The following is a 103,659-nucleotide window of genomic DNA, read 5'->3' as shown; positions in this document are numbered from 1 at the left end:
CGGGAGCACCACCGGCGGTGACGACAGCATCCTCGGAGGCACCCAGGTGGTCGCACCCGTGACCGCCCCCATCGGCGTCACCGGCAACGCCATCTCCGTCACCGACGACGCCACGGTAACCGGCACCACCGGCGGCACCACATCCCCGACCGCACCCGCGACCGGAGGCAGCACTACCGGCGGCGACGACAGCGTCCTCGGCGGGACTCAGCTGGAGCTCCCGGTGACGCTGCCCATCACGATCGGCGGGAATGCGATCTCCGTCGTCGGTGAGAGCACGGTGATCGATCCCGGCACGAACCCCGGCACGAACCCCGGCACGGACCCGGGCACGGACCCGGGCACGAACCCCGGCACCAACCCCGGCACCGACCCCGGAGTGAACCCGGGAACGACGCCGAGCACCGGAGCCGGCATGACCAGCATGCCGTGGGCTGCGGGTGCCGCCGCGACGGGTGAGGCCACCGGCCTCGCGATGACCGGTGGCGCCTCGGCCCCGTGGCTGTGGGCCCTCGCCGCTCTCCTGCTGCTGGGAGGTGCGGGCCTGCTGCGCCGTCGCACGGCGTAGGCGCTGAGCCCCGGCGGTGGCGATGTCCTCGGGGGAGGAGACTCGCCCCCGCCGGTGCGCGGCAGCGTCCGCCCGTGCGGTGCAGCCCTCGCTGCGCTTCCTCTGCCGAGCGTGACCGCCGCGCAAACGGCGGATGCCCCGTGGTCCCCCCACCGCGGGGCATCCGTGCGCCCGTTCGACGAGGCGCAGCTTCGTCACGTCGTCCTCGTGGGAAACGAGATGGCAGCCTCTACCCGCCCGGCACCTACGTCCGTCTAGTCCGGCTTCTCCTCCACGAGTCGATACTCGATACCCAGGACGTCATCCGGGTCATGGAAGCGGATGGCGCCAGAGCGGAACGGAACGACGATCCCGCTCGGCTCGACACTCCACTCCCCATCCGAGGCTTCTTCAAAGTCCAGAAGGAGATCATTGTTGTCGCGCACGATGCGCCAGGCCCCAGCGGCGTTGAAGTCGTTGTCAGCGTCCCTGTCTTCGAGGGGGTTGTATGACGCGCCGGTGATGGTGAAGGTGCCGTCAGGACGAATCGATAACGTGCCGTGATCGTCATCGACAGCGACCCACTCACCGACCGGAGATGCGACCTCCGGCCCCACACACCCGGTGAGAGAAATGACTGCGGCAATGATGACACTCACCCCTGCCAGGCGTCGGCGGGCGGAGGAGCCCGAATTCATGGGTACACCATTTCGGTCCAGACGATGGTTTGGTGATGTGTGGCCCACTCGCCATCCTTCGCATTCGCTTCTGACATAGCGCCGTATAGCCCAGGGATGTGAGCCCCGCCTGTTCCGGGAATGCGGGTGGCGGAGTCGATGGACGTATCGTTGTTGATCACATACGTCACTTCCACGCCACCATCCGGTCGGAGTTCGCCGGCTCGGACTTGAACGCGGTAGGAGCCGAGGAATGATTCGGGCAGGTTCTGTGCGCCGAGAACGGCATCAGGGACTGTGCCCATCAACGTGCTGGACACCGCATTGATCCCGTCAACGACAAGCACCCCCGGCTGATCGCTGATGGAACGATCACCGCGGAGTGCTCCGCCGGGAACTAGCGTGCCATCTCGCAAGTCCGCGAGTACTTGCTCCCTCGTTGCAGCAATGTGGGCACTGCGTTTGAGAGCCTGCACGAAGATGTCGCGATCGGTGAGCACGGCTCCGCGCTCGTCACCTGTTCGAAAATGCTCGAACAGGTCCATCACCCGCGCATTCGTGGCATCCCTCCGAGTCCCGGTGACCAGATCGATTGTGCAGTCCAAGTCGCCCCACCCGGCCGACGCAGCTTTCGCAAGCGAAACCGCGAGGTCTTCGTCAGCGGCGGCACGGTCAACCGCAAGTTTCTTCAACGCTGTTGCGGCTGTGCTAACCGCTATGAGGGCTTGCTGCTCGGCATCGATACGGCTCCCTGGGTGGCCGCCGAAGGACACGTCGTTGATCGCTCCGTTCACGGCTGCCTGCGCAACTGCGAGCTCGTCCTTCAGAGGTGCGGCCCGCCGGGCGATCTCCGTTACGGCATCCCCATACGCGATGATCGCTTTTCGCGCGGTGGCGATCGCCTCAGTCGACTCCTCGAGACGGGCGCGAAACTCTTCGAGTCGTGCCCGGAACGCGTCCGCAGCGCGCCCGGTCCACGCCCCGTCGAGATCATTCCGGATCGACGACACGGTGTCCTGCGCATTCGCGAGTTCAACCAACTGCTCATCGGCCCACGCTGCAGCGGCGACGCACGCCGCGATGTCTCCGACGCCAGGGTCACGGTCCGTCCAATGCGCGCTCACTTCTCCAGCGCTCCGATCGAAATCGTGAGCGCGTCGAGGTGAGCCTGTTCCCCCGCCAGGAAGTCAGCCAATGCCGCATCCACCCCGCCGGCCAGCCCAGTGCTCGTGAACGCGAGGAAGCGTAGAGCATCCGACCATCCGCTGGCGAACGCCTGCGCCGCGGACGCGGCGAGATCGCTCCCGACCGACGAGAGATCAAAGCCAGAGACCTTTCCCCGCACCGACGCGAGATGCCGCAGCGACAAAGCCGCAGCCTCGACGGCCTGAAAACCGACGTGAATACGCGTGTGCATGAATCCCCCCGGATCACTGATCGCACAGCGATTGTATGTGGTCTTCTCACGTTCCCCCGTGACGCCACGGCTGGCCCTGACGCGCTCTCCGCAGACGCGATGCGGGGGCTTAGCCGAGCTCCTGGAGCTCCGCCGTCATGTCGCCGCCTGCGTCTCCGGTGTTGACCGTACCCTTCGGCTCGAAGAGGATCGCGTGCACCTCTTCCTCGGCTTTCGGGCAGTGCTCGACGCCCCGGGGCACCACGAACACGTCGTTCGGGTTCAGGACGACGTCGCGGTCGCGGAGCTGGATCGTCAGGCGTCCGCTCACCACGAAGAACAGTTCGTCGGTCTCGGGATGCGTGTGCCAGACGAACTCGCCCTGCAGCTTCACGACCTTGACGTCGTAGTCGTTGACGCTCGTCAGCCGGTGCGGCTGCCAGTGCTCGTGGATGGTGGACAGGGCCTCGTGCACGTTGCGAACGTCGTCCGTCATGGCCAGCAGCCTATCCTCACGGCAGGACGATCGACCCGTCGGCGTCGACGACGACAGCACTGCCCGGGAAGTCCCGCCGGCCGCGCTCGTCCATCAGGGCGCCGGCCCGACCGGTCGGATCGGGCTCCGGGGCGCCGCCGTCGGCCCCCAAGCGGATCGAGCGGACCTGTCCGCCGAGAAACGTTCCGTCGGCACGGAGACGGACCGACAGGTAGGCGCCGAAGCGCGTCTCCTCCTCGGCCCCGAAGACGCCCCCTCCCGCGAAGTTGCCCAGACTGTACGCGATGAGGCGGCCGCGGTAGAACTCCGCGCCCCGGAGGACGTGCGGGCCGTGCCCGACCACCAGATCGGCGCCGGCGTCGACGGCCGCGTGCGCGAACGCCTGCGGATCACCCCGGTTCTCTCCGAAGCTGTGCTCGGTCCCCCCGGTAACCGCGTCGGCCTCCGGTCCCTCGGCACCCATGTGCGCGTGGACGACGACGAGATCGGCCTGCTCCGCCGCCGCGCGCACCACCTGACCGACGTGACGGAGGTCGGTGACCCGGTTGAATCCCCCATAGGGCGCGAAACCGACCAGGGCCACGGTGGTCTCCCCTACCCTCGTCACGACGACCTCGTTCCGGTCACCAACGGCGTCGATGCCCTCCGCGCGCAAGACGGCCCTCGTCTCGTCGACGCCCTCCCGGCCGAAGTCGTGACTGTGGTTGTTCGCCTGATTGATCACGTCGAAGCCGCGTAGCGCCGCAGCGGCATCCGGCTCGCTGCGGAACGCGAGGCAGTGATCGCTTCCGCCGCACTTGTCGATGCCGGTGTCCGCCGCGATCACCTGCTCCAGGTTGCCGGTGACGATGTCCTCGGTGAACCAGGGGCGCACCTCGTCGAAGGTCGATCGCCCGCGGTCCGCCGGGATCCCGCGCGCCGCGTCGTACAGCAGGATGTCGCCCACGGCGCCGATGCTGACTTCTCCCGCGCGGGTGCCTGGGCGGTCGGCGATCGCGGCGGGGCGGGCGGGGATCGCCGCCGCGGCGCTGACGGCGAGGCCGACCCCCACCAGGCTCAGCACCGCGACCGGTGTCCGCCAGGGGACTCTGCGCGGCGCACCGACGACCGCGGCCCGCCGACGAGGGAGATCCCACAGCCAGGTGAGTCCGTCGCGAGCGGTGAGGCGATCGAGGCCGATGCACGCGGCGACGAGAGTCGCCGTGAGCACCACCGGGAGCAGGACGGCCGCGAGCAGCTGCACGGCCTGTCCCGCGTCGGACAGCACTCCCACGAGCGCGGCGTCGGCAAGGGCCAGCAGCGGCATGTGCAGGAGGTAGATGGGCAGGGTCCGGACGCCGAGCGCCTGCAGTCCCCGCCCGACCGGAGGGAGGCCGGCGAGGAGGGGCGCGACGGCGAGTCCCATGGCCACCCCGAGGACGGACACGGCCGGCCACACCCCGGGAACCGTCTCCGTGCCCGTCACGCGCATGACGGCGTAGGCAGCGAGGTAGCCGAGGATCAGGGCCCCGGCGAGTGCGGGTCGCGGCCGAGCGGTGAAGCGGCGGATGCGCGGCGCGAAGTACGCACCTCCGAGGAAGAAGAACAGGTTGTAGAGGAGCGATCCGCGGTTGCTCACCACGTCGACCAGTCCGGCGGCCACCGCCACCGAGAGCACGCCGGCGCCCGCCAGCAGGACGCCGCGCGGCAGTCGCTGCAGGCCCTTCGCGACGACGAAGTACAGCGCGAGCGCGTAGAGGTACCAGGTGTTCGGCGGGCTGATCGTCACCCCCTCCACGAACGCGGAGACGCTCCGGGGCACGAACGTCGGGAAGTCCGGAAACGCCCACATCGCGGCGGCGTGGATGAGGCTCCACAGCAGATACAGGTAGAGGAAGCGGACGACGCGGGGACGGAACACGACGGCCCACGGTCGGGCCAAAGCTGCCGAGGCGAAGTACCCGGACAGGAACAGGAACAACGGCATGAGGAACGGCCAGATGAGATCGGCCGCGAGACCCCAGGCTCCGGGGAGGGGGATGCCGAGCCGCCAGTCGACCTGCAGGTAGGTCTTCAGCACGACGTGCCAGAACACCACGAGGACGATCAGCAGCCCCTTCGCAGCATCGCCCCAGGGCGCTCTGGACGTCGGGGAGGAGAAGGGGGTCGCCATGCGGTCGAGCCAACAGCACGGCATGTTGCCGCAGCGTATGAGAAATGCCCATTGCTCGTCCTCGTCCCGACGCAGAACGCCCCCTGTCCCGGAGGACAGGGGGCGTTTCGTTCGACAGGCGTCGCCCGTCGGGTGCCTTACTTGGCGGCGACGACCTGCAGCGTGATGACGGCAGTGACGTCCTCGTGCAGACGCACGGTCGCCTCGTGCTCACCGGTCGCCTTGATGGGCGAGGGGATGTGCACCTTGCGCTTGTCGATCGAGCCGAGGCCCGCAGCCGTGACGGCCTCTGCGACGTCGGCGGTCTTCACCGAGCCGAACAGACGGCCTTCCTTGCCGGCCTTCACCGCGAGACGCACCTTGGTGCCCTCGAGGGTGTTCTTCAGGGCCACAGCCTCGTCGCGGTCGTGGATCGCGCGTGCCTGACGCGCAGCCTGGATCGACGCGACCTGCTTTTCGCCACCACGGGTCCACGCCGTAGCGAAGCCCTGGGGGATGAGGTAGTTGCGGGCGTACCCGTTCTTGACCTCGACCACGTCACCGGCGCTACCCAGCCCGGCGACCTCGTTCGTGAGAATCAGCTTTGCCATCTCAGTACCCCTTACCGGCCGGCGCCAGCGTAGGGCAGGAGCGCCATCTCGCGCGCGTTCTTGATCGCGGTGGCGATCAGACGCTGCTCCTGCACCGACACACCGGTGATGCGACGGGCGCGGATCTTGCCGCGCTCCGAGACGAACTTGCGGAGGGTGGCGACATCCTTGTAATCGATGACGCCGACCCGGATGGACTTCGCGGGGGCGGCGTTCTTCGCGCCCTTCCGCGGCTTGCGGCGGTCACCGCTCGACTTTCCAGCCATTGCTTTTCCTTAGTGATGAGCGGGGTGCGGCCCTTCGACAAGCTCAGGGACCCACCCGTGAAGAAGTGTTTTCAGAAGGGGGTGTCGTCGCCGAAGCTGCCCGGAGTGCTCCAGGCGTCGGCGCTGGTCGACGAGCCGGGCGTGGACCACGGCTCCTCCGACACCTGCTGCTGCTGCGCGGGACGGGACTGTCCCCCGCCGCCACCGCCCGAGGCCGCACGGGTGACCTGCGCGGTCGCGTACCGCAGCGAGGGGCCGATCTCGTCGACCTCCAGCTCGATCGCGGTGCGCTGGTTGCCCTCGCGGTCCTGGTAGGAACGCTGGCGCAGACGACCCTGCGCGATCACGCGCATGCCCTTGGTGAGCGAGCCCGCCACGTGCTCGGCGAACTCACGCCACACCGAGGCGCGGAGGAACAGCGCTTCGCCGTCCTTCCACTCGTTCGCGGCACGGTCGAAGTTGCGAGGCGTCGATGCGATGGTGAAGTTCGCCACCGGCAGCCCGTTCTGCGTGTAGCGCAGCTCGGGGTCGGCGGTGAGGTTGCCCACCACGGTGATGACGGTTTCGCCGGCCATGAGACTTAGGCCTTCGCAGCCTTGGCGGCCTTGCGGGCAGCCTTCTCTTCGGAGCGCTTGGCCTCGGAAGCGATCATCGCCTGAGCCTCTTCGGCGCGGAGCACCTTGGTGCGCATGATCTGCTCGTTCAGCTTGAGCTGACGGTCGAGCTCCTGCGTGGCGGCGCTGGTCGCGGTGAAGTTGACGACGGCGTAGATGCCCTCGGTCTTCTTCTGGATCTCGTAGGCGAGACGGCGCTTGCCCCAGATGTCGACGTTCTCGATAGAGCCACCATCGTTGGTGATGACCTTCAGGAACTTGTCGAGCGTCGGGGCGACCTGGCGCTCGTCGATCTCGGGGGTCAGAATGACCATGAGTTCGTACTGGTGCGTCACTTACCCACCTCCTTCGGACTAGAACGGCTCTCGGGGATTTCCCGGGAGCAGGAGGGTGTGTGCACGTGCCCGCCCGTGGAATCCCGAATGGACGCCGCAAGGCAGACAACCTCGACAGTCTAGCGGAGTTTCCTCGGAACCGCCTCCCGCACATCCGCTCCGTCCTTGGCATGCTGGAGGGCGTGCCTGGTGACGGTCATCGGCACGGACCTGGAGGGGGGCGCCATGCGCGTCAACAAGTGGGGGGTCGGCGTCGTTCTCGCCGCCGCCGTCATGCTCACCGGATGCTCGGCGGGAGCGTCGGACAAGCCTGCCGAGTCGAAGCCGAGCGGGGCTGCATCGCAGGAGGCCGAAGCGCCGTCCTCCGACTGCCCCGAACTGGCCGACGGCGCCACCGTCGACGGCTCGGCCCTCGGCGCCTGCATCGCCGAGGCCATGACCGACACCGCCGGCTACGCCGCAAAGACCGTCGTGATGGGCATGGAGTCCACCACGCGCTTCAACCCGTCCGAGAAGGCGCTGGAGTCGCTCTCGCCGATGGGCTCGATCGTCGCGATCGGCGACGACGTCTGGGTGAAGTCGCCGTCCAGCGACTGGCAGGCCGCCGACCCGTCGTCGAGCGACCCCATCATCGCCGGCCTCAGCACCACCGCGAAGGACGTCACCGCGATGGACCCCGCCGAGACGGCGAAGGCCATCACGGGCGACTTCACCGTGACCGGCACCGGCGAGCGCCTCGGCCAGAAGGTCTACCTCGTCAGCGGCACCGTCGAGCAGGCGGGCACGCCGGTCGAGGTCGTGTTCGAGGTCACCGAGGACTACGTCAACCTCGCCTCGACCAGCTCCGCGACCGTCCAGGGGCAGTCGGTCGACATCGCCCTCGAGATCACCGAGTGGGACGTGAAGCAGGACATCGTCGCGCCGCTCTGATCGGACGAGACACGCGAAGGGCCGGAGCGCACGCTCCGGCCCTTCGCCGTCACCACGACCGGTGGCGGAGGAAGGAACGGAGGCCGTCGATGCACCTCAGATATGACCCCGAAGCGGATGCCGCCTACCTCCCGGTCGGGCGTGAGCTCCTCGCGGGTGATTCCGTCGCGCAGGTACCGGAGATACGCAACCCGCACGGGGCCGGGGAAATCATCCTCGATTTCGACGCCGACGGGCACCTCCTCGGAGTCGAGATCCTTCAGGCGTCGAAGCTCCTCCGTTCCGAAGACCTCGATCGGGCCCGACGCATCTCGAACGAGTCTCCCTGACGAAGGCCTGACCACGAAGGAGGTCGGCTCAGCGGTGATCGTTATCGGCGTCGGGATGAGACACGAGAAGGCACCGGCGTGCTCGCTCCGGCGCCGTGTCGTATATCGCCGAGCCCCTCGACTGCAATGTAACATTACAGCGCACTAATGCGGCGGGTACTCTTGTGACGTTCGACTACTCCACCGGAGTCACAGTGGAGGACATTCGTATCGACTCCTGCAAAGTGAAGACACTGATCTCGAAGTATGGCGTCGTCAAAGACGCGGCTGGCCTGGCGGGACTCCTCGGAGCTCGGTTCTGGCCTGTCGGCGTCACGGCCGGCGTCGTCTTCGGATGGGCGTGGAACAATCAGTCTCAGTTGATCGGCTGCTCCCGTAGCGGGAAGGGCATCCGGCTCCGCCAGTGGGCCGGCATCATCACCGGATGCTACTCCCAATGAACGAGAGGACCGGATCATGGCGCTCTACTCAGGACGATGGATCGCCTCCGCGACCCTGCTGGTTGTGGCCATTGCTGTGCTCATCCTGCGTATGCAGGGTCTCATCAGCGACACCGCCAGTTCGATACTGATGGCGGCGCTGCTGGCGATCGCCATCACCGTCGGGATCGCCATGTCGATCCGACGCCACCGGCGGTCGCGGTCACGCACGCACTCCGACTGACGGAGCATGTCGGCGCGGGTCGCCGTGTCCGACCTCTAGTAGGCGACGGGAGGCACCTCGGCCCAGACCGCGCGGTCGTCGGCGGAGGGGGCATCGGGGATGCGGCCGGTACCGTCGGGCTCCGGGATCGCGGCGAGCAGCGCCTGCGTGTAGGGGTGCCGCGGCGCCGCCCACAGCTCGTCGGTCGGCCCGGATTCGAGCACCCTCCCGCCGAACATCACGAACGTGCGGTCGGCGATGCGGCGCACGACGGCGAGGTCGTGGGAGATGAAGAGCATCCCCGCGCCGGACTCGGCCACGAGATCGCGCATGAGTCCCGCGACACTCGTCTGGGTGGACGCGTCGAGAGCGGAGATGGGCTCGTCGGCGACGAGCAGCGAGGGACGCGCCGCGAGCGCCCGGGCGATCGCGATGCGCTGCTTCTGCCCGCCGGAGAACTGATGCGGGAAGCGGGTGCGCACCTCGGCGGGCAGTCCGACCCGCTCCAGCCACTCCTCCACGGTGGAACCGGCGGCACCGCGCGCGCGGGCGGTCGCGATGCCGTCGGAGATCTGGTCGCCGATCCGCCGGCGCGGGTTCAGCGAGGTCGCCGGGTCCTGGAAGACCATCTGGATGCCGGTGAGCGCCGTGTCACGACGACGGATCCCCAGCGGTGCGACGGGGGTGCCGCGGAACGACACCGTCCCGGCGGCGGTCTTCTCGATGCCGACGACGGCGCGGGCCAGGCTCGACTTGCCGCTGCCGGACTCGCCCACGAGGGCGACCGTCTCCCCTGCCGCCACGCTCAGCGAGACGCCGTTCACCGCGATCACGGGCGGGTTGCCCGGGTACCGCACCACCACGTCGCGGGCGTCGAGGACGCTGACCTCACTCATCCGCGGCCTCCTCGGGGCTCTCGTCGATGCGCGACCCCGGCAGGGCCGCGAGCAGCATGCGGGTGTACTCGTGCTGCGGGGCGCGGAAGAGCGTCTCCCGATCGGCGAGCTCGACGATGCGGCCGTCCTTCATGACGGCGACCGTATCCGCGATCGCGCTCATCACGCCCAGGTCGTGGGTCACGAGCAGCACGGCGAGGTTCCTCTCGGTCGCGAGGTCGCGCAGGAGCTTCAGGATCCCGGCCTGCACCGTCACGTCGAGGGCGGTCGTCGGCTCGTCCGCGAGCAGCACCTCCGGGTCGCACGCGAGGGCGCACGCGATCGCGATGCGCTGCCGCTGTCCGCCGGAGAACTGATGGGGATACCGCTTCAGGGCCTCGGCCGGGTTCGGCACCTGCACGGTCTGGAGCAGCTCCACCGCCCGCTCGCGCGCAGCGGCGCCCTTGAGTCCGAGGTGCACGCGCATGTGGTCGGTGAGCTGACGGCCGACCGGCAGCTGCGGGTGCAGCGAGGCCGACGGGTCCTGGAAGACCATCGCGATGCGCTTCCCGCGGACGCGGTTGAGCCCGCGCCGGTTGCGACCGACGAGCTCCTCCCCCGCGAGCAGGATCGAGCCGCCGGTCTTCGCCTGTCGCGGCAGGAGGCCGAGCACCGCTAGGGAGGTGAGAGTCTTGCCGGAGCCCGACTCCCCCGCGAGACCGTGGATGCGCCCGGGTTCGAGCTCCAGGGACACGCCCTTCACGAGCGGACGGCCGATGTCGATCGTGAGGTCGCGGATGCTCAGCGTCGCCGTGCTCTGCGCGGTCATGCGGGCACCCCCGTCGCGGAGGCGGTGTGCTCCGCCTGCTTCTCGTGTGTGATCTCGGCGGTCGGGTCGAGCACGTCGCGCATCGCGTCGCCGAGGAAGTTGAACGCGAGCACCACGGTGAGGATCGCGAGGCCGGGGAAGACTCCGAGCCACCAGGCGTCGAAGTTCTGCATCGCCCCGGAGATCATCGACCCCCACTCCGCCGTCGGCGGCTGCGCGCCGAGACCGAGGAAGGAGAGCCCCGAGAGGAGCAGGATCGCCGCGCCGATGTCGAGCGTCGCGAGCACGAGGACCGGGCCGGCGATGTTCGGCAGGATGTCGACGAAGAGCGTGCGCAGCGGCGAGTGCCCGAGCAGGCGGCCCGCGATCACATAGTTCTGCCCGCGGAGACCGAGCACGATGCTGCGGGTGACACGGGCGTACTGCGGCCACGAGACCACGATCGCGGCGATGACGGCGTTGAACAGCGAGGGGCCGAGCGAGGCCGCGACCACCATGGCGAGGATCACGGTCGGGAACGCCATGAAGAGGTCGGTGATGCGCATGAGTGTCTCGTCGACGGCGCGCCCGAAGTACCCGGCGACCGCGCCGACGAGGGTGCCGATGATGAGGGCGGCGATCACGAGCATGAGCGCGAGCGGCAGACTCACCGTCGCGCCGGTCATCAACCGGGAGAAGATGTCGCGGCCGTTGCCGTCGGTACCGAGGATCGTGTCGATGCCCGGCGGCTGCAGACGGGGCAGCACCTGCGCGTTCGGCGGATAGGGCACCCACCACTGCGCGGTGAAGGCGACGATGATCCAGGCACCGGCGATGACGGTGCCGATGATGCCGAGCGGGGTGCGCCAGGCGCGCGGCCAGCGGAAGCGGAAGCGTCCGGCGGGGGTCGCTGCGGCGATGCGGCTCATGCGATCCTCACTCTCGGGTCGAGCACGCCGTAGAGCAGGTCCACGATGAAGTTGATGAGGAGGTAGATGACACCGACCACGAGACCCACGCCCATGATGCCGGGCAGGTCGAGGTTCGCGGCGGAGTTGTAGGCGTAGGTGCCCAGCCCCGGCCAGGCGAACACCGACTCGACGAGCACGGTTCCGGAGAGCAGGGCCCCGAACGCGACACCCACCACCGTGAGGATCGGGAGCGATGCTCCACGCAGCACGTAGTCGAGGATGACGCGCATGGCCGGCAGGCCCTTGGCACGTGCCGCGCGCACGTAGTCGCTGCCGAGGACCTCGAGCACCGAGGTGCGGATGAAGCGGGTGAGCAGTCCGATGGTCACGAGCGAGAGCACCATGACCGGCAGTGCGAGGTGTGCGAGGGCGTCGAAGAAGCCGACCGCGTCGCCGTTGAGGAGGTAGTCGACCGTGTAGAGCCCGGTCACGCGGGGCGGCGGGGTGATCGACGGCGAGATGCGTCCGGAACCCGGGGCGATCCGCAGCTCCAGGAAGAACACGTAGAAGCTGACCAGCGCGAGCCAGAAGGTCGGGACGCTGAGCCCGACGAGCGTCACGACGCGGATGACCTGGTCGGTGACGAGTCCGCGGCGGTAGGCGGCCAGAGTGCCGAGCACGATGCTGACCGCGAGGCTGACGATGATCGCGCCGATCGCGATCTCGATCGTCGCGGGCACGGCGGTGGCGAGGGCGCTGGTGACCGGGCGTCCGGTCACCAGCGACGTGCCGAGGTCCCCGCGGAGCAGGTTCCCCATGTAGATGAAGTACTGCACGAACAGTGGCTGGTCGAGTCCGTTCGCCTTGATGAACGCCTCGCGCGTCGCGGGGTTCTGCGACGCGCCCTCACCGAGCGCGGCCGAGACCGGGTCTCCCGGCACCAGGTTGGTGAGCGCGAACGTGACGATGGTCACGCCCACCAACAGGAGCAGAGAGGTCCCGGCCCGCCGCAGCAGGTATCCGACGAGAGGCGAGCGGCGCCGCTGCGCCTGCCTCTGCACGGCCACTGTCGTCATGGTGATCCGCTCAGCCGGCCGGCTGGATCTCGGCGATGTCCATCTCCCACACGGAGTTGTAGACGGCGCCGGACACGCTGGAGGCGGAGGAGATGTTGCGACCGGGGACGATCAGCGGCACGAACGGGCCCTCGGCCTGCATGGCCTCGGCGAACTCGGTGAAGGCCTCGGTGCGCTGCTCGGCGTCGGTCGCGGCGGCCGCACCGGCGGCGATGCCCGCGATCTCCGGGTTGGCCTCGGCCGCCCAGCCGGCGCGGAGACCGACCTTCAGACCCGGGGCGAAGGGCAGGAAGTTCGCGGAGTCGGCGTAGTCCGGACCCCAGAACCACAGGCCGAAGCCCTCGGTGCCGTTGACGTACGCGTCGAGCTCGGTCGCGAACGGTGCCGGAGCCAGGTCGACGGCGATGCCAGCGTCCTCGAGCTGCGCCTGGATGCGCTCCGCGAGCGGGGTGAACTCCACGCCGCCGACCGGGTAGTCGTTCGGGAACTGGAGTTTGAGGGTCTGACCGGTGTACCCGGCCTCCTCCAGCGCGGCCTTCGCCTTGTCGAGGTCCTGTTTCACGCCGCTGTCGAGGGCGCCCTCGAACCCGGGCGGGATGACGCCGGTCGCCTGGACGGCGCCGGCACCGGCGAGCTCGAGCAGCGCGTCGTAGTCGAGCGCGTAGCGGATGGCCTCCGCGATCTTCACGTTCGCGAGGTCACCGCCGGCCTCGCCCTGGTTGAGCAGCAGGAAGATGGTCTGGCCGGACGGGACCGAGTCGACGCTGATGTCATCGCCGAGACCGGCGACCTGGTCGCCGTTGAGGTCCATCGCGACCATCGAGTCGCCGCCCTTGAGGTTGGCGAGCTGGGTCGCGCTCTCCGAGACGTTGCGCACGACGACGCGGCTGTAGGCCGACTCCTCGTCGCCGTTGTACTCGTCGTTGCGCGTGAGCACGACCTGCGAGCTGAGGTCGAGGGTGTCCAGCACGAACGGGCCGGAGCCGGCGGACTCGCCGTCGAGGAAGCCCTGGGCGCTGTCCGAGCCGTCGGTGCTCCCGCCGTTCTCCATGACGACGTCGGCGTTGACGATGCCGAGCGCCGGGTTCGCGAGGATCGCGGGGAGCTGCAGCAGCGGGGTCTCCGAGGTGAAGCGGATGGTCTTGTCGTCGACCTCCTCGATCGTCAGGCCGCCGAGCAGGAAGTTGGGCTTGGCGTCCGCCATCCCCTGGATCCGCTGCAGCGAGAACACGACGTCCTTCGCCTCGATGGGCGAGCCGTCGGAGAACACGCGGTCGCCTTCGAGCGTGAAGGTGAACTCGGTCGCCTCGTCGTTCTGCTCCCACGACGCGAGGCCGGGGACCGGAGTGGAGACGTCGGATCCCTCGAAGTCGACGAGGGTCTCGTACAGCGCCTTCGCGATCATGTTGCCGGTCGGGTCGTACGTGTGACCCGGGTCGGTCGTCTCGATCGAGAACGCGGTGTCGATGACGAGGGAGTCGGATCCCTGGGACGACTCGGAGTTGTTCGCGGAGTTCCCTCCCGAGCAACCTGCGAGCGCCAGGAGCGCGACGGCTCCGAGCGCGATGACCGGCGTGATACGGCGTGACGACATCAGGGCCTCCAAGGGCGAGGAGTACATTCGGGTGCGGCCGCCACCGATGTGGACGACCGGGGATCAGATTCGCATCATATGCGACGATGTGTCCAGCAAGTGCGCGTCACACAGGCACGCATTGTCGTGAAGCTCGGATGTGAGGAGCAATATGTCCAGCAAGGACGCGGATCCGTCGAAGCAATCTGGACGAAGTGCCGCCCCCTTGGATGAGACGGCGTACAGAATCCTCGATGTGCTGCGCGATAACGGTCGCGTCTCGATCGCCGCGCTGGCCGAGAAGGTCGGCATCTCCCGGGCCAGTGCGTACACGCGGGTCGAGTCGCTCGTGCACGACGGCGTCATCACCGGATTCAGCGCCCGCGTGGATCAGGCCAAGGCGGGGCTGTCGATCGGGGCCCTCGTCTTCGTGACGGTGATGCCGCAGGCCTGGGCCTCGTTCCGGGAGCGGATCATCGAGATGCCGGATGTCGAGTGGTGCGCGATCACGACCGGCGAGCACGATGCGATGCTGCTCATCCGCGCCGTCGACGTGAGCGGTGTGCACGAGTTCTCGACGGGGGTCATCGCGCAGCTTCCCGAGGTGCGGACGGTGGTCAGCGTCGTCGTGCTCGACGAAGTGATCCGGCGGCCCTACCTGCTTCCCGGAGACCTGCCCGAGCGGCAGACCGAGGTGCCGCTGGGGATGACCCGGTGGACGCCGGCCTCCCCCGGCCGGGATGCGCTCCCGCCGCGCTGAGTCAGGCGGCCGGGATCTCCTCGACGACGCTGAGCTGCGGGAGGCCGTGCATCTCGTAGTGCTCCACCAGGCGGATGCGGCCGTCCGCGGTCAGCTCCAGCTCGCTCTCGCCATCGCCGGTGACCACAGCGCCGTCGGCCTTGAGCACATGGACGAACGAGACCCAGATCGTGTCGCCGGTGCGCGTGCCGACGAACTTCCCGAAGGTGACCGTGTCGCCCTCGTAGCCGCCCCAGATCGCGCCGTCGCGTTCGAAGTACTCGAAGACGCTGGGGGCGTCGGGGTCGACGGCGGAGGTCGTGGACGAGACCATGCGGAAGCGTCGGCCGTCGAGGGAGGGGAGGGTGGCGGTGGCAGTCACCCCTCGATTATGGGGGATCACCGATCCGACGACCGCGCGTAATGAGATGGCTGATCGTGCGTCTCTCCGGTGCGCCCGATCCGGACGGCGCCTGAGAGAAGGAGATCCCATGACCATTCGCACCGATCCCTGGCCGGCCGGGACGCCCACCTGGGTCGACCTGGGCGCGGACGACGTGACGGCCGCGACGGCCTTCTACGCCGCCCTCTTCGGATGGGAGTACTCCTCCGGCGGAGAGGAGTCCGGCGGCTACCTGCTCGCCACCCTCGACGGGGCCGCCGTGGCCGGGATCGGCCCGAAGCAGGACCCGGGTACGCCCTCCGTGTGGACCACGTACCTCGCCACGGACGACGTGGATGCCTCCGCCCGTGCCGTCTCCGCGGCCGGCGGTCAGGTGATCGCGGAGCCGTTCGATGTGATGAGCTCGGGACGCATGGCGATCGTCGCCGATCCGGGTGGCGCCGCGCTCGGGCTGTGGCAGGCGGGCGACCACATCGGCGCGGGCCGCGTGAACGAGCCGGGCACCTTGGTGTGGAACGAGCTCCACGCGAGGGACGACGTCGCGGCGCGCGCCTTCTATGCGTCCGTTTTCGGCTACGAGTACCGCGACGTCGGCGGCGAGGGGTTCGTCTACGCGACCTTCACCCGCGCGGGCGACGGTGCCGAGGTCGGCGGCATCCTCCGCGACGCCGAGCTGCCGGCCGGCGCGCCCGACCACTGGCTCACCTGGTTCGCCACCGGGGACGTCGACGCCAGCGCTGCACGTGCCGAGGAGCTGGGCGGGAAGCTGCGGGTGCCCGTGTCGGACACCCCCTTCGGACGCGCTACCGTCGTACAGGGGCCGCAGGGCGAGGTCTTCGGCCTGATCGCCCTCGCCACCCGCTGAGCGACGCGGCACCGGTGCGGCGCGTGCCGCGCCGGTGCCTTGCAGCCGGCCGGGCATGCCCCCGGTAGCGTGTGTGCAATGGAATGGATCGCAGACCCCGGCGTCGGCGCATGGTTGCGCCAGACCCTCGACGACGGTCTGGGCAGCATGCACGCGGTCGTTCCCCGCGGCTTCCCCGCGTACGCCCGGGTGTTCCATCCCGCCACGGTGCGGGAGAGTCCCACGGCGGCGGATTCCGAGGTACGCGTCAGCTGGGCGGACACCGCCGCCGCCTTCGGCACGACGATGCACGCGGAGGCGCAGTGGCACCGGATCGTGCGCACTCCCGTCGACGCCGATTGGCGGACCCGCATCGCTCCGGACGGCCGTGAGTTCACGGCGCCGCTGGAGGGCGCGCTCGACAGCGACCTCGTGGCGGTCCTGGCCGGACACCTCGCCGCCCACACCGCGACGCCGCACGAAGGGGTCGTCGCGCTCTGGGAGGGGTTCGGCGGTCTGGTCGGCTTCTTCGGAGACGGGCCGTCCCGTGTCTTCCTCACGTTCACCGAAGACCCGCACCATCAGGCGATGCTCGACCGCAGCACGCACGACCCCTTCAACAACGTCTTCCGGAAGCCCACCTGGCAGGACGGCATCCTCTCGCGCGAGATCTCCGAAGGGCCCCGGCTGCAGCTCCCCGGGCGCGACTACGTGCTGTTCTCCGGAGGCGCCCAGGCCTTCGCGGATCCGGACTGGGTGCTCGGCGTGCCGTGGCGCGACCGGATCGGCGAGGAGCACGGCTTCCCGCCCGCCGCTCAGAGTCCGAACCTCCTCTGGCCCGCCGATCACGCCTGGGTGATGGTTTCGGAGATCGACTACGACTCCACGATCGTCGCGGGCTCGCCCGACCTCATCCGCGCGATCTGCACGGACGAGCGGCTGGAGGCGAAGGCCCTGCGCGAGGGCGCCGACCTCACGTGGGACGCCGACGAGGTCAACCGGTGACGTCTCCGCAGGCATCGGCGTCGTTCGATGCACGCCCGCTCACCGATCCGGTCGACCCGGCGGCCGTGCGTGCCTTCGCGGCGGAGCTCCGGTCCCGCCGGACGACAGGCATGACGGTGTCGTCGATCATCGGCATCGTAGCGGTGGCGATCGCCGGCCTCGTGCTGCTCCCGATCCTCGCCTCCGTGGTGGTGGCACTGGCGGCGAGCAGCGGCTCTCCCGCGTCGGCGGCGATCCCCCTCGTGCTCCTCCTGCTGGTGGCCGCGGGGGTGGGCGTGCTCATCTGGATGGGCGTCCGCAACGCGCGCACCGCCCGGTACCGCCTGCACCGGTTTGCCCAGGCCAACGGCATGACGTACGAGCCGCGCGTGGACGATCCGCCGCTCCCCGGCATGATCTTCCACCTCGGCCGCTCGCGCATGGCCACCGACCTGGTCCGCGGCACGAGTCCGCGGTTCGTGGAGTTCGGCAACTACCAGTACACGGTGCAGTCCGGGAAGAACTCGACGACGTATCGGTGGGGCTATGTGGCGGTGAAGCTGGATGTGCCGCTGCCGAACATCGTGCTCGACGCGAAGGGCAACAACGGCTTCGGCTCCAACCTGCCGGCCTCGTTCCGGCGGGCGCAGCGTCTCTCCCTCGAGGGTGACTTCGACCAGCACTTCACCCTGTACTGCCCGGAGGGCTACGAGCAGGACGCTCTCTACCTCTTCTCGCCCGACATCATGGCGCGCTTCATCGACAACGCCGCGCAGCTCGACGTGGAGATCGTCGACGACTGGCTGTTCCTCTACACGCCCCGCCGCGCCTCCACGCTCGACCCGGCGACCTGGGCGTGGCTGTTCGGGACGGTGGGGGCGCTGTTGACCAAGCTCGACCAGTGGGCGCGGTGGCGCGATGACCGCCTCGCCGCCGCCGCGACGCCCGGGGGGCACGCTCTCCCGTTCGCCCCGCCGGTCGGGATGATCACCCCACCGCCGGGGGTCGCGCCGCAGGGTCGGCGCCTCAAGCGCACGGGCGCCTGGGTGCCGATCCTCGTGGTGATCGGAGTCGCGGTCTTCTGGATGCTCAGCCGCTGGAACTGACGGGGCAGCCTCAGCCCGTTCCCGGCGGGGAGGTCACGAGCTCCATCCCGGTGATCAAGACCCCTCCCGCGCTTGTGTCCGATCCCAGCGTTACCGATGCACCCGCGGTGCCCGGGGGGAGGGGAACGCGGACGGTGGTCGTCTTCGCGCCGTCGTCTCCGACGCCCGGGATGCGAAGCCCCGGGGTGTCCGAGCCGAGTGCCACCCGGCTCGATGCGACGCGGATGTCGAGCTGCACGCCCGCCGGATCACTCTTCCGGAACGGCATCAGATGCAGGACAACCGTCCGGGCGGCTGTCGAGGGCTGACCCGTGGATACGGAGAGAGTGCCTCCGGGTTTCCAGTCGGCGAGGAGATAGGGGCCACCCGGGCGGGCCACGACATCACTGTCATCCGGGCAGGAAGTTGTTCCCGGTGCCACCGGCTCCATCAGATCGACGATGCGACATCGCTGAACACTCGCGTCTTCGGTCTTCAGCGCTCGGGCCGCCGGTTCCTGTGCGGCGTCCACGAGCACCCGTCGTGGTGCGAGGGTATGCACGAACCAGTCGGCTCGGTATCCCAGCCATTCGGACGGCACGGCGGTGGCCGCATCCGTCATGAACGAAGGGAAGGAGGCATCATCCACGGCTTTCGCCCACCCGACCGCGGTCGTGACCATCAGCGCGCGCGCCTCTTCTCCGGAGGGACAGGACGGGCTGGCCGGCTTGCTCCCGCAGTCCAACCGATCGTCGGCGAGCTCCGGGGCCGCGTTGAACTGGGTGTGGCCGAACGAGCCGACCGTCGCCACGGCCAACGGGCTGCGGCGATCGACGCCGAAGTGAGCGGCCGCCCACTGGACGGAATCGCTGGGGACATCGCGATCTCGCCCGCCCACGATCCCGAGGCTGGGGACGTCCAGGGGCGGGTCATCGAGCGACTCCCCTTCGTTGTTGCCGACGTCGTGCGCCGTCGCGAGATACAGCGCGCCGCGCGTGGTGATTCCCGCCTTCGCGGCTTCCTCGGCGGCGGCGCGAATCATCATCCCCGACCGTGAATGGGCGATCCAGAGGATCGACGAGGTATCCACCGCTCGGACCCGGGCGTCAGCCTCCGAATCCGATCCGACGAGCCGCTTCCTGGCCTCGCTTTGGTCAACCGCACGACTCAGCGACTCCACCTGGTCCAGCACGACACGACGCCAGGCCCGGGTCTGATCGTACGATCCCCCTCGCGCGAGCTGCCCGACGAAGACGGGGGCAAGATCGGGCGCGAGGACCGCGTAACCCTGGGCGGCGAGCTTCTCGGCGAGGTAGTCCATCCCGGCGTCATAGCGGATGGAATCGGCGCCTCCGCACGGGTAGCGGAAGCTCGAATCGGCACAGGTCGCCGCACGCAGATGGCCGATCACGATCAGACGCGCGCGGGTGGACGACGATCGGGCGGGCAGAGTGAGAGTGCCGCGGAGCGGGCTCATGAACTCCTCCGGCTGCGGCGGATCCCCGATGGCGACGTTGCCGAGATCGAAACGCACGCGCGTGACGCCGTTTCGAGTGCGGACCTCCGGCGGTACGATCTCGCGATCACCAGGCGCCTTCGGGCCATCGTCGGCGATTGCGGCAGGGTCTTCGCTGGACGGCGAGGGCGACGGCGACGGCGTGTCATCGGCGGCCGCGCACCCGGCGAGCACCGTCAGGAGGATGACAAGGAGCCCGGCCTTTCCGAGACGGGGGCGCTTTCGGTCGGCCTCAGGCCAGTATCGGGCCATCTCTCCCTTCCCGCGCTCCACCTGGCTCTGTATAGGGGAATGCGCAGGTAACATCTTACCTGCCAGACGCCAGGAACATCGGCGACCCGACTCCGGCGTCCCGCACCCTCGACAACACCCTGGTGACGACGATCCTGTTCGTCATCCTGGCCGTCGTGCTCATCGCCTTCGCTCGGACGTGGCTCGCCTTCTTCTCGCGCGGCACCCTCGAGATGCTCTGGACGCGCGGCTCTGCACTCCTCGCTCGCGAGAGAAAGGCCGGGCCGGAGACCGATGTGGGGGTGGGTGCCGTTCTGGGGAACCGACGCCCACCCCATCCCCCCTCGGGATCGAAAGGAATTCGACGTTCCCTCCGCATTGACGGTTGAACCGTCCCGCCCGTGGTCAGCTGGGGACTGACGCTGCGTGGCGATACCCGGATGGTATACCGGCGGACGTTGCACCCGGTTGCGTCCATGCACGGGAATGCACTATCCCGCGCGGCGCTCAGCGGTGCATCGAGCTGTCGGCCGCGGCCCCGCTCGCGGTGTCCGCGGCCAGGACCGCGTCGAGCGTCCGCCAGGCGTCCGCAGCGCGCATCGCTTCTCCGACGTGCCGTGCGCGGTCCCGGAACGTCGGGTCGGCCAGCACCCGGCGCACGGCTTCGGCCACCTGCCCGGGCTTCGGCGCATTCGTCCGCAGGTTGATGCCCACCCCGGTCCACCCGACTCGGGCGGAGACCTCGACCTTGTCCTCCGTCTGCCCCGCGACCACCAGCGGGACGCCCTCGGCAAGGGCCTGCTGCACCCCGCCGAAACCGCCGTTCGTGACGAACACGTCGACCTCCGGCAGCAGCCGGTCGTAGGGCAGGTACTCGGCGACCCGGACGTTGGCCGGGAGCTCCGCCGGGAGCGCGTCGACAGGACGTCCACCGGTGGAGACGACCACGAGGGCGTCCGTTGCCGCGAGCCCGGCGATCGTGGGAAGCACGAGCTGACCGAAGTCGGCGTTGGCGATGGTGCCCTGACTGACATGGATCACGGGCCGCCGGCCGTCCAGGTCGGACCACCATGCGGGCAGCGGCACGGCCGACGCCGCCGCGGGCAGGGGTCCGGCGAAGTGCACGGACGACGGGAGGTCGGAGCGCGGGTACTCGAACGCGGGCACGGAGAACTGCACGTACGCATCGGCGCGGCCCGCCCAGTCGAGCACGAAACCGCCGAGATCGCGGCCGACCGCCTCGCGCGCCATGGCGTCGGCCTCCTTCTGCACGCCGCCGAAGATCACGCGCTCCGCCACGGCACGGAGGAAGGCGTTGCGCACCCGCCCGAACAGCCCGCGCATCGGCGTGACTCCGAGCCCGAACGGGGCCGTGTCGACACTGCGGGCGCCGAGCGGGAAGATGCCGAGGACCACGACCGGGGGCCGTTCGGCCTTCGGCAGCCGCTGCAGCAGCGCCGCACCGACGAACAGCGGCTCGGTGAGGACGGCGTCGACGCGGTTCCGCGCCAGCTCGACGCGCACGGCCTCGAGCTGAGCCCGGCCCGGGCGGATGAAGAGAGTGCTCATGTCGAAGCGGAGGGCGGCCACCCCGGTGAGTCCTTCACGCTCGGGGAACGCGCCGTTCGCGTCGTCGAGATCGACGTCGGCCTCCGCCGGCAGCGGACGGAACCGCGCGCCCGCCGCGGTCACCTGCTCCTCGTAGCGGGTGCTCGTGAGGAAGAGGACGTCGTGCCCCCCTGCGACCAGGTGCCTGGCGACCTGCAGCAGCGGGAGCACATGCCCGTGGGCGGGGGTGCAGGTGAGGAGGTAACGGGACATGGCGGCTCTCTCGATAGGGTTGGTTGTACCGTTGAAGTATTCATAACCCTCAAAGGAAAGTCAATGACGTCGAGTGCACGCCCGTACCGCTCCGCCCTGCGGACCCGACAGGCGGAGGAGACCCGCGCGCGCATCGTCGCGGCGGCCGCCCGCCTGTTCGCCGCGCAGGGATACCAGGCGACGACGATCTCCGCGATCGCCAAGGAAGCCGGGGTCTCCGCGGAGACGGTGAAGACCACGGCGGCGAAGGCGGAGTTGCTCATCGCCGCCTTCGAGGTCACCTTCTCCGGCTCGGAGGCCGCCGAGACCCTCGCCGACACCGAGGCCGGCTCCGGGTTGACGACTCTGCCGGACGACGTCTTCCTCGACGCGGTCATCACGCAGATCGCCGCCGCGAACGAGCGGGGGCATGCCCTCTGGACGGTCCTCCTGGGCGCGGCGCTCTCCGATCCGGTCGTCGACGCCGCCCTTCAGCGCATCCTCGCGAACCGGGCGGCGGACTACCGGGGGTTCGCGGCGGAACTGCAGCGCCGGGGCATCGTCGACTCGGACCACGACGGCGACGCCCTCGCCGACGTGCTGTCGTTCCTGCTCTCACCGGAGAGCCACCAGCAGCTCGTCGGGCAGTCCGGCTGGTCGCCGGACCGCTACCGCTCCTGGCTGCGGAGTGCTGTGCTCGCCGCGGCCTCTCCGTCGGCGTGACGACTCACCGCGCGGACCAGCCGCCGTCCATCGTGTAGCTCGCGCCGGTCACCATCCCGGCGGCGTCGGCGGCGAGCCAGACGGCAAGGCCCGCGACCTCCTCCGGCTCCACGAGGCGTTTGATCGCGGCTTCGGTGAGGAGCACCTTCTCCAGGACCTCGCTCTCCGGGATGCCGTGCACCCGCGCCTGGTCGGCGATCTGGCGCTCCACGAGAGGGGTCCGCACGTAGCCCGGATTGATGCAGTTGCTCGTGACGCCGTGCGCGGCGCCCTCCAGGGCCGTCACCTTCGACAGCCCTTCCAGGCCGTGCTTGGCCGCCACGTAGGCCGCCTTGAACGGCGAGGCGCGAAGACCGTGGACGCTCGACATGTTGATGATCCGTCCGAAGCCGCGCTCATACATCGCCGGGAGTGCGGCGCGGGTCAGCAGGAACGGCGCCTCGAGCATCAACTGCAGAAGGAGCGAGAACTGGGCGGGGTCGAAGTCGTCGATCGGGCTGACGTGCTGCACGCCTGCGTTGTTGACGAGGATGTCGGTGTCGAGGCGGAGTGCGGCCAGTGCATCGCGGTCGGTGAGGTCGATCTGCCACGCCTCCCCGCCGATCTCGTCGGCGAGGGCTTCGGCCGCGTCACCGTCGATGTCGGCGATCGTCACGCGGGCGCCCGCCTGCGCGAAGGCTCTCGCGCAGGCGGCACCGATGCCGCTCGCTCCCCCGGTGACGAGAGCACGACGTCCGCGCAGATCCGTCATGCGGCACTCACAGCCGCGGTGCGGGCGTTCGTGCGGGCGGCATCCGCGTCGTCGATGGCCTGCAGAGAAACGCCCTTCGTCTCCCGCAGCGAGAGTACCGCGATCGCCGTGACGATGCAGGCGAACACGATGTAGAGAGCGATCGGCAGCCAAGAGCCGAAGTCCCGGAGCCACTGGATCGCCAGGATCGGCGCCAGCGACCCGGCGAGGATCGCCGTGACCTGCGACCCCAGCGAGACGCCGGAGTACCGCATCCGCGTCGGGAACAGCTCGGCCATGACCGCCGGCTGCGGCGCGTACATGAACGCGTGGAAGCAGAGGCCGATGGTGACGGCGAGGACGATGAGCACGGGGTTCAGGGTGTCGAACATCGGGAAGGCGAAGAAGGCCCAGGTCGCGCTGAGGATCGCGCCGGTCAGGTACACGGGCTTGCGGCCCCAGCGGTCGGCGAGCCGCCCCGCCTGCGGGATGACCGCGAAGTGCACGACGTGCGCGATGAGCAGAGCGAGCAGCAGCTGACTGGTGTCGTACTCGTGGACGGTCTTCAGGTAGACGATCGTGAAGCTGACGACGATGTAGTAGACGATGTTCTCGGCGAAACGGAGTCCCATCGCCTGCACGATCCCGACCGGATACCGGCGGAGCACCTCGACGACGCCGTAGGAGGTGGCCTTCTCGGCCTCGACCTGCGCCTTCGCCTCGAGGAAGATCGGGGCCTCCTCGACGTTGCGGCGGATGTAGTAGCCGACGAGCACGATCACCGCGGAGAGCCAGAACGCGATGCGCCAGCCCCACTCGAGGAACGCCGCCGAGCTCATCGCCCACGAGCTCACGAGGAGCACGAGCGTGGCGAGCAGGTTGCCGACGGGAACCGCGGCCTGGGGCCAGCTCGACCAGAACGCGCGCGACCGGTCGGGACTCTGCTCCGCGACCAGGAGGACCGCGCCACCCCACTCGCCGCCGACAGCGAAGCCCTGGATGAAGCGCAGCGCGACGAGCATCGCGGGCGCCCAGTAGCCGATGCTCTGGAAGCCAGGGAGGCACCCCATGAGGAAGGTCGCGGCACCGACGATGATGATCGTGGCCTGCAGCGTGGGCTTGCGGCCGAAGCGGTCGCCGATCTGACCGAAGACGATGCCGCCGAGCGGCCGCGCGATGAAGCCGACCGCATATGTCACGAAAGCGGCGATGATGCCGTCGAGCGGCGATCCGGTAGCCGGGAAGAAGTAGGTCCCGAAAACGAGGCTGGCGGCGGTCGCGTAGAGGAAGAACTCGTACCACTCGACGACGGTGCCGGCCATGGAGGCGGCGACGACGCGCTTGAGCTTCGAGGAGGACGGGGCGGCGGCGGGGTGACCGGAGGCGCGGGTGGGGGCGGTCATTTCTCTCCTTCGGTGTCGACGGTGACACATCCGTTCCAGTGTCGGCAGGGGACCGACTTGCAGCAATGCCCAGCGCCGCGCAGCTGCTGTGCATAATTGCAGCATGGATGCGGCGAAGAGGCCACGTGCCGACGATCTGCTCGTACTACTCGCGGTCGCCCGTACCGGCCGGTACACGAGCGCCGCCGCCCACCTCGGTCTCGACCACACGACGGTGGCGCGCCGTATCGCCGCCCTGGAGGACGCGCTCGGCGGACGGGTCGTCGCGCAATCGGCCTCCGGGTGGGAGCTCACCGACCTCGGGCGCACCGCCGCCGAGACCGGAGGACGCATCGAGGCCGCGCTCTCCCAGCTCGACTCCGCCCCCGGCGAGACTCCCGATCCGATCGCCGGCGTCGTGCGCATGTCCGCCACCGACGGTTTCAGCGCCTACATCGCCGCCCCCGCGATCGCAGAGCTGCGCCGTGCGCACCCGCGGCTGACCGTCGAGATCGTCGCCGCCACGCGGAGGGCCGCCGAGCACCGCGCCGGGCTCGACCTGGAGGTGGTCGTGGGCGCGCCGCAGACCCGCCGCGCGCAGGCCGTGAAGCTCGGCACGTACACCCTCGGCATGTACGCCTCGCGGGACTACCTCGTCCGCACCGGCACCCCGGCATCGCGCGCCGAGGTGGAGCAGCACAGACTCGTGTACTTCGTCGACTCGATGCTCCAGGTGGACGCGCTCGACCTTCCGCGCCGCCTCGTCCCCGGCATGCAGGACGGCCTCACCTCGACCAACGTCTTCGTGCACGTCGAGGCCACCCGCGCGGGAGCCGGGATCGGCCTGCTCCCGTGCTTCGCCGCCGACCGGCACCCGGACCTGGTGCGCCTGCTGCCCGAGGTCTTCGCCGAGAAACTGCCGTACTACATGGTCGCGCGGCCCGAGTCGCTGCGGCTCCCCGCGGTCGCGGCCCTCGCCGAGGCCCTGCGCACCCGCACACGTGCCGCGAAGGCGATGCTCGACGGGGCGGGCTGAGCGCCGGTCAGAGCAGCTCGGCCACGAGGGTCTCGATGCGGCCGCGGATGTCGTCGCGGATCGGCCGGACGGCATCGATCCCCTGGCCGGCGGGGTCGTCGAGCACCCAGTCCTCGTAGCGCTTGCCGGGGAAGAACGGGCACGCGTCACCGCAGCCCATCGTGATCACGACGTCCGACGCCTGCACGGCCTCGGTCGTGAGCACCTTCGGCTGCTCGGCTGTGATGTCTATGCCGACCTCCCCCATCGCCGCCACTGCGACGGGGTTGATCTCCGCGGCGGGCATCGACCCGGCGGAGCGCACCTCGATGCGGTCGCCGGCGAGGTGCCGGAGGAAGCCGGCGGCCATCTGCGAGCGCCCCGCGTTGTGGACGCAGACGAAGAGGACGGAGGGGCGGTGTGGTGCGTTCACGGGGCCAGCGTATCCCGTTCGAATCGCCTGATTGGCTGCATCTCCGGCCGAAATGGGACCAATCGGGCGATTCGAAGGCCCTCAAGCCAGGCCGAGGCCCGCCAGCTCTGCGGGGTCGAGCATGCGCGACCGGATGAGGAACCGCATTCCCGTGGGACCTTCGACGCTGAATCCGGCGCCGCGTCCCGGCACGACATCGATCGTCAGGTGCGTGAACTTCCAGTACTCGAACTGCGCGGCCGACATGAAGACCTCGACGGGATCGTCGAGGCCGACGTCGAGGGCGCCGAGGAGCACGTCGCCGGGCCCGGTGAGGAACATCCCCACCGGATAGCACATGGGTGCGGAGCCGTCGCAGCAGCCGCCGGACTGGTGGAACATGAGCGGCCCGTGCCGCGCGGTGAGCTCGCGGACGAGCGCGGCGGCGGGCTCGGTCACCGCGACACGGGCGGGCGGGGATGGGTCGGCCACAGCCACTCCTTCCGGGGTGCCGGGTGCCGGACAACGCGGCGAGCGCCGTCCGACACCCGGGCGCGGGCGGATCAGAAGAAGCCCATCGGGCCTTCCGCGTACGAGACGAGGAGGTTCTTCGTCTGCTGGTAGTGGTCGAGCATCATCTTGTGATTCTCGCGGCCCACCCCCGACTGCTTGTACCCGCCGAACGCGGCATGCGCCGGGTACTGGTGGTAGGTGTTCGTCCAGACACGGCCCGCCTCGATCGCCCGGCCCGCGCGGTACGCCGTGTCGCCGCTGCGACTCCACACCCCGGCGCCCAGGCCGTACAGGGTGTCGTTCGCGATCGAGATCGCGTCGTCGAAGTCATCGAACGACGTCACGGAGAGCACGGGGCCGAAGATCTCCTCCTGGAAGATCCGCATGTCGTTCGTCCCCTCGAACACGGTCGGCTGCACGTAGAAGCCCTCGCTGAGGTCGCCGCCCAGGTCGGCGCGCTCGCCTCCCGTGAGCAGCCGGGCCCCGCCCTGCTTCCCGATGTCGATGTAGCTGAGGATCTTCTCGAGCTGATCGTTCGATGCCTGCGCGCCGATCATGGTCGCGGGGTCGAGCGGATTGCCCTGCACGACCTTCTTCACGCGCTCCAGGCCGTCGGCGAGGAAGCCGTCGTAGATCGAGCGCTGGATGAGCGCCCGCGACGGGCAGGTGCAGACCTCACCCTGGTTGAGCGCGAACATCGTGAAGCCCTCGAGCGCCTTGTCGTAGAACGGGTCGCTCGTGGAGCGGGCGACGTCCTCGAAGAAGACGTTCGGGCTCTTGCCGCCGAGTTCCAGGGTGACGGGGATGAGGTTCTGCGAGGCGTACTGCATGATGAGTCGGCCGGTCGTGGTCTCCCCGGTGAAGGCGACCTTGCGGATGCGCTTGTGCTGGGCGAGCGGGGCGCCGGCCTCGATGCCGAAGCCGTTCACGATGTTGACGACTCCGGCCGGCAGCAGGTCGCCGATGATGTCGAACAGGAACAGGATCGACGCGGGCGTCTGCTCCGCGGGTTTGATGACGATGCAGTTGCCCGCGGCGAGCGCCGGCGCCAGCTTCCACACGGCCATGAGGATCGGGAAGTTCCAGGGGATGATCTGGCCGACGACGCCGAGCGGTTCGTGGAAGTGGTACGCGACGGTGTTCTCGTCGAGCTGGCTGATGCCGCCCTCCTGCGCGCGGAGCACCCCGGCGAAGTAGCGGAAGTGGTCGATCGCGAGCGGGATGTCGGCGGCGAGGGTCTCCCGCACGGGCTTGCCGTTCTCCCACGTCTCGGCGACCGCGATCTCCTCCAGGTGCTGCTCCATCCGGTCGGCGATGCGGTTCAGGATCACGGAACGTTCCGCGGGGCTCGTCTTGCCCCAGGCGGCGAAGGCCTTCCAGGCGACGTCGACGGCGCGGTCGATGTCCTCGACCGTCCCGCGCCCGACCTCGGTGAACGGCTTGCCGTTGACGGGACTGATGTTCTCGAAGTACTGGCCCTTGGCGGGTTCGACGAACTCGCCGCCGATGTAGTGGCCGTAGCGGGGCCGATAGTCCGCGAGGGCTCCGGGCTGCCCGGGCGCCGCGTAGGCGAGGGACACGTCTTCTTCGACGATGGTCATGGGGGTCTCCTTCGACGGGGCGCCGCGGCATCGGTGCCGCGGTGTTCCCTCGACGCTAGGCCGCTCCCCGTTGCACTCCCGGTGCGCAACGTTGCAGCCGGTTGCACCCCCGTTCGAATCGCGCACTGTGCTGCATCCGCGGCCGGAATGGGACCAATCGGGCGATTCGAATCAGGTGAGGCGCTCGATCCGGGTCACGAGGCCGGCACGACGCGGCGAGCGCGCCGGAAGCATCTCCAACGCGAGCCGCAGCACCTCCGCGTCCTCGCTCCCCTCGGGGGTGTCGGCGTAGGCGAGCAGCACGTCCAGACTCGCCCCCGACAGCATGACCTCCCGCAGCGCCGCACGGACCGAGTCACGGAACTCCTCGACGCCGGGCGAGGCCGACTCCGGCAGCACCGGACCCCGATACGCCGTCAGAGCGACCCGGTGAGCCCCGCGGTCGAGCAGGGACAGCACGTCGTGGGCGTCGGTCTCCAGCGGCACCGGAAGACGATAGGGGCGGGACTCCGGCACGAGGTCGGGGGCCGCCCGCTCCAGCACCTTCCGCAGGCGCACCATCTCCGGCCGCAGCGTGTCCGGAGAGACGCCGGGACCGTAGACGAGCTCGGCGAGCCGGTCGGCGGAGAGGCCCTGACGGTGCACAGCCAGCATCAGGAGGATGGCGGCATGCCGGGCGCTGAGCTCGGTGACCGCCTCCTCATGCGCCGACGTGGTCTCCAGCCGGGCGCGGTCGCGTCCGAGCACGTGCAGTCGTGCGCGTGCGAGGGCGTCCGGTGTCGTCCTGTTCGGCGATCGACGGGCCGGAGGCTCCGCCCTCCGCTGCAGTCGCGCCACGAGGAGCTCGGATTCGACCGCTCGCGCCGTCGCGTCGACGAGCAGCCGCGCCTGCGGGGTCACCACCTCCGGCCCCCCGGTGATGTCGATCACGCCCGAGACCCGCTGCGTCTCCGGGTCGCGCACGGGAGCGGCGCTGCACGACCACGGGTGCACCAGCCGGTTGTAGTGCTCGGCCCCGCGGATCTGCACCGACCGCTCCAGGGCGAGAGCGGTACCGGGGGCGCTCGTGCCCACGGCGTCCTCCGCCCAGTTCGCGCCGGCGACGAACCCCATGCCCTCGGTGAGGGACCGCAGCTGCGCGTCGCCCTCGATCCACAGCAGGCGCCCGGCCTGGTCCCCGACGGCGATCACGACCCCCGAGTCCTCGGAGTCACCGGGAAGCAGCAGCGCGCGGATCATCTCCATCGCGGAGGCGAGCGGATGGGCCAGGCGATAGGCGTCGAGCTCGTCCTCGTGCAGATCGAGCGGCGGCAGCCCCTCCGGGCCGACGCGACGACGCCACGACCGCTCCCACGACTCGCGCACGAGCGGACGCACCTCGCGGAGACGGTGATCGTCGAGATTGCCGGCGATGAGCTCCTCGTGCGCACGCTCGACGAGGAGGCGAGACGCCGTCGGCGACGCCTCCCGCGGATCGTGCCACGTCGCAGACACGCGTTCTCCGTTCCTGGCGCCGGGAGCGTGCCCTCAGTGTACGAGCAGGATCGACCCGGGGGAACAGCGGGCGGCGGCGGTCAGGGCAGCAGCCCGGCCACGAGATCGTCGATCACGTCGTCAGTCGAGGTCTCCGGGTCGATCGGGGTGGTGAGCCGGTCGAGCAGCAGACCATCGATCGCGTAGTGGAACAGGGCGATCTCGCGGCGTCCTCCCGGGAGGCCCGCCGCGACGTTGAAGGCCACGTCCGCCTCGAAGCCGGCGCGTTGCCAGGCCCCGAGCACGGCGGCGAGCTCCGGACGACGAGCGCTCTCGAGCCGCAAGGCGAACAGGGCGAGGGTCACATCGCGATCGACGGTGAGGCGGCGCACGATGTCCCGGAGGTAGTCGGCGAACAGCTCCCGGCTGGGCGTGATCTCCGCCCTCCGCTCCAGGTCCGCAGGCGACGGAGCCAGGCGTTCCCCGATGCGGTCGACGAGTCCCTCGATCAGCGCCTCCCTGCTGCGGAAGTAGTTCGACGTCGTGCCCGCGGGGACCTCCGCCTCGGCGTCGACCGCGCGGTGTGTGAGCCCCCGGGATCCCTCGCGGGCGAGCACCGCCAGCCCCGCATCCGCGATCTGCCGTCGTCGCGGCTCGTTCCTCGCCATGCCGCCACCCTAGCGCAATCACTACGACTGTTGTACTCTCAACCGCAACAGATGTAGTGATTGGAGAACCATGCGTGAGCTCGTGTACTACGCCGCGGTGACCCTGGACGGGTTCATCGCCGGTCCGAACGGAGAGTTCGACGCCTTCCTCGTCGAGGGCGACCACATGGACGGCATCAACGCCCGCTTCGCCGACACCCTGCCGACCGTGGCCGCCGAAGCCCTCGGCATCCCGCAGCGCAACGACGTGTTCGACACCGTGCTGATGGGCAGCAACACCTACGAGGTGGGCGGGCTCGCGAGCCCGTACAGGCATCTGCGTCAGATCGTCTTCAGCCGCACCCGCACCGCCGAGGCCGAGAACCTCGAGGTGACGGCAGAGGACCCGGTGCAGGTCGTGCGACGGCTCAAGCGTGAGGAGGGCGGCGCGATCTGGCTGTGCGGCGGCGGGGCTCTCGCGGCGACGCTGGCCGACGAGATCGACCGGCTCATCCTGAAACGGCAGCCGCTGCTCTTCGGATCCGGCATCCCGCTCTTCGGGGACCGCCCCTATCGTCCGGAACGGTTCGAGGCTGGGGAGACGACCCCCTACGGATCGGGCGTCGTGGTGACGGAGTACGTGCGACGGCGCGGGGAGTGATCCTGCCGTCGGGGGTGCGTAGCCGGTCGAGGCCCGGATGGCAATACCGTTCTCGAATCCGTTCCCGGTTCCTATCGTGGTCCCATCACGAGTCAGGAGGCGCCATGAACGTCCACATCCCCACCAGCACTGGCTCCTCGCAGCGCGCCGACGCGGCCCACCCCGCCGCGACCGAGCCGGCCTGCGAGCGGATAGACTTCGACCGGTACGTCGTCGCGCACGACGCTCCCGTCGGGTACATCGAGGTCGTGCCGCCGCTCTATGTCTGCTACCTCGGACACCCGTATCCTCGGGCTGTGGAGATCGCTCAGGTGTACGACTACGACCATGCCGTCAGCATCGTCAGTGCCATGGCCGCGGGTTCGCGCGACCACGCCCTCGCCGGATGAGCCGCGAGGTCTGGCCCGGGTCCGCGTACCCGCTGGGGGCCACCTTCGACGGTCAGGGCACCAATTTCGCCCTCTTCAGCGAGGGCGCGGAGCGCGTAGAGCTCTGCCTCTTCGACGCGGACGGCACGGAGACACGGGTGCCGCTCACCGAGGTCGACGCGTTCGTCTGGCACGGCTACCTGCCCACGGTGCAGCCGGGACAGCGCTACGGCTACCGGGTGCACGGTCCCTACGACCCGGCCCAGGGGCAGCGGTTCAACCCGAACAAGCTGCTCCTCGACCCGTACGCGAAGGCCGTCGCCGGCGAGATCGACTGGGGACAGTCCCTGTTCGGCTACGACTTCGGCGACCCCGACTCCCGCAACGACGACGACTCCGCGGCCGCGATGGCGAAGGGCGTCGTCGTCAGCCCGTTCTTCGAGTGGGGCGGCGACCGGCCGCTGAAGACGCCGTACGCCGAGACGGTGATCTACGAGGCCCATGTGAAGGGGCTCACCCAGCGGCATCCCGAGGTGCCGGAGGAGCTGCGCGGGACCTACGCCGGCATCGCGCACCCGGCGGTCATCGAGCACCTCCAGCGCCTCGGCGTGACCGCGCTGGAGCTGATGCCCGTGCACCAGTTCGTCAACGACTCGGTGCTGCAGGACAAGGGCCTGTCGAACTACTGGGGCTACAACACCCTCGGGTTCTTCGCCCCCCACAACGCGTACGCCGCCGGCGGCCAGGACGGCCAGCAGGTGCAGGAGTTCCGCGCCATGGTGCGCGCGCTCCACGAGGCCGGCATCGAGGTCATCCTCGACGTCGTCTACAACCACACCGCGGAGGGCAACCACCTCGGTCCGACTCTCTCGATGCGCGGGATCGACAACGAGGCGTACTACCGGCTCGAAGAGGACAAGCGCTACTACACGGACTACACCGGCACGGGCAACAGCCTGAACGCGGGCAACCCGCACGCCCTGCAGCTGCTCATGGACTCGCTGCGCTACTGGGTGACCGAGATGCACGTCGACGGCTTCCGCTTCGACCTCGCGGCGACCCTCGCCCGCGAGTTCTACGACGTCGACCGCCTCGCCGCGTTCTTCGAGCTCGTGCAGCAGGATCCGATCGTCTCGCAGGTGAAGCTCATCGCCGAGCCGTGGGACATCGGCCCCGGGGGCTATCAGGTGGGCAACTTCCCGCCGCAGTGGACGGAGTGGAACGGCAAGTACCGCGACACCGTCCGCGACTTCTGGCGCGGCGAGCCGCAGGCCCTCGGCGAGTTCGCCTCGCGCCTCACCGGCTCCGCCGACCTGTACGAGCACTCCGGCCGACGACCCGTCGCCTCCATCAACTTCGTCACCGCGCACGACGGCTTCACGCTGCGCGACCTCGTCTCCTACAACGAGAAGCACAACGAGGACAACGGCGAGGACAACAACGACGGCGAATCCCACAACCGCTCCGACAACATGGGCGCGGAGGGGCCGACCGACGACATCGACATCAATCGCCGCCGCGCACGCCAGCAGCGGAACTTCCTCGCGACGCTGCTGCTCTCGCAGGGCGTGCCGATGATCTCCCACGGCGACGAGCTCGGCCGCACGCAGCACGGCAACAACAACGGCTACGCACAGGACAACGAGCTCACCTGGATCGACTGGGAGGCCGCCGACCTGCCGCTCGTGGAGTTCACCGCGGCGGTGGCACGGCTCCGGCACGAGCATCCGACCTTCCGCCGCAGCCGCTTCTTCGACGGACGCCCGGTGGCGGATGAGGACGGCGAGCGCATCCCCGACGTGGTGTGGCTGCGCCCGGACGGAGCGCGCATGACGCCGGAGGACTGGGACTCGGGCTTCGGCCGCTCTGTCGGCATGTTCCTGAACGGCCGCGGGATCCGCGAGAACGACCGGCGAGGGCGACCCGTGGAGGACGTGAACTTCCTCGTCTACTTCAACAGCGGCGACGAGCCCGTCGACCTCGCCCTACCGGACGATCGCCACGGTGCGGAATGGCTCGTCGCGGTGGACACCGCCGGCGAGCTGGGCGACCGGAACCTCCGGGCGCGCGACACCGTGCCGCTCGAGGGCAAGGCCATGCTCGTGCTGCAGGAGATCGACGGCGAGCCGGTCGACACCGACGACTCCGTCGACGCCTCGCTCCGCGCGCAGAGCGAGCAGGCCGCCTCGTGACCGACAGGCCGCTGTCGACCTATCGCCTTCAGATCAGCGGCAGCTTCCCCCTCGAAGCGGCGGCCGATGTGGTCGGCTACCTCGCCGAGCTGGGGGCGTCGTGGGCTTATCTGTCGCCGCTGCTGGCGGCGACCCGCGGTTCGAACCACGGCTACGACGTGGTCGACCACGGGCGCGTCGACCCCGACCGCGGGGGCGAGGAGGGCCTCGTGCGCTTCGCCTCGGCGGCGCGCACGGCCGGCCTCGGCATCCTCGCCGACATCGTGCCCAACCATGTGGGCGTCGCGGTGCCGCGGCAGAATCCATGGTGGTGGGAGGTGCTGCGGCTCGGGCGGGAGACCCGCCGCGCCGCGGCGTTCGACATCGACTGGGCGGCGGGCGGCGGACGCCTCCTGCTCCCGCTGCTGGGCGGGACCCCGGAGGAGGTCGTCGCGAAGGGCGAGCTGGTCGTCGACACGACACCGGCCGCCGATGCACCGGACGGCGTGCTGCGCTACTTCGAGCACGAACTCCCGCTCGCCCCCGGCACCGCGGCGCTGGCCGACGACCTCCCGGCACTCCTGGCCGCCCAGAACTACGAGCTGCGGTTCTGGCAGGACCAGAACACCGATCTCACCTACCGCCGGTTCTTCGCGGTCTCCGAGCTCGCCGGCATCCGGGTCGAGCGCCCCGACGTCTTCGCCGAGTCGCACCGGGAGATCCTTCGCTGGCTCCGGACCGGACTCGCGGACGGTCTACGGGTGGACCACCCGGACGGCCTCGTCGACCCCGGCGCGTACCTGGAGCAGCTCGCCGACGCGACCGGACGCGCGTACACGCTCGTGGAGAAGATCCTGGAGCCCGGCGAGGCCCTGCCGGCCTGGTGGCGGACCGACGGCACGACCGGATACGACGCGCTGGCCGAGCTCGACCGTCTGTTCGTCGACGCGGAGGGCGTGGCGGCGCTGGACCGGCTGGACGCCCGGCTCCGTGCGGAGACCGGCCTCCCGGACGCGCTCCCCTGGCACGACCTCATCCACGACACGAAGCGGATGATCGCCGACACGCTCCTGGCCGCCGAGGTGCGCCGACTCGTCCGCACGCTTCCCCACGGGATCGTGCACGCGGACGACGCCCTGGCCGAACTCCTCGCCTGCTTCCCCGTGTACCGCTCCTATCTCCCGGAGGGCCGCGAGCACCTGCGCGCCGCCTTCGCGGACGCTCGGCGGCGGCGCCCGGATCTCTCCGCCGCTTTCAGCGCGCTCGAACCGCTCCTGGTCGACCCCGCCCTCGAGGTCGCGCAGCGGTTCCCCCAGGTGAGCGGCGCCGTGATGGCGAAGGGCGTTGAGGACACCGCGTTCTACCGGTTCACGCGCCTCGGAACGCTGACCGAGGTCGGCGCCGATCCGTCGATCCCCGCCCTGTCGGTCGAGGAGTTCCACGACGCGCAGCGGGCACGACTGGCGGCCTGGCCGCACTCGATGACGACCCTCTCCACGCACGACACGAAGCGCTCGGAGGACGTACGGGCACGCCTGTCGGTGCTCTCGGAGATCCCGGAGCGGTGGGGCGAGGTGCTGGCGGAGCTGCGCGCCGTCGCGACCACCGGACACGGTCCTCTCGACGCGCTGATCTGGCAGGCCGCCGTCGGAGCCTGGCCGCTCCCCTCCGACCGGCTCCTCGCCTATGCCACGAAGGCCGCCCGCGAGGCCGCCGAGCGGACCACCTGGCAGCATCCGGACGCGACCTTCGAGGAGGGCCTGGCCGCGATCGCCCGGTCCGTCGAGGGCGACGCCGCGCCGATCCTCGACCGTTTCGTGGCGGAGATCGTCGATGCGGGCCGTTCCAACTCCCTCTCCGCCAAACTGCTGCAGCTCACCGGTCCCGGCGTGCCGGACGTCTACCAGGGCACCGAGCTGTGGGACCTCTCGCTCGTCGACCCCGACAACCGTCGACCCGTCGACTTCGCTCTGCGCGCCCGGATGCTGCGGGAGCTCGACGCGGACCACGCCCGCGGTGTGCTCCCGCCGATCGACGACTCCGGTGCCGCGAAGCTGCTGGTGACCTCGCGGGCCCTGCGGCTGCGGCGAGACAATCCGGAGCTGTTCCGCTTCTACCGGCCGGCCGTCGTCGAGGGTGCGGCCGCGGACCACGCCGTCGCCGTGCATCGCGGCGGCGCGACCGCCGTGGCCACGCGGCTGCCGGTCGCGCTGGCGCGCCGCGGGGGCTGGGGCGACACCGTCCTGATGCGCCCGGAGCTGCCGGGGACGGATCTCCTCACCGGTCGGCGGATCCCGCCCGGACCGGTGCGGCTGGCGGAACTGCTCGATACGTATCCGGTCGCGCTGATCGAGCTGGCCCGATGATCTCGGTGTGGGCGCCGCGGGCGACCCGTGTGCGGGTACGGCGCCTCGACGCCGCGGGCGCGACCGTGGAGGAGCGCGCACTCACGGCGGGGGCCGAGGGGCACTGGACCACCGATCTGGTCCTCGCGGACGGGGAGCGCTATGGCTTCCTGCTGGACGACGGCGACGACCTCCGCCCGGACCCTCGGTCGCGTCGTCAGCCGGACGGCGTGCACGGGGCCTCGGCGGCTTTCGACCCCGCGGCCTTCGCCTGGACCGACGCCTCCTGGACCGGACGGCAGCTCGCGGGCGGGCTGATCTACGAACTGCACCTCGGCACCTTCACGCCGGAGGGCACGCTCGACGCGGCGATCGGCCGCCTGGCGCACCTCGTCGACCTCGGCGTCACCCACGTCGAGCTGCTCCCGGTCAACGCCTTCAACGGGCGCTGGAACTGGGGATACGACGGCGTGCTCTGGTACGCGGTGCAGGAGGAGTACGGCGGTCCGGCGGCCTACCAGCGGTTCGTCGACGCCGCCCACGCACACGGGCTCGCCGTCGTGCAGGACGTGGTCTACAACCACCTCGGTCCGAGCGGGAACTACCTCCCCCTCTTCGGTCCGTACCTGCGCGAGGGCGAGAGCAACACCTGGGGCGACTCGGTGAACCTCGACGAGGACGCGGTGCGCGAGTACATCCTCGACAACGCCCTGATGTGGCTGCGCGACTTCCACGTCGATGGACTGCGGCTCGACGCCGTGCACGCCCTGCACGACCGGCGGCCCGTGCACCTGCTGCGCGAGCTCTCCGAACGCGTGGACGCCCTCTCCGCGCAGCAGAATCGGCCGCTGACCCTCATCGCGGAGTCGGACCTCAACGATCCGACGCTCATCCTGCCGCGGGAAGCCGGGGGCTACGGACTCACGGCGCAGTGGTCGGACGACTGGCACCACGCCGCGCACGTCGCGCTCACCGGGGAGACCGCCGGGTACTACGCCGACTTCGCCTCAGCCGACGCGGTGACCAAGGTGACGGAGGGCGGCTTCTTCCACGACGGCACCTTCTCGTCCTTCCGCGACCGTCCGCACGGGTCCCCGATCCCGGCCGAGGTGCCGAGCTGGCGGCTGGTGACCTTCGCGCAGGACCACGACCAGATCGGGAACCGCGCCGCCGGGGACCGGCTCTCCGCCGCTCTGTCCCCCGACCGGCTCGCGGTGGCCGCCGTGCTCACCCTGACGGCCCCGGGCACCCCGATGCTCTTCATGGGCGAGGAGTGGGGCGCGACGACACCGTGGCAGTTCTTCACCTCCCACCCCGAGCCCGAACTCGGCCGCGCGGTCGCGGAGGGGCGCACGGCGGAGTTCGCCCGCATGGGCTGGGATCCGGATGCGGTCCCCGACCCCCAGGACCCCGCCACCTTCCACCGCTCGCGCCTCGACTGGGCGGAGGCCGAGGCGCCGGTGCACGCCCGGCTGCTGGCGCTGTACCGCGACCTGGCGCGACTGCGGCGAGCGCGACCGGAGCTCACCGACCCGGACTCCGCGCACGCGGCGGTCGAGGTCCGAGAGACGGACGGCCGCCCCGAGCACCGCGTCTACCGCATCGATCGCGGAGGAGTGTCGGTGCTCGTGAACCTCTCCCCCACCCCCGCCTCGTTCCCCGTCCCCGCCGCGTCCGAGATCCTCCTCACAACCCTCCCCACATCGCGCACCCCCACGCGCACCCCCACGCTCCTGACTCTCCCCCCGGACGCCGCCGCCATCATCAACTGAGGTCGACCCACCCCTCTGCGGTCGTCCCGGCCCTCTACGTGCGGTCGGAAGGGGCCGGGAGGCACGCAAGGGGGTGGGTCGGCAGGAGTCAGCCGCGCGAAGCCCACCACTCCCGGAGGCGCTGCTCCGCGACGTCCTCGCCCACCACGCCCTCATCGAGGCGCAGATCGAGGAGGAACCTGTACGCCTCGCCGACCTCCCGGCCCGGAGAGATGCCGAGCACCTCCTGGATGCGGTTGCCGTCGAGCTCCGGACGGATTGCGTCGAGCTCCTCCTGCTCGCGAAGAGCCGCGATCCGGGACTCGATGTCGTCGTAGGCGGCGGCGAGCCGAGCGGCCTTGCGCTTGTTCCTCGTGGTGACGTCGGCACGCGTGAGGATGTGCAGCCGCTCCAGCAGGTCCCCGGCATCGCGGACGTAGCGGCGCACGGCGGCATCCGTCCATGCCCCCTCCGCATAGCCGAAGAAGCGCAGATGCAGCTCGATGAGGGTGGAGACGGCATCCGTTGTCGCCGTGTCGAAGCGCAGGGCCTGCAGCCGCTTGCGGGCCATCCGGGCGCCGACGACGTCGTGGTGGTGGAAGGTCACCGCGCCGCCAGGCTCGAGCTTGCGCGTGCGGGGCTTTCCGATGTCGTGCAGCAGAGCCGCGATCCGCAGCGGCACGTCCGGCCCGGCTCCGGGGTTCCTGGCCTGCTCCAGCGCGATGGCCTGGCTGAGCACCGTGAGGGAGTGCTCGTAGACGTCCTTGTGGTGGTGGTGCTCGTCGACCTCGAGCTTGAGCGCGCTGACCTCGGGGAGGAACTCGTCGATGAGTCCGGTCTCCACCAGCACCCGGATGCCACGGACGGGGTCGTCGGTCTGCATGAGGCGTACGAGCTCGGACTGCACGCGCTCCGGGCTCACGATCCTCAGGGTCTCGCGGAGCTCGGTGATCGCCCGCTCCGTGTCCTCCGCCACGGTGAAGCCGAGCTGCGCGCTGAACCGGGCGGCGCGCAGCATCCGGAGCGGGTCGTCGCCGAACGACACCCGGGGATCGGTCGGTGTCCGCAACACCCCCGCCACGAGGTCCTCGACACCGCCGGTCGGATCGACGAGCTTCACCGCGGGCACCTGGAGGGCCATTGCGTTGACCGTGAAGTCGCGGCGGACGAGGTCGCCGTCGATCGAGTCGCCGAACTCCACCGTCGGCTTCCGCGTCACGCCGTCGTAGCTGTCGGCGCGATAGGTCGTGATCTCGACCTGCTCGCCGCGCACCCGGGCGCCGATGGTCCCGAAGGCCCGACCGATGTCCCAGTGCGCGGATGCCACCGGCTTCACGATCGCGAGGATCTCGTCCGGCGAGGCACTCGTCGTGAAGTCGAGGTCGTGCGTCTCGCGGCCGAGCAGGGCATCGCGCACCGGACCGCCCACGACGGCCAGCTCGAAACCGGCTTCGTCGAAGGCCTCCGCGAGGGTGCGGACGACGGGATTCTCGGCGAGCGCGCCGAGACGCGCGAGGCCGTCGGCCATGTTGAGCATGGGTTCCAGCGTACCGGCCCGCTTTCCACCCCTCCCGGACCGGGCACGACTTCGGAGCCTCCGGCCGACGCGCCGGCTCCGAGCCGATACCCCCGGCGTGTCTCGGGCGATCTCCGAAGCTGTGCCCGCCCGCACCCCCGTTCACCTCCCGGTCGCCTCGATGTCAGACCTCCGTCATCCGCCTCCGCTGGGCTGGGGACGCCCCGTGCGGCTGAGCACGGACACCCACCCACGAAGGACAGACATGACCTCCCCCACCCCTGCGGTGCGGTGGCGGCGTCGCGGACTGACGTCCGTCGCGCTGCTCGCCGTGCTCGGCGGCGCCGTCGTCGCCCCCGCGGCCCTCGCCGCGCCCGACCCCGAAGTGCCGACTGGATCGCTCGTCACCGGCGACACGCCCTGGCACTATCTCGACGACGGCTCCGACCCGTCACCGGCCCCAGCCGCGCTGCGCGACTGGACCCTGCCCGCCTACGACGACAGCGCGTGGAAGACCGCGCCCGGGAGCTTCGGGGCCAAGAGCGGTACGCTCGCCCCCGTCGGGCCGCACACCCCGAAGACGCTCCTCAACCACTACCTCGACGGCTCGGCGGCCCCGACGGTCCCGACCTACTTCTTCCGTACGACATTCGAGTTGGAGGCCGGCGTCGCCGAGCAGGTCGCCGTCCTGCAGAGCACCGTCACCTTCGACGACGCGCTCATCGTGTGGATCAACGGCGAAGAAGTGGCCCGCTACGTCGACGGCCGGATCACCGACACCACCAACGTCGAGTACGCCGGCGACTCCAACGGCGACCCGCTGACCAGCACGTTCAGCGCCGAGGGCGACCTGCTCCGCGACGGCACGAACACGATCGCCGTGTCGCTGTTCCAGGACCGCGCGTCGAGCTCCGACATCTACTTCGACATGTCGTCGCTCACCCTCGTGAAGGCCTCCGATCCTGGCACCCCCGTCGTCGCCCCGCCGACTCGCGTCATCCTCACCCCGACCGAGAAGCCGGAGGTGTCGCAGTCGTTCTCCTGGCTCGCCGGCGACGCGTCGCACACGGTCGGCCAGGTCGAGATCGGCCTCGCGTCCGGCGGGGACACCCGCACGGTCGATGCCTACGACGCCGGAGTGGTGAACGGCAACCCGAACAAGCACTTCTCGGCCACGGTCACCGACCTCACCCCCGCGACCGCCTACCGCTACCGGGTGGGCCTCCCCGGGAGCTGGAGCGACTGGTACGAGTTCCGCACCGCCGACCCGAAGGCGAGCGACTTCCAGTTCATCTACTACGGCGATGCCCAGATCGGTCTCGACACCACATGGCCGAGCGTCGTGAAGCAGGCCGAGGCGCAGGCTCCCCGGTCGATCGGCTCCGTGCACGCCGGCGACCTGATCAACACCTCCAGCAACGAGAACGAGTGGGTCAACTGGTTCAAGGGCATGAAGGACTCGGCCGTCCGCACCAACGTGATGGCCGCTCCGGGCAACCACGAGTATTCCGGCGACAAGCTGCTCACGGCCTGGAAGGCCGCATTCGAGTACCCGCACAACAACCCGTCGACGAGCTCCATCGGCGAGCTGGCGAACCTCGCGAAGGGCGACTCCGCCGTCGCGCAGCAATACCGCGCGTTCTTCGATCACTGGAGCTCGTTCGCCGCCGAGACCGCGTACTACACCGACTACCAAGGCGTCCGTTTCATCACCCTGAACGCGACCCGCGACACGACCTTCCTCACCCCGGCCGGGCTCCCGTCCTGCACGGGGGCGGAGTGCCCGTCGTCGCAGATCGCCACCCTGTGGACGCGCTTCCAGGCCGCCTGGCTCGACCTGCTGCTGCAGAACAGCCCGTCGAAGTGGAACGTCGTCACCTTCCACCAGCCGGTCTTCTCGGCCTCGGCCGGTCGTGACGAGCCGGTGCTCCGCGCCGAGTGGCTGCCGGTGTTCCAGCGCAACGACATCGACCTCGTGCTCATGGGCCACGACCACACGTACGCCCGCGGCTACGTGAACACGGATGCGACCGAGACCCCCGGCCTCACCACGGGACCGGTCTACGTGGTCTCCAACTCCGGCGCGAAGCACTACGACCTGGAGACCGCCGAGAAGAACGTCTGGACCAACAACGGCGCCACCCAGGTGCTGCGCGGTCAGGGCGTGACGACGTACCAGGTGATCGACGTCTCAAAGAACCAGCTCGTCTACCGGTCGTATCTGGCCGAGAAGCAGCCGGACGCCACGACGGACCTCCCCGTCGGTGCCGTGTACGACACGTTCACCGTGACGAAGTCGGACGCCGGCGAGAAGTGGGTCACCGAGGCCGGCGTCACCCCGCCGGTCACGGAGGAGCCGGAGCCCGAGAAGCCGGCGACGGTGGAGCTCGGCGCATCCTCGGTCGTGGCCGGGGGCACTCTCGCGGTGTCGGGCGGCGGCTTCGCGGCCGGCGCCGAGGTCGCCCTCGAGCTGCGATCCGACCCGGTGTCCCTCGGCACGGTCACGGTCGCGGCCGACGGCACGTTCTCGCGCATTGTCACCATTCCCGCCGGAACTCCGGCGGGAACGCACACGCTCGCCGTGATCCTCCCCGACGGCACCGAGGTGACGGCCTCCCTCACCGTCACCTCGGCGGCCGGTGGCGGAGCGGTCGTCCCCGGCGAGAACGGCTCGGGTGGCGCAACCGACGGCGACCTCGCGACGACGGGCGCCGACAGCATGCCGTTCGTCATCGGGGCCATCGTGCTGCTCGCCGCCGGCCTCGGCCTGTTCGCCCTGCGTCGCCGCCGTGCGACCGCGGAGGTCGAGACGACGGAAGCCGCGTAACCGGTTCCCTCCCTCCACGGGCGCCGCCGGTCTCTCGGCGGCGCCCGTGCCGTCCCTCGCGTGCACGACTTCGGAGTTCTCGGCCGACACCCCGCACCCGGAGGGGCGGCCCCGGCGCGTCGATACGAATCTCCGAAGTCGTGCACGGCCAGGCATCCTCGCTCTAGGCTCGCGTCATGCACCGGTCTCTCCGCCGCGCCTCCGCTCTCACCGGCGCCGTCATCTTCCTCGCTATGGCACTGACAGCGTGCGTCCAGGTCGAGACCGCGTCCGATCCGACACCGACGGTCTCCGTGGGAACGTCGCCGACCCCGCGTGTGACCGGCATCCAGAGCGGCGCCAACGACTACGCCGACATCTGGATCGACGCACTCACCCGAGATCGCGAACCCAGAACGGGACGATTTCGGAGGGGACGGTCGTAGGATCGCGGCATGGTCGACGCCGACAGCCCCTCCGACGCCCCTCCCCGCGACCCCTCCCGGCGCGGATTCCTCGCCGCGGGCGGCGCAGCCCTGGCGGGAGCGGTGATCGGAGGAGCGGGAGGGGCGGCGATCGGGGCCTCCGTCGCCGGGGGACGGGACGGCTTCGCCGACGATCCGGATCCCTTCGCCGCCCTCACTCCGCGCAGCGAGCCGGGCTTCGACCACCTCGTCGTCGTGATGGGCGAGAACCGTTCGTTCGACAACCTCCTCGGCTACCTCTACACGAAGCAGAATGTGCCGCAGGGCGAGACGTTCGAGGGGCTCGACTTCGGCTCGTACAGCAACACCGCCCCGGACGGCACGGTCGTGGAGGCGCACGTCTACCGGGGCGACACCGACCGCATCATGAGCCTCCCCGATCCGGACCCGGGTGAGGAGTACCCGCACGTCAACACGCAGATCTTCGGCACCGTCGACCCGAAGACCAACGCCGACCTGTTCGTCGACCAGATGACCACGCCCTTCAACGCCCCCACCCATGGCGAGAAGGCGACGATGTCCGGCTTCCTCAAGGACTACATCATCAACTTCCGCCGGCTGCGGGACGGGAAGGAGCCGGGCCTGGACGAGGCGCGGCACATCATGGGCTCGTTCTCCCCGGAGATGCTCCCGGTGCTCTCGACCCTCGCCGCCGAGTTCGCCGTGTTCGACCACTGGTACGCCGGGGTGCCCTCCCAAACCTTCTGCAACCGCTCCTTCTTCCATGCGTCGACCTCGCACGGCTTCGTGACGAACCAGGCCGGCGGCGGCTACCGGAAGTGGCTCGACGCCCCAGCCGCGCCGACCGTGTTCAACCGCCTGGAAGACCGGAAGGTGAGCTGGCGGATCTACATCGACGAACTCCAGCTCGTCTCGTTCACGGGGATGCTGCATGCGGCGGTGCTGGAGAAGTACTGGCGCACGGATCATTTCGGCACGATGGAGGATTTCTACGCCGACGCGAAGAACGGCACCCTCCCGGCGTACGCATTCATCGAGCCGCGAATGGTCTACGACCACAACGACTTCCATCCGCCGTTCGGGAAGCCGCGGGCGAGCGTGGTCGACGGCGAGCCTGTGTACGACAGCGCCATCTCCGATGTGCGGGCGGGCGATCGGCTCATCCACGACGTCTACGAGGCCGTGCGCACGAGCGCGACGCCCGGTGGCTCGAACGCCGTGAACACGCTGCTGCTCATCACGTTCGACGAGCACGGGGGCTGTTACGACCACGTGCCGCCACCCGCAGCCACGAAACCCACGAAGGACACCGGCGCCGGGGAGATGGGCTTCACGTTCGACCGGCTCGGCTGTCGTGTCCCGGCGATCGCGGTGTCGGCGTACACGCGGCGCGGCACGATCATCCACGACGAGATGCACCACGGATCGGTCACGGCCACGCTGTCGCGCCTGCACGGCCTGGAGCCGCTGAACGACCGCGATCAGTCGGCCAACACGCTGCTCAACGTCGTGAACCTCGACAAGCCGCGGCACCCGGCCGACTGGCCCGTGACCACGCCCGCGTACACCCCGCCGAACCCCGAGGGCGGCACCCCGCAGCCGAACGAGGCGGATCACCTCAAGCCGCTCACTCCTCCCGCCCGCGGCCTCCTCGGGCTCCTTCTCGCCCGGTACGGCGCGCCGGGCGAGAAGGAACCGGAGACCTTCGCCGACGCGTACCGGATCCTCCACGAGCACGGCGAGGAGCTGTTCGGCCCTCCGCTCTGAGATCGCATTTCCGCACGAGGTCGCAGGGTTTCCGGGAGTTCCCGCGACCCCGGTGCAACTCTGCGACCGCGCGCCGGAGCCTCAGTCCGCGCGGGAGAACGTGATGTGAGTCACCCCGGACTCCGCGACCTCGGACGTCACGCGATAGCCGGCCTCGAGGCCCCGCAGGTCGTCCCAGAGCCGGATGCCGCTGCCGGTGAGGATGGGGGTGATGCCCACGTGCAGGTCGTCGACGAGCCCGGCGCGCAGGAACTCGCGGACCGTCGTCGCCCCGCCGCCGACGCGCACGTCACGCCCTCCGGCCACGGCCACGGCTTCCCGCAGCGCCTCCTCCGGGGTCGCGGAGAGGAAGCGGAAGCTCGTGCCGTTCGCGAACTCGATCGGCGGTCGCGGCGTGTGGGTGAGGACGAACACCGGCACCTCGAACGGCGGCTCCTCGCCCCACCAGCCGCGCCACTCCGGGTCGTCCGGGTTCGCGTGGAGCCCGAACATCCCGGCCCCCATGATCTCGGCGCCGATGCCTTGGAAGTACTGCGCCGCGTACTTCTCGTCCACCCCGGTGGTGCCCGCACCGCTCGTGTCGTGGAAGACGCGCTCCTGGAAGGTGCGGGTCGCCGTGTAGGCCGCGGTGAGGCGTCCCCAGTCCTCGCCAAAGGGGTTCTCCGGCGTCTGGTCGGTCGTCGTGGCGAAGCCGTCGAGGGTGATGTTGAGGTCGACGCGCACGCGGGTCATGGTGCCTCCGAAGCAGTAGGGACGGGCGCCAGTCGGCGCGCCGTCCCCAGCGTCGGTCGTCGCGCGGCCGCTGTCAAGAGCCGGACCGCCGTGCCGGATCAGGCCACGGGGTCGCCCTGGACCGGACCCTCCGTGTTGGGCTTCCAGCCGAGGGCCGGCGCCACGTGCTCCGCGAACGCCTCGAGCACGTGGAGATTGTACTCCGGCCCGAGCTGGTTCGGGATCGTCAGCATGAGGGTGTCGGCGGCCATGACGGCCTCGTCCTTTCGGAGCTGCTCGATGAGCACATCGGGCTCCGCGGCGTAGGTCTTGCCGAACGTGGAGCGGAACCCGTCGATGATGCCGATCTGGTCGGCGTTCTCCTCGCTGCGCAGCCCGAAGTAGGCGCGGTCCATGTCCGACACGAGCGGGAACACACTGCGGCTGACCGACACCCGCGGCGACCCGGTGTGGCCGGCGTCACGGTAGGCGGAGCGGAACAGCTCGATCTGCTCGCGCTGCAGCTCGTGGAACGGCTGCCCCGTGGCCTCGGTCACGAGCGTCGAGCTCATCATGTTGAGCCCCTGGCGTCCGGTCTCCTCGGCCGTGGCGCGCGAACCCGAGCCCCACCAGATGTGATCACGCAGCGTGGGCGACTGCGGCTCGATCGCGAGGTATTGTCCCGCGCCCACCATCCGGGGGTCGCCGGGGGCGAGTCGCTCGCCGTCGATGGCCCGCAGGAAGATCTCGAACTTCTCCCGCGCGAGCACGCTGCCGCGCTCCGGGTCCTCCTCGTCGCGGAAACCGAAGGTCTCGTAGCCGCGCAGCGCCGTCTCGGGTGACCCACGGCTCACGCCGAGCGCGATGCGCCCGTCCGCGATGAGGTCGAGCGCGGCCGCCTCCTCCGCGAACTGGAACGGGTTCTCGTAGCGCATGTCGATCACGCCGGTCCCGACCTCGATCCGCTCGGTGCGCGCGGCCATGGCCGTCAGCAGCGGCATCGGGGACGCCGCCTGGCGAGCCCAGTGGTGCACCCGCACGTAGGCGCCGTTGACGCCGAGCTCGTCGGCGCCCTCCGCGATCTCGATGGTCTGCTTCAGCATGTCGCCCGCAGTGCGGGTGGCCGAGCCGGGCACGTCGGCGTAGTGACCGAACGAGAGGAATCCGAAAGCCTTCATGGTGTATTCGAACGCATGGAAGCCGCGACTATTCCCCCGGGAGGAGGAAGCCGTCGAGCACGAGTCCTCGGATGCGCGGCTCGAGCTCCGCCCAGAGCTGCGCGAAGGGCACCTCGAAGAGGTCGGCGAGAGCGGGGGCGATCTGCAGCACCTGGAGTTCCCCGTCGCAGGCGCCGACGAACCCGGCCAGCGCCGGGTCCACCGCGACCGTCCGCGCGAACCCGCCGCCCTGACGCAGCTCGATCACGCTCGGGTCGTCGTTGCCGGGGAGCAGGTGACGCGCCTCCGTGACGTCGGGGGCCACGACGAGCGTGTCGGGCAGTCCGTCGGCGAGCGCATCGTGGGCCGTGAGGCCGAGGCCGAGCGCCGCCCCCACGTTCGCCACGGGCTGCGAGATCCGCTCCGACCGCCGCAGCGGCTCCCCCTGCCCGCGGCGGAGCAGCACGTAGCCGAAGCCGATCGCGGTCACGCCCCGCGCGGCGAAGTCGTCGAGCCACGCGGTCAGCAGCGGAGTGAACGCGGCATCGCGCGGTGTGATGCCGCCGTCCCTGATCCACAGCTCCGCGTACGCGAGGGGCGACAGCTCCTCCCGCTCCACCACCCACAGATCGAGGTCCGCGGGCACCCACGCGTCCAGCCGGGCGAGGCCCGTGATCCCCGTGCGGGACTCCCAGTTGCCGAGAAGCTGGGCGATGCCGCCGGGGGTGAGGTGGGCCGGTGCCGTGCGCACGAACTGCTCGACCAGCGCGTCTCCGACGAGTCCGCCGTCGCGATACTCGTAGGCGGGCACCCCCTCCGTGCGGGGCGTGATCACGAACGGCGGGTTCGAGACGATGAGGTCGAACGCCTCCCCGGCGACCGGCTCGAACATGCTCCCGTGACGGAACTCGATGTTCGTGACCCCGTTGAGCTGCGCGTTCAACGCGGCGTAGGCGAGGGCGCGGCGAGAGACATCGGTGGCGACGACCCGGCCGGCGCGCCGAGCGACGAGGAGCGCCTGGATGCCGCAGCCCGTGCCGAGGTCGAGCGCACGGTCCACCGCGAGCGGCACGACCGTCTCGGCGAGCGTGCGGGAGGCGCCGCCCACACCGAGCACGTGATCGGCGGGCAGCGGGCCGTCGAGGGCGACCTCGTCGAGATCGCTCGCGATCCACCACTCCCCGACGCCGTCCTCGTCGACGAACGACTGCGGGCGCAGCAGCGCGATCGGAGTCACGGAGTCGGCGTCGATCGTCGCCAGGCCCAGCGCCTCCAGACCGGCCACGCCGAGGGTGGGCAGGGCACGCTCCACCGCCGCTCGGGGCTGCGGAAGCCCGAGCACCAGGAGCCGCCCGAGGGTCGCGAGCACGCCCTCGTCCCCGGCGATCGCCCGCAGGATGGGCTCCCGCAGGCCACGGCCCAGGGCATCGTCCGCCTCCTCTCCCCAGAGGCGACGCAGGGGCTCGGAGCGGAGGTCGGCGTCGTCCAGATCCGCGGCGAGCGCGGCGCTGCGGAGCGGGTCGGGGCGGGGGGCGGGGGTGTCGGACACGGCCGTCACTCTACGCGTCTTCAGGGTTCTCCTCTGTCCGGCCTCCTAGAATCGCAGAGTCAGTACTCACGATCCGCCTCTCCCGGGCGTTCGAGGAAGACCTTCATGACCGCGATCACTCCCGAGACGGGCCTCCGCGCGCGCGTGCGCCGGCTCGCGGCGTTCGTGGTCGCCGCCGGCGTCTGCGTCGTCGGCGTCGCCGGTCCCGCTGTGGCGGCCGACCAGCCGGCCGCCGACGACGATCAACGGGTGGAACTGCATGTCACGGCGGGCCTGCGCGGGACCGTCGCCCCCGGGACGTCGACGTCGGCCGTGGTCACGATCGACAACCGCACCGAGGCGGAGCTCTCCGCGGGTCGCGTCGAGATCGAGCTCGGCAGCACGCCACTGACCGACGACGACGCCGTCACCGAATGGTTGGACGAGGGCCAGGCCGCGGGTTCCTTCCTCTCCCTCGGAGAGGAGACCACGAAGCCGACGGAGGCGGGCGGAGCCGCCGGCACCACCGTGTTCGTGCCGCAGGAGACCTTGAAGCCGTTGAAACCCGGGGTGTACCCGCTGCGGGCTGCCCTGAGCGACGCCGGCACGAAGGATGGTGAGGGACAGCGCACCACGACCTGGGACACCACCGCGACGAGCGTCCTCGTCGTCACCTCCGGCCCCACAAGCCCGGTCGGGGTCATCGTGCCCATCACCGCCACGCCGGCGGGCGGTGCCCTCCTGAGCGCCGAGGAGCTCGCGGAGTTGACCGCCCCGGACGGCGACCTCACCGCGCAGCTCGACGGCGTGGCCGGGACGACGGCGGTGCTCGCGGTCGACCCTGCCATCCTCACGTCGATCCGCGCGCTGGGCACCGCCGCCCCCTCAGCGGCGACTGACTGGCTGCAGCGGCTCGACGAACTCCCCAACGCCCGTTTCGCCCTGCAGTTCGGCGATGCCGACCTCACGGTGCAAGCGCAGGCCGGTCTGCCCGAGGCGCTGGCACCGCTGCCGCTGACCTCGCTGCTCGATCCCGCCGCGTTCCCCCAGCAGCGAGCCGTGACACCGACGAGCACTCCCGGCACCACTGCAGAACCGTCGCCGACGCCGACCGACGGACCGGCTCTTCCCACCGACGAGGAGCTCACGGAGATCGACGGCGCGATCCCGGGGATCGTCTGGCCGGAGAGCGACCTCACGGAGGCCGACCTCGCGGCGTTCACCGGCTATCTGGGCCGCCCCGCCACGACCATCGTGTCGTCCGAGACCGTCGGCGATCAGAGTGCGGCCCATGCGACAGCGGGCGGTCAGGACCTGCTCGTCATCGATGCCGCCACGTCGGCCGCGTTGTCTGCTGCGGCGACCGAATCCGCCTCGGTTCCCCGCCAGGGGCTGTTGGCGGAAGCCGCCGCGCGGCTCTTCCTCGCCGGCGCCCGGGCCCCCGGCGCTCCGATCCTCATCGGCCTGGAGCGCGACGAGAACCGCTCCGCGGATGCCCTCCGCGACGCGATCTCGGCAGCCGACTCGATCGGCTTCGAGCTCTCGACGGTGCGGGCGGCTCCCGCCGCCTCGGTGACGCTTCCCGAGACGGCCGCAGCGACCCGGGCGTCCGACCTCACCAATCTCCTCGCCGACGAGCGCTCACTCACAGCCTTCGCCACCGTCCTCAGCGACCCCCTCGTGCTGCTCAGCCCCGAGCGGATCCGGGTCCTGCGGACCATCGCGGTCGGATCGTCCGCGGAAGCCTTCGCCGAGAAGGTCGCGGCCCATCGTGCCCGCACCACCGAGACGCTCGGTGCCGTCAGCATCCCCGACTCCAGCACCATCCAGCTCCTCACGGCCAACGCCGACCTCCCCATCGCCGTGCGCAACGACCTCCCGTGGCCGGTGACGGTGCGGCTGTACGCCGCCCCCACCGATCCGCGCCTCGAGGTGACGCCCGTGATCGACGTCGCCGTGCAGGCGAACTCAACCACGAGGGCGAAGGTGCCGGTGTCGGCCCGAGTCGGCAGCGGCGAGCTCGATCTGCGCCTCAGCCTCACCAGCCCGACCGGGGTGCCGATCCAGTCCGAGCAGACCATCCGCGTCGCGGTGCGCGCGGAGTGGGAGACCATCGGCCTCGTCGTCTTCGGCGGACTCGCCGTGCTCCTCATCGCTCTCGGGGTGGTGCGCACCGTGCGTCGGAAGCGCCGAGAGGCGATCGAGGAGCAGGCCGTCGAGGCCGCCGTCGAGGAACTGATCGAGGAGAAGGAGGCGGAGGCGGCCGTGCAGGAGCACCACGACGGTCCGGATGCCCCGCCGACGAAGGAGTCGCGTGAGTAGTCTCGGGCGTGCCAGCGCCATCATCGGCGCCGGCACCATGGTGTCGCGCGTGACCGGGCTGCTGCGCAGCATCGTCCTCGTGGCGGTGATCGGGTCGTTCAACTCGGGGCCCGCCGACGCGTTCGCCGCGGCGAACACTCTCCCGAACAGCGTCTTCTCCCTCATCTCCGTCGGCATCCTCACCGCGGTCATCGTGCCGCAGATCGTCAAGGCCACCGCAGACGCCGACGGGGGCAATGCCTTCATCTCGAAGCTCTTCACCCTCGGCACGGTCGTGCTGGTGGCTGTTACGGCGATCGCCACGATCGCCGCCCCGTGGCTCGTGCAGATCGTCGCCGGGGGCCTGTCCTCGACCACCCAGGCGCTCGCGACCGCGCTCGCGTACTGGTGTCTCCCGCAGATCCTGTTCTATGGTCTGTACGCCCTGCTGGGCGAAGCCCTGAACGCGCGGCGGATCTTCGGTCCCTTCACCTGGGCGCCCGTCGTCAACAACATCGTCTCCATCATCGGGTTCCTGATCCTGGGATGGGCCTTCTCCCCGGTCTCCCGGAACTCCGCCGACTGGACGCCGGAGATGATCGCGATGCTCGGCGGCACGGCGACCCTCGGCATCGCCGTGCAGGCGCTCATCCTGCTGCTGTTCTGGAGGCGGACCGGGCTGTCCCTGCGTCCCGACTTCCACTGGCGGGGCGTCGGCCTCGGCAACGTGGGCAAACTCGCGGGGTGGACCTTCCTGATGGCCCTGGCCTCGCTGTCCGCGGGTGTGCTCCAGGGGAACATCGTCAGCAACGCGTCGGAGTCGGGGGCGTCGCTCGCCGTGACGGCCAACGCCTGGCTCATCTTCATGCTGCCGTACTCGGTCATCGTGCTGTCGATCGGGACCCCGTACTTCACGCAGATCAGCGAGCACGCGGCCGCAGGTCGCGACGACGAGGTCCGCGGAGACATCTCGCGCAGCATCCGCACGCTACTGTTCTTCATCGTCGCCGCCGTCGCCGCGGTCGCGGCCGCGGCGATCCCCGCATCGCGTGTCTTCACCGAGAGCCCTTCGGATGCCGAGGGAGCCGCCATCGTCCTCCTCTGCTATCTGATCAGCCTCATCCCGCTCACGATCCTGTTCATCGTCCAGCGGACCTTCTACGCTTACGACGACACCCGCACCCCCTTCTGGTTCACGATCTTCCAGTGCACGTTGATCGTCGTGACCGCACTGGGCGCGGCGGGGCTCCTGTCCGCGGAGATCATCGCCCTGTCTCAGCTGGCTGCCGCCGTGGCTCTGGGCCAGTCGATCGCCAGCACGCTGCAGACGATCGTGGCGACCTGGCTGCTGCACCGCAAGATCGGTGGGCTGGGCGTCCTCTCGTGGATGCGTGCCCTGGCGCTCTTCGCGATCGCCGCGATCCCGGCCGGTCTCGCCGGCTGGGGCACGTTCCTCCTCCTCGGCGGGACGACGGGATGGGCGACGTCCGGAGTCATTCCCGGCACCCTGGCGACGGCCGTCATCGGCCTCGTCGTCGTGCTCGTGTACGTCGCGATCCTCGCGGTCTTCCGCGCCCCGGAGCTGAAGGCCGCCGGCGGGCTCGTCCGCCGCTTCCTGCCCGGCCGCTGACGCGGGAATGCCCCGCGGTTACCATGGGTTGAAACAGTCGGACGTCTTTCGACGGCACCGCCTTTCTAACGGAGATCACATGCGTCAGGTCATCATCATCGGCTCCGGCCCCGCCGGATTCACGGCTGCCATCTACGCGGCGCGCGCGAACCTGGAGCCGCTGCTCATCGCGAGCTCCGTCGAGGTCGGCGGAGAGCTCATGAACACGACCGAGGTGGAGAACTACCCCGGCTTCCCGGAGGGCATCCAGGGCCCCGAGCTCATGGCGAAGTTCCAGGAGCAGGCCGAGAAGTTCGGCACCGAGGTGCTCTACGACGACGTCACCGAGCTCGACGTCGCCGGCCCCGTCAAGAAGGTCACCCTCGGTTCGGGCGCGACCCACGAGGCGAAGACCATCATCTACGCGACGGGTTCCGCCTACCGCAAGCTCGGCATCGAGGGCGAGGAGCGTCTCTCCGGCTTCGGCGTCTCCTGGTGCGCCACCTGCGACGGCTTCTTCTTCCGTCAGAAGACCATCGCGGTCGTCGGCGGCGGTGACTCGGCGATGGAGGAGGCCACCTTCCTCACGCGCTTCGCGGACAAGGTGTACGTCATCCACCGCAAGGACACCCTGCGGGCCTCGAAGATCATGCAGGAGCGCGCCTTCGCGAACGAGAAGATCGAGTTCGTGTGGAACAGCGAGGTCGTGGAGATCCTCGGCGACAACGCCGTCTCGGGCGTGCAGCTGCGTTCCACCGAGGACGGCTCGCTGCGCGACCTGCCCCTCGACGGCCTGTTCATCGCCATCGGCAACGACCCGCGAACCCACCTCGTCCACGAGAAGCTCGAGCTCACGCCCGAGGGGACGATCTGGGTCGACGGTCGCTCCTCGCGCACGTCGGTTCCCGGTGTCTTCGCCGCCGGCGACGTGATCGACCCCACCTACCGCCAGGCCATCACCGCCGCCGGAACGGGCACGATCGCGGCCCTCGACGCCGAGCACTTCCTCGCCGACCTGGAGGACTCCTCCGTCGAGGTCCCCGCGGCCGAGGCGGCCGAGGTCATCACGGCCTGACCACGGCCGGGAACACTTTCCCCTCGCCCGTTGTTGCAACAGGCGAACCTCGAACAAGGAGAACTCTGATGAGTGCAAAGGCAACGAGCCAGGCGACCTGGGAGCAGGACGTGCTGCAGGCCGATGGTCCCGTGCTGGTGGACTTCTGGGCCGAGTGGTGCGGTCCGTGTCGTATGGTCGCGCCGGTGCTGGACGAGATCCAGTCCGACAACCCCGACAAGATCACCATCCTCAAGCTCAACGTGGACGAGAACCCGGAGCTGGCCATGAAGTACCAGATCACGTCGATCCCGGCGATGAAGGTCTTCCAGGGCGGAGAGGTCAAGACGACGATCATCGGCGCCAAGCCGAAGTTCGCCCTCGAGCAGGATCTGGCCGCTTTCCTCGGCTGATCCCCCACGACCGCGAGAAGGGCCGCACCTCCGGGTGCGGCCCTTGTCGCATCCTCCGGGCCGCCCGTACTGGTCAGCGCTTGTCGTACACGTCCACGGGCTCGAGACCGCGCGCGGCCCGGGCGCTGTTCACGATCTCCTGGATGACGGCGGTCTTTCCCGCGTTGCAGGAGGACACCCCGTCCGCTGCCGCCCGCGCAGCGTCGTGCTTGACCTGCTCATATCCGACGCACCTCCGGCGGCCTCCAGCTCGGGCAGACGAGCGTCGAGCCGCTCCCGCGTCTCCACGCGCACCGCGAGGTCGATGATCGGTTTCGCGCTCATCCCGGGAATCGCGGTCGAGCCGATGTGCTCGATGATCCACCCGTCCTCCCCGGCGGCGCGGATCCTTGTCGCGAACTCCTCGAACCGCAGCGGCCAGGACGGGTCAGAAGGCACGAGGAGCATCGGTCGTCAGGAGGCGTCCGCGATGCGGGGATCCCAGCGACGATGGCGCTGCTTCTCGTCCAGGAGCCCCCACACGGCCGGTGTGAGTTCCGGGTACTCGAGGGCGATCTGTCGCAGCACGCGGTAGTGTCGCGCGGCGTTCGGACGCACACCGTCGTTTGCCGCGATGTTGTCGGCGCGGAGCAGGTAGACGACGAGCTCGTCGACGCTGGGCAGCTCCTCCATGAACTCCCAGGGGTCCTCGCCGCCGAGCAGGCGCTCCTGCACGAGGACAGCGAGTTCGTCCGACGCCTCGGCGCGCAGCACTTCCAGGCTGGCGCGACGGGGGACGGACTCGGTCATCCCTCCAGCCTACGCGCGTGCGCGACGGGGTCGGCGCTCCACCTTCGCATCCTCGCTCATGTCCTCGAGCTCGCGGCCCTTGGTCTCCGGCACCTTGAAGAACACGAAGAAGAACGACAGCAGCGCGAAGAACGCGTAGAAGCCGTAGGCGAACGTGAGGCCGATCTCGGCGAACGCGGGGAACGTCGTCGAGATGAAGAAGTTCGCCACCCACTGCGCCGCGGCGGCCACGGCCAGGGCACCGGCACGGATCGAGTTCGGGAAGATCTCGCCCAGGAGCACCCACACCAGCGGACCCCAGCTCGCACCGAAGAACACGACGAAGCCGTTGGCGCAGATGAGGGCGACGGTGGCCCAGGGGTCGGGGAGAGTCGCGGTTCCGGAGGCGTCGAGCGTGCCGAACGAGAAGGCGAGCGCCATCAGCCCGAGAGTCACCGTCATGCCGACCGAGCCGACGAGCAGCATGATCCGACGCCCGATGCGGTCGACGAGGAGGATCGCGACGATCGTGACGACGATGTTCGTGACAGAGGTGATGACGGAGGTGAGGAGGGCGCTGGACTCGTCGAAGCCCACCGACTGCCACAGCGTCGTGGAGTAGTAGAAGATGACGTTGATGCCGACGAACTGCTGGAACACCGACAGCAGGATGCCGACCCAGACGATCGGCTTGAGTCCCAGCCGGCTCCCCCGCAGATCCCGCAGCGACTCGGAGCGCTCCGTGTCGATCGTCCCCGTGATCTCCTTGATCTTCGCCTCGGTGTCGATCGTCCCCGTGACGGTCTGGAGCACTTCCGCAGCGCGCTTCACCTCGCCCTTGCGCACCAGGTAGCGCGGGGATTCCGGCAGCCGGAGCGACATCAGTCCGTAGACGAGCGCGGGGATGGCCGCGACCATGAACATCCATCGCCACGCGGTCAGACCCCAGAGCGGCTGGTCCGCCTCCCCCGCGATGCCGGCCAGCAGGGCATCGGACAACAGCGCGGCGAAGATGCCGAGGACGATCGCGAGCTGTTGCAGCGAGCCGAGACGGCCGCGAATCGCTGCCGGCGACACCTCTGCGATGTATGCAGGTGCGATCACCGACGCCGCACCGACGCCGAGGCCGCCGATGACTCGCCAGATGATGAGGTCGACGACGCTGAAGGCGAGGCCGGAGCCGATCGCCGAGACGAAGAACATGGCGGCGGCGGCCACCATCACCGGGATGCGGCCGAACTTGTTCGAGACGGGCCCGGCGAACCAGGCACCCACAGCGCAGCCGATCAAGGCCGACGACACCGCGAAGCCCTTGAGGCCGGTGCCGAGATCGAATCCGGAGACGTCTCCGGCCAGAGCGTCGACGGCGCCGTTGATCACCGCGGTGTCGAATCCGAAGAGGAAACCACCCAGGGCCGCCGCGATACTGACGGCGATCACGCGACGCTTGATGGTCGCTGGATCAGCTGGTCTGGACATGACATCCCCCTCGCATCGTCAAGATGACGCGAGTCTATGCCAGCCCCGACCAGGGGCGCGGTCACCGCGCGGAGCCGTACCCTTCTTCACCGAGCTCCTCGAGAATGCGGTTCAGGTCCTGGATCGATGCGAAATCGATCGTGACCTGGCCTTTCCGCGCACCCAGTGAGATCCGGACCCGGGTGTTGAGGCGGTCGCCGAGCTTGCCGGCGACCTCGTCCAGGTACGCCCGACGCGCACCAGGTGTCGGCTTCGGGGTCTTGCCTGCCGACGGCTGCGCCTTGGCGGCTTCTTCCGTCGCGCGAACGGACAGATCCTCATTGACGACCTTGTCCGCGAGACGCTGCATCGCCTCCGCAGACTCCACGCTGAGGATGGCGCGGGCGTGCCCGGCGGTCAGCACGCCGGCGGCCACCCGCTGCTGCACCGGGACCGGGAGCTTGAGCAGGCGGATGGTGTTGCTGATCTGCGGACGGGAGCGACCGATACGCGTGGCCAGCTCCTCCTGGGTGATGCCGAAATCATCCAGGAGCTGCTGGTAGGCCGACGCCTCTTCGAGGGGATTCAGCTCCGAGCGGTGGAGGTTCTCCAGCAGCGCGTCCCGCAGGAGATCCTCGTCGGCCGTGTCGCGGACGATGGCCGGGATCGCCTCGAGTCCGGCCTCGCGAGCGGCACGCGTGCGCCGCTCCCCCATGATGAGCTCGTACTCGCCGTCGTTGTTCTTCCGGACGACCACCGGCTGCAGCACGCCGAACTCACGGACGCTGTGGACGAGCTCCGCGAGGTCCTCCGGGTTGAAGTGCGTGCGTGGCTGGCGAGGGTTGGGGACGATCGCCTGCGGGTCGACCTGGATCAGATGGATCCCAGGAACCGCCTCGAGTTCGGGCGCGGGCGCGGCGTCGGCGCTCGTGGAGGGAGCCTCGGGGGTCGGTGCGATCTTCGTGCCGGGGAAGAACACGTCGACGGGACGTTCGGTCTGGTCCGCTGTCGGGATGAGGGCGCCGATGCCGCGGCCGAGTCCAGTGCGCTTCGCCATTATTTCTCCTTGCTCTGCGTCTGTCTCGACGCGATCTCGACGGCGGCCTCGCGGTACGCGATCGCCCCGGCGGACTGACCGTCGTAGGCGATGACCGTCTGGCCGAAACTGGGGGCTTCCGACACACGGACGGAGCGCGGAATCACGGTGTCCAGCACCTGCGAGGGGAAGTGGGACCGCACCTCTTCCGCCACCTGCTGGGCCAGCCGCGTCCGTCCGTCGAACATCGTGAGGAGGATCGTCGACAGATGCAGACCCGGGTTGAGGTGCTTCTGGATCATCTGGATGCTACCGAGTAGCTGGCTCAGGCCCTCGAGAGCGTAATACTCGCACTGGATCGGGATGAACACCTCGTTCGCGGCGGTGAAGGCGTTGATCGTGAGCAGCCCGAGGGAAGGAGGGCAGTCGATGATGACGAAGTCCACGGGATGGTCTGCGAGGTAGTCCTCCAGAGCGCGGCGCAGGCGGTGCTCCCGCGCGACCTGCGCGACGAGCTCGATCTCAGCGCCGGCGAGATGGATGGTGCTCGGCGCACAGAAGAGGTTCGGACTCTCGGGGCTGGGCTGAACGATCTCCGCCAGGGGGAACTCGTCGATGAGGACGTCGTAGACACTCGGGGTGTCGGCGTTGTGCGGCACCCCGAGGGCAGTGGAGGCGTTCCCCTGCGGATCGAGGTCGATGACGAGGACCTTCGCTCCCAGACCCGCCAGCGCGGATGCGATGTTCACGGCGCTAGTGGTCTTACCCACGCCGCCCTTCTGATTCGACACCGTCAGGATGCGGGTGTCGCCACTGAACTCGACAGAGACCCCTTCCAGCGCGCGGCGCCGGGCGGAGAGATCCGCGATTTCCCGCGCGAGCGGGGTGTCCATCCCGAACGATTCGTTCGATGGTGCCTTCTCGGACTGTTTCACGTGAAACATCCACTCCTTTCGGGGCCGCGTTCCACTCTAATCGCAGCGACCGACCTCGGATTACATCCGCGATGCGGTCTCTCGTCTCCTCCCCCTGAGAGACGGGCGCCGGTAACCAGGCTGTCGGAGCCGGGAGGCATTGGTTTCACGTGAAACGTGCGACCAAGTGCGAACCGGTTGCCTGGCTCCGCCACGCGCACCGGCTCAGAGAGCACTCTGATTCGCGGCGATGATGGCCGCTCTCTCATCAGTCGCCCTTCTGTGCGCTCGATGGCGGGCCCTTCCCGTCGCGCTCCCTTCGTCGGGACATCTCCTCCCATCCGCTGCACTCCGAGTGAAGCGCTCCACCGTGGGTTCTGATGGGAGCAGCGCGCACCCAGTCGGTTCCGGGGACCCGGACGTACTTCGCGGCCCCTTCGCCACCCGCATCAGAGCTGCCGACTCCCTACGGTAGCCGTGCGGACGGTCCGCGGACGGCCCACCCCGGGCGTCGACCTTTGAGCCGGCCGGCACCCTTCCCCAACGTCATCTCTCGTGTTGTCTGCTCTCGCCCGGAGTGCATACATGAAGTGCGCTGGCCTGTGGCAACGAACAACCATGTACCCGGCGCCCCGATGCCCCTCCTCTCTCGTCTCTGAGCACAATCAGCGTGCGCGACCTCAGGCGCGACGCGGTAGACCGTTTCACGTGAAACGCCCGCGCCGCATCGCTCCCCGTATGTTCGAAGCTCGACCCGCCACAGCGTTTCAGCTGGCGCGACCACGTGCTCTCGCGATACTGCACAGCGATGGTCGCGCCGGGTTTCGACAGCCCAGCTCGTCAGACGGCGGGACGCCCATGTCCAGACCGCCGACAGCAGTGTCAACACAGAGCTACCGCATTGCGCCAGAGTCGGGAACGCCGTGCGGACAGCACTCCAACCACCCGCGCATCGACCGAAAGAAGCCCGGGACAACCTCGCAGGCGGACGGGGCTGCTGTCAGCGCCTGCATCCGCGGTTGACGGAACGTGGTCAGCGCCCTCAGGCACACGCGTCCCGCGCCTTGTCCATAAGGCAAAGGGTTCTCACCTCCGTTGTACTGAGGTGATCGCGAAGCAGAGCGTGCCTCGCGACCGCCGTCACGGCGAGTCCCACGTGCGGCCGTGTACCGCCGGGACCACTTCTCCTCTTGTCGTCGCCTCGCCGTTTCACGTGAAACAACCGCGTTGGAGGCTCGGAGGCGCGACATGGCGAAGCCGCGGCGACCGACGCGCCCAGCCCCAAGAGGGCCCTCCGCTCCCCCACCCCTTAGCTCGCCCCGTAGGTCAACAAACGTTCAGCGCGTTTCTCCGTGCACCCAGCTCGCGGGAGTGAGCGGTCCTGGCCCCTGTCTATCGATCGTGCGCACAGCCTCCCGCCGAAGACACGTCCACTACCGGATACCGACGACGACTCACGTTTCACGTGAAACACCCGTGTGAGCGAGACGTCCGGACGGAGTCAGGCACAGCCAGGAGGACCTCACGGGCCTGTCATCCCCGTTCCACCACGTCGGCAGCGAGGATGGGGAGCATCGTGGCGCCGACTGGGGCTTATACCGCCCCCTGAGGAAGGGCGCTCCACGTCGGCCCTAGCCGCTACTCAGAGGGTCGGACACGCGGTTCACCTCAGGATGAAGCCAGGAGCTTCGCTCGCGAGGGCGGCACCGAGCCTTGGTCGGAGCGTTTCACGTGAAACGTGCACGTCTCAGCGTACGCGGGCGCGGACGACCCGAGTCGTCTCCGGGAGCAGTCCTTCACCCAGAACTTCGACGCGAACGTCGGAGAGCTTGAACTTCGCGATCTGCTTCCGCGCCGCCTCGATCTCATTGGCGGCGTTCATGCCCTTCAAGAGGGCGAGTTCACCACCATCGCGCACCAGCGGAGCCGTCAGCGGGATCAAGGTACGCAGTGCGCTCACCGCACGAGCCGTGACGACGTCGAAGGCACCCTTCGCACGGACGTCCTCCGCACGCGCCCGGAGAACGGTGACGTTGGAGAGCCCGAGGTCGTTTACCTGCTCCGTCAACCAGGTGATCCGACGCTCCATAGGCTCCACCAGTGTCCAAGACACGTCGGGGCGTGCGATGGCGAGCACCAGACCGGGCAGTCCGGCACCGGACCCGATGTCCGCCACGGAACCATGGAAGAGCGGTGCGGCGATCGCGCTGTTCAGGATGTGACGGGTCCACAAGCGGGGCAACTCAAGCGGTCCGATCAGGCCCCGCTCCTCCCCTTGACGGGCGAGGGAGTCCGTAAACCGCCGAGCGATCTCCAGGCGGTCTCCGAACAGGTCGGCGGCGACCGTCGGCTCCTGCTCGACGGTCTTCTCGCCAGAATCGCTCGTCTCAGACACCCGCCAGCACTCGCCTTCGGTACGTCAGTGACGGCGCAGGACGGTGTGACGGTCCGCGCCCTCGCCGTACGATTCGGAGACGAGCCCGCGCTCCGCAGCGATGTCGTGCACCAACTTGCGCTCGTAGCTGGACATCGCGGGCAGCGACGCCTGCGAGGAACCCTCATCGAGCTTGGCCGCTGCAGCCTCGACCAGGGTCACGAGCTGGCGGCGGCGCGCGTCACGCGAACCACCGATGTCGAGGATGAGACGCGAGAACGAGCCGGTCTTGTTCTGGACGGCGAGACGCGTGAGCTCCTGCAGGGCCTGCACAGTGTCCGGAGCGGAGAGCAGAGCGAGGCCATCGCCCTCGGCCTCGACCGAAACGTAGGCACGACCCTGACGGACGTCGAGGTTCAGATCACCGTCGATGTCGGCGATGTCGAGCAGCTCCTCGAGGTAGTCCGCCGCGACGTCCCCCTCGTTCTCGAGCTGCGCCACAGTGGGCTCTGCGCTCCCGGTCACGACCTCGCTCATGACGCGTTCCCCTTCTTCTTCGCACGCTTCTTGCCGACCGGCTGCTGCCGCTTCGGCGCCGCCGCCTTCGCCTTCTCAGCCTCCTCGAGCAGACGCTGCTGCTCGGCCTCGTATGCAGCCATCGGAACGACCTTGCCGGAGGAGTCGATCGCCTTGCCCTTGCGGGCGAGCCGCTCCTCGCGAGCCTTGGCCGCTTCGGAACCCGGAGTCGGCATCTCGCGGATCACGAGGAACTGCTGACCCATGGTCCAGAGGTTGGAGATGAACCAGTACACGACGACGCCGAGCGGGAAGAAGACACCGGAGAAGATGAAGCCCAGCGGCAGCACGTAGAGCATGATCTTCTGCATCTGGTAGGCCTGGCCGGTCTTGGCTTCCGGCGACAGGTTCTTCGAGATGATCTGCAGCTGCGTGAAGAACTGCGACGCGATCATCAGGACGACCAGGGTCACCAGGATGATGATCGCCGTGACGTTCTGAGCATCGATCGCGTTTCCGAGGGTCTCGTGCAGCGAGGCCACCCCGAAGAGCTTCGCGTCGTAGAACTCCTGCGTGAGCTCGGCACTCAGCAGTCCGACACCGCCGATGCCTTGCGTCGCGTGCTTGCTGACGTCGCTCAGCACGCTGTAGAGCGAGAAGAAGATCGGCATCTGCACGAGCAGCGGCAGGCAGCTCGACATCGGCGTCGTGCCGTGCTTCTTATAGAGCGCCATCGTCTCGCGGCTCATCGCCTCACGAGAGAGCTGGTCCTTCTTGCCGCGGTACTTCTCCTGGACTTTTCGCAGTTCAGGAGCGATTTCCATCATCTTGCGCTGGCTCTTGATCTGCTTCACGAACAGCGGGATGAGCGCCGCGCGGACCACGATCACGAGTCCGACGATCGAGAGGACCCAGGTGATGCCGGAAGCCGCAGGGAGACCGACGGCCGTCAGCAGCCAATGCCAGGCGACGAGGATGAGCTCGACGATCCACTTCAGCGGCCACAGGATCGTTCCGAGCAGATCGAATCCGCCGGATGCCGGTTCCGGGCTGGGGGTGGCACTGGCGAACAGAAGGTCAAGACCCACCGATCAGTCCTTTCGGGAGGGGACGACGAAACCGTGAGCGGTCAGGTCGTAGCGGAAGTGTCGATGCGGTGTGACGTCGTCGACGCCTCCGCGAGACCAGGGATTGCAGCGGAGGATGCGCCACGCCGAGAGCAGAGCCCCCCGCACGGCGCCATGCTGCTGCACCGCACCTACAGCGTAGGCGGAACAAGAGGGGTAGTACGCACACACGTCTCCGTACATCGGCGAGACCACCTTGCGGTACCCCGCGAGGAAAGCCAGCACGGCGTTGCGCGGAAGGAGCGGGATGCTTCGGAGCACGTCGCGTCCGTGCATCTCCCCCGTGCCCACCGACGACGCCGGCAACGCGGTCATGATGCGGCCTCGACGGGCGCGAGCCGCGCCAGACAGCGGTGAACGTCACTCCGGAGTTCCGCGTACGACGCGGTCGCCGACGCAGGAAGGGCACGGATGACGACATCCGTGCCCTGAGGAACACGCGGGAGCGCCTCCGCACAGACGGCTTTGAGGCGCCGGCGCACGGTGTTTCGCACCACAGCGGTACCCACCTGCTTGCTGATGATGAAACCGAAACGCGCTGCTCTGCTCTCACCCGTCGCCAGCATCGAGGTGAGGACGCGGGCCCCGCCACAACGCGATCCGCGTCGAACGACCAGTCGGTAGTCGCTCCCGCGGGTCAAACGGAACGGGCGGGCGAGCACAGCTGCTTACGCGGAGAGCTCGGTACGGCCCTTCGCGCGGCGTGCCGAGAGGATGGCACGGCCGGCGCGGGTGCGCATGCGGGCACGGAAGCCGTGCTTCTTGGCGCGACGACGGTTGTTGGGCTGGAAGGTGCGCTTGCTCATGAGATCACTCCGGGAATGCTGCCACCGGATTCACTTCGACCGGAGACATAGGGAACTGCCATACAGGCATAAGTCAACCGATTAAGGGTACGTCTTGGCGGCGCACAGGGCAAATCTACCGTACGGCCGTTCCGGGCCGCTCCGCGTGCGAGGGCGCCATCCGGCCGTCGATATGCTAATCCGACCGCCGATGAGCCGAGATGCCATGCCAGCGAGAGGCCGAGATGACCGATCAGCAGACCCCCTCCTCCGACTCCGGTTCCGAGCCCGCCCGTGACGGCGGAGCATCAGGTGCGCTCTCCACCGCGGCGATCGCCACCGGCGCTGTCTCCCTGATCCTCCTGGTCGCCCTCGCCGTTCCGTACTACGCCCTCCAGAACCCCTGGCTGATCCCCGCCTTCGTCCTCGGCGCGGCAGCCGCGATCGGCGGAGTCGTCCTCGCCCGCCGAGCGCGCCGCGCTCCTTCGGACGAGCGCCGCACGGCAGGTCTCGGGTTGGCAGCTGCCCTCGCCGCGCTCGTCCTCGCCCTCGTCCTGCTGGTCGTCTTCCTGCTCGGACTCTGGTCGCCGCCGCAGAACAAGGTCTTCCTCGAGGGAACAGGACCGCAGTCCGGGGTCACCGCCACGTTCAGCAGCGACGCCGAGACCAGGACGCTTCCCTGGCCGGCTGTGGGAAACGCGCAGTACACCACCTCGGAGTCGTCCACCTGGATCACGATCACGGCCCCGAGCGACAGCAAGGATCAGACGGTGGGTTGCAGGATCTACTGGAACGATGACCTGGTCGTCGAGGAGACCTCGGACTCCGGCACGGTCAGCTGCGTATACGACGCCGACTGACGGCGCCCGGCTCCCCTCCACACAGGAGCTATCCACAACCCCGAGCAATCGACCGAACCGCCACACGACCTGATTCTCTGCGGCAGGTTGCCGTTCCCGACGCCGATGACTAGCGTGGGCATCCGTAGTTATCCACAGGGCAGCCCCTCCCGCGCTCCCCTTCCCGATCCGTCGTCCGGAGCACCATGTCCTCACCAGCCCAGCCCGATGTCCCGATCTGGACCACGGTGCAGGAGCTGCTGGAATCCGACGATCGGGTCACCCCGCAGCTTCAGGGCTTCCTGAGCCTCGCGGTGCCGGCCGGGGTGATGTCGGCGACGCTGTACCTGGAGGTGCCGAACGACCTCACCGCGGCGCAGATCAACAAGCGTCTGCGCCTGCCCATCATGGAGGCCCTCGCTCATGTCGGCGAGGAAGTGACGTCGTATCGGGTGGTCGTCAACCACGAGCTCGCCGATCAGCCCACCGCTCCGATCGCCGTGGCGGACTACGGTCGGCAGGATCCGGTGCGCGCCGAGTCGCCGATGGAGCAGCCGACGGCGCTACGCCACGAGTCCCGCCTCAACCCGAAGTACACCTTCGACAACTTCGTCATCGGCCAGTCCAACCGCTTCGCCCACGCGGCCGCGGTGGCCGTCGCCGAGGCGCCGGCCAAGGCCTACAACCCGCTCTTCATCTACGGCGACTCCGGACTGGGCAAGACCCACCTCCTGCACGCCATCGGCGACTACGCGCAGTCCCTCTACGCCGGAGTCAAGGTGCGCTACGTCTCCAGCGAGGAGTTCACGAACGACTTCATCAACTCCATCGCCAACAACCGCGGCGCCGCCTTCCAAGCCCGGTACCGCGAGGTGGACATCCTCCTCATCGACGACATCCAGTTCCTCCAGGGGCGTGCGGAGACGCAGGAGGCGTTCTTCCACACGTTCAACACGCTGCACGATCACAACAAGCAGGTCGTGATCACCAGCGATGTCGCGCCGAAGCACCTCACGGGCTTCGAGGACCGCATGCGCAGCCGATTCGAGTGGGGCCTCATCACCGACGTGCAGGCACCCGATCTCGAGACGCGTATCGCCATCCTGCGGAAGAAGGCGCAGAGCGAGGCTCTCCACATCCCCGACGAGGTGCTCGAGTACATCGCCACGGTCGTGTCCTCGAACATCCGCGAGCTGGAGGGAGCACTCATCCGGGTGTCGGCGTTCGCGAGCCTGAACCGTTCGGCCCTCGACATCTCCCTCGCCCAGACCGTCCTGCGGGACATCATCGACACGGCCGAGGACAACATCATCTCGCCGACCGACATCATCACGGCGACCGCACAGTACTTCAAGCTCACCGTCGACGATCTGTACGGCTCCAGCCGCTCGCAGCAGATCGCCACCGCCCGGCAGATCGCCATGTACCTCTGTCGTGAACGGACCAGCCTCTCCCTCCCGAAGATCGGCCAGCTCTTCGGCAACCGCGACCACACGACGGTCATGTATGCCTACAAGAAGATCAGCGAGCTCATGAAAGAGCGTCGCTCCATCTACAACCAGGTGACCGAGATCACCACGCAGCTCGGTCGTCGCTGACGCCTGCGCGCACGAGAGGGACGCCATCCGACACCGGACGGCGTCCCTTCGGCGTTTGACAGGGCCCTGATCGCCGGATAAATGCGTCTATGCACATGTGGATAACTTGTGGATGACCGTGGAACGCGCCGACGCAGGTGTGGGTCGATCGGAGAAACCTGTGGATAACCACGGGACGGTCGAATCGCGATGGACCCTCGTCCACCCGCGGATTCCTCAGGGTCTCCACAAGTGACAAGTGTGTAGTTCCCTACTCGCGCTTGCTTTCCACCGACTTATCCACAGTATCCACAGGTGTTAACACCGTTAAGGAGTTAAGTCATTCAGGGTGCGATCCGATCACCAGACGGTGGGGAGAACCGTCCGAGGCATGACAAGACCTCCGGCGTAGGGAAGCGCAGGACTGTGGGGCTAGCATGGGATTCCCTGCACTGGCAGGACCCGACGACGACCCGTCATGTTCGACGACAAGGGAGCACCCGTGAGGTTTCAGGTCAACCGCGATGTCTTCAGCGAGGCTGTGTCCTTCGTCGTCAAGCTGCTCCCCCAGCGCAATCCGCAGCCGATCCTCGCCGGAGTCCTGATCGAGGCCGACGGTTCCGGACTCACGCTCTCGGCCTTCGACTACGAGGCCTCCGCGCGGACGACCATCGAGGCGACAGTCGAGACCCCGGGGACGATCCTCGTCCACGGCCGTCTGCTCTCGGACATCGCGAGCCGCCTCCCGAACGCTCCCATCGAGATCGCCGTCGAGGATGACGGCGGGATCGCCGTCACCTGCGGCTCGGCGCGCTTCACGCTCGCCGCCATGCCGGTCGAGGAATACCCGTCGATCCCCGAGGTGTCCGGATCATCCGGCGTCGTCCCCGCCGACGAGTTCGGCACCGCGATCGCGCAGGTCGGCTTCGCGGCATCCCGCGACGATGTGACTCCCGTGCTGACGGGTGTCCAGCTCGAGGTCACCGGCCACACGCTCAGCCTCGTCGCCACCGACCGCTACCGGGTTTCGCTCCGCGACGTGCCGTGGGACGGCGAGGCCGTCGAGGCCACCGCACTCGTCCCCGCTCGCACCCTCGTCGAGGTCGGGAAGACCTTCGGTCACGCCGGCACGATCCAGATCGCGTTCTCGGGGGCCGGGGACCGCGAGATCATCGCGTTCACCGCCGGCAACAAGACCGTGACCTCGCTCCTCATCAAGGGCAACTTCCCCCCGGTGCGCCGCCTCTTCCCGGAGCAGACCGATCACTACGCCGTCGTCAACACCGCTGACCTCATCGAGGCCGTGCGCCGTGTGTCCCTCGTGCTCGACCGTGCCGCGCCGCTGCGCTTCACGTTCTCGACCGACAGCGTCACCATGGATGCCTCGGGCAGCGAGCACGCCCGCGCGTCCGAGTCGGTCGACGCGATCCTCTCCGGTGGCGACGAGGTGACGCTGGGGCTCAACCCGCAGTACCTCATCGAAGCCCTCGGCGCGGTCAAGAGCGAGTTCGTGCGGGTCACGTTCACCTCCAGCGACAACGCCAACAAGCTCAGCCCGGTCCTCATCACCAGCCAGACCTCGGTCGACCAGGCCGGCCTGGACTCGTTCAAGTACCTGCTGCAGCCCAACCTGCTCCTGCGCTGAGCGCGAGCACTCGCCCCGAGGGAGTGTCCGACCCGGAAGGTAGGCTGGCTCCGTGATTGTGGAGCACCTCAGCCTGGTCGATTTCCGCAATTACGCGACCGCGGAACTCGCCCTGCACCGAGGGCCCAACGTCCTCGTCGGGCGGAACGGTCAGGGCAAGACGAACCTCGCCGAGGCGGTGGTCTTCCTCGCGACGCTCGGGTCGCACCGCGTGTCCACCGACGCTCCGATGGTGCGGGACGGCCAGGACTTCGCCGTCATCCGGGCGCGGCTCTCCCACGGCGAGCGGCGCGTGCTGGTCGAGGTGCAGCTCAACCGGCAGGGATCGAACAAAGCTCGCATCAACGGCTCCCCGTCGAAGACCAATGAACTCCCCCGCTATGCGCATGTCGTGCTGTTCGCACCGGAAGACCTCCAGATCGTCCGGGGCGACCCGTCGGCCCGTCGCCGGTTCGCCGACCAGCTCCTCATCCAGCGCACCCCGCGTCTCGCCGCGGTACTGGCCGACTACGATCGCGTACTCAAGCAGCGCAACGCCCTTCTCAAGTCGGCACGGGCGCGCGGCATCCGCGGTGAGGCATTGAGCACCCTGGACGTCTGGGACGACAAGCTCGTGTCCCTCGGATCGGAGATCATCTCCGCGCGGCAGCGGTTGGCCGCCGACCTGCAGCAGCCGGTGGCCGATGCCTATGCGGCGATCGCGGGCGCCGATCACCGGCCGCGGCTGGACTGGGCGCTGTCCGTCGCCGGCGGCGATCCGGAGGACGACGACGATCGGGACGACACGGAGGCCTCCGCCCCCGTCGACGACGTGCGCGGGGACTCCCGTCGCATCGCCGAGATGTTCCGCGCCTCCCTCGCCGCGAAGCGATCGAACGAGCTCGACCGCGGCCTCACCCTCACCGGACCGCATCGCGACGATCTGGTGCTGCGCGTCCGCGACCTCCCCGTGAAGGGCTACGCCTCGCATGGCGAGTCCTGGTCTGTCGCCCTCGCTCTGCGGCTCGCCTCCGCGGAGCTGTTGCGTAGCGAGTCTCCCGCCGGCGACCCGGTGCTCATCCTCGACGACGTCTTCGCCGAGCTCGACGCGGATCGGCGCCAGCGACTCGCCACCCTCACCGCAGGCTACGAGCAGGTGGTGGTCACCGCAGCGGTGGAGGAGGATATCCCCGACGTGCTCCACGCTCACGTGGTCCGTATCGCGGCGGGCACCATCAGCGACGAGCGCAACCGATCGCAGGGAGAGGAGGGTGCGAGTCATGACTGATGTGCTCACCGACAGCGCGGCCGCGCCGGAGGCTCCTGAGACCGTCGCGACCTACCTTCGACTGCGGGGACTCCAGCCGAGCGCCAAGAACTGGAAGCGCAAGCGACGGATCACCGTCGACGACGACAACGCGCCGTTCACCCCCGGACGCGATCCGGGCAGCCTCGGTGCCGTCCTCGACACCCTCAGCCGCGAGTCCGGGTGGGAGACGACGCTCGCCCGGGAAGACCTCGTCCGCCAGTGGGCCGACCTCGCCGGGGCGGACACCGCGAAGCACTCGGAACCGGTATCGCTCGAACGCGGGCTGCTCACCGTCAAATGCGATTCCACGGCCTGGGCGAAGAACCTCCAGTTCATGCGCGCGACGATCCTCACCGAGATCGGACGACGGTATCCGGAAGCGGGAGTGGAGAACCTCCGCTTCATCGGACCGGACGTCCCCTCGTGGAAATGGGGTCCCAGAGCCGTTCCAGGGCGGGGCCCGCGCGATACCTACGGGTAGGGCACCATGCAAGGGGTCCGAAACGCTCAGAGGGCCACACGCGGCCGTTGAGCGGCATTTCGACTCGAAACCCCGCTAGAATGGGAGTTCGAGATATCGATCTGGAGAATGCCCTCTGATGACGCCTGAATCCCCTGCTGACGAGACGGAACCGAACAACGACGCTTCGTCGGGCTCACAGGCCGGAGGATCGGCGGCACCCGCACCGAAGAAGCAGCAGCCCGGTGAGTACGGCGCCGACTCGATCCAGATCCTCGAAGGACTCGAGGCCGTGCGCAAGCGCCCCGGCATGTACATCGGCTCGACCGGGCCACGTGGACTGCACCACCTCGTCTACGAGATCGTCGACAACTCGGTGGACGAGGCGCTGGCCGGCTACGCCGACACGATCTTCGTCACCCTTCTCGCCGATGGCGGGGTGCGCGTCGTCGACAACGGTCGTGGCATCCCCGTCGACCCGCACTCGTCCGACCCGTCGAAGTCGACCGTCGAGGTCGTGCTCACGATCCTGCACGCGGGCGGCAAGTTCGGCGGCGGCGCCTACGCCGTCTCCGGCGGTCTGCACGGCGTCGGCTCCTCGGTCGTGAACGCCCTGTCGACGCGTTTCGACGTGGAGGTCAAGCAGAAGGGCTTCGTCTGGCGGCACAGCTTCGCCGACGGCGGCGTCCCGCAGCAGAAGCTCGAGAAGGGCGAGGCCACCGACCAGACCGGCACGAGCATCACGTTCTGGCCGGACGCGGAGATCTTCCAGGAGACCGTCGAGTTCGACTACGACACGCTCCGCACCCGGTTTCAGCAGATGGCATTCCTCAACAAGGGACTGCGCATCGAGCTGTCGGACGAGCGGCCGGAGTCGGCCTACGAGACCGAGGAAGACGGCCAGGCGGTCACGAAGCAGCCGAGCGACGTCTTCTTCTACGAGCGCGGCCTCGTCGACTACGTCGAGTACCTGAACAAGGTGCGCCACGCCGAGGTCGTCAACGAGGAGATCATCGCCTTCGAGTCGGAGGACACGGCGCGCAAGATCTCCCTCGAGGTCGCGATGCAGTGGACCACGTCCTACACGGAGAACGTGTTCACCTACGCGAACACGATCAACACGCACGAGGGCGGCACGCATGAGGAGGGCTTCCGGGCGGCGCTCACCACGCTCGTCAACCGCTACGCCCGCGCGAACAACCTCCTCAAGGAGAAGGACGATAACCTCTCCGGCGACGATGTGCGCGAGGGGCTGACCGCCGTCATCTCGATCAAGCTCGGCGAGCCCCAGTTCGAGGGGCAGACCAAGACGAAGCTCGGTAACACCGAGGCGAAGGCGTTCGTGCAGAAGGTGGTCGGCGACCAGCTCGGCGATTGGTTCGACCGAAACCCGAGCCAGGCGAAGAACGTCATCCGCAAGGCAATCGACGCCGCGACCGCGCGGCTCGCCGCCCGCAAGGCGCGCGAGACGGCCCGTCGCAAGAGCGTCTTCGAGTCCGCCGCCATGCCGGACAAGCTCAAGGACTGCACGAGCAAGGACCCGTCGATCAGCGAGATCTTCCTCGTGGAGGGAGACTCGGCCGGCGGCTCGGCGGTGCAGGGTCGCGACCCGCACACGCAGGCGATCCTCGCCCTGCGCGGCAAGATCCTCAACGTCGAGCGGGCGCGCCTCGACAAGGCGCTCGGCAACAAGGAAGTCCAGGCGATGATCCAGGCCTTCGGCACGGGCATCGGCGAGGAGTTCGACATCGAGAAGGCGCGGTACCACAAGATCGTGCTGATGGCCGATGCCGATGTCGACGGTCAGCACATCACCACCCTGCTGCTCACGCTGCTGTTCCGCTACATGCGCGGACTCATCGAGGCCGGCTTCGTGTACCTCGCGATGCCCCCGCTCTACCGCCTGAAGTGGTCGAACGCGGCGCACGAGTACGTGTTCAGCGACGCCGAGCGCGACGCGCTGCTGGCCTACGGCCTGGAGAACGGCAAGCGCATCCCGAAGGACGCGGGCATCCAGCGCTACAAGGGTCTCGGCGAGATGAACGCCAAGGAGCTGTGGGAGACCACGATGGACCACACCACCCGGACGCTCCGCCAGGTGACCATCGAGGACGCCGCCGCCGCGGACGAGATCTTCAGCGTGCTGATGGGCGAGGACGTGGAGTCGCGTCGGAGCTTCATCCAGCGCAACGCCAAGGACGTCCGGTTCCTCGACATCTGATCACCGCGGGGTCCTCGAGCGTGTGCCAGGGGACCCGACGCCTCGACAAGCTCAGCCAACCAGGAAAGACACATGACTGACGAAGAACGCCCCGACATCACCGAGGGCCACGAGCACGGCAAGATCGACCAGGTCGATCTCCAGTCGGAGATGCAGCGCAGCTATCTCGACTACGCCATGGCGGTCATCGTCGGCCGCGCGCTCCCTGACGTCCGCGACGGTCTCAAGCCCGTGCACCGCCGGGTGATCTACGGCATGTACGACGGCGGATTCCGGCCCGACAAGTCGTTCTCCAAGTGCGCCCGCGTCGTCGGCGAGGTCATGGGTCAGTACCACCCGCACGGCGACTCGGCGATCTACGACGCCCTCGTCCGTCTCGTGCAGCCGTGGTCGCTCCGATACCCGCTCGCTCTCGGCCAGGGCAACTTCGGCTCGCCCGGCAACATGGGCGCGGCGGCACCGCGGTACACCGAGACGAAGATGGCCCCGCTCGCGCTCGAGATGGTGCGCGACATCGAAGAGGACACCGTCGACTTCGCCGACAACTACGACGGCCAGACCCAGGAGCCGACGGTTCTGCCGTCCCGGTTCCCGAACCTCCTCGTCAACGGCTCGGTCGGCATCGCGGTCGGCATGGCGACCAACATCCCGCCGCACAACCTCCGCGAGGTGTCCGATGCCGCGCTCTGGGCGCTGGACAACCCGGACCTCCCCCGCGAGCAGCTGCTCGACGGGCTGATCCAGCGCATTCCCGGACCGGACTTCCCGACCGGCGCGCAGATCCTCGGCACGAAGGGCATCCACGAGGCGTACCGCACCGGCCGCGGCTCGATCACGATGCGCGCGGTCGTCAACGTCGAGGAGATCCAGGGGCGGACCTGCCTGGTCATCACCGAGCTGCCGTACCAGGTGAACCCCGACAACGTGGCGGTCAAGATCGGCGACCTCGCGCGCGACGGCAAGATCACCGGCATCGCCGACATCCGCGACGAGTCCTCGGACCGCACGGGTCAGCGCCTCGTCGTCGTGCTCAAGCGCGATGCCGTGGCGAAGGTGGTGCTGAACAACCTCTACAAGCACACGCAGCTGCAGGAGAACTTCGGCGCGAACATGCTGGCGATCGTCGACGGCGTTCCCCGGACGCTCGCGATCGACGGCTTCATCTCGAACTGGATCGCCCACCAGATCGACGTCATCGTACGACGGACGCAGTTCCGCCTGAACGAGGCCGAGAAGCGCATGCACATCCTGCGCGGCTATCTGAAGGCGCTCGACGCGCTCGACGAGGTCATCGCGCTCATCCGCCGGTCGCAGACGACCCAGGATGCGAACGAGGGTCTGCAGAAGCTCCTCGACATCGACGAGATCCAGGCCGATGCCATCCTGCAGATGCAGCTCCGTCGCCTCGCCGCGCTGGAGCGTCAGAAGATCATCGACCAGGCGAACGAGCTCGAAGCGCTCATCGCCGACTACAAGGCGATCCTCGCCGACCAGGGCCGGCAGCGGACCATCATCCGCGAGGAGCTCACCGCCATCGTCGACCGGTTCGGCGACGAGCGGCGCACGCACATCCTGCACGGCTTTGATGGCGATGTGTCGATGGAAGACCTCATCGCCGAGGAGGAGATGGTCGTCACCGTCACCCGCGAGGGGTACATCAAGCGCACCCGCAGCGACAACTACCGTTCGCAGCACCGCGGCGGCAAGGGCGTCAAGGGCGCCCAGCTGCGCGCCGACGACATCGTCGAGCACTTCTTCGTCACCACGACCCATCACTGGCTGCTGTTCTTCACCGACAAGGGCCGGGTCTACCGCGCGAAGACGTATGAGGTGCCGGAGGCCGGGCGCGACGCGAAGGGCACGCACGTCGCGAACCTCCTCGCGCTGCAGCCCGACGAGAGCATCGCACAGGTCCTCGACATCCGCGACTACGCGGTGGCGGACTACCTCGTCCTCGCCACGCGCGACGGTCTGGTCAAGAAGACCCGTCTCGACAACTACGACACCAACCGTCAGGGCGGCGTCATCGCCATCCGCCTGAACGATGAGGACGAGCTGGTCAGCGCCCTCCTCGTCAACGCCGAGGACGACATCCTTCTCATCAGCCGCAAGGGCATGTCGGTGAGGTTCCAGGCGACCGACGAGGCGCTGCGCCCGATGGGTCGCGCCACCGCCGGTGTGAAGGGCATGAAGTTCCGCGAGGGCGACAGCCTGCTGTCCGCCTCGGTCGCCGCACCAGGCAAGTATGTGTTCGTCGTCACCGACGGGGGCTACGCCAAGCGCACCGCCGTCGAGGAATACCGCGTCCAGGGACGCGGTGGATACGGCATCAAGGTCGCCAAGTTGAACGACGATCGGGGCACTCTCGCGGGCGGTCTGATCGTGTCCGAGGACGACGAGGTCTTGGTGGTTCTGTCCAGCGGCAAGGTGGTACGCTCTGCCGTGGCCGAGGTCCCCGCCAAGGGTCGCGACACCATGGGAGTGGTGTTCGCCCGCACGACGGAGGCTGACCGCATCCTCGCCATCGCCCGGAATGGTGAGCGTGGTCTCACCGAAGAAGAGACTGAGCCGGATGCCGATGCCGAGGCCCCCCAGACGACTGAGACACCCGAGGATACAGACGCATGAGCACAGTGGCCGACAAGCTGGCGAAGAAGTCGACACGGAAGACCGGCGGTAAGCAGGTTCGTCTGCGCCTCGTCTACGTCGACTTCTGGTCCGCCGTGAAGCTCTCCTTCCTGGGAGCGGTCGCACTGGCCGTCGTCACGATGGTGTCGTTCTTCCTCATCTTCCTCGTGCTGCAGGCCACCGGCATCATGTCCACCGCCGACGAGTTCGTGCGCAGCTTCACCGACGGCGCCATCCCGCTGTCGGAGCTCGTGGGTCTGCCGCAGGTCATGGCATTCGCGGCCGTCGTGGCGATCCTCAACCTGATCGTCTTCACGGTGCTCGGTGCGGTGATCGCGGGCATCTACAACCTGGCGGTGAAGGTCACCGGCGGTCTGCTCGTCGGCTTCATGTCGAACTGATCCTCACGGTCGACGGAAGGGCGGGTGCTACGGCACCCGCCCTTCCGCGTGTGCGGGCTCAGACGACGCCGGTGGATCCGAGGAGCGAGCCGATCAGCCAGGTCGCGGCCAGCGCCAGCGCTCCACCGACCACCAGCCGGAGCGCGGCGCGGAGCGGGGGTGAACCGCCGATGCGCGCCGACACCGTCCCGGTGAGCGCCAGTGCGAGGAGGACGGCGACGAAGGTGACGGGCACTCGAGCCTCCGGCGGCGGGAGGAGGATCGCGAGGAGCGGGAGGAGTGCCCCGAGTGTGAACGCGATGGCGGAAGACGCGGCGGCGTGCCACGGATTGACCAGATCGTCCTGATCGATACCGAGCTCCACCTCGAGGTGTGCGGCGAGGGCGTCGTGGGCGGTGAGCTCCTCCGCCACCCGCTCGGCCGTCTCCTCCGAGAGTCCGCGCCGGCGGTAGAGCGCGGTCAGCTCCGCCAGCTCCTCCGCCGGCATGGTCCGCAGCTCTTCGCGCTCCTTGGCGATGAGTGCCCGCTCGCTGTCGCGCTGACTGCTCACCGAGACGTACTCCCCGAGGGCCATGGAGATCGCGCCGCCGACGAGACCCGCGACGCCAGCGGTGAGTAGCGCGGCGCTGTCCGTCGTGGCACCCGCGACGCCGACGACCAGCGAGGCCACCGACACGATCCCGTCGTTCGCGCCGAGCACGCCGGCACGCAGCCAGTTGAGGCGCTGACTCACGCCCGAACCGTGGGGCTCGTTCTCATGCGTCGTCATGCGCCCAGTAAAGCAGATCCTCGTCGTCCGCACACCCAGTAGGGAAAACCCGAAGGCGAGTGTCCGGTTGCCTCGGTGGGCGGTGCCGCGGCCCGGCCCTACCGTGGAACCATGACCACACAGACTGCGATCCCGGCCTCCGCGGCAGCGGCCTCGCCGCCATTGCGCCTCCCCCTCACCATCCTGCACCTGGCGGGTGCGGGGGTGATCGGCGGCGGCGTGATCGGCGTGCTCGGCGGGCTCCTCGGAGCGGGGATCGGCCTTCTCATCGTCTTCGGCGTCGGCGTCTTCCTCCTCGTGGGACTGGTGTACGCCCTCTTCGGCGTCGGCTGGTTCGAGGTGGAGCGCGTCGCCGGCCTCTACCGGGTGCCCACTGTTCCGCTCCGCCTGCGACCGCGTGAGCGCTCCGGGTTCGGCGGGTGGCTCCGTACCCTCGGCCGGCAGTCGATCGACGGTCGGATGTGGCGAGCGGTCGCGAACTTCGTCATCACGGCCGTTCTCGGCTTCTTCGTGCTGCGGCTGTTCTGGACCCTCGTGTGGTCGGCGATCATCGCGTTCGCGCCGCTGACCCCGGCCGAGACCATCCGGGCGCCGTTCGTTGGGGCGGAGATCCCGGCGTCGTGGGCCCCGCTCATCGGCATCCTCGGTGTCGTCGTTTCGGTCGGCGCGATCATCGGCCTCGCCTTCCTGGCGCGGACCCTGGCCCTGGCCATCGTGGCGCGGGCCCGGGAGGCGGAGCTCACCGAACGGGTGCGGGCCTCCACCGCCCAGCGGGAGGGAGCCGTGCGCGCCGCGGATGTCGAGCGCACCCGCATCGAGCGGGATCTGCACGACGGCGTCCAGCCCCGACTCGTCTCGGTGGGCATGACTCTCGGGCTCGCCCAGCAGAAGATCGACAGCGATCCCGCCGCGGCGAAAGTGCTGATCTCCGAGGCGCACACCTCCACCAAGGCGGCGATCACCGAGTTGCGGCAGCTCGCTCGCGGCATCCACGCGTCCGTCCTCGATGATCGCGGACTCGATGCGGCGCTGTCCGCGCTCGCCAGCCGCTCCCCCATCCCGGTGCAGCTCGACGTGCGGATGGATCCGTCGGCTCCGCGGCCGGCGCGGGAGGCGGAGGCGGCGGTGTACTTCTCCATCGCCGAGTCGCTGACCAACGCGGCGAAGCACTCCCGAGCGAGCGAGGCGCGGGTCACGGTCCGCCTCCGCGAGGGGGGCATCCTGTGGGCACGGGTCGAGGACAACGGCATGGGCGGCGCGCAGGTGCTCCCGGGCGGCGGCCTCGACGGCATCGCCAACCGGATCCTCGCCGCCGGCGGGACTTTCCGCCTCGACAGCCCGCAGGGCGGTCCGACCAGCCTGGAGGTGAACGTGCCATGCGCATCCTGATCTGCGAGGACTCCGTCCTCCTGCGCGAGGGGCTTGTGCGTCTGCTCGAGGACGCCGGTCATGAGGTGGTCGCCGCCCTCACCGACACCACCGATCTCCGAGCCACTGTGGCATCCGCGTCCCCGGACCTCTGCATCCTCGATGTGCGGCTCCCGCCGACGTACACCGACGAGGGCATCCGCGCGGCGCTCGACCTCCGGACCGTGCACCCGGCGCTCGCCATCCTCGTGCTCTCGCAGTACGTGGAGGAGCGCTACGCGTCCGACCTCATCGCCGCGCAGGGCGGTCCGCTCGGCTACCTCCTGAAGGATCGGGTGGCGGATGTCGCCGAGTTCATCGATTCGGTGCAGCGGATCGCCGACGGCGCCACCGTCCTCGACCCCGAGGTCGTCGCGCAGCTGCTGACCCGCCGCAACCGTGACGACCGCATGATGCGGCTCACGGAGCGCGAGCGGACGGTGCTCGCGCTCATCGCGGAGGGGAAGTCGAACCAGGCGATCGCGGGGCTCCTCTTCCTCTCGGAGGCGAGCGTCGAGAAGCACATCACCTCCATCTTCCAGAAGCTGGGCTTCGAGCAGGGCGAGTCGGGCAACCGCCGCGTCCTCGCCGCTCTCGCCCACATCGAGAACACGGGCGGCACGTCGCCGTCGAACGGCCAGACAGGAGCCACACGATGACCACCGAGAACCCCGGAGCACAGGGCGGGCACACCCCGCTCACTCCCCCGCCGTCGCCGGCGACGTCCCCCGCGTCGGGTGCGCCCGAGCCGGGCCGGTCGTCCGGCGCGACCGGGATCCTGGTCCTCACCGCCGTCGTCGGAGGCATCGCTCTCGTCGGGGCCGGCGGGACGGCTGCGGTGGCCGCGACGGGTACCCTCCTCTCGTCGAACCGGGCGGATGCCGTCCAGACGCTCGATGTCGACGGAATCACGGCGATCGACCTCGACGCGGATGCGAGCATGGTCCGCATCGAGTTCGCGAACATCGACGAGGCCGAGCTCTCGGTCGCCAACGGCCGCGGGACGGGCTGGACCTTCGAGCGCGAGGGCGACCAGATGGTCGTCCGCAGTCCCCAGCCGGTCTTCGGCTGGTGGTTCGGCAACTGGTTCGGCGAGGAGGAGCGCGTGGTCCTCACCCTGCCGGAGGAGCTCAGCGGGACCGACCTCGGGGCGAACCTCACGCTCGACGCGGGCTCTCTCGACGTGTCCGGCGAGTTCGGGACGTTGGAGGTGCAGGTCAATGCGGGATCGCTGGACATCGCGGGCGCGGCGGAGGTGTTCGACGTGCAGATGAACGCCGGTCGCGCCGACGTCCTCCTCGACGGCGTGACGCAGGCGGACCTCGGGATCGCGGCGGGCGACCTCACGGTCGAGCTCACCGGCGAGGGGCCGTCCGCGACCACTATCGATGTGAACGCCGGGTCGCTCAACCTGACCCTCCCGGACGTCGACTACCGCATCCGGCAGGACGTCAGCGCCGGGTCGTTCGACGCCACCGTGGACGAGTCCTCCGGTGCGCGGCGCACGATCGATGTCTCTCTCGCCGCGGGCCGCATCAGCATCCAGCCGGGTCGGTGAACGGAGCGAGAGCGAGGCCCCGGGGAGGGGCCTCGCTCTCGATTCGGATTTTCGCCGAAACTCCGGTAAAGTTCTGGAGGTTGACGGGGCTATAGCTCAGGCGGTTAGAGCGCTTCACTGATAATGAAGAGGTCCCAGGTTCAAGTCCTGGTAGCCCCACCCTTTCAATTCAAGAATTCCCTCACGGGGCCTTAGCTCAGTTGGTAGAGCGCCTGCTTTGCAAGCAGGATGTCAGGAGTTCGAATCTCCTAGGCTCCACCATCCTCTCCCTCACCGGTCGGTCGCCGTGAGTTCATGCGGTGCCGTGTTCAGGCGCTCGGCGCCGTCCGCCGTCACGACCACGATGTCCTCGATGCGGGCGCCCCATTCGCCGGCGAAGTAGATGCCGGGCTCGATGCTGAAGGCCATGCCCTCGCGGAGCACGAGGTCGTTGCCGGGGGCGATGTACGGCTCCTCGTGCACCGAGACGCCGATCCCGTGACCCGTGCGATGTAGGAACGCCTCGCCGAGCCCCGCCTCCGCGAGAACCGACCGGGCGGCCGCGTCGACCTCCGCCGCCGTGACCCCGGGGCGCACCGCATCCACGGCGGCCTGCTGCGCCCGGACAAGGGTGGCGATCCGATCTGCGGCTGCCGGATCGGGCGTTCCGACGACGTAGGTCCTCGTGCTGTCCGAGTTGTAGCCGCTCGGAACGGCTCCCCCGATGTCGACCACGACGATGTCGCCGTCCTCGATCACCCGGTCAGAGACCTCGTGATGGGGGTCGGCGCCGTTGGGCCCCGACCCGACGATGACGAACTCGACCGTCCGATGCCCCTCCTCCACGATCGCCGCGGCGATGTCGGCGGCGACCTCGCGTTCGGTGCGGCCGGCGCGCAGCCATCCGGGCACGCGGCGGTGCACGGCATCGATGGCCGCGCCGGCGCGACGCAATTCGGCGATCTCCTCCTCGTCCTTGACCATCCGGCCTTCCCGGAGCACCGGAGTGGCGAGTTCGAGCCGGGCTTGCAGGCGATCGCCGATCGGCACGACGTGCAGCGCGGGAAGCGAATCTGACACCCCGACGCGCGAGACGGGACTGGTGGCCGCGGCGACGAGGGCGTACGGATCGTCGCCGTCGACCCAATCGGCGACGGTCAGTCCGAGCTCTCCGACGGCCGTGCTGCGCACCTTGGCGAGCTCCATCCGGGGGACGATGAGCGTCGCCGTGCCCTGCGGCGGCAGGACGAGGGCGGTCAGCCGCTCGATGGTGTCACCCTCGACACCGAGGAGGTACTGCAGGTCGGGGCCGGGGCCGACGATGATCGCGTCGAGGCCGGCCTTCCGGGCGCGCTCCTGCGCGCGTGCGAGACGGCGGGCGTAGACGGCGGCGGAGAAGGGAAGGGTACTCACAGGCACCACGCTAATGCGCGCGACCCCGCTGCGTCAGACCCTCTTCGAGCTCAACTGATCGCCTGGCGGATGCGCCCGGCGAGGAACTCGAGATCCTGCTCCGTGAGCGCGGTCACCGCGTACGCGGTCGGCCAGACGGTGCCGTCGTCGAGGTTCGAGATCGGCTCGAATCCAAAGGTGCCGTAGCGGACCTTGAACTTGCTCGCGGGCTGGAAGAAGCACAGCACCTTGCCGTCCCGGCCCCACGCCGGCATGCCGTAGTACGTGCGGGGCACGAGCTCCGGCGCCACCTCGGAGACCAGCGCGTGCAGCTTCTCGGCGAGCAGCCTGTCCTCGTCGGTGAGCTTCGCGACCGCCTCTTTGAGGTCGGCCTCCCCGGCGGCGCGGAGTTCCTCCGGCGACTTCTTGGCCCGCGAGCGTCGAGTGCGCGCCTCCTTCGCGGCCGCCTGCATGGCCTCGCGTTCCTCGGCGGTGAAGTTCTTCTCGGTGTCGGCCATGATGTTCCTCTCGTGCGGCCTGGATGATGCTCCCAGCGTAAGGACGACGCGCGGTGCCGTGCTTCTCGATTCGTGATCGATCGCGTCCGCCGTCACGCGACGGGACGCAGCTCGATACCCGGATAGTGTGTGACGCATGGACCTGCGCGTCGCCGCATACGGGGTCGTCACCGACGAGGGTGGACGCCTGCTGCTGGCGCGATGGACGGAGGGTCGGCGCATCGCGTGGACGCTTCCCGGCGGGGGACTGGAACCGGGTGAGCCACCGGAGGATGCCGTGCGCCGGGAGCTCCGAGAGGAGACCGGCTACACCGTCCGCGTCGGCTCACTCCTCGGCATCCACTCCCGTGTCATCCCCGCAGGGCGGCGCGTGCAGAAGTCGCCTGATCCCCTGCATACCCTCCGGATCGTCTATCGCGCGGAGGTCACTGGCGGGAAGCTGCGCTGGGAGACGGACGGCTCCACCGACCGGGCGGAGTGGTTCGCTCTCTCCGCCGTCGCCGGGCTGCAGCGCGTTCGGCTGGTCGACATCGCGCTGCGGATGGCCGGCCTGCTCTGAGGTCCCGGCGGTCGTCAGCGCTCGTCGGGCACCGAGATGTCGGCGACGGTCGCGCCGTACGCCGCGATGAGGTCGTCGGCGTCGACGAAGAGGCTGTAGCCGTGCGCGCCCGCTCCCATCGCGACCCGCTCGCCGACGATGGACGCGTCGGCGTAGACCGGCCAGTCGGTGGTGCTGCCGATCGGGACGATGGTTCCGCGCTCGTAGCCGGTTGCCGCGAGAGCGAGCTCGGGTTCGGGCAGGCGGAGCTTGTTCACTCCCACGACGGCCCGCAGCTTCGGCCACGAGATGGACCGCCCACCGGGGATGAGCGCGAACAGATAGGTGTCGTCAGAGCGCTTGACCACGAGGGTCTTCACGATGCCGGACGGCGGGATGCCGAGGATCTCGGCGGCTTCGACGAGGCTACGCGCCTGCGGCCGCTCGCGGATCTCGATGTCGAGTCCGCGGGCGGCCGCAGCATCCCTCACCCGCGCGTGCGGGTCGGGAGTGGTCACGCGTCGGGAGCCGACAGCGGGTCGTCGGCGACCCAGAGTTCGTCGTCGGCCCGCAGCGCCTGCCAGGCGGCGTACAGAACGCCGACGGCGGCCGCAGCACCCAGGACGATGGCGATGACGGATCCGAGACCGGGACCCTTCTTCTGCGAGACGGCCTTGCGGGCCTTGTACTCGACGCCGTGGCGCTTCGCGTTGGCGACGTCCCACGCGGTCAGCGCGGTGCCGACGACGCCGCCCACGATCGGGACGACCTTGTCGTCCACGACGTGCTTTCCGGCCTTGACCGAGCGGTCAACGACCGGGGCCACGCGGCGGTTGTACGTGTCCTGGACCACCGGGACGATCTGCTCGCGATTGAAGTTGCCGAGCTGGCGACCCGCCTCACGAGCGACGTCGGCAGCGTGGCCGACGAGCACCTGCTGGTCTTCCCACAGCTGGTTCGCGTCCTTCTGAAGACGACGAAGCTGCTTCTTCCGCTTGCGGCTGAGGCTCACGATGCTCTCCTGTCCATTGGAGTACGGGTTCCCCATCTTGCCACGAGAGGCTGGATGCGGCGAGGGAATCGCCCGCCCCTTGCATCATCGGCTCCTGCGTTGTACACGCCCGGCCCGCTCACCGGAAGCTCTGCGAGAATGAACGCATGGTTCACGCTTCCCACGTCGCAACTCTGCACACCAACCACGGTGACATCGTCATCAACCTCTTCGGCGACCACGCCCCGAAGACGGTCAAGAACTTCGTCGGCCTCGCCGACGGCTCCCAGGAGTGGACGCACCCCGCCACCGGCAAGCCGGGCGAGGGTCCCCTCTACAAGGACGTCATCTTCCACCGCATCATCCCGAACTTCATGATCCAGGGCGGCGACCCGCTCGGCCAGGGCGTGGGCGGTCCGGGGTACAACTTCGACGACGAGATCAACAACGAGCTCAACTTCAACGAGCCCTACATCCTCGCGATGGCCAACGCGGGCCTCCGCCGCAACGCCATCACCGGCAAGGTCGAGGGCACCAACGGCTCGCAGTTCTTCATCACCACGGACCCGACCCCGTGGCTGCAGGGCAAGCACACGATCTTCGGCGAGGTCGCCGACGACGCATCGCGCAAGGTCGTCGACGCGATCTCCGCGGTCCCGACGGCTGCGGGTGACCGCCCGATCGAGCCCGTCGTGCTGCAGTCGATCGACATCGTCGCCGCCTGACGACAGCGACGGCCGATCCGGATGACGACGCCCGAGTTCACGAACAACCGTGAGAACTTCTGCTACCGGCATCCGGATCGGCAGTCCTTCGTGCTCTGCCAGCGGTGCCTGCGCACCATCTGCCCCGAGTGTCAGACGCCCGCCCCGGTCGGCGTCATCTGCCCGGAGTGCATGAACGCGGAGCGCAAGAACCGCACCCCCGCCCAGAAGAAGGCCGCGCGTCGGTGGCGCGGTGGTGGGGCCACGACCATGGGTGCCGTGCGCAGCGGCAAGCCCGTCATCACATACGTCCTGCTGGCGGTGACATCGTTCATCGGCCTCGTGCAGCTCATCCCCGGGCTCAACGCCCCGATCATCCAGGCCCTCGGCTTCTACGCGCCGTTCCTCTACCCCAACCTCTCCCTCCTGCCGTTCGAGCCGTGGCGACTGCTGACCGTGCTGTTCGTGCACGGCGGCTTCGTGCATCTCGCATTGAACATGCTCGCCCTGTGGATGCTCGGACAGAATCTCGAACCGATGCTGGGGCGCGCGCGTTACCTCGCGCTGTATCTCATCAGCGGCCTCGGCGGATCCGTCGCGGTGGCCGTCCTGGCACCGGAGACGTGGACGGTCGGCGCATCGGGGGCGATCTTCGGACTCCTGGCTTCGCTCCTGATCATCGGGCGCCACATCGGGGCCAATGTCACGGGGATCCTCGTGATCCTCGGGATCAACTTCGCCTTCGGGTTCTTCGCCGGCGGCATCTCCTGGCAGGCGCACCTCGGCGGGGCGATCACGGGCGCTCTCGTGGCGCTCATCTATGTACGGACGAAGCGCCGCGACCAGCGGACCTGGCAGATCGTCTTCCTCGCTGCGCTGGTGGTGCTGTTGATCGTCCTCGTCGCCGTCGTGCCGCCCCTGCTCCTTTTGGCCTGATCCTGAGTTGTTAACAGGGTTGTTAACCCCTGTGAATAACATCGGTGTAATTCTCCCCAGTGTGGGGATAACTTGTGGATAACTCCACGCCTGCCGCACAGACGAAGGAACCCCTCGCCGAAGAGGCGAGGGGTTCCTTCGTTCTGAGCGGTCAGCGCCAGCGTGTGGTCATGAGGAATCCGATGAGGGCGATGCCCAGGCCGATGGCCAGGTTCCAGTTGTCGAGGCCGGGGATCGGGAACTGCATGCCCGAGATGTAGAAGACGAGGATCCACGCGAGGCCGAGCAGCATGAAGCCGATCATCACCGGCTTGAACCAGACGGCGTTGGGAGCGGCGTCGCCTTCGGCGCGCTCGACGGCGGGTTCTTCGGTCTTGCGGTCACGTGCCATGCCGTCATTGTACCCGGGAGACCTCGGCGCCGACGAGACGTGAGGACGCGGATCGGCGGTGTCCCGACTCCTGCTGCACAGGTCGGGCGGATATGATCACGCCCATGACTGCATCTGTCGTGCCTGGGGGGCGGCGCGAACGGCGGCAGCGACGACGGTCGCGCGCCACGTTCGCGAGCGTGCTCGGCGAACTCCTCCTGACCGCGGGCGTCGTCGTCCTCCTCTTCGTCGCGTGGCAGATGTGGATCGGCGACATCATCATCGCGGCCCAGAAGAACGAGGAGGGCGCCGCGATCTCACAGCAGCTCGCCGCGGGCGAGGCGCCCGAACTGCCGCCACTGGTCGAGACGGACGACGGAGAGACCGTCTACGAGGCGCCCGTCCCTGCGGCCCCGGCCGACGGGGAGTGGTTCGGACAGATGCACATCCCCCGGTTCGGCGCCGACTACAACTTCGGCATCTACGGTGGCACGAGTCGCGCGCGCACTCTCGACCAGAAGGGCATCGGCGTCTACACGCAGTCGAAGATGCCGGGAGAGGTGGGGAACTTCTCCCTCGCCGGCCATCGGACCACCTGGGGGAAGCCGTTCAACCAGCTCGACAAGCTGCACGTGGGTGACGCGATCGTCGTGGAGACCCGTGACGGCTGGTACACCTACCGGTTCCGCACCCTGGAGTACGTGAAGCCGACGCAGACCGACGTGCTCGCCGACGTGCCGCAGATGCCGGAGCAGCAGACGGGGGAGCAGTACATCACCCTGACGGCGTGTTCACCGCTGTACTCTCTCGCCGAGAGGATCGTCGCCTACGGGGTGTTCGAGAGCTTCCAGCCGCGAGCCGAGGGACCCCCGCCCGCTCTGACCGACCCGCCGCCCCCGCCGGCCGCACCGTCCGTGTGACCCGCCTCCAGGAGAGAGAAGACCCATGTACGCCGCACTCTGGCGCCTGCTGCCCGGCCCGTGGTGGCTGCGCGTCCTCATCCTGCTCGTGGTGATCGCCGCGGTGCTGTACGCGCTGTTCTGGTACGTGTTCCCCTGGGTCAGCCCGCTCATCGCCCCGGGCGAAGTCGACGTCGAATGACGAGGGTGCTCGTGGTCGACAACCACGACAGTTTCGTGCACACTCTCGTGGGTTATCTCCGCGAGCTCGGTGCGGACACCACGCTCGTGGAGTCCGATGCGACCGAGGCGGTCGAGATCGAGGAGCTTCTGGGCGCGCATGACGCACTCCTGCTCTCCCCCGGGCCGGGGGCTCCTGCCGATGCAGGCGTTTCGATCGACGCTGCTCGCATCGCGGTGCGTCGGGGGGTCCCCACACTCGGAGTGTGTCTCGGGCATCAGGTCATCGGGGCCGCTTTCGGTACGGCGGTCCGGTCTGCTCCCCAGGTCATGCACGGCATGGTCTCGGCGGTCCGCCACGACGGCTCCGCCCTGTTCGCGGGCATCCCCTCACCTTTCGACGTGGGGCGGTATCACTCGCTCGCGCTGTCCGCGGCAGACCTGCCCGACGATCTCGCGGTCATCGCCACCGCCCCGGACGGCACCGTGATGGCGGTGGCGCACCGGACGCTGCCGCTGCACGGGGTGCAGTTCCATCCGGAGAGCGTTCTCACCCGAGGGGGCTACCGGCTCCTCGCCAACTGGCTGCGCCTCTGCGGCGACGAGGGGGCCGTCGCCCGCTCCGGCCTTCTCGATCCGCTGATGCGCTGAGCCGCGGCGCGTGCCGCGTCAGGACCCGGTGCAGTAGCGGAGTTCGACCGACGACCCGACGGGGACATCGCCCGGAGCGATGGACATCGAGTGCACCGTCGCCGGATCCGTCGCCGGGCACTCCGGCGCCTCGGTCGGCACCGGAGTGAGTCCCAGGTCGTCGAGCGCCTGCGTCGCCGAGTCCATGGACCAGCCGACGACGTTGTTCAGCGTGACCTTCCCGCTGGCGACCTCGAGGTTCACGACGGTGCCCGGAGCCACCTCGGCCTCCGCCTGCTCGCTCGCCGTCATCACCGTGTTGGCGGCGAGACCCTTGTCATTGCGTCGCGTCACCGTGCCGAGTTCGAGGCCGGCGGCCTTCAGCGCCTTCGTCGCGGCATCGAGGGACATCCCCTCGAGCTTCGGCACGACCACCGTCTCCTCGCCGGAGGACACGTAGAGGGTGACCGTCGAGCCCTTCTCCACGGACACGCCGCCCTCGGGATCCGTGCGGATGACGTTGCCCTCGGCGATCGACGGGCTCGATTCGATGACGATCTTCGAGGAGAGGTCCAGTTCGGCGAGGTCGTCCTGCGCGCGCTCCGAGGCGACGTTCGTCAGATCAGGCACGAGCCTCGAGGTGCTCGGCACGTCGGCGGGGCGCATGCTGATGGTCCAGACCCAGAACAGCACGGATGCCAGGAGCACCGCCAGCAGCGCGACTCCCGCCCAGATCCACGCGACGGGCGGTCCCGACTGCGTGCGGGCCATCGTGGTGTCGGTGCTGAGCTGTCGCAGGGACCGCGCCGTCTCCTGCGCCTGGCGCGGACTCGGTCCATAGAGCTCGCTCGTCAGGGCGCCGATCTGCTTGCGCGTGGGGGCGGCGCCGGTCACCGCGGCGTCCAGAGCGGCGCGGAAGTGGGCGGCGTCCGGATACCGCTGATACGGGTCCTTCGCGAGGGCGCGCAACACGATCGGGTCGAGGGCTGCGGGCGACTCCTCGTTGACCTCGGAGGGCGGGACGGGTGTCTCGCTGACGTGCTGGTAGGCGACGGCGACCGGCGACTCGCCGCGGAACGGCTGCCGTCCGGTCAGCAGCTCGTAGAGCACGACGCCTGTGGAGTAGAGGTCGGCACGAGCATCGACCGGCTCGCCCTTGGCCTGCTCGGGCGAGAAGTAGGCGGCAGTGCCGATGATCTGAGTGGTCTCGGCCACGGTCGAGGAGGAGTCGGACACCGCGCGGGCGATGCCGAAGTCCATCACCTTCACCTGGCCCTTGTCAGTGACCATGACGTTGCCCGGTTTGATGTCGCGGTGAACGACTCCGGCGCGGTGGGAATAGTCCAGCGCTTCGAGAATCCCGTCGACGTAGCGCACCGCATCTTCGACGGGCACGGGGCCGTCGGCGATGATCTTCTTGAGCAGGGTGCCCTTGACCAGCTCCATCACGATGTACGGCGGCTCGTCCGAGGAGCTGTCGACCGTGGAGGGGTCGCCGGCGTCGTACACCCGCACGATCGACGGGTGCGACATGCGCGACGCCGACTGTGCCTCCAGCCGGAACCGGGTTCGGAAACTGGTGTCGCGGGCGAGATCAGGATCGAGGATCTTGATCGCGATCTCGCGGCCGAGGGTCAAATCGTACCCGCGGTACACCTTCGCCATCCCGCCGTGCCCGATGAGCTCGTCGACGCGGTACCGGCCCGCGATGACTCGTGGCTCTGTGGACACGGATGACCCCCTGGAAACGACTATGGCTGGACTGGATACTCAGGCTACCCTTGGGCGCCGTCCTCGCCGTCACCCGCGCCGTCCTCCGGGGCCACGATCGTGACGGACAGCGGCGGGGAGGCGTTCGACGTGCGCTGGTCGCCACCGGAGCAGAGTCCCTGATACGTCGCGATGAGCTGCTTCCCCACGGCGTCGCCGACCGTCACCTGCGCGTTGCGCTCCGTCGGCTGGAAGTTCGGCCCACCCGAAGCGAAGGTGCCGTTCTGCAGCGAGACGACGTAGCCGGACAGCGTCGTGCCACTGGGGCAGGTGAAACCCGTGCCCCAGGAGATCGTCACGGTGCTGCCGGCGATCGGGTCGCCGGTGATCGTGGGAACGTCCGTCGGCGTCGGCAACGGCGTGCGGCCCGCGTAGACCGTGAGGGCGATGGGGGTCGTGGTCGCGACATTCCCCTCCGGCTGCACCCGGTAGACCTTGCCGACATCGCCGTCGGTGGGGGCGGGGTCGCCCTCACCGCAGGCGATGTCGGAGAACCCGGCTTCCTTGAGCGTCGCGGTGGCGGTGCCGCAGTCCATGCCGTTGAGCCCGAGAGCGGTCACGTCGACGCGTGTCTCTTCAGGAGTCGGCGGCGGGGTCGGCGTCTCGGACTCGACCCGCGTGGGTGTGCGGCTCACGGACCCGGTGGGGTCGGGGTCGGCGTCCTTGCCCTGGTTGCCGAACAGTGCCCACAGCGTGCCGGCGACGACGATGAGCAGCAGGACGAGCAACGCGATCAGCGGCCACGTCCAGGCGCTCTTCTTCTTCTTTTTCTTTTCCTGCTCTTCCGCGACGGCCTCGTCGGTGGGCAGCTGCGCGGTGGTGGGCAGGATTCGCGTCGTGCCGTCGTCGCCGGTCGCGGTCAGCATCCGCGTGGCGTCGTCGTCCCCGGTGATGCCGCCCGTCGCGATGGCGGGCACGGCGATGGCGGCGGAGTTCAGGTCTCCGCGGCGGAGGGCCTGGGCAGCCCGGGCGACCGTGGCCGAGGAGGACGGGCGGTCCGCCGGCTTCTTCGCGATCATCGCCATGACGAGGTTCTGCACCGGGATCGGCACCGTCGGCGGCAGCGGTGGCGGCTGCTCGTTGATCTGCGCCATGGCGATCGCCACCTGCGATTCGCCGGTGAAGGGGCGCTTGCCGGCGAGGCACTCGTACGCGACGATGCCCAGCGAGTACGTGTCGGTCGCAGGGGAGGCGGGGTGGCCAGATGCCTGCTCCGGCGACAGGTACTGCACTGTGCCCATCACCTGCCCGGTCGCCGTGAGCGGGACCTGATCGGCGATGCGGGCGATACCGAAGTCGGTGATCTTCACGCGACCGTCCGGCGTGATGAGGAGGTTTCCCGGCTTGATGTCGCGGTGCACGAGACCCGCCGCGTGTGCGGCCTGGAGGGCCGAAGCGGTCTGCGCGACGATGTCGAGCGTCTTGTCGGCACTCAGCGCGCCGTCCCGCTCGAGGATCGTCGAGAGGGCTTCACCCGGAACGAGCTCCATGACGAGGTAGGCGCTGCCGTTCTCCTCGCCGTAGTCGAACACGCTGGCGATGCCCTCGTGGTTGACGAGCGCGGCGTGACGCGCCTCCGCGCGGAATCGCTCGAGGAACCCGGGGTCCCCCATGTACTCGTCCTTGAGGATCTTGATGGCGACGGTGCGCCCGATGACGTGATCCGTCGCCTCCCACACCTCGCCCATGCCGCCGATCGCAATCCGCGACTGCAGCTCGTAGCGACCACCGAACGACACACCCTGCGTCGGCCTCATCTGCCCAGCACCGCCTCTATGACCTTCTTCGCAATCGGAGCGGCGATGGTGTCCCCGCTTCCTGATTGACCCTGTCCGCCGCCGTTCTCGACGACGACCGCTACCGCGACCGCGGGGTCGTCCGCGGGGGCGAACCCCGTGAACCACAGCGTGTGCGGCCTGTTTCCGTTCTCCGCCGTTCCGGTCTTACCGGCCACGTCGACCCCGTCTATTCTTGCACCCTGCGCCGCGCCGTTTGAGACGCTGGCCACCATGGCGGAGGTCACCTCGTCCGCCACGTCCGGCTCCATCGCGCGGCCGAACTCGGTGCTGTCGAACGACCGGATCACCGAGAGGTCGTTGCCGATCACGGCGTCGACCATCTGCGGGTTCATCACGACGCCGTCGTTGGCGATGCCGGCGGAGACCATGGCGATCTGCAGGGGCGTCGCGGTCACCTGTCCCTGCCCGAATCCGGTGAGGGCGGTCTGCGCGTCGTCGAGTCCCTGGGGGTAGCTCGAGGGCGTCGAGGTGAGCGGGATGTCGAAGCTACGGTTGAACCCGAACTTCTCCGCCATCTCCCGGATCGTGTCATCGCCGAGCTCGACCGCGAGCTCGGCCATGGGGATGTTGCAGCTGAGACGGATCGCTTCGGCGATCGTGACCGTCGCGCCGGAGCCGCAGGTGCCGCCCCACGCGTTGGAGACGCGACTGTTCGAGCCCGGCAGCGTGTACGAGGCGGGGTTGGGGAGGGTCGACTCCGGCGTCCACTCGCCACTGGCGTAGGCGGCCGCCGCCACGACGATCTTGAAGGTCGACCCCGGGGGATTGAGATCACCGGCGATCGCGCGGTTCGACAGCGGCTTGCCGGGGTCGGCCACGAGCTGGTCGTAGGTCGCGTTGGCGGCGTTCGCGTCGTGGGTCGCCATGCTGTTGGTGTCGAAGCCCGGAGTGGACGCCAGCGCGAGGATGCGCCCGGTCTTCGGGTCCATCGCGACGACGGCGCCCTGCAGGCCGTCCAGGGCCTCGGTGGCGGCGCGCTGCGCTGCCGTGTTCAACGACAGCTCGACGCTGAATCCGCGCTGCGGTTGACCGGAGAGGATCCGCTCGATCTCTGCGAAGAACGCGTTGGAGCCGGTTCCGGAGAGGTCGGCGTTCATCGCCTCCTCGATCCCGGTGCTGGAGCCGAGCGCGGGGTTGAAGTAGCCGGTGACGGGCTCCCACATCTCGGCGTCGGTGTACACGCGCTGGAATCGGTACTGGTCGTCGCTGGGGACCGAGTTGGCGATCGCCGTGCCGTCGACGATGATCGCGCCGCGCTGGATCTCGTAGCTGTCCAGCCGGGTGCGCTTGTTGTGTGGATTCTGCGACAGGCCGTCCGTCTCGACGACCTGGATCCAGCTCGTCGCGGCGAACAGCGCGATGAACATGAACAGCATGACGATGCTGAGTCTGCGGAGTTCTCGTGTCATGTCAGCCGATCACCACCCGGGGCTGACGGCGGACGCCGTCGGAGATGCGGAGGAGGAGTGCCACGATGAGCCAGTTCGCGACGAGCGACGAGCCACCGGCGGCCAGGAACGGGGTGGTCAGACCGGTCAGCGGGATGACCCGCGTGACACCGCCGACCATGATGAACACCTGCAGCGCGATGGTGAACGACAGGCCGGTGGCGAGGAGCTTGCCGAAGTCGTCCTGACCGGCGAGACCGATGCGGACGCCGCGGCTGACGAACACCATGTAGAGGCAGAGGATCGCGAAGAGCCCGATGAGGCCGAGCTCCTCGCCGAGGCTGGTGATGATGTAGTCGCTGTGCGCGAGCGGTGTGATCTCCGGGCGACCCTGGCCCCAGCCGGTGCCGATGAGCCCGCCGCGGGCGAGCCCGAAGAGCCCCTGCATGGGCTGATAGCCGGCGCCGTCCGGGTCGACCTTCGAGGAGTCGAAGAGGAACAGCCAGTTGACGAAGCGCCCTTGCACGTAGCTGAGGATCTGGGACGCGGCGGCGACGCCCGCGACCACGAGGCCGAGACCGATGAGCACCCAGCTCGTCTTGCCGGTGGCGACGTAGAGCATGGCCACGAACATGCCGAAGATGAGCGTTCCGGTGCCGAGGTCGCGCTGGACGACGATGATGCCGAGAGAGACGAGCCAGACGACGAGCACGGGTCCGAGCTCGCGCATGCGCGGCCAGGTGATCCCGAGCACTCGCTTTCCCACCGACGTCAGGCTCTCCCGCGTCCGCACGAGGTAGCCGGCGAAGAAGATCGCGAGGCAGATCTTGGCGAGCTCTCCGGGCTGGAAGGCGAACATGCCGCCGAGCGAGACCCACACCTGCGCGTTCGCATCGGGGATCCGCAGCCCGGGAACGAACGGCAGGAGCAGCAGGAGGATTCCGGCGAGGCCGAAGATGTAGGTATACCGGAAGAGGATCCGGTAGTTGCGCAGCAGGATGACCACCGTGATCGCTCCGGCGAGGGAGATGGCGGTCCAGGCGAGCTGTTTGGTGGAGTAGGCGTTCCACCCGGTGTTCGCGAAGGCGATGTCGATCCGGTAGATCATCGCGACGCCGAGTCCGGTGAGCAGCGTCGCGATCGGGACGACGAAGGGATCGGCGTCGGCTGCCACGAAGCGCAGCACGATGTGGAGGGCGAAGGCCAGAGCCGCCAGCCCGCCTCCGATCGCCAGGATCATCGGGTCGATGGTGCCGAGAGCGCCGAGCTGGACGAGGGTGAGGGCGGCGCCGCTGATCGCACAGGCGAAGAGGAGCAGCCAGAACTCGCGGTTGCGCTGCGTCTGCGGCATGCGCAGGCGGCGCAGAGCCTTGATGACCGTGGTGTCGGCCTGGACGTCGGTGCTCACCCCGCACCTCCCGAGGGCGTCGCGCTCGGGGAGGGGAGCGGCGTGGGCAGCGGGGTCTGCTCGATGATGTTCGCCTCGGCGCCCGTGCGGAGACGGTCCACGATGGCCATGGCGTCCGAGAGCGAGCGCGCGCTGATGGTGCGCTCGACCGAGGCCCGCTGATACGGCGGCAGGTCGGCGAGGAGGATCTCGGTGTCCTCGACCGGTGTCGAGAGCGTGATCGGACCGATGTTCTGCTGCACACCCTGGAAGATCACGACGCTGTCCTCATCGGCGCCGATGAAGTAGCGCGTCTGCGTCCAGCTGTAGGCGGCGAATGCGGCGAAGCCCAGCATGGCCAGCGCCACGAGCGTTCCGGCGATCCAGCCCAGCCGGCGGCGCTTGGCGCGACGACGGTCCTCCTCGATCAGCTCCTCGAGATACTCGGGTGCCGGCTCGAAGTGGCTCGGCTCGTTCGCGGCCTGGCGAACCGGGTGCAGCCAGTTGCTCCGCGGGGCCCGCACCGGCGGCACGTAGACGCCCGACGGGTTCGATGCCGCGCCGACGATCGTGGCGGTGCCGGAGTGGACGGGGTGCTGTCCGCCCACATCGACGATCACGATCGTGACGTTGTCGGGGGCGCCGCCGTCGAGGGCCTGCTTGAGAAGGTTGTCGGCTGTCCGGCCGGGGGCGAGACCGAGCTGCATGGCCTTGAGGATGCGGGCCTCGTCCACGACGCCCGAGAGGCCGTCGGAGCACAGCAGCCAGCGGTCGCCGGGCTGCGCGTGCATGACGAACATGTCGAGTTCGGGGTCGGCGTCCATGTCGCTCAGCACGCGCATGAGGACGGAGCGCCGCGGGTGGTACCTGGCCTCCTCCGGCGTGATGCGGCCGGAGTCGACGAGGCGCTGCACGAAGGTATGGTCGGCCGTGATCTGCGTCAGCGCATCGTCGCGGTAGAGATAGATGCGGGAGTCGCCGATGTGGCCGATGACGGCGTACTCGTCGACCATGATGATGGCGCTGAGCGTGGTGCCGAGTCCGGCGAGCTCCGGGCGGTCCTTGGCCGCGCGGATGAGGTCGCCGGCGGCCGTCGTGGCGGCGGCCTGGAGGGCGGCCTGCGCGTCCTCCGTGGAGGAGTACGGCTGGTCCAGCGGCTCCATGCGCTGGATGGCGATGCTGGAGGCGACGTCGCCGCCCGCGTGTCCGCCCATGCCGTCGGCGACGACGAACAGGTTCGCCCCGGAATACCCGGAGTCCTGGTTGTTGGAGCGGACCTTCCCGGTATGGGAGATCGCGGCGCTCGAGCCTTCGAAGACCATGCCGGCGTCAGGCCCTCAACTCGAACGTCGTCGCGCCGACCTTGACCGGGGTGCCGAGGCTCAGGGAGACCGGGCCGCCCGTCACCCGCTGGCCGGCGACGAACGTGCCGTTCGTCGAGTCGAGGTCCTGGATCGCCCAGGTGTCGCCGCGGAGCAGGAGCCGGGCGTGGTGGCTGGAGGTGTAGTCGTCGCGGATCACGAGGGCGGATTCGCTGGAGCGGCCGATCGTCATCGCGTCGGAGCCGAGGGGGAGCTCGAGGCCCGCCTTCGGTCCGGAGGTGATCACGAGGCGCTTCGCCGTCGCCACGGTCGCGGGGCCGGTCGACGGTCGTGCCGACGAGGGACGGGGCGGAGCGGCCGGTGCCGCAGCGGCGGCAGCCGGTGCTCCCGCGGTGGCCTCGGCGGGGAGCTTGCGGGCGCGCACCCCGAACAGATCGGCGCGCAGGGAGTAGACGACCCCGAACACGAAGAACCACATCAGCACGAGGAAGCCGATGCGGAGCAGGAGCAGGACCAGTTCGCTCATCCGAGGGCTCCGAACACGCGGGTCGCGTCGTCGTCGGGGCGAGACGACCGCGACGGGGTGGCGACGGGGACGATGCGGAACACGAGATCGGTGCGACCGATCGTGATCGTGGTGTCGGAGGGGAGGGCGGCTTCGCGGAGCTTCTGCCCGTCGACCTTCGTACCGTTCGTGGACCCCATGTCGCGGAGCATGGCGCGCTCGCCGTCCCAGAGGATCTCGGCATGACGACGGCTCGAGCCCGCGTCGGCGATGGTGATGTCGGCATCGGAGCCGCGGCCGATCACCGTGCGGGCACGCGTGAGGGTGTGCCGGCGTCCATCGACGTCGACCACGGCCTGCCAGCTCACGCGTCCTTCGACGGTGCCCGAGGTGACGCGGACGGTGCCGGTGGCGACCTTGTCGTCCGCTTCGAGCGTGATGGTGAGGGGACCGGCGAAGCTGTAACCCTGGGACTTCGCGTGCTTCGTGAGGAGCGCGTGCAGCTCGTCCGTCAGAGCGCCGCCGAGCCCGCGCATGCGCTCGGCGTCGTCGGGGCTGAGGCGCACGACGTAGTTGTTGGGCGTGATGATGCGGTCGCGGCTCACCACGGCCGCAGTGGTATCCGCCTCGCGTCGCAGCGCCGAAGCGATCTCCACGGGCTGGATGCCGCTGCGGAAGGTCTTCGCGAACGCGCTGTTCACTGCGCGCTCGAGACCCTTCTCAAAGCTGTCAAGTAGTCCCACTGGGCTCCTCTGGCATGCCGACCGGTAGGGACATCGTAGCCAGGTGACCTGGGGGAACGCCGCCGACGCCCCTTCCCGAGGTGTGCAACGAGGCCGAAAACGCGTGATATCCTCGGAAAGTTGAGTTCTTCGGAACGAGACGCTCGCGCGAGTGGCGGAATGGTAGACGCGCTGGCTTCAGGTGCCAGTGTCCTTATGGACGTGGGGGTTCAAGTCCCCCCTCGCGCACAGCGAGACATTCATGAAAGAGTCGGTCAGAATCTGACCGACTCTTTCTGTTTTCCCGCAAACGTCCGCGGCTGACCGGTACTTCCCCGTCCGACCAGTGACATACGTCCTCATCCTTGGTGGATGGAAGTGGCTATGGAGATTCCGCACCTTTCGCCCTACTCTCAGCGATAGCTCAGTTCGGAGGGGTGGGGGAACTGGGCACAGAACAGGGGAGCGTCATGCTGTTTTCGCAGCAATCGAGTCCACAGCGCGATGAGCCACAGCAGGACCGGAGAAGACGACGGCGGCTGCTGTCGCCGCGGCGACCGTGGGCGGTCGCGACAATGCTCGCCCTCGTGCTCGGATCGCTCGTCGCGCCGGTGCTTCCGGCCACAGCTGCGCCTGGCGACCCGGCGCAGCTGTACCTCGGCGTCTCGTACGAAGGGACGACGATCGGCTCCGACAAGGACTTCAACGCTCCCACGGAGTGCCCGGCGAACTCGGTGCTCACCGGTGTGCAGACGGAGAACCGGCAGAACGTCAGTCCGACGAACTCCAATGCGATCCTCGTGCGGTTGAGCCTGCAGTGTGCGACGATCACCGTCTCGAACGCCGGCACGATCACCCCGGCGGTGAGCCCCACATGGCTCACCGGGCCCACCTACGATCAAGGGCGAGGAGACTTGCAGACCGCGGTGTGCCCGGCGAACACCGTCGTCCACCGCATCACAGGCACCACCTTCGTCGGCGACGGGACGAACCGGTGGCCCTCGTCGGTGCAGATCACCTGTCGGCCGCTCGTGCTCACCGCGACGGGTGAGCTCCGCATCGACCTCTCCGCCACGCCGACGGTCCTTACGGCGGGCGAGAATCTCAACACCACCGGCGGTCTCGATACGCCCACTCCGCAATGCGGGCCCGGGGGCACGACGGGGGTGAGCGACATCCTCGTCCGCGGCTATCGCGCGCAAGGTGGTGGCGAGGGCATCGACGGATTCACCCCCTCGTGCACCACGATCGCTGACGACTTCGGCGACGCCCCGGCGAGCTACGGCTCGGTATCGCAGGAGTTGAACGCGGCGACCTACCTCGGCTGGTCGGCCGACGCCGAGACGTCGATGCAGTCGAACGCCTCGGCCACCGGCGACAACGTCGTCGGGGGAACGGCTCCGAACCAGACCATCGATGATGAGACTGCGGTCTCGGCGTTCGGAGAGATCATCGCGGGTGTGACGGGCTCGTACTCTGTATCGGTCCTCGCGTCGAACAAGCTGTCCGGACTTCCGGCCACCCTGGTCGGTTGGGTCGACTTCAACCGCAACGGTGTCTTCGACGCCACGGAAGGGGCATCCGTGGTCGTGCCGGCGGGCACTCCCGACGGATCGTCGTTCACCCTCACCTGGTCGGGCATCGCCCCGCAGACGGTCGCCGGACAGACGTTCGCGCGATTCCGGATCGGCGCGGGGTCGACGCTGACCACGTCAACGCCCACTGGGACCGGCGGACCGGGAGAGGTGGAGGATTACGCCCTCACGATCACCGCAGCCGCTCCGGTCCTAGAGCTCACCAAGACGGCCACCCCGACGACGATCACCGCGGCCGGCCAGCCCGTGACGTACACCTTCGCCGTCTCGAACACCGGCAACGTGGCGATCTCGGACATCGGGATCGATGAGACCGCATTCAGCGGCACCGGGACGATCGGGGCCGTGACCTGTGCCGCCACCGCCCTCGCGGTGGGGGAGAGCACGACATGTTCGGCGACGTACACGCCGACGCAGGCCGATGTCGATGCGGGGACCATCACCAACACGGCGGTCGCGACCGGCACCTCGGCTGCCAACACTCCGGTCGAGAGCACTCCGAGCACCGCGGTCGTCACGGCGACACGCAACACCTCGCTGACCGTTCAGAAGTCGGCCACGCCGTCCGGTCCGGACGACTTCGTGGTCGGCCAGGTGATCGACTACTCCTTCATCGTCACCAACACGGGCAACGTGACGGTGACGAACGTCTCGATCGACGAGACCGCCTTCGACGGGTCCGGCTCGCTCTCGCCCGCCGTGTGTCCGTCGACGCCGCTCGCGCCGGGGGCGCAGATGACCTGTACGGCCACCTACACCCTGACCCAGGCCGACGTGGACAACGGATCGGTCAGCAACACCGCCACCGCGACCGGCGTGCCGCCCGGATCGCTCGTCCCCCCGGTCTCCCCGCCGTCGACCGTCCGGGTGCCGGTCGACCCGGCACCGGCGATCACGCTCGAGAAGTCTGCTGACACGACGGCCATCACGGGTGCGGGTCAGACCATCGCCTACTCCTTCCTGGTCACGAACTCCGGGAATGTGACGCTGACCGACGTCACCGTGGATGAGGGCGCATTCTCGGGTACCGGTCCGCTCGACGTGACGTGCCCGGCCGGCGCGGCGTCACTGGCCCCGGGGGCACGGGTGACCTGCACGGCGACCTACACGGTCACAGCAGCCGATTACAACACCGCCGAGCTCAGCAATACGGCGACCGCCACCGGGACCCCACCCGAGGGCACCCCGCCGGTGTCGCCGCCGTCGACGGTCGAGATTCCGGTCACGCCCGCGCCCGCACTGACGGTCTCCAAGACGGCGGACCGCACCGAGATCACCGCAGCTGGTCAGACGATCACGTACTCCTTCCTGCTCACCAATACCGGGAACGTGACCCTCACGGACGTCGGCGTCGACGAAGTGTCGTTCTCCGGCACCGGGACACCGCCTGTGGTGACCTGCCCCGCCGGTGCGGCATCGCTCGCTCCCGGTGGCACGGTCACCTGCACGGCACCGTACGTGGTGACCCAGGCTGACATCGACGCGGGACAGCTGACGAACACGGCCACGGGCACGGGCAACCCGCCCGGAGGTGGTGAGCCGCCGGTGTCACCACCGTCCACCGTCGTGGTGCCGGCCATCGAATCGCCGGCCATCACGGTCGTGAAGTCGGCCGATCCCGCCACCGTGTCGACGGTCGGCACGCCGATCACGTACTCCTTCTTGGTGACGAACACAGGCAACGTGACGCTCACCGACGTGACCGTGACCGAGACGGCCTTCACGGGGACGGGAACGGCGCCGGCCATCACCTGTCCTGCAGGTGCGGCGTCTCTCGCGCCCTCTGGGCAGATCACCTGCACGGCGACGTACACCACCACGCAGGCTGACATCGATGCGGGCCAGATCACGAACACCGCGACGGCCACCGGCACACCCCCCGGGGAGACCGAGCCGCCGGTGTCGCCGCCGTCGACCGCGATCGTCACGGTCCCGCCCGCCCCGTCCCTGACCGTCGCCAAGACCGCCGACCGGACGGAGATCACGGCCGCCGGACAGACGATCACGTACTCCTTCCTCATCACGAATACGGGCAACGTGACCCTGACCGATGTCGGCGTCACCGAGGCCGTGTTCACCGGGACGGGGACGCCGCCGGTCGTGACGTGCCCGGCGGGGGCGGCGTCGCTCGCTCCGGGAGCCACGGTCACGTGCACCGCGCCGTATGTGGTGACGCAGGAGGACGTGGACGCCGGTGGTGTCACGAACACCGCCACGGTGACGGGCAACCCGCCCGGTCCCGGCACACCACCGGTGTCGCCGCCGTCGACCGTGGTGGTGCCCTCGATCGAGTCGCCGGGCATCACGGTCGTGAAGTCGGCCTCTCCGAGCGCCGCGGCAGACTACGACGTGGGCCAGGAGATCACCTACTCGTTCGTCGTGACCAACACGGGCAACGTCACGCTGACCGACGTGACCGTGGATGAGACGGCGTTCTCCGGGTCGGGCGAGATGTCGCCGATCACCTGTCCGGCCGGTGCGGCGTCGCTGGCTCCGGGCGCACAGGTCACGTGCACCGCGACCTACACGCTCACCCAGGCCGACGTGGATGCCGGGCGACTCACCAACACGGCGACGGCGACGGGCACGCCGCCGTCCGGCGAGCCGCCGGTGTCGCCGCCGTCGACGGTGCAGATTCCGGGAGACCCGCAGCCGGCGTTGACGGTCGTGAAGTCGGCGGATCGGTCGACGATCACGGCTGCGGGGCAGACGATCACGTATTCGTTCCTCGTGACGAACACCGGGAACGTGACCATCACGGATGCGACGGTGACCGAGACGTCGTTCTCGGGAACGGGGACGGCTCCGGTGGTGACGTGTCCGGAAGCGGCGTCGTCGCTGGCGCCGGGCGCCCAGGTCACCTGCACCGCTCCCTACGTGGTGACGCAGGCCGATGTGGATGCGGGTGGGGTGACCAATGCCGCGACGGTGACGGGGAACCCTCCGGGTGGTGGTGAGCCGCCGGTGTCGCCGCCGTCCGAGGTCGAGGTCCCGTCCGATCCCCAGCCGGCGTTGACGGTCGTGAAGTCGGCGGATCGGTCGACGATCACGGCTGCGGGGCAGACGATCACGTATTCGTTCCTCGTGACGAACACCGGGAACGTGACCATCACGGATGCGACGGTGACCGAGACGTCGTTCTCGGGAACGGGGACGGCTCCGGTGGTGACGTGTCCGGAAGCGGCGTCGTCGCTGGCGCCGGGCGCCCAGGTCACCTGCACCGCTCCCTACGTGGTGACGCAGGCCGATGTGGATGCGGGTGGGGTGACCAATGCCGCGACGGTGACGGGGAACCCTCCGGGTGGTGGTGAGCCGCCGGTGTCGCCGCCGTCCGAGGTCGAGGTCCCGTCCGATCCCCAGCCGGCCATGACGGTCGTGAAGTCGGCGGATCGGTCGACGATCACGGCTGCGGGGCAGACGATCACGTATTCGTTCCTCGTGACGAACACCGGGAACGTGACCATCACCGATGCGACCGTGACGGAGACCTCGTTCTCCGGCACCGGGACCGCGCCGGTCGCCGAGTGTCCGGCGGGAGCGGCATCGCTCGCGCCGGGTGCGCAGGTGACCTGCACCGCGGAGTATGTCGTGACCCAGGCGGATGTGGACGCCGGGGGCGTGACGAACGCCGCGACGGTGACCGGCACGCCGCCGGGTGGTGGTGAGCCGCCGGTGTCGCCGCCGTCCGAGGTCGAGGTCCCGTCGGATCCGCAGCCGGCCCTCACCGTGGTGAAGACCGCCGATCGATCGACCATCACCGCCGCGGGGCAGACGATCACGTACTCCTTCCTCGTGACCAACACCGGCAACGTCACGCTCACCGATGTCGCGGTGGACGAGGGGGCGTTCACCGGGACGGGCACTCCGCCGGTCGTCACGTGTCCGGAAGCGGCGTCGTCGCTGGCGCCGGGCGCCCAGGTCACCTGCACCGCTCCCTACGTGGTGACGCAGGCGGATATGGACGCGGGACAGATCACCAACGCCGCGACCGTGACGGGCACCCCGCCGGGAGGCGGCGAGCCTCCGGTGTCGCCGCCGTCGACCGTCGTGGTCCCCGGCGACCGCACACCGGCGATCACCGTGGTCAAGTCGGCCACCCCCGACAGCCCCGATGCCTACGAGGTGGGCCAGGAGGTGACCTACTCCTTCGTCGTGACGAACACGGGCAACGTCACCCTCACGGACGTCACGGTGGACGAGGGGTCGTTCTCCGGGACGGGCACGATGTCCGACATCGTCTGCCCGGCGGGCGCGGCGTCGATGGCTCCGGCAGCGCAGATCATCTGCACCGCCACGTACGAGCTCACGCAGGCCGACATCGATGCGGGTCAGGTGACCAACACCGCCACGGCGACCGGTGTGCCGCCCGGCGACCTGGTTCCGCCGGTGTCTCCGCCGTCGCAGGCGCGGGTTCCCGCGCTTCCGGCGCCGGACCTGAGCATCGTCAAGTCGGCGACGCCCGCGACGATGACCACGGTGGGCCAGACGCTCCGGTACGACTTCGTCGTCACCAACACCGGCAACGTGACGCTGACCGACGTCGCTGTCGACGAGGGCGGCTTCTCGGGAACCGGCGACCTGTCGCCGGTGGTATGCCCGGAGGAAGCGAGCAGCATGCTCCCCGGCCAGACGGTGACGTGTTCGGCGACGTACACCACCACGCAGGCCGATGTGGATTCCGGGGCTCTCACGAACACCGCCACGGCGACCGGCACCCCGCCGGGCGGTGGTGAGCCGCCGGTGTCGCCGCCGTCCACCGTGCGGGTTCCCTTCGACGGGACCAACGGGCTCGACATCGAGAAGCGGGCCACCGCGGTCGATGTGAACGGCAACGGCCGCACCGACCCGGGCGACCGGGTGGAGTGGACGATCATCGTCACGAACATCGGCGCGCAGACGGTCGACGACATCGTCGTGACCGATCCGACCGCCGGTCCCGTGACGTGTCCGGCGACGAGCCTCGCCTCGGGAGAGGAGATGACGTGCACGGTGCCCCCGCACACGGTCACCGCGGATGACGTCCGCCGCGGCGGCGTGCGCAACGTGGCGACGGCCACCGGGAACACCCCCGGGGGACCCGTCGACCCGCCGTCGTCGCAGACGTTCACCCGCGTGCTGCCTCCGCCGCCGTCCGGACTCGCGGTCACCGGCGGTGTGCTCTCGGCCGGGGGACTGCTCCTCGGCGGGCTGATGATCCTCGCGGGTCTCGGTCTCGGACTCACCCGAGGACTGCGCCGCCGCGAAGAGGATCGGGAGCAGCAGTAACCGAGTCCGCCGTCCGCGACGAGTCGAAGGCACTCGTCGCGGTCGGCGGCACGAGAGGAGGACCCGTGTCTCGCAGAGCTCACGTCCGTCGGACGGCGGCCGCGCTGGTGCCGCTCGTGGCCATCGGGATCACGCTCGCCGCGTGCACCTCGGCGCCGGACGACCCTGAGCCCACGCCGACCACCGCGTCCGGTGCGCCGCAGATCCCCGGAGAGGACCCCGGCGTGGTCGCCGCGACGAGTGTCCCTGACGATGTCCGGGACAGCCCTGAGGTGCGCGCGGGAACGCAGATCACCTCCTGCGAGTCCGACGGCGGGACGGGCACGGCCACCGGTGTGGTCGGCAATCCGACGGACGAAGACGCCACCTACGTCGTGACGGTGTTCTTCACGACCGACGCGGCGACCGTGGTGGGGTCCGGCCAGACCACGGTCGACGTCGCCGCGGGAGAGGAGGAGAAGTGGACGGTCACCGCCGACTTCACCGCGCCGAGCACCACCCTCTGCGCCCTCCGCGGCGTCGGCGAGGCATCGTGAGGCGCGTCAGCTGAAGAGGATGAGGACGTAGACGGCGAAGGTCGCCAGGTGTGCGGCGCCGTGCATCGCGGTGACCCGCTTCGCCGCGAACGTCGTCACCGACAGCAGCAGCGTCACGCCGAGCATGAGGAGGTTCGCCGGCGACTCGGCGAGCACCACCTCCTGCCCGGTGAGCATGCCGATCAGGAGGACCGCCGGGATGGTCAGGCCGACCGTCGACACGAGCGCGCCATGGCAGAGGTTGTTCACGCGCTGCGCCTCGCCGTTCAGGGCGGCGCGGATCGAGGTGATCGACTCGGGGAGGAAGACGATGCCCGCGATCAGCAGTCCCGCCAGGGCGACGGGAGCACCGAGCCGGCCGAGACCGTCGTCGAGAAGGGCCGCCATGTCGTGCGAGAGCAGCACGATCGGAACGACGGTGACGACGAGGAGCACGAGGCGGGTCAGCACCTCGGCGCGGTGGGCCGCGAGCACCTCGCGGATGGGGGTCCGCGGTGCCGCCGCGCTCTGCGTCGCGCGGGCCCCCGACCGCAGCCGCTCGTCCACCTCGGTGAAGTCGTCGGCCTGCGCACCCATCTGCCGGAACAGGAAGAACGCGTAGAGGGCGAGGGTGAGCACGATGATCGGGATCTCCTGCCCGATCGTGTAGGCACCGCGGTCGCCGATGAGGCCGGGGAGCCCGAACGCCAGAGCGACGAGGACCACGAGCATCGACAGGTACGCCGACGTGCCGGTGCGGTTGTGCGCCATCCCCCGATGGCGGAGGCCGCCGAGGAGGAGGGCCAGGCCGATGACGAGGTTGAGGATGATCATCGACACGGCCATGACCGAGTCGCGCGCGATCGTGGCATGCTCGCCCGGGCCGAGCATGACCGCCGAGATGAGGATCACCTCGATCAGCACGATCGACAGCGTCAGCACCAGGGAGCCGTAGGGGTCGCCCAACCGGTGGGCGAGGGCCTCGGCCTGCTTCACGACGCCGAACGCGCACACGAGGATGACGGCGATGATCACGAGGAGGGCGACGACCAGGAGCGGTCCGGGCACGGGTGGCGCGAGCAGCGGGTGCAGGGCGAGCAGAGCGGCGAACGCCCCCCATCCCAGCGCCACGCGCAGCACGTCGGTGCGGGTGATGAACGACCTCATCGACGATCCGGACATGGAACGCTCCTCGACGACAGGGGCCGTCCCCGGATGATCCTTACGTCAGGTCGTCCTGCTCGCAGCGCTGCGCGGGTGCGCAGACTTCGATCGTACGCGGTGGCGTCTTCACGAGCTTGAGTCCGATGACGGCCGTCACGATCCCGGCGATGAACACGGCCTTGCCTGCGGAGAAGCTCTCCCCACCGGTGAGCATCGCCCAGGACACCGTCAGCACTGCCCCGAGACCGACCCACACGGCGTAGGCGGTGCCGATCGGGATCGACTTCATCGCGGCGCCGAGGCCGATCATGCTCAGCGTCAACGCGCCGAGGAAGACCACTGTCGGCAGCGGTTTCGAGAAGCCGGCCGAGGACCCCAGGGCCGTCGCCCACACGGCTTCGAGAACGGCGCTGATCAGGAGGATCACCCAGGCCATCTCAGCTCACCACCTTCAGTCCGACCACGCTGGCGACCAGCAGCAGCAGGAGCAGGATGCGCGGGAGCGAGGCCCGCTCCTTGCCGGTCACCATGGCCCAGAGGACGGTGAGCGAGGCGCCGATCCCCACCCAGACCGCATAGGCCGTTCCCGTCGGCAGGTCGTTCATGGCCCACGCGAGGCCCACCATGCTCAGGGCGAGGGCGACGAGGAAGAGCACCGTCGGGCGCGGCTTCTTCAGCCCCTCCGACGCGGACAGCGCGGTCGCCCACACCGCCTCGAGAACGCCGGATGCGACGAGGATCACCCAGGACATGACGACTCCTTCTGCGAGTCAGTCGTCGTGTGCGGGTACTGCTCCCTCGTCCGCTGCTCCGGGTGCCGGAGTCCTCCCAGGGTAGCCTGCGAAGCACAACACCACCTGTGCAGACGGGCGATGGTCGTGGTTGGCGACGGCGGCGCGCTCTCTGCTACGGTGGCCGCAGGTTCGCAATCCGAACCTGCGGACGAGGGCGCAGTACCCGCAGAGCGACAAGACTGACCAAGAAGGTCGTCTCGTGTCGCATCTCGCCGGTGGAACCGCCCCCGCAGCCTCCGCCTCTCCGTGCATGCCGGCCTTCTCGGTGCCTCGCCCTTCCGCCGACCGCATCGCCGCATCCTCGGAAGGGAGGTTCCGTGGACGCGCTCTTCGGAACGATCATCGGGCTGGCCATCCTCACCGTCATCCTCGGGCTGGCGCGTGCCTTCGCACGCGGATACGACCACGCCGTGCGCTACGACGAGCTGACACACGAGCGGCTGCACGCCCTGACGGAGGGCGACCTGGCAGCGCTCGAGATCCGCGATGTCGACGCCTGGCTCGAGCTGCGCCGGGTGGAGCGGCGGATGACGGCTCTGCGCGCACGCGCGGCAGCCGTGCGCAGCGAGCGCTGACTCGCGTCGGCCCGTTCCCCGACACCACCCAGACCCCGACCACCCCCTGACCGATCCCGAAGAGGACACGCATCATGGCCACGACCGACACTCGCGACCAGACCGAGCCCGATGCCCCGCCGAAGCGGGGTACGCGCTTCGTCGGTGCCGCGTCGAACTACATCGACGAGCGCACCAGCATCTCCGGGCTCGTGAAAGAACTCGGTCGCAAGGTGTTCCCCGACCACTGGTCGTTCATGCTCGGGGAGATCGCGCTCTGGGCGTTCGTGGTCGTCTTCATCACCGGCACGTTCCTGACCTTCTTCTTCCAGGCGTCGATGGTGCCGACCCACTACACCGGTGCGTACGCCCCCATGCGGGGCATGGAGATGACGGCCGCGTTCGACTCCGCCCTCCGGATCTCCTTCGACATCCGTGGCGGACTGCTCGTCCGACAGATGCATCACTGGGCGGCCCTGGTCTTCGTCGCGGGCATCGGACTGCACATGCTGCGCGTGTTCTTCACGGGCGCGTTCCGCAAGCCGCGCGAGCTGAACTGGGTGATCGGCTTCGTGCTGTTCATCCTCGCGATGGCCGAGGGCTTCACCGGCTACTCGCTCCCCGACGACCTGCTCTCGGGTAACGGCCTGCGCATCATCGACGGCATGATCAAGGGTCTGCCGCTGATCGGCACCTGGACCTCGTTCCTCCTCTTCGGCGGCGAGTTCCCCGGCACCGACATCATCGGCAGGCTGTACACGCTGCACATCCTCATCCTGCCGATGCTGGTGATCGCGCTCATCGCGGTGCACATGCTCCTGATGATCGTGAACAAGCACACCCAGTTCGCCGGCCCCGGCCGCACCAACGCGAACGTCGTCGGGTACCCGATCATGCCGGTGTACGCGGCGAAGATGGGCGGGTTCTTCTTCCTGGTGTTCGGAGTGATCGCGGTGCTGGGAACGTTCTTCCAGATCCTCCCGTTCTGGATCTACGGTCCGTATGACCCGTCCCCGATCTCGGCCGGCACCCAGCCGGACTGGTACATCGGG

97 protein-coding genes, 3 tRNA genes, 1 pseudogene and 1 riboswitch are annotated in these 103,659 nt (G+C 69.1%); of the genes and pseudogenes, 46 read left to right on the top strand and 55 right to left on the bottom strand.

Going from position 1 to position 103,659, the window contains the following annotated elements:
• Nucleotides 1-568 (top strand): annotated as a pseudogene (locus BK819_RS14870) (hypothetical protein); the annotation flags it as partial.
• Nucleotides 569-822: 254 nt separating this feature from the next.
• Here BK819_RS14870 and BK819_RS14865 read toward each other — a convergent pair.
• The 9 genes from BK819_RS14865 to rpsF all read right to left on the bottom strand — a co-directional run bounded on the left by BK819_RS14865 (nt 823) and on the right by rpsF (nt 7,073).
• Nucleotides 823-1,206 carry a hypothetical protein gene (locus BK819_RS14865; protein ID WP_071329811.1) on the bottom strand — a complete coding sequence of 128 codons (384 nt, stop codon included), beginning with the start codon at nt 1,204-1,206 and terminating at the stop codon, nt 823-825.
• A 35-nt stretch (nt 1,207-1,241) separates the two neighbouring features.
• Nucleotides 1,242-2,348 (bottom strand): WXG100 family type VII secretion target, encoded by a 1,107-nt coding sequence (locus BK819_RS14860; RefSeq protein WP_071329810.1) that lies wholly within the window; start codon nt 2,346-2,348, stop codon nt 1,242-1,244.
• Complete coding sequence (locus tag BK819_RS14855; protein ID WP_071329809.1) at nt 2,345-2,641, bottom strand: hypothetical protein; 297 nt, start codon at nt 2,639-2,641, stop codon at nt 2,345-2,347. The genes BK819_RS14860 and BK819_RS14855 overlap by 4 nt, the downstream gene beginning before the upstream one ends.
• 109 nt (nt 2,642-2,750) lie before the next feature.
• Nucleotides 2,751-3,116: a cupin domain-containing protein gene (locus tag BK819_RS14850; RefSeq protein WP_071329808.1), complete on the bottom strand. Its 366-nt coding sequence runs from the start codon at nt 3,114-3,116 to the stop codon at nt 2,751-2,753.
• Between the two features lie 16 nt (nt 3,117-3,132).
• Nucleotides 3,133-5,268, bottom strand: coding sequence for a CapA family protein (locus BK819_RS16435; RefSeq protein ID WP_177173852.1), 2,136 nt, complete (start codon nt 5,266-5,268; stop codon nt 3,133-3,135).
• Nucleotides 5,269-5,405: 137 nt separating this feature from the next.
• Nucleotides 5,406-5,858 (bottom strand): 50S ribosomal protein L9, encoded by a 453-nt coding sequence (gene rplI / locus BK819_RS14840; RefSeq protein ID WP_025102814.1) that lies wholly within the window; start codon nt 5,856-5,858, stop codon nt 5,406-5,408.
• A gap of 11 nt (nt 5,859-5,869) precedes the next feature.
• Nucleotides 5,870-6,124, bottom strand: a complete 255-nt coding sequence (gene rpsR / locus BK819_RS14835) for a 30S ribosomal protein S18 (RefSeq protein ID WP_017203799.1) — start codon at nt 6,122-6,124, stop codon at nt 5,870-5,872.
• A 71-nt stretch (nt 6,125-6,195) separates the two neighbouring features.
• Nucleotides 6,196-6,699 carry a single-stranded DNA-binding protein gene (locus BK819_RS14830; RefSeq protein ID WP_025102815.1) on the bottom strand — a complete coding sequence of 168 codons (504 nt, stop codon included), beginning with the start codon at nt 6,697-6,699 and terminating at the stop codon, nt 6,196-6,198.
• A 5-nt stretch (nt 6,700-6,704) separates the two neighbouring features.
• Nucleotides 6,705-7,073 (bottom strand): 30S ribosomal protein S6, encoded by a 369-nt coding sequence (rpsF, locus tag BK819_RS14825; RefSeq protein ID WP_021201450.1) that lies wholly within the window; start codon nt 7,071-7,073, stop codon nt 6,705-6,707.
• Nucleotides 7,074-7,298: 225 nt separating this feature from the next.
• On the opposite strand from rpsF, the gene BK819_RS14820 reads away from it, so the two are divergent.
• The 4 genes from BK819_RS14820 (at nt 7,299) to BK819_RS14805 (ending at nt 8,995) form a co-directional block, all read left to right on the top strand.
• Entirely contained in the window at nt 7,299-8,003 is a 705-nt protein-coding gene (locus tag BK819_RS14820) for a hypothetical protein (RefSeq protein WP_071329819.1), read from the top strand.
• A gap of 89 nt (nt 8,004-8,092) precedes the next feature.
• Nucleotides 8,093-8,332, top strand: a complete 240-nt coding sequence (locus BK819_RS14815; protein ID WP_071329807.1) for a DUF2283 domain-containing protein — start codon at nt 8,093-8,095, stop codon at nt 8,330-8,332.
• Nucleotides 8,333-8,496: 164 nt separating this feature from the next.
• A complete protein-coding gene (locus BK819_RS14810; RefSeq protein ID WP_143049325.1) occupies nt 8,497-8,772 on the top strand; it encodes a hypothetical protein in 276 nt (91 codons plus the stop codon).
• 16 nt (nt 8,773-8,788) lie between these two features.
• Complete coding sequence (locus tag BK819_RS14805; protein WP_071329805.1) at nt 8,789-8,995, top strand: hypothetical protein; 207 nt, start codon at nt 8,789-8,791, stop codon at nt 8,993-8,995.
• Between the two features lie 35 nt (nt 8,996-9,030).
• Here BK819_RS14805 and BK819_RS14800 read toward each other — a convergent pair whose 3' ends face one another.
• The 5 genes from BK819_RS14800 to BK819_RS14780 are packed head-to-tail and all read right to left on the bottom strand — an operon-like array spanning nt 9,031 to nt 14,238.
• Entirely contained in the window at nt 9,031-9,870 is an 840-nt protein-coding gene (locus BK819_RS14800) for an ABC transporter ATP-binding protein (RefSeq protein WP_071329804.1), read from the bottom strand.
• Entirely contained in the window at nt 9,863-10,678 is an 816-nt protein-coding gene (locus tag BK819_RS14795; protein WP_062637787.1) for an ABC transporter ATP-binding protein, read from the bottom strand. Before BK819_RS14795 ends, BK819_RS14800 begins: the two co-directional genes overlap by 8 nt.
• Nucleotides 10,675-11,586: an ABC transporter permease gene (locus BK819_RS14790; protein ID WP_025102819.1), complete on the bottom strand. Its 912-nt coding sequence runs from the start codon at nt 11,584-11,586 to the stop codon at nt 10,675-10,677. Before BK819_RS14790 ends, BK819_RS14795 begins: the two co-directional genes overlap by 4 nt.
• Nucleotides 11,583-12,644, bottom strand: a complete 1,062-nt coding sequence (locus tag BK819_RS14785; protein WP_071329803.1) for an ABC transporter permease — start codon at nt 12,642-12,644, stop codon at nt 11,583-11,585. The genes BK819_RS14790 and BK819_RS14785 overlap by 4 nt, the downstream gene beginning before the upstream one ends.
• A gap of 10 nt (nt 12,645-12,654) precedes the next feature.
• Nucleotides 12,655-14,238: an ABC transporter substrate-binding protein gene (locus tag BK819_RS14780; RefSeq protein ID WP_071329802.1), complete on the bottom strand. Its 1,584-nt coding sequence runs from the start codon at nt 14,236-14,238 to the stop codon at nt 12,655-12,657.
• Nucleotides 14,239-14,389: 151 nt separating this feature from the next.
• Between BK819_RS14780 and BK819_RS14775 the strand changes: the two genes are divergently transcribed.
• Nucleotides 14,390-14,977 (top strand): Lrp/AsnC family transcriptional regulator, encoded by a 588-nt coding sequence (locus BK819_RS14775; protein ID WP_234024180.1) that lies wholly within the window; start codon nt 14,390-14,392, stop codon nt 14,975-14,977.
• A 1-nt stretch (nt 14,978) separates the two neighbouring features.
• On the opposite strand, the gene BK819_RS14770 is transcribed toward BK819_RS14775, so the two are convergent.
• Complete coding sequence (locus BK819_RS14770) at nt 14,979-15,338, bottom strand: hypothetical protein (RefSeq protein ID WP_256209484.1); 360 nt, start codon at nt 15,336-15,338, stop codon at nt 14,979-14,981.
• A 109-nt stretch (nt 15,339-15,447) separates the two neighbouring features.
• Here BK819_RS14770 and BK819_RS14765 point away from each other — a divergent pair, with 109 nt between their 5' ends.
• From BK819_RS14765 to BK819_RS14755, 3 genes are all read left to right on the top strand, one after another.
• Nucleotides 15,448-16,224 carry a VOC family protein gene (locus BK819_RS14765; protein WP_071329801.1) on the top strand — a complete coding sequence of 259 codons (777 nt, stop codon included), beginning with the start codon at nt 15,448-15,450 and terminating at the stop codon, nt 16,222-16,224.
• A 78-nt stretch (nt 16,225-16,302) separates the two neighbouring features.
• Nucleotides 16,303-17,208, top strand: coding sequence for a hypothetical protein (locus BK819_RS14760; RefSeq protein ID WP_071329800.1), 906 nt, complete (start codon nt 16,303-16,305; stop codon nt 17,206-17,208).
• Complete coding sequence (locus tag BK819_RS14755; protein ID WP_071329799.1) at nt 17,205-18,293, top strand: hypothetical protein; 1,089 nt, start codon at nt 17,205-17,207, stop codon at nt 18,291-18,293. Before BK819_RS14760 ends, BK819_RS14755 begins: the two co-directional genes overlap by 4 nt.
• Nucleotides 18,294-18,303: 10 nt before the next feature.
• Here the strand turns inward: BK819_RS14755 and BK819_RS14750 are convergent, their stop codons facing one another.
• Both BK819_RS14750 and BK819_RS14745 read right to left on the bottom strand, forming a co-directional pair.
• Nucleotides 18,304-19,806, bottom strand: coding sequence for a hypothetical protein (locus BK819_RS14750; protein WP_143049324.1), 1,503 nt, complete (start codon nt 19,804-19,806; stop codon nt 18,304-18,306).
• Between the two features lie 720 nt (nt 19,807-20,526).
• Complete coding sequence (locus BK819_RS14745) at nt 20,527-21,840, bottom strand: glycosyltransferase (RefSeq protein ID WP_071329797.1); 1,314 nt, start codon at nt 21,838-21,840, stop codon at nt 20,527-20,529.
• A 63-nt stretch (nt 21,841-21,903) separates the two neighbouring features.
• Between BK819_RS14745 and BK819_RS14740 the strand changes: the two genes are divergently transcribed.
• Nucleotides 21,904-22,542 carry a TetR/AcrR family transcriptional regulator gene (locus BK819_RS14740; protein ID WP_071329796.1) on the top strand — a complete coding sequence of 213 codons (639 nt, stop codon included), beginning with the start codon at nt 21,904-21,906 and terminating at the stop codon, nt 22,540-22,542.
• A gap of 4 nt (nt 22,543-22,546) precedes the next feature.
• Here BK819_RS14740 and BK819_RS14735 read toward each other — a convergent pair whose 3' ends face one another.
• Nucleotides 22,547-23,293 carry a 3-hydroxybutyrate dehydrogenase gene (locus tag BK819_RS14735; protein WP_071329795.1) on the bottom strand — a complete coding sequence of 249 codons (747 nt, stop codon included), beginning with the start codon at nt 23,291-23,293 and terminating at the stop codon, nt 22,547-22,549.
• Nucleotides 23,290-24,675, bottom strand: a complete 1,386-nt coding sequence (locus tag BK819_RS14730; RefSeq protein ID WP_071329794.1) for an MFS transporter — start codon at nt 24,673-24,675, stop codon at nt 23,290-23,292. Before BK819_RS14730 ends, BK819_RS14735 begins: the two co-directional genes overlap by 4 nt.
• A gap of 103 nt (nt 24,676-24,778) precedes the next feature.
• Between BK819_RS14730 and BK819_RS14725 the strand changes: the two genes are divergently transcribed.
• Entirely contained in the window at nt 24,779-25,690 is a 912-nt protein-coding gene (locus BK819_RS14725; RefSeq protein WP_071329793.1) for a LysR family transcriptional regulator, read from the top strand.
• Between the two features lie 7 nt (nt 25,691-25,697).
• Here the strand turns inward: BK819_RS14725 and BK819_RS14720 are convergent, their stop codons facing one another.
• The 5 genes from BK819_RS14720 to BK819_RS14700 all read right to left on the bottom strand — a co-directional run bounded on the left by BK819_RS14720 (nt 25,698) and on the right by BK819_RS14700 (nt 30,336).
• Nucleotides 25,698-26,102 (bottom strand): arsenate reductase ArsC, encoded by a 405-nt coding sequence (locus BK819_RS14720; RefSeq protein ID WP_071329792.1) that lies wholly within the window; start codon nt 26,100-26,102, stop codon nt 25,698-25,700.
• A gap of 81 nt (nt 26,103-26,183) precedes the next feature.
• Entirely contained in the window at nt 26,184-26,573 is a 390-nt protein-coding gene (locus BK819_RS14715; RefSeq protein ID WP_071329791.1) for a DUF779 domain-containing protein, read from the bottom strand.
• Nucleotides 26,574-26,644: 71 nt separating this feature from the next.
• Nucleotides 26,645-28,195 (bottom strand): aldehyde dehydrogenase family protein, encoded by a 1,551-nt coding sequence (locus BK819_RS14710; protein WP_071329790.1) that lies wholly within the window; start codon nt 28,193-28,195, stop codon nt 26,645-26,647.
• A gap of 171 nt (nt 28,196-28,366) precedes the next feature.
• Complete coding sequence (locus BK819_RS14705; RefSeq protein WP_071329789.1) at nt 28,367-29,689, bottom strand: transcriptional regulator; 1,323 nt, start codon at nt 29,687-29,689, stop codon at nt 28,367-28,369.
• 80 nt (nt 29,690-29,769) lie between these two features.
• Nucleotides 29,770-30,336, bottom strand: coding sequence for a TetR/AcrR family transcriptional regulator (locus BK819_RS14700; RefSeq protein WP_071329788.1), 567 nt, complete (start codon nt 30,334-30,336; stop codon nt 29,770-29,772).
• Nucleotides 30,337-30,406: 70 nt separating this feature from the next.
• On the opposite strand from BK819_RS14700, the gene BK819_RS14695 reads away from it, so the two are divergent.
• From BK819_RS14695 to treZ, 5 genes are all read left to right on the top strand, one after another.
• Nucleotides 30,407-30,976 carry a dihydrofolate reductase family protein gene (locus BK819_RS14695; protein ID WP_071329787.1) on the top strand — a complete coding sequence of 190 codons (570 nt, stop codon included), beginning with the start codon at nt 30,407-30,409 and terminating at the stop codon, nt 30,974-30,976.
• Nucleotides 30,977-31,080: 104 nt separating this feature from the next.
• Entirely contained in the window at nt 31,081-31,365 is a 285-nt protein-coding gene (locus BK819_RS14690) for a hypothetical protein (RefSeq protein WP_071329786.1), read from the top strand.
• Nucleotides 31,362-33,536, top strand: coding sequence for a glycogen debranching protein GlgX (gene glgX / locus BK819_RS14685; RefSeq protein ID WP_071329785.1), 2,175 nt, complete (start codon nt 31,362-31,364; stop codon nt 33,534-33,536). The genes BK819_RS14690 and glgX overlap by 4 nt, the downstream gene beginning before the upstream one ends.
• The gene (treY, locus tag BK819_RS14680; protein WP_071329784.1) at nt 33,533-35,881 is read left to right on the top strand and encodes a malto-oligosyltrehalose synthase; all 2,349 of its coding nucleotides are present in this window, start codon (nt 33,533-33,535) and stop codon (nt 35,879-35,881) included. The genes glgX and treY overlap by 4 nt, the downstream gene beginning before the upstream one ends.
• Nucleotides 35,878-37,632: a malto-oligosyltrehalose trehalohydrolase gene (gene treZ, locus BK819_RS14675; protein WP_071329783.1), complete on the top strand. Its 1,755-nt coding sequence runs from the start codon at nt 35,878-35,880 to the stop codon at nt 37,630-37,632. Before treY ends, treZ begins: the two co-directional genes overlap by 4 nt.
• Nucleotides 37,633-37,720: 88 nt before the next feature.
• Here treZ and BK819_RS14670 read toward each other — a convergent pair whose 3' ends face one another.
• Nucleotides 37,721-39,148 carry a CCA tRNA nucleotidyltransferase gene (locus BK819_RS14670; protein ID WP_071329782.1) on the bottom strand — a complete coding sequence of 476 codons (1,428 nt, stop codon included), beginning with the start codon at nt 39,146-39,148 and terminating at the stop codon, nt 37,721-37,723.
• 244 nt (nt 39,149-39,392) lie between these two features.
• Here BK819_RS14670 and BK819_RS14665 point away from each other — a divergent pair, with 244 nt between their 5' ends.
• Nucleotides 39,393-41,954, top strand: coding sequence for a metallophosphoesterase family protein (locus tag BK819_RS14665; protein WP_071329781.1), 2,562 nt, complete (start codon nt 39,393-39,395; stop codon nt 41,952-41,954).
• 434 nt (nt 41,955-42,388) lie between these two features.
• Nucleotides 42,389-44,146: an alkaline phosphatase family protein gene (locus BK819_RS14655; RefSeq protein ID WP_071329779.1), complete on the top strand. Its 1,758-nt coding sequence runs from the start codon at nt 42,389-42,391 to the stop codon at nt 44,144-44,146.
• A gap of 81 nt (nt 44,147-44,227) precedes the next feature.
• Here the strand turns inward: BK819_RS14655 and BK819_RS14650 are convergent, their stop codons facing one another.
• The 3 genes from BK819_RS14650 to BK819_RS14640 form a co-directional block, all read right to left on the bottom strand.
• The gene (locus BK819_RS14650) at nt 44,228-44,878 is read right to left on the bottom strand and encodes a dihydrofolate reductase family protein (protein ID WP_071329778.1); all 651 of its coding nucleotides are present in this window, start codon (nt 44,876-44,878) and stop codon (nt 44,228-44,230) included.
• A 98-nt stretch (nt 44,879-44,976) separates the two neighbouring features.
• Nucleotides 44,977-46,035, bottom strand: a complete 1,059-nt coding sequence (locus tag BK819_RS14645; RefSeq protein ID WP_071329777.1) for an LLM class flavin-dependent oxidoreductase — start codon at nt 46,033-46,035, stop codon at nt 44,977-44,979.
• A 28-nt stretch (nt 46,036-46,063) separates the two neighbouring features.
• On the bottom strand, nt 46,064-47,572 hold the full coding sequence (locus tag BK819_RS14640) for a methyltransferase (protein ID WP_143049323.1): 1,509 nt from the start codon (nt 47,570-47,572) through the stop codon (nt 46,064-46,066).
• Between the two features lie 96 nt (nt 47,573-47,668).
• On the opposite strand from BK819_RS14640, the gene BK819_RS14635 reads away from it, so the two are divergent.
• From BK819_RS14635 to trxA, 4 genes are all read left to right on the top strand, one after another.
• Nucleotides 47,669-49,864 (top strand): DUF6049 family protein, encoded by a 2,196-nt coding sequence (locus BK819_RS14635; protein WP_071329776.1) that lies wholly within the window; start codon nt 47,669-47,671, stop codon nt 49,862-49,864.
• Nucleotides 49,857-51,473 carry a murein biosynthesis integral membrane protein MurJ gene (gene murJ, locus BK819_RS14630; RefSeq protein ID WP_071329775.1) on the top strand — a complete coding sequence of 539 codons (1,617 nt, stop codon included), beginning with the start codon at nt 49,857-49,859 and terminating at the stop codon, nt 51,471-51,473. Before BK819_RS14635 ends, murJ begins: the two co-directional genes overlap by 8 nt.
• Nucleotides 51,474-51,552: 79 nt before the next feature.
• Nucleotides 51,553-52,527: a thioredoxin-disulfide reductase gene (gene trxB / locus BK819_RS14625; protein WP_025102858.1), complete on the top strand. Its 975-nt coding sequence runs from the start codon at nt 51,553-51,555 to the stop codon at nt 52,525-52,527.
• A gap of 68 nt (nt 52,528-52,595) precedes the next feature.
• The gene (trxA, locus tag BK819_RS14620; RefSeq protein ID WP_025102859.1) at nt 52,596-52,919 is read left to right on the top strand and encodes a thioredoxin; all 324 of its coding nucleotides are present in this window, start codon (nt 52,596-52,598) and stop codon (nt 52,917-52,919) included.
• Nucleotides 52,920-53,048: 129 nt separating this feature from the next.
• On the opposite strand, the gene BK819_RS16430 is transcribed toward trxA, so the two are convergent.
• The 11 genes from BK819_RS16430 to rpmH form a co-directional block, all read right to left on the bottom strand.
• A complete protein-coding gene (locus tag BK819_RS16430) occupies nt 53,049-53,366 on the bottom strand; it encodes a GrpB family protein (RefSeq protein ID WP_083391820.1) in 318 nt (105 codons plus the stop codon).
• Nucleotides 53,367-53,372: 6 nt separating this feature from the next.
• A complete protein-coding gene (locus BK819_RS14615) occupies nt 53,373-53,708 on the bottom strand; it encodes a hypothetical protein (protein WP_025102860.1) in 336 nt (111 codons plus the stop codon).
• Nucleotides 53,709-53,717: 9 nt separating this feature from the next.
• Nucleotides 53,718-55,166: a sugar porter family MFS transporter gene (locus tag BK819_RS14610; RefSeq protein WP_218138570.1), complete on the bottom strand. Its 1,449-nt coding sequence runs from the start codon at nt 55,164-55,166 to the stop codon at nt 53,718-53,720.
• A gap of 61 nt (nt 55,167-55,227) precedes the next feature.
• Nucleotides 55,228-56,202: a ParB/RepB/Spo0J family partition protein gene (locus BK819_RS14605; protein WP_071329773.1), complete on the bottom strand. Its 975-nt coding sequence runs from the start codon at nt 56,200-56,202 to the stop codon at nt 55,228-55,230.
• Nucleotides 56,202-57,125 (bottom strand): ParA family protein, encoded by a 924-nt coding sequence (locus tag BK819_RS14600; protein WP_071329772.1) that lies wholly within the window; start codon nt 57,123-57,125, stop codon nt 56,202-56,204. Before BK819_RS14600 ends, BK819_RS14605 begins: the two co-directional genes overlap by 1 nt.
• A 1,717-nt stretch (nt 57,126-58,842) precedes the next feature.
• Nucleotides 58,843-59,490 (bottom strand): 16S rRNA (guanine(527)-N(7))-methyltransferase RsmG, encoded by a 648-nt coding sequence (gene rsmG, locus BK819_RS14595; RefSeq protein ID WP_071329771.1) that lies wholly within the window; start codon nt 59,488-59,490, stop codon nt 58,843-58,845.
• 24 nt (nt 59,491-59,514) lie between these two features.
• Nucleotides 59,515-60,006, bottom strand: a complete 492-nt coding sequence (locus BK819_RS14590) for a R3H domain-containing nucleic acid-binding protein (protein WP_071329770.1) — start codon at nt 60,004-60,006, stop codon at nt 59,515-59,517.
• The gene (gene yidC, locus BK819_RS14585; RefSeq protein WP_071329769.1) at nt 60,003-61,073 is read right to left on the bottom strand and encodes a membrane protein insertase YidC; all 1,071 of its coding nucleotides are present in this window, start codon (nt 61,071-61,073) and stop codon (nt 60,003-60,005) included. Before yidC ends, BK819_RS14590 begins: the two co-directional genes overlap by 4 nt.
• A 3-nt stretch (nt 61,074-61,076) precedes the next feature.
• Nucleotides 61,077-61,427, bottom strand: coding sequence for a membrane protein insertion efficiency factor YidD (yidD, locus tag BK819_RS14580; RefSeq protein WP_062637723.1), 351 nt, complete (start codon nt 61,425-61,427; stop codon nt 61,077-61,079).
• A complete protein-coding gene (rnpA, locus tag BK819_RS16425) occupies nt 61,424-61,774 on the bottom strand; it encodes a ribonuclease P protein component (RefSeq protein WP_083391819.1) in 351 nt (116 codons plus the stop codon). Before rnpA ends, yidD begins: the two co-directional genes overlap by 4 nt.
• Nucleotides 61,775-61,780: 6 nt before the next feature.
• Entirely contained in the window at nt 61,781-61,918 is a 138-nt protein-coding gene (gene rpmH / locus BK819_RS14575) for a 50S ribosomal protein L34 (protein WP_022879826.1), read from the bottom strand.
• A 224-nt stretch (nt 61,919-62,142) separates the two neighbouring features.
• Between rpmH and BK819_RS14570 the strand changes: the two genes are divergently transcribed.
• The 8 genes from BK819_RS14570 to BK819_RS14535 all read left to right on the top strand — a co-directional run bounded on the left by BK819_RS14570 (nt 62,143) and on the right by BK819_RS14535 (nt 72,956).
• On the top strand, nt 62,143-62,757 hold the full coding sequence (locus BK819_RS14570; RefSeq protein ID WP_071329768.1) for a phage holin family protein: 615 nt from the start codon (nt 62,143-62,145) through the stop codon (nt 62,755-62,757).
• 185 nt (nt 62,758-62,942) lie between these two features.
• Entirely contained in the window at nt 62,943-64,334 is a 1,392-nt protein-coding gene (gene dnaA / locus BK819_RS14565; RefSeq protein WP_060921326.1) for a chromosomal replication initiator protein DnaA, read from the top strand.
• 481 nt (nt 64,335-64,815) lie between these two features.
• The gene (gene dnaN / locus BK819_RS14560) at nt 64,816-65,958 is read left to right on the top strand and encodes a DNA polymerase III subunit beta (RefSeq protein WP_025102872.1); all 1,143 of its coding nucleotides are present in this window, start codon (nt 64,816-64,818) and stop codon (nt 65,956-65,958) included.
• A gap of 52 nt (nt 65,959-66,010) precedes the next feature.
• Nucleotides 66,011-67,225 carry a DNA replication/repair protein RecF gene (gene recF / locus BK819_RS14555; RefSeq protein ID WP_071329767.1) on the top strand — a complete coding sequence of 405 codons (1,215 nt, stop codon included), beginning with the start codon at nt 66,011-66,013 and terminating at the stop codon, nt 67,223-67,225.
• The gene (locus BK819_RS14550; RefSeq protein WP_071329766.1) at nt 67,218-67,727 is read left to right on the top strand and encodes a DUF721 domain-containing protein; all 510 of its coding nucleotides are present in this window, start codon (nt 67,218-67,220) and stop codon (nt 67,725-67,727) included. Before recF ends, BK819_RS14550 begins: the two co-directional genes overlap by 8 nt.
• A gap of 118 nt (nt 67,728-67,845) precedes the next feature.
• Nucleotides 67,846-69,927 (top strand): DNA topoisomerase (ATP-hydrolyzing) subunit B, encoded by a 2,082-nt coding sequence (gene gyrB, locus BK819_RS14545; protein WP_083391818.1) that lies wholly within the window; start codon nt 67,846-67,848, stop codon nt 69,925-69,927.
• Nucleotides 69,928-69,999: 72 nt separating this feature from the next.
• Nucleotides 70,000-72,555 carry a DNA gyrase subunit A gene (gyrA, locus tag BK819_RS14540; protein ID WP_071329765.1) on the top strand — a complete coding sequence of 852 codons (2,556 nt, stop codon included), beginning with the start codon at nt 70,000-70,002 and terminating at the stop codon, nt 72,553-72,555.
• Nucleotides 72,552-72,956 carry a DUF3566 domain-containing protein gene (locus BK819_RS14535; RefSeq protein WP_071329764.1) on the top strand — a complete coding sequence of 135 codons (405 nt, stop codon included), beginning with the start codon at nt 72,552-72,554 and terminating at the stop codon, nt 72,954-72,956. Before gyrA ends, BK819_RS14535 begins: the two co-directional genes overlap by 4 nt.
• Before the next feature lie 58 nt (nt 72,957-73,014).
• On the opposite strand, the gene BK819_RS14530 is transcribed toward BK819_RS14535, so the two are convergent.
• Nucleotides 73,015-73,725 carry a VIT family protein gene (locus tag BK819_RS14530; RefSeq protein WP_071329763.1) on the bottom strand — a complete coding sequence of 237 codons (711 nt, stop codon included), beginning with the start codon at nt 73,723-73,725 and terminating at the stop codon, nt 73,015-73,017.
• Nucleotides 73,726-73,836: 111 nt separating this feature from the next.
• Here BK819_RS14530 and BK819_RS14525 point away from each other — a divergent pair, with 111 nt between their 5' ends.
• The 5 genes from BK819_RS14525 (at nt 73,837) to BK819_RS14505 (ending at nt 76,951) form a co-directional block, all read left to right on the top strand.
• Nucleotides 73,837-75,114, top strand: a complete 1,278-nt coding sequence (locus BK819_RS14525; protein ID WP_071329762.1) for a sensor histidine kinase — start codon at nt 73,837-73,839, stop codon at nt 75,112-75,114.
• Nucleotides 75,102-75,791, top strand: coding sequence for a response regulator transcription factor (locus tag BK819_RS14520; RefSeq protein WP_071329761.1), 690 nt, complete (start codon nt 75,102-75,104; stop codon nt 75,789-75,791). The genes BK819_RS14525 and BK819_RS14520 overlap by 13 nt, the downstream gene beginning before the upstream one ends.
• Complete coding sequence (locus BK819_RS14515; protein ID WP_177173850.1) at nt 75,788-76,690, top strand: DUF4097 family beta strand repeat-containing protein; 903 nt, start codon at nt 75,788-75,790, stop codon at nt 76,688-76,690. The genes BK819_RS14520 and BK819_RS14515 overlap by 4 nt, the downstream gene beginning before the upstream one ends.
• Nucleotides 76,691-76,775: 85 nt before the next feature.
• Nucleotides 76,776-76,849, top strand: a tRNA-Ile gene (locus BK819_RS14510).
• A gap of 26 nt (nt 76,850-76,875) precedes the next feature.
• Nucleotides 76,876-76,951 (top strand) — tRNA-Ala (locus tag BK819_RS14505).
• A gap of 9 nt (nt 76,952-76,960) precedes the next feature.
• On the opposite strand, the gene BK819_RS14500 is transcribed toward BK819_RS14505, so the two are convergent.
• Both BK819_RS14500 and BK819_RS14495 read right to left on the bottom strand, forming a co-directional pair.
• On the bottom strand, nt 76,961-78,082 hold the full coding sequence (locus BK819_RS14500) for a Xaa-Pro peptidase family protein (RefSeq protein WP_071329814.1): 1,122 nt from the start codon (nt 78,080-78,082) through the stop codon (nt 76,961-76,963).
• 50 nt (nt 78,083-78,132) lie between these two features.
• A complete protein-coding gene (locus BK819_RS14495; RefSeq protein WP_071329760.1) occupies nt 78,133-78,579 on the bottom strand; it encodes a hypothetical protein in 447 nt (148 codons plus the stop codon).
• A gap of 136 nt (nt 78,580-78,715) precedes the next feature.
• Here BK819_RS14495 and BK819_RS14490 point away from each other — a divergent pair, with 136 nt between their 5' ends.
• Nucleotides 78,716-79,138, top strand: coding sequence for an NUDIX hydrolase (locus BK819_RS14490; RefSeq protein WP_071329759.1), 423 nt, complete (start codon nt 78,716-78,718; stop codon nt 79,136-79,138).
• Nucleotides 79,139-79,152: 14 nt separating this feature from the next.
• Here BK819_RS14490 and BK819_RS14485 read toward each other — a convergent pair whose 3' ends face one another.
• Nucleotides 79,153-79,635, bottom strand: a complete 483-nt coding sequence (locus BK819_RS14485; protein ID WP_256209483.1) for an aminoacyl-tRNA deacylase — start codon at nt 79,633-79,635, stop codon at nt 79,153-79,155.
• The gene (locus BK819_RS14480) at nt 79,632-80,129 is read right to left on the bottom strand and encodes a hypothetical protein (protein ID WP_025102885.1); all 498 of its coding nucleotides are present in this window, start codon (nt 80,127-80,129) and stop codon (nt 79,632-79,634) included. Before BK819_RS14480 ends, BK819_RS14485 begins: the two co-directional genes overlap by 4 nt.
• 146 nt (nt 80,130-80,275) lie before the next feature.
• Here BK819_RS14480 and BK819_RS14475 point away from each other — a divergent pair, with 146 nt between their 5' ends.
• Together BK819_RS14475 and BK819_RS14470 are read left to right on the top strand one after the other, a co-directional pair.
• A complete protein-coding gene (locus BK819_RS14475; RefSeq protein ID WP_025102886.1) occupies nt 80,276-80,833 on the top strand; it encodes a peptidylprolyl isomerase in 558 nt (185 codons plus the stop codon).
• A gap of 21 nt (nt 80,834-80,854) precedes the next feature.
• Nucleotides 80,855-81,748: a rhomboid family intramembrane serine protease gene (locus BK819_RS14470; RefSeq protein ID WP_071329758.1), complete on the top strand. Its 894-nt coding sequence runs from the start codon at nt 80,855-80,857 to the stop codon at nt 81,746-81,748.
• A gap of 151 nt (nt 81,749-81,899) precedes the next feature.
• Here BK819_RS14470 and BK819_RS14465 read toward each other — a convergent pair whose 3' ends face one another.
• The gene (locus BK819_RS14465) at nt 81,900-82,139 is read right to left on the bottom strand and encodes a cell division protein CrgA (RefSeq protein WP_025102888.1); all 240 of its coding nucleotides are present in this window, start codon (nt 82,137-82,139) and stop codon (nt 81,900-81,902) included.
• Nucleotides 82,140-82,243: 104 nt separating this feature from the next.
• Between BK819_RS14465 and BK819_RS14460 the strand changes: the two genes are divergently transcribed.
• From BK819_RS14460 to BK819_RS14455, 3 genes are read left to right on the top strand one after another with little or no spacing between them, the layout of a single operon-like run.
• A complete protein-coding gene (locus tag BK819_RS14460) occupies nt 82,244-83,038 on the top strand; it encodes a class E sortase (protein ID WP_071329812.1) in 795 nt (264 codons plus the stop codon).
• A gap of 25 nt (nt 83,039-83,063) precedes the next feature.
• Entirely contained in the window at nt 83,064-83,219 is a 156-nt protein-coding gene (locus BK819_RS16635) for a DUF4175 domain-containing protein (RefSeq protein ID WP_136051341.1), read from the top strand.
• A complete protein-coding gene (locus BK819_RS14455) occupies nt 83,216-83,848 on the top strand; it encodes an aminodeoxychorismate/anthranilate synthase component II (RefSeq protein WP_071329757.1) in 633 nt (210 codons plus the stop codon). The genes BK819_RS16635 and BK819_RS14455 overlap by 4 nt, the downstream gene beginning before the upstream one ends.
• An 18-nt stretch (nt 83,849-83,866) precedes the next feature.
• Here BK819_RS14455 and pknB read toward each other — a convergent pair whose 3' ends face one another.
• The 7 genes from pknB to BK819_RS14420 are packed head-to-tail and all read right to left on the bottom strand — an operon-like array spanning nt 83,867 to nt 92,741.
• Entirely contained in the window at nt 83,867-85,558 is a 1,692-nt protein-coding gene (gene pknB / locus BK819_RS14450; protein WP_071329756.1) for a Stk1 family PASTA domain-containing Ser/Thr kinase, read from the bottom strand.
• Nucleotides 85,559-85,602: 44 nt separating this feature from the next.
• On the bottom strand, nt 85,603-87,354 hold the full coding sequence (locus BK819_RS14445) for a serine/threonine-protein kinase (RefSeq protein WP_083391817.1): 1,752 nt from the start codon (nt 87,352-87,354) through the stop codon (nt 85,603-85,605).
• Nucleotides 87,351-88,805, bottom strand: coding sequence for a penicillin-binding protein 2 (locus BK819_RS14440; RefSeq protein WP_071329754.1), 1,455 nt, complete (start codon nt 88,803-88,805; stop codon nt 87,351-87,353). Before BK819_RS14440 ends, BK819_RS14445 begins: the two co-directional genes overlap by 4 nt.
• Nucleotide 88,806: 1 nt before the next feature.
• Nucleotides 88,807-90,192 (bottom strand): FtsW/RodA/SpoVE family cell cycle protein, encoded by a 1,386-nt coding sequence (locus tag BK819_RS14435; RefSeq protein WP_071329753.1) that lies wholly within the window; start codon nt 90,190-90,192, stop codon nt 88,807-88,809.
• Nucleotides 90,189-91,493, bottom strand: coding sequence for a PP2C family serine/threonine-protein phosphatase (locus BK819_RS14430; RefSeq protein WP_071329752.1), 1,305 nt, complete (start codon nt 91,491-91,493; stop codon nt 90,189-90,191). Before BK819_RS14430 ends, BK819_RS14435 begins: the two co-directional genes overlap by 4 nt.
• A 7-nt stretch (nt 91,494-91,500) precedes the next feature.
• Nucleotides 91,501-92,019: an FHA domain-containing protein gene (locus BK819_RS14425; protein ID WP_071329751.1), complete on the bottom strand. Its 519-nt coding sequence runs from the start codon at nt 92,017-92,019 to the stop codon at nt 91,501-91,503.
• On the bottom strand, nt 92,016-92,741 hold the full coding sequence (locus BK819_RS14420) for a DUF3662 and FHA domain-containing protein (RefSeq protein WP_071329750.1): 726 nt from the start codon (nt 92,739-92,741) through the stop codon (nt 92,016-92,018). Before BK819_RS14420 ends, BK819_RS14425 begins: the two co-directional genes overlap by 4 nt.
• A gap of 145 nt (nt 92,742-92,886) precedes the next feature.
• Here BK819_RS14420 and BK819_RS14415 point away from each other — a divergent pair.
• The 3 genes from BK819_RS14415 to BK819_RS14405 all read left to right on the top strand — a co-directional run bounded on the left by BK819_RS14415 (nt 92,887) and on the right by BK819_RS14405 (nt 100,116).
• A tRNA-Leu gene (locus BK819_RS14415) sits at nt 92,887-92,969 on the top strand.
• A gap of 326 nt (nt 92,970-93,295) precedes the next feature.
• On the top strand, nt 93,296-99,580 hold the full coding sequence (locus BK819_RS14410) for a GEVED domain-containing protein (RefSeq protein WP_071329749.1): 6,285 nt from the start codon (nt 93,296-93,298) through the stop codon (nt 99,578-99,580).
• 65 nt (nt 99,581-99,645) lie between these two features.
• Nucleotides 99,646-100,116, top strand: a complete 471-nt coding sequence (locus BK819_RS14405) for a hypothetical protein (protein WP_071329748.1) — start codon at nt 99,646-99,648, stop codon at nt 100,114-100,116.
• Between the two features lie 6 nt (nt 100,117-100,122).
• Here the strand turns inward: BK819_RS14405 and BK819_RS14400 are convergent, their stop codons facing one another.
• From BK819_RS14400 to BK819_RS14390, 3 genes are read right to left on the bottom strand one after another with little or no spacing between them, the layout of a single operon-like run.
• The gene (locus BK819_RS14400) at nt 100,123-101,277 is read right to left on the bottom strand and encodes a calcium:proton antiporter (RefSeq protein ID WP_071329747.1); all 1,155 of its coding nucleotides are present in this window, start codon (nt 101,275-101,277) and stop codon (nt 100,123-100,125) included.
• A 40-nt stretch (nt 101,278-101,317) separates the two neighbouring features.
• On the bottom strand, nt 101,318-101,695 hold the full coding sequence (locus tag BK819_RS14395; protein ID WP_071329746.1) for a multidrug efflux SMR transporter: 378 nt from the start codon (nt 101,693-101,695) through the stop codon (nt 101,318-101,320).
• A gap of 1 nt (nt 101,696) precedes the next feature.
• Complete coding sequence (locus BK819_RS14390) at nt 101,697-102,011, bottom strand: multidrug efflux SMR transporter (RefSeq protein WP_062637676.1); 315 nt, start codon at nt 102,009-102,011, stop codon at nt 101,697-101,699.
• A gap of 165 nt (nt 102,012-102,176) precedes the next feature.
• A riboswitch (guanidine-III (ykkC-III) riboswitch) is annotated at nt 102,177-102,240 on the top strand.
• Between the two features lie 130 nt (nt 102,241-102,370).
• Here BK819_RS14390 and BK819_RS14385 point away from each other — a divergent pair.
• Complete coding sequence (locus BK819_RS14385) at nt 102,371-102,628, top strand: hypothetical protein (protein ID WP_071329745.1); 258 nt, start codon at nt 102,371-102,373, stop codon at nt 102,626-102,628.
• A gap of 74 nt (nt 102,629-102,702) precedes the next feature.
• Nucleotides 102,703-103,659 (top strand): cytochrome b (locus BK819_RS14380; protein WP_143049322.1); only part of this gene is annotated, 957 nt, incomplete at its 3' end.

The organism is Microbacterium sp. LCT-H2 (assembly GCF_001866135.1).
GTDB lineage: Bacteria > Actinomycetota > Actinomycetes > Actinomycetales > Microbacteriaceae > Microbacterium.
Note: the sequence above shows the minus strand (reverse complement) of the source record. Positions and strands in the feature narration are given on the sequence as shown.

What these genes read in the sequence shown, in the direction of transcription:
- BK819_RS14855 (WP_071329809.1), bottom strand. Translation starts at nt 2,641, where the DNA reads ATGCACACGCGTATTCACGTCGGTTTTCAGGCCGTCGAGGCTGCGGCT.
- BK819_RS14850 (WP_071329808.1), bottom strand. Translation starts at nt 3,116, where the DNA reads ATGACGGACGACGTTCGCAACGTGCACGAGGCCCTGTCCACCATCCAC.
- BK819_RS16435 (WP_177173852.1), bottom strand. Translation starts at nt 5,268, where the DNA reads ATGGCGACCCCCTTCTCCTCCCCGACGTCCAGAGCGCCCTGGGGCGAT.
- rplI (WP_025102814.1), bottom strand. Translation starts at nt 5,858, where the DNA reads ATGGCAAAGCTGATTCTCACGAACGAGGTCGCCGGGCTGGGTAGCGCC.
- rpsR (WP_017203799.1), bottom strand. Translation starts at nt 6,124, where the DNA reads ATGGCTGGAAAGTCGAGCGGTGACCGCCGCAAGCCGCGGAAGGGCGCG.
- BK819_RS14830 (WP_025102815.1), bottom strand. Translation starts at nt 6,699, where the DNA reads ATGGCCGGCGAAACCGTCATCACCGTGGTGGGCAACCTCACCGCCGAC.
- BK819_RS14820 (WP_071329819.1), top strand. Translation starts at nt 7,299, where the DNA reads ATGCGCGTCAACAAGTGGGGGGTCGGCGTCGTTCTCGCCGCCGCCGTC.
- BK819_RS14815 (WP_071329807.1), top strand. Translation starts at nt 8,093, where the DNA reads ATGCACCTCAGATATGACCCCGAAGCGGATGCCGCCTACCTCCCGGTC.
- BK819_RS14805 (WP_071329805.1), top strand. Translation starts at nt 8,789, where the DNA reads ATGGCGCTCTACTCAGGACGATGGATCGCCTCCGCGACCCTGCTGGTT.
- BK819_RS14800 (WP_071329804.1), bottom strand. Translation starts at nt 9,870, where the DNA reads ATGAGTGAGGTCAGCGTCCTCGACGCCCGCGACGTGGTGGTGCGGTAC.
- BK819_RS14795 (WP_062637787.1), bottom strand. Translation starts at nt 10,678, where the DNA reads ATGACCGCGCAGAGCACGGCGACGCTGAGCATCCGCGACCTCACGATC.
- BK819_RS14790 (WP_025102819.1), bottom strand. Translation starts at nt 11,586, where the DNA reads ATGAGCCGCATCGCCGCAGCGACCCCCGCCGGACGCTTCCGCTTCCGC.
- BK819_RS14785 (WP_071329803.1), bottom strand. Translation starts at nt 12,644, where the DNA reads ATGACGACAGTGGCCGTGCAGAGGCAGGCGCAGCGGCGCCGCTCGCCT.
- BK819_RS14780 (WP_071329802.1), bottom strand. Translation starts at nt 14,238, where the DNA reads ATGTCGTCACGCCGTATCACGCCGGTCATCGCGCTCGGAGCCGTCGCG.
- BK819_RS14775 (WP_234024180.1), top strand. Translation starts at nt 14,390, where the DNA reads ATGTCCAGCAAGGACGCGGATCCGTCGAAGCAATCTGGACGAAGTGCC.
- BK819_RS14765 (WP_071329801.1), top strand. Translation starts at nt 15,448, where the DNA reads ATGACCATTCGCACCGATCCCTGGCCGGCCGGGACGCCCACCTGGGTC.
- BK819_RS14760 (WP_071329800.1), top strand. Translation starts at nt 16,303, where the DNA reads ATGGAATGGATCGCAGACCCCGGCGTCGGCGCATGGTTGCGCCAGACC.
- BK819_RS14745 (WP_071329797.1), bottom strand. Translation starts at nt 21,840, where the DNA reads ATGTCCCGTTACCTCCTCACCTGCACCCCCGCCCACGGGCATGTGCTC.
- BK819_RS14740 (WP_071329796.1), top strand. Translation starts at nt 21,904, where the DNA reads ATGACGTCGAGTGCACGCCCGTACCGCTCCGCCCTGCGGACCCGACAG.
- BK819_RS14735 (WP_071329795.1), bottom strand. Translation starts at nt 23,293, where the DNA reads ATGACGGATCTGCGCGGACGTCGTGCTCTCGTCACCGGGGGAGCGAGC.
- BK819_RS14730 (WP_071329794.1), bottom strand. Translation starts at nt 24,675, where the DNA reads ATGACCGCCCCCACCCGCGCCTCCGGTCACCCCGCCGCCGCCCCGTCC.
- BK819_RS14725 (WP_071329793.1), top strand. Translation starts at nt 24,779, where the DNA reads ATGGATGCGGCGAAGAGGCCACGTGCCGACGATCTGCTCGTACTACTC.
- BK819_RS14710 (WP_071329790.1), bottom strand. Translation starts at nt 28,195, where the DNA reads ATGACCATCGTCGAAGAAGACGTGTCCCTCGCCTACGCGGCGCCCGGG.
- BK819_RS14700 (WP_071329788.1), bottom strand. Translation starts at nt 30,336, where the DNA reads ATGGCGAGGAACGAGCCGCGACGACGGCAGATCGCGGATGCGGGGCTG.
- BK819_RS14695 (WP_071329787.1), top strand. Translation starts at nt 30,407, where the DNA reads ATGCGTGAGCTCGTGTACTACGCCGCGGTGACCCTGGACGGGTTCATC.
- BK819_RS14690 (WP_071329786.1), top strand. Translation starts at nt 31,081, where the DNA reads ATGAACGTCCACATCCCCACCAGCACTGGCTCCTCGCAGCGCGCCGAC.
- glgX (WP_071329785.1), top strand. Translation starts at nt 31,362, where the DNA reads ATGAGCCGCGAGGTCTGGCCCGGGTCCGCGTACCCGCTGGGGGCCACC.
- treZ (WP_071329783.1), top strand. Translation starts at nt 35,878, where the DNA reads ATGATCTCGGTGTGGGCGCCGCGGGCGACCCGTGTGCGGGTACGGCGC.
- BK819_RS14670 (WP_071329782.1), bottom strand. Translation starts at nt 39,148, where the DNA reads ATGCTCAACATGGCCGACGGCCTCGCGCGTCTCGGCGCGCTCGCCGAG.
- BK819_RS14665 (WP_071329781.1), top strand. Translation starts at nt 39,393, where the DNA reads ATGACCTCCCCCACCCCTGCGGTGCGGTGGCGGCGTCGCGGACTGACG.
- BK819_RS14655 (WP_071329779.1), top strand. Translation starts at nt 42,389, where the DNA reads ATGGTCGACGCCGACAGCCCCTCCGACGCCCCTCCCCGCGACCCCTCC.
- BK819_RS14650 (WP_071329778.1), bottom strand. Translation starts at nt 44,878, where the DNA reads ATGACCCGCGTGCGCGTCGACCTCAACATCACCCTCGACGGCTTCGCC.
- BK819_RS14645 (WP_071329777.1), bottom strand. Translation starts at nt 46,035, where the DNA reads ATGAAGGCTTTCGGATTCCTCTCGTTCGGTCACTACGCCGACGTGCCC.
- BK819_RS14635 (WP_071329776.1), top strand. Translation starts at nt 47,669, where the DNA reads ATGACCGCGATCACTCCCGAGACGGGCCTCCGCGCGCGCGTGCGCCGG.
- trxB (WP_025102858.1), top strand. Translation starts at nt 51,553, where the DNA reads ATGCGTCAGGTCATCATCATCGGCTCCGGCCCCGCCGGATTCACGGCT.
- trxA (WP_025102859.1), top strand. Translation starts at nt 52,596, where the DNA reads ATGAGTGCAAAGGCAACGAGCCAGGCGACCTGGGAGCAGGACGTGCTG.
- BK819_RS16430 (WP_083391820.1), bottom strand. Translation starts at nt 53,366, where the DNA reads ATGCTCCTCGTGCCTTCTGACCCGTCCTGGCCGCTGCGGTTCGAGGAG.
- BK819_RS14615 (WP_025102860.1), bottom strand. Translation starts at nt 53,708, where the DNA reads ATGACCGAGTCCGTCCCCCGTCGCGCCAGCCTGGAAGTGCTGCGCGCC.
- BK819_RS14610 (WP_218138570.1), bottom strand. Translation starts at nt 55,166, where the DNA reads ATGTCCAGACCAGCTGATCCAGCGACCATCAAGCGTCGCGTGATCGCC.
- BK819_RS14605 (WP_071329773.1), bottom strand. Translation starts at nt 56,202, where the DNA reads ATGGCGAAGCGCACTGGACTCGGCCGCGGCATCGGCGCCCTCATCCCG.
- BK819_RS14600 (WP_071329772.1), bottom strand. Translation starts at nt 57,125, where the DNA reads ATGTTTCACGTGAAACAGTCCGAGAAGGCACCATCGAACGAATCGTTC.
- BK819_RS14590 (WP_071329770.1), bottom strand. Translation starts at nt 60,006, where the DNA reads ATGAGCGAGGTCGTGACCGGGAGCGCAGAGCCCACTGTGGCGCAGCTC.
- yidD (WP_062637723.1), bottom strand. Translation starts at nt 61,427, where the DNA reads ATGACCGCGTTGCCGGCGTCGTCGGTGGGCACGGGGGAGATGCACGGA.
- rpmH (WP_022879826.1), bottom strand. Translation starts at nt 61,918, where the DNA reads ATGAGCAAGCGCACCTTCCAGCCCAACAACCGTCGTCGCGCCAAGAAG.
- BK819_RS14570 (WP_071329768.1), top strand. Translation starts at nt 62,143, where the DNA reads ATGACCGATCAGCAGACCCCCTCCTCCGACTCCGGTTCCGAGCCCGCC.
- dnaA (WP_060921326.1), top strand. Translation starts at nt 62,943, where the DNA reads ATGTCCTCACCAGCCCAGCCCGATGTCCCGATCTGGACCACGGTGCAG.
- BK819_RS14550 (WP_071329766.1), top strand. Translation starts at nt 67,218, where the DNA reads ATGACTGATGTGCTCACCGACAGCGCGGCCGCGCCGGAGGCTCCTGAG.
- gyrB (WP_083391818.1), top strand. Translation starts at nt 67,846, where the DNA reads ATGACGCCTGAATCCCCTGCTGACGAGACGGAACCGAACAACGACGCT.
- gyrA (WP_071329765.1), top strand. Translation starts at nt 70,000, where the DNA reads ATGACTGACGAAGAACGCCCCGACATCACCGAGGGCCACGAGCACGGC.
- BK819_RS14535 (WP_071329764.1), top strand. Translation starts at nt 72,552, where the DNA reads ATGAGCACAGTGGCCGACAAGCTGGCGAAGAAGTCGACACGGAAGACC.
- BK819_RS14530 (WP_071329763.1), bottom strand. Translation starts at nt 73,725, where the DNA reads ATGACGACGCATGAGAACGAGCCCCACGGTTCGGGCGTGAGTCAGCGC.
- BK819_RS14525 (WP_071329762.1), top strand. Translation starts at nt 73,837, where the DNA reads ATGACCACACAGACTGCGATCCCGGCCTCCGCGGCAGCGGCCTCGCCG.
- BK819_RS14520 (WP_071329761.1), top strand. Translation starts at nt 75,102, where the DNA reads ATGCGCATCCTGATCTGCGAGGACTCCGTCCTCCTGCGCGAGGGGCTT.
- BK819_RS14515 (WP_177173850.1), top strand. Translation starts at nt 75,788, where the DNA reads ATGACCACCGAGAACCCCGGAGCACAGGGCGGGCACACCCCGCTCACT.
- BK819_RS14495 (WP_071329760.1), bottom strand. Translation starts at nt 78,579, where the DNA reads ATGGCCGACACCGAGAAGAACTTCACCGCCGAGGAACGCGAGGCCATG.
- BK819_RS14490 (WP_071329759.1), top strand. Translation starts at nt 78,716, where the DNA reads ATGGACCTGCGCGTCGCCGCATACGGGGTCGTCACCGACGAGGGTGGA.
- BK819_RS14475 (WP_025102886.1), top strand. Translation starts at nt 80,276, where the DNA reads ATGGTTCACGCTTCCCACGTCGCAACTCTGCACACCAACCACGGTGAC.
- BK819_RS14470 (WP_071329758.1), top strand. Translation starts at nt 80,855, where the DNA reads ATGACGACGCCCGAGTTCACGAACAACCGTGAGAACTTCTGCTACCGG.
- BK819_RS14465 (WP_025102888.1), bottom strand. Translation starts at nt 82,139, where the DNA reads ATGGCACGTGACCGCAAGACCGAAGAACCCGCCGTCGAGCGCGCCGAA.
- BK819_RS14460 (WP_071329812.1), top strand. Translation starts at nt 82,244, where the DNA reads ATGACTGCATCTGTCGTGCCTGGGGGGCGGCGCGAACGGCGGCAGCGA.
- BK819_RS16635 (WP_136051341.1), top strand. Translation starts at nt 83,064, where the DNA reads ATGTACGCCGCACTCTGGCGCCTGCTGCCCGGCCCGTGGTGGCTGCGC.
- BK819_RS14455 (WP_071329757.1), top strand. Translation starts at nt 83,216, where the DNA reads ATGACGAGGGTGCTCGTGGTCGACAACCACGACAGTTTCGTGCACACT.
- BK819_RS14445 (WP_083391817.1), bottom strand. Translation starts at nt 87,354, where the DNA reads ATGAGGCCGACGCAGGGTGTGTCGTTCGGTGGTCGCTACGAGCTGCAG.
- BK819_RS14440 (WP_071329754.1), bottom strand. Translation starts at nt 88,805, where the DNA reads ATGACACGAGAACTCCGCAGACTCAGCATCGTCATGCTGTTCATGTTC.
- BK819_RS14430 (WP_071329752.1), bottom strand. Translation starts at nt 91,493, where the DNA reads ATGGTCTTCGAAGGCTCGAGCGCCGCGATCTCCCATACCGGGAAGGTC.
- BK819_RS14425 (WP_071329751.1), bottom strand. Translation starts at nt 92,019, where the DNA reads ATGAGCGAACTGGTCCTGCTCCTGCTCCGCATCGGCTTCCTCGTGCTG.
- BK819_RS14410 (WP_071329749.1), top strand. Translation starts at nt 93,296, where the DNA reads ATGCTCGCCCTCGTGCTCGGATCGCTCGTCGCGCCGGTGCTTCCGGCC.
- BK819_RS14400 (WP_071329747.1), bottom strand. Translation starts at nt 101,277, where the DNA reads ATGTCCGGATCGTCGATGAGGTCGTTCATCACCCGCACCGACGTGCTG.
- BK819_RS14395 (WP_071329746.1), bottom strand. Translation starts at nt 101,695, where the DNA reads ATGGCCTGGGTGATCCTCCTGATCAGCGCCGTTCTCGAAGCCGTGTGG.
- BK819_RS14390 (WP_062637676.1), bottom strand. Translation starts at nt 102,011, where the DNA reads ATGTCCTGGGTGATCCTCGTCGCATCCGGCGTTCTCGAGGCGGTGTGG.